This window comes from Variovorax sp. TBS-050B (assembly GCF_029893635.1).
Lineage (GTDB): Bacteria > Pseudomonadota > Gammaproteobacteria > Burkholderiales > Burkholderiaceae_C > Variovorax.
In genome coordinates this window covers 1740063-1853985 of record NZ_JARXYR010000002.1, presented here as the reverse complement: position 1 = coordinate 1853985, position 113923 = coordinate 1740063, and the positions used below count along the sequence as shown (strand labels likewise).

Below are 113923 nucleotides of genomic sequence, written 5' to 3'. Positions count from 1 at the left end.
GGTGAGCGCGGGCAGGCCCAGCGCGGGGCCGGTGAGCTCCTTGGGCGAGCGCAGCGTCTCCATGCGCGCGGTGGTGGCCCAGGGGCCCTCGCTGCCGGCGGGCGCGCGGTCGAACACCACGGCGCGGATGCCCAGCTGCGCCAGCGCGACCCAGGCGGCCAGCCCGGCCTGCCCCGCGCCAATGATGGCCACGTCGAGCACCGTCTCACCGCCGGCCTGCCGTACCGGCATCCACGGGCGGGCGGGCCAGCCGAGGCAGGCGAGGTCCTGCGCCAGCCGCGCCTCGAGCGCCGCCAGGGAGGAACAGGAAAAGGAAGAAGCGGGTTCTGAAGTCGTCATCTGGAAAAGCGGGAACAGCGCCCAGTGTAGAAAGCTTCACGACCCCGCCCGGCGCGCAGCGCCCGCCACGCGCCCTGGCGCTGGCCCGGATTTCGCGTGCCACAATGATTTTCAGACCACAGGACCGGCATGGGCAGCACGACCGAGAGCAGCAACAGCGAATGGTGGCGCGGCGCGGTGATCTACCAGATCTATCCGCGCAGCTTCATGGACAGCAACGGCGACGGCATCGGCGACCTGCCGGGCATCACGGCCAGGCTCGCGCATGTGGCGAGCCTCGGCGTGGACGCGATCTGGGTCTCGCCCTTCTTCCGCTCGCCGATGAAGGACTTCGGCTACGACGTGTCCGACTACCGCGCGGTGGACCCGATCTTCGGCACCCTCGCCGACTTCGACGAGATGCTCGCGCGCGCGCATGCGCTGGGGCTGCGGGTCATCATCGACCAGGTGCTCTCGCACACGTCGGACCAGCATGCCTGGTTCGCCGAGAGCCGCGCGAGCCGCGACAATCCCAAGGCCGACTGGTACGTCTGGGCCGATCCGAAGCCTGACGGCACGCCGCCCACCAACTGGCTCTCGGTGTTCGGCGGCTCCGCCTGGCAGTGGGACCCGCGGCGCCGGCAGTACTACCTGCACAGCTTCCTCAAGGAGCAGCCGGACCTCAACTTCCATTGCGCCGAGGTGCAGCAGGCGCTGCTCGGCGAGGTGCGCTTCTGGTGCGAGCGCGGCGTGGACGGCTTCCGCTTCGACGCCTGCAACCACCAGTTCCACGATGCGCAACTGCGCGACAACCCGCCGGCCGCCGCCGCCTCGGTGCACGGCGTGAGCACCGTGCGCGCCGACAACCCGTACGCGATGCAGCAGCACCTCTACGACAAGAGCCAGATGGAGAACCTGGCTTTTCTCGAAAGCCTGCGCGCGCTGCTCGACCGCCACGGCGCCGTCGCGCTCGGCGAGGTGGGCGACGAGAACGCCGCGCCCGTGATGGCGCAGTACACCGAACTGGGCCGGCGCCTGCACCTGGCCTACAGCTTCAGCCTGCTGACCGCCGAGCACAGCGCGCGGCACCTGCGCCACCAGGTCGAGACGCTCGACCAGGCGCTCGCGCCCACCGGCGGCTGGGGCTGCTGGGCGGTGTCGAACCACGACGTGCCGCGGGTGGCCACGCGCTGGCGCGGCGACGGCCCGGAGGACCCGCGGCGCGACCGGCTCTGGTTCGCGCTGCTGCTGTCGCTGCGCGGCAGCGCGAGCATCTACCAGGGCGAGGAGCTCGGCCTGCCCGAGGCCGAGGTGCCCTTCGAGCTGCTGCAGGACCCGTACGGCCGCGCCTTCTGGCCCGAATTCAAGGGCCGCGACGGCTGCCGCACGCCGATGCCCTGGCAGGCCGATGAACTGCATGCCGGCTTCACCACCGGCGCGCCGTGGCTGCCGGTGCATGGCCGCCACCTGCCGCTGGCGGTCGACCGCCAGGCGCACGATCCCGATTCGATGCTGCACTTCAGCCGCGCGCTGCTGCACTGGCGCCGCACCCAGCCGCTGCTGCGCACCGGCGCGATCGCCTTCCTCGATGCGCCCGAGCCGGTGCTGTGGTTCGAGCGGCGCGCGGGCCATGCATCGCTGCAGGCGGTCTTCAACCTCGGCAGCGCGCCGGTGTCGCTCGCCCTGCCTGCGCCGCTCGAACCGCTCGCGGGACATCCGCTCGCCGCCTCGTCGTCGGTCGCGGGCGACGGCGGGCGGGCGCTGACGCTGGCGCCCTACGGCGTCTTCTTCGGCCGGACCGCGGACGACAGCGGCACGATGTGAGGTCCATGCGCCACGCCACCACCCCCGAACTGCCCGAGCGCGAGGTGCGCGCGCTGATGCGGGCCGAGCACGGCGACCCCTTCGCCGTGCTCGGCCCGCACCAGACGCGCGACGGCCTGCTGCTGGTGCGCGCCCTGCTGCCCGGCGCGCAAAGCGTGGCCGTGGTGCACACGCGCACCGGCTGGCCGCTGGCGCTGCTCGCGCGGCAGGAAGGCTCCGACCTCTTCGCGGGCCCGGTGCCTGCGGCGGAGGCGCTGCTGGGTTATTCGTTCGAGGTCGACTGGGGCTCGCACAGCGCGCGGCTCGAGGATCCGTACCGCTTCGGCTTCGTGCTCGGTGATACCGACGTCTGGCTGCTCGCCGAGGGCACGCACCTGCGCCCCTGGGAGCGGCTCGGCGCGCACCTGCGCGAGATCGATGGCGTGAAGGGCGTGGCCTTCGCGGTGTGGGCGCCGAATGCGCGCCGCGTGTCGGTGGTCGGCGACTTCAACCAGTGGGACGGCCGGCGCCACATGATGCGGCTGCGCCGCGAATGCGGCGTGTGGGAGATCTTCGCGCCGCAGTTCGCGGCGGGCGACGCCTACGAGTTCGAAATTCTCTCGGCACACGGCGAGGTGCTGCGCAAGGCCGACCCCTATGCCTTCTCGACCCGCCTGCGGCCCGAGACCGCCTGCGTGGTCGCGCCGCTGCCCGCGCCGGTACCCCTGCCCCCGGCGCGCGCCGCCGCCAACGACCGGCATGCGCCGATCAGCATCTACGAAGTGCACCTGGGCTCGTGGCGGCGCAAGGACGGCGATGCCTGGCTCGACTACCGCGAGCTCGCCGACACGCTGGTGCCCTATGCGCGCGACATGGGCTTCACGCACCTCGAGCTGCTGCCCGTGAGCGAGCATCCCTTCGACGGCTCGTGGGGCTACCAGCCGATCGGCCTGTATGCGCCGACCTCGCGCTTCGGCACGCCCGGCGACTTCCGCCATCTGGTCGAGGCCGCGCATGCGGCCGGGCTGGGCGTGATCCTCGACTGGGTGCCCGCGCACTTTCCGACCGATGCGCACGGCCTCGGCCGCTTCGACGGCACCGCGCTCTACGAATACGCCGATCCGCGCGAAGGCTTCCACAACGACTGGCAGACGCTGATCTTCAATTACGCGCGCACGGAAGTGCGCAACTACCTGGTCGGCAATGCGCTGTACTGGCTCGAGCGCTACGGCGTCGACGGCCTGCGCGTGGACGCGGTGGCGTCGATGCTCTATCGCGACTACAGCCGCCGGCCCGGCGAGTGGCTGCCCAATGCCCAGGGCGGCCGCGAGAACCTGGAGGCGATCGAGTTCCTGCGGCGCATGAACCAGGTGGTGGGCGTGGAGCGCCCGGGCGCCTTCACCGCGGCCGAGGAGTCCACGAGCTTCCCGGGCGTGACGCGGCCGCCCGAGGCCGGCGGGCTCGGCTTTCACTACAAATGGAACATGGGCTGGATGAACGACACCCTGGCCTTCGCGGGTCTCGACCCGATCCACCGCAAGCACCACCACGAGCAGATCACCTTCGGGCTGATGTATGCGCACAGCGAGAACTTCGTGCTGCCGCTGTCGCACGACGAGGTGGTGCACGGCAAGGGCTCGCTGTTCACGCGCATGCCCGGCGCCGATGCGTGGCAGAAGTTCGCGGGGCTGCGCAACCTGTACGGCTATCTCTGGGGCTATCCGGGAAAGAAGCTGCTGTTCATGGGCGGCGAATTCGCGCAGGCCGCGGAATGGAACGCGGACCGCAGCCTCGACTGGCACCTGCTGGAGCGTGCGGCGAACCAGGGCGTGCGGCGGCTGGTGCGCGACCTGAACAACGTGTACCGCCACTTCGCGGCGCTGCACGAACTCGACACCGAGCGCGGCGGCTTCGAATGGATCGTGCACGACGACCGGGCGCAGTCGGTGTTCGGTTTCCTGCGCCGCGCGCGGGACGGGTCGTTCGTCGTGGTGGTCTGCAACTTCACGCCCGTGGCGCGCGAAGGCTATCGGCTCGGCGTGCCCGCCGCGGGCAGCTACCGCGAGGTGATCAACACCGATGCGGCGGTGTACGGCGGCAGCGGGGTGCACAACGGCGTGGTCGAGGCGGAGGCGGTGCCCTGGCAGGGGCAGCCATACTCGGTCTCGCTCCGGCTGCCGCCGCTGGCCACCGTGATGTGGGTGCTGCTCGAAGGACATTGACTGACATGCTGAACCTCGGCACGCCCTACCCCCTCGGCGCGACGGCCACGGCCGCCGGCGTGAACTTCGCGCTGGTCGCGCCGCACGCCGAGGCCGTCGAGCTCTGCCTGTTCGACGCCAGCGGCGCGCAGGAACAGCAGCGCCTGAAGCTCCCGGGCTTCACCGACGGCATCTGGCACGGCCAGCTCCCGAGCGCGCGGCCCGGCCTGGTCTACGGCTGGCGCGTGCACGGCCCGTGGTCGCCGGCCGAAGGGCACCGCTTCAACCCCGCGCGGGTGCTGCTCGACCCCTACGCCCGCGAGATCGTGGGCCGCTACGACGGCAGCGATCTCTTCCTCGGCCACGATCCCGCGAACCCGGCGCAGCGCAACCCGCGCGACAACGCCGCCGTCGCGCTCAAGGCCCGCGTGGCGGCCCCGGCCGGCGAGGCGGCATCGCGGGCACCGGGCCATGCCCGCATCCCGGCCGGCGAGCGCGTGCTCTACGAACTCCATGTGCGCGGACAGACGCGGCTGCACCCCGGCGTGCCCGCGCCCCTGCGCGGCACCTACGCCGGCCTGGCCGAGCCCGCGGTGCTCGACCATCTGCAGCGCCTCGGCGTCACCACGCTGAGCCTGATGCCGGTGCAGCACCGCGCCGACGAGCAACGGCTGCTGCGCATGGGCCTTTCGAACTACTGGGGCTACAACACCATCGGCTGGTTCGCACCCGAGGCGCGCTACTGGAGCGGCCGGGCGGGCACCACGCCGGCGAGCGAGTTCCGCGCCATGGTCGACGCGGTGCATGCGCGCGGCATGGAGCTGGTGATCGACGTGGTCTACAACCACAGCGCCGAGACCGACGAGTTCGGCCCCACGCTCTCGCTGCGCGGCATCGACAACGCGCTGTACTACCACCTGCGCGCCGACGACCGCGCGCTTTATGCGAACTGGACCGGCTGCGGCAACTGCCTCCAGCTCGGCGAGCCGCGCGTGCTGCAGCTGCTGATGGACAGCCTGCGCCACTGGGCCTGCGAATTCGGCGTCGACGGCTTCCGCTTCGACCTCGCGCCGGTGCTGGGCCGCGGCTTGCGCGACGGCGCGTTCGACCCGCGCGCGCCCTTCTTCGCGGCGATCGCGCAGGACCCGGTGCTCTCGCGCACGCTGCTGATCGCGGAGCCCTGGGACATCGGGCCGGGCGGCTACCGCCTCGGCGAATTCCCGCCCGGCTGGCTCGAATGGAACGACCGCTACCGCGACACGCAGCGCGGCTTCTGGCTGCGGCAGGGCCGCGAAGGCGCCGCGGGCCTGGGCGGGTTCGCGCACCGCTTCACCGCATCGAGCGCGGAGTTCGCGCACGACGGCCGCGCGCCCACCGCGAGCGTCAACTTCATCACCGCGCACGACGGCTTCACGCTGCACGACCTGCTGAGCTACGAGCAGCGGCACAACCTCGCGAACGGCGAGGACAACCGCGACGGCCATGCGAACAACCTCGGCAACAACTGCGGCGTCGAAGGGCCGAGCGACGATCCCGCGGTGCAGGCCGAGCGCGCACGCCTGCGGCGCGCGCTGCTCGCCACGCTGCTGCTCTCGCAGGGCACGCCGATGCTGCTGGCGGGCGACGAGATCGGCCACAGCCAGCAGGGCAACAACAACGCCTACTGCCAGGACAACGAGACCACGTGGCTGCGCTGGGTCGGCACCGGCGACCCGGAGGGCGAGGCCGCGCGCATGAGCACTTTCATCGCAAGGCTCACGGCGCTCCGGCGTGAAGCGCCCGCCTTGCGCCGCGCACAGTGGTGGCCGTCCGACACGCCGCCTGGCGCGCAGGGCATACGATGGCTGCGGCCCGACGGGCAGCCCATGACCGAAGCCGAATGGCGCGCCGGCACGGCGCTTGCAATTCTTTTCGAGCCTGCCACGGCCGCGGAACCCGCCTGGCTGGTGCTCGTGAACGCAGGCCCGCAGGCGGTGCCGTTCGCACTGCCGGCCGGCCCCTGGCAGCGGCAGCTCGCGACGGATGCGCCGGCACCGTCCGATGCGGCGGAGGCCGCGTGCACGGGCACGGTCGAAGTGCCGCGCTCGAGCCTCTGGATCGGGCGCACGCGCTGAACGCGGAAACGAATCACAACGACGGGACGACGAACAATGAACGAAGGGAACGCAGAGTGAACGACAGCAATGGCAACGTCCCGCAGGCCCCCCTGCAGGCCCATCAACTGGTGCGCCGCACCATCGCGCTGGTGCTGGCCGGCGGCCGCGGTTCGCGCCTCCGGCAGCTGACCGACCGCCGCGCCAAGCCGGCCGTGTACTTCGGCGGCAAGTTCCGCATCATCGATTTCGCGCTCTCCAACTGCCTCAACTCCGGCATCCGGCGCATGGCGGTGGTCACGCAGTACAAGTCGCACTCGCTCATGCGCCACCTGCAGCGCGGCTGGAGCTTCCTGCGCGCGGAACTCAACGAAATGGTCGACGTGCTGCCCGCGCAGCAGCGCACCGGCGACGAGCACTGGTACCGCGGCACCGCCGATGCGGTGTTCCAGAACCTCGACATCATCCAGACGCGCTCCACCAAGCACGACTACGTGGTGGTGCTCGCGGGCGACCACATCTACAAGATGGACTACTCGATCATGGTCAAGGACCATGCCGAGCACGGCCTGGGCTGCACCGTCGGCTGCATCGAGGTGCCGCGCATGGAGGCCACGGCCTTCGGCGTGATGGCCATCGACGAAGAGCGCCGGATCACCGACTTCTTGGAGAAGCCGGCCGATCCGCCCGCGATGCCGGGCCATCCCGACACGGCGCTCGCGAGCATGGGCATCTACGTGTTCGACTCCGAGTACCTCTACCAGCTGCTCGAGGAAGACGCCGCCAACCCCGATTCGAGCCACGACTTCGGCAAGGACATCATCCCGCGCGCCGTGGCGCAGGGCCGCGCGCTGGCGCATCCGTTCGGCATGTCGTGCGTCACGCGGGCCTCGCGCGGACCGGACGCCAAGGCCTACTGGCGCGACGTGGGCACGATCGATGCATTCTGGGCCGCCAACCTCGACCTCGCCTCGATCACGCCCGAACTCGACATCTATGACACCGACTGGCCCATCTGGACCTACCAGCGGCAGTTGCCGCCGGCCAAGTTCGTGCCCGACCGCGACGGCCGCCACGGCATGACGGTCAACACCATCGTCTCGGGCGGCTGCATCGTCTCGGGCTCCAAGGTCAGCAGCTCGGTGCTGTTCTCGGGCGTGCGCATCCATTCGTTCTGCGACATCCACGAGGCCGTGCTGCTGCCCGACGTGGAGGTCGGCCGCGGCTGCCGGCTCAGCCGGGTGGTGATCGACCGCGGCTGCGTGATTCCCGACCACATGGTGATCGGCGAGGACGCCGCCGCCGACGCCGCCCGCTTCGAGCGCACCGAAGCTGGCGTGGTGCTGGTCACGCGCGAGATGCTCCAGCGGCTGCCGGCCGCCGCCTGAACCGCCCGCCCGTCCGCTCACGCCGCATGAGAATCCTCCAGGTCAGCGCCGAACTCTTTCCCCTGCTCAAGACCGGTGGCCTCGCCGACGTGGCGGGCGCGCTGCCGGTCGCGCTGATGGCGGCCGGCCAGGACGCGCGGGTGCTGCTGCCGGGCTTTCCGGCGATCCTTGCGGGCCTGCGCGAGCTCGCGCCCGTGACCGAGTTCGCGGCGCCCTGGGGCGAGCGCTTCGCGCTGCGCATGGGCCATGTGCCGGTCGACGGCGCGCCCGCGATCCCGGCCTACGTGATCGACGCGCCCGCGCTCTACGACCGCCCCGGCAACCCCTACGAAGACACCTCGCGCCAGCCCTATGCCGACAACCACCGGCGCTTCGCGCTGCTGGGCTGGGCGGCGGCCCAGCTCGCGCAGGGGCTCGATCCCGCATGGCAGCCCGAGATCGTGCATTCGCACGACTGGCACGCGGCCATGGCGCCGGCCTACATGGCCTTCGCGCCGCAGAACGGCGGTCCGCGCGCGGGCAGCGTGTTCACGGTGCACAACCTCGCCTACCAGGGGCTCTTCGCGCCCTGGCATTTCGCCGGGCTCGGGCTGCCCGACGCGGCCTTCCATTTCGACGGGCTCGAATACCACGGCCAGCTCTCGTTCATGAAGGGCGGCCTGTTCTACGCCGACCGGCTGACGACCGTGAGCCCGACCTATGCGCGCGAGATCCAGACGCCCGAGCAGGGCTGCGGCCTCGACGGCCTGCTGCGCCGGCGCAGCGACGTGCTCGGCGGCATCCTCAACGCGGTCGACGACAAGGTCTGGAATCCCGGCAGCGACGCCGCGCTGGTGCAGGGCTTCCACACGCCCGAAGGCCGCCACATGGCGGGCAAGGCGCGCTGCAAGGCGGTGCTGCAGCACCAGCTCGGCCTTTCCGAACGGGCCGACGCGCCGCTCTTCATCCTCGTGAGCCGGCTGACCGAGCAGAAGGGACTGCACCTCGTGCTCGACGGACTCGACGCCCTGCTGGCCCAGGGCGGGCAGCTCGCGCTGCTCGGCAGCGGCGAGGCCTGGCTCGAAGCGGCCTTCCGTGCGCGCGCGGCGGCGGCGCCGCAGTCGGTGAGCGTCACCATCGGCTACGACGAGACGCTCGCGCACCGGCTCTTCGGCGGCGGCGACGTGACGCTCGTGCCCTCGCTCTTCGAGCCCTGCGGCCTCACGCAGATGTACGGCCTCAAGTACGGCAGTCTGCCGCTGGTGCGCCGCGTCGGCGGCCTGGCCGACACGGTGGTGGACTGCACGCTGGAGGACATGGCCAGCGGCGACGCCACCGGCTTCGTGTTCGACCGCTTCGAGGCCGCCGACTACCACCGCGCGCTGCGCCGCGCCTTCGCGCTCTACCAGCGCGCGCCCGACTGGCGGCGCGTGCGCGGCAACGCGATGCGGCGCCCCGCCGACTGGGCCGCCGCGGCGGCCGACTACATCGAGGTCTACCGCAAGGCGCTGGCATAGCCCGCCTTCCTTCGGACCCCACCCCTCCATCGAACAACACCGAACCTCAAGGGACCCCATGACGATCGAAGACTTCGCCTACGACCATCCCGACCGCGACGTGGCCGCGTTCAAGCGTGCCGTCGCGAACAAGCTGATCTACGCGGTCGGCAAGGACCCCGTGGCCGCGAGCCAGGACGACTGGCTGCACGCCCACCGCGCTCGCGGTGCGCGACCAGCTCGTCGAACGCTGGATGGCGACCACGCGCGCCAACTACGTGCAGGACCTCAAGCGCGTCTACTACCTCTCGATGGAGTTCCTGATCGGGCGCACCTTCACCAACGCGCTGCTCGCGGTCGATCTCTACGACACGGTGCGCGAGGCGCTGACCGACTTCGGCGTCGACATGGCGCAGCTCGCCGAGCGCGAGCCCGACGCGGCGCTCGGCAACGGCGGCCTGGGCCGGCTCGCGGCCTGCTTCCTCGATTCGATGGCCACGCTCGGCGTGCCGGGCATGGGCTACGGCATCCGCTACGAGTACGGCATGTTCCGCCAGCGCATCGTCGACGGCCAGCAGGTGGAGACGCCCGACTACTGGCTCACGCGCGGCAACCCGTGGGAGTTCCAGCGGCCCGAGGTGAACTACCGCGTGCGCTTCGGCGGCCGCGTGCAGCGGCGCGAAGGCGCCAATGCGCCCTACGGCGCGGCCGAGTGGGTCGACACCCACGACGTGCGGGCCGTGGCCTACGACACCATCATTCCCGGCTACGGCACGCAGGCGACCAACACGCTGCGCCTGTGGTCGGCGCGCGCCACCGAGGAGATCGACCTCTCGGCCTTCAACCGCGGCAACTACATGCAGGCGGTGGAGAGCAAGAACCACTCCGAGAACGTCTCGCGCGTGCTCTATCCCGACGACTCCACGCCCTCGGGCCGCGAGCTGCGGCTGCACCAGGAGTACTTCTTCTGCAGCGCGAGCGTGCAGGACCTGCTGCGGCGCTACCTGCGCACCCACAAGGACTTCGACCAGCTCGGCAACAAGGTCAGCATCCACCTGAACGACACGCACCCGGTGCTGGCCGTGCCCGAGCTCATGCGGCTGCTGCTCGACGAGCACGGCCTGTCGTGGGACGCGGCCTGGGCGCAGACCGAGAAGGTGTTCAGCTACACCAACCACACGCTGATGCACGAGGCGCTCGAGACCTGGCCGGTCGAGATGCTCGGCCGCATCCTGCCGCGGCACCTGCAGATCATCTACGACATGAACGCCCGCTTCCTGGCCGCCGTGACGCAGAAGGCCGGCAACGACGTCGAACTGCTGCGCCGGCTCTCGCTGGTGGACGAGACGGGCGAGCGGCGCGTGCGCATGGCCTACGTGGCGGTGCTCGCGAGCCACTCGATCAACGGCGTCTCGGGCCTGCACTCGGAGCTCATGAAGCAGTCGATCTTCGCCGACTTCGCGAAGATCTTTCCCGAGCGCTTCAACAACAAGACCAACGGCGTGACGCCGCGGCGCTGGCTCGCGCAGGCCAATCCGCCGCTGGCCGCGCTGCTGGACCAGCGGCTGGGCACGGGCTGGCGGCGCGATCTGTCGCAGCTCGAGGCGCTGCGGCCGATGGCGCAGCAGCCGGCCTTCGCGCGCGCCTTCCGGCATGCGAAGCGCGAGAACAAGCTGCGGCTCGCGAACTGGGTCGAGCAGCACATGGACATCGTGCTCGACACCGACGCGATGTTCGACGTGCAGGTCAAGCGCATCCACGAGTACAAGCGGCAGCTGCTCAACGTGCTGCACGTGATCACGCGCTACCACCGAATCCTCGACGCGCAGGCCGCGGGCACGGCCGTCGACATGGTGCCGCGCGTGGTGGTGTTCGCCGGCAAGGCGGCTTCGGCCTACCAGATGGCGAAGCTCGTGATCCGGCTGATCAACGACGTGGCGCACACCATCAACGGCGACGCCCGCGTGGGCAAGCTGCTCAAGGTGGTGTTCCTGCCCAACTACAGCGTCAGCCTGGCCGAGATCATCATGCCCGCGGCCGACCTGTCGGAGCAGATCTCGACCGCGGGCACCGAGGCCTCGGGCACCGGCAACATGAAGTTCGCGCTCAACGGCGCGCTCACCATCGGCACGCTCGACGGCGCCAACGTGGAGATGCGCGACAACGTAGGCGCCGAGAACATCTTCATCTTCGGCAACACCACGCCCGAGGTGGCCGACATCCGCGCGCACGGCTACCAGCCGCGCGAGGTCTACGAGCAGAACGCCGAACTGCGGCGCGTGCTCGATGCGATCCGCGACGGCGTGTTCTCGCCCGGCGAGCCCTCGCGCTACCAGGGCATCTACGACGCGCTGGTGAACTGGGGCGACCACTACCTGCTGCTGGCCGACTACGCGAGCTACGTCGCGAAGCAGGCCGAGGTCGATGCGCTCTACCGCGACACCGACGCCTGGACGCGCATGGCGATCCTGAACGTGGCCGGCATGGGCGCGTTCTCGTCGGACCGGACGATCGCGCAGTACGCGCACGAGATCTGGCGCACCAAGCCCGTCGTGCTCGGCTGAAGGAGATTGCTTCCTGGCCTCTGGCGCAAAGCCGGCTCAGCGCGGCTTCTCGCCCGCCGCAGCCTCGGTCACGAACCCGATCCGGCTCAGCCCGGCCTTGTTCGCGATGCCCATCAGCGCCACCACGCGGCCGTAGGGCACGGTCTGGTCGGCGCGCAGCTGCACCTCGGTGTCCTTGCTGTCGGCCGCGGCCTTCTGCAGCCGCCCGGCGAGTTCGTCGTCGGTCACCGGCTGGTCGTTGAAGAAGACCTTGCCCGCGGCATCGACCGAGACGGCCACGAACTTCGGCGTGTCGTTGGGCTGGCCCGCGTCGGTCTGCGGCAGGTCGAGCTTGATCGAGCTCGCCATCAGCGGCGCGGTGATGATGAAGATCACGAGCAGCACCAGCATCACGTCGACCAGCGGCGTCACGTTGATGTCCGACAGCGGGCGCTGGCCGCCCGCGCCGGTGGCGCGTCCGCCGCCGGCGGCACTGCTGCCGAGCGAGGTGCGACCGAAGGCCATGGCCGGGCGCCCTCTCAGGCCGAGACCGGCATGGGCCGCGCGGGCGGCGGCGCGGCCGGTTGCGGCGGAGTGCCGAAGCTGCCGAGCAGGTCGTGCGCGAAGCCCTCGAGCTCGGCCTCGATGCGGCCGATGACGCGGCCGAACACGTTGTAGGCCAGCACGGCCGGGATGGCGACCGCGAGGCCGAAGGCCGTCATGACCAGCGCCTCGCCCACCGGACCCGCGACCTTGTCGATGGTGAAGCCGCCCGCCTGCCCCGCAATGCCCGACAGCGCGCCGTAGATGCCCCACACGGTGCCGAGCAGGCCGACGAAGGGCGCGGTGGCGCCGACCGTGGCGAGCAGGATCTGGCCCGACTGCAGGCGCCGCAGCGCACCGTGCAGCGCGCCGCGCAGCGCCCGCGTGAGCCGCTGGTTGCGGTCGCCCACGGTGGCGTCGAGCGTGCCGGCATTCGCATCGGTGGCGGCGTGGCGCAGCGCGCCCACGGCCGGCGCCACGAGCGCGGCGCGGTCGAAGGCGCGCAGCCGCTCTTCCGCGTCGGCCAGCGTGGCCGACTGCCAGAACGCGGCGATGCTGCGCAGCACGTCGCGCGTGCCGCCGCGCAGCAGCCAGGTCTTCCAGAGGATCACCACCCAGCTCGCGATCGACATCGCCAGCAGCAGCGCCGCCACCGAGCGGCTGACGCCGTCGCCCTGGGTCAGCAGTTCGAGGACGCTCATCGGCGGATCCTGGCCGCCTGTCAGCGGAGTCCGAGCACGTCGAACATGTCGAACAGGCCGGCCTTCTGCCCGGCCAGGAAGCGCACCGCGCGCAGCGCGCCCTGCGCGTAGGTGGTGCGGCTCGCCGACTTGTGCGTGATCTCGATGCGCTCGCCGGTGCCCGCGAAGAGCACCGTGTGGTCGCCCACGATGTCGCCGCCGCGGATCGCCGAGAAGCCGATGGTCGAGGGGTCGCGTTCGCCGGTGATGCCCTCGCGGGCGTAGACGGCGCAGTCCTTCAGGTCGCGGCCCAGCGCCTGGGCGATGACCTCGCCCATCTTGAGCGCCGTGCCCGAGGGTGCATCCACCTTGTGGCGGTGGTGGGCCTCGATGATCTCGATGTCGTAGCCGGTCGAGAGCGCCTTGGCCGCCATCTCGAGCAGCTTGAAGGTGACGTTGACGCCCACGCTCATGTTGGGCGCGAGCATGATCGCGACGTCCTTGGCGATCTCGGCGATCTCGGCCTTCTGCGCATCGCTGAAGCCGGTGGTGCCGATCACGGCCTGCACGCCGAGTTCACGGCAGATCGCGAGGTGCGCGAGCGTGCCTTCGGGCCGCGTGAAGTCGATCAGCACCTGCGCATCCTGCAGGCCGGTGCGCAGGTCGGACACGATCGGCACGCCGCTCGTGAAGCCCAGGAACGCGGCCGCATCGGCGCCGATGGCCTCGCTGCCGGCCATGTCGAGCGCGCCGGCGAGGCGGCAGTCCTGCGCCTCGCGCACCGCTTCGACGAGCATGCGGCCCATGCGGCCCGAGGCACCCGCGATCGCCACGCGCCGCAGGGCCGGAGAAGAAGAGGACGAGAGGGAGGAGATGGATTCGGTCACGCGGATTCAGCCTTTGAAATGGCATGAGGGACGGCCTGCGCCCGCCTGACGCGGCGGGTGCGCCCGCCCTCGCTGGTCTGTCTGGCGCCTGCTCAGCGCGCGGTTTCGAGCGGGGGATAGGCCGCCGGCAGCGGCGGCAGGCTGGTGGCCGGGGCGCCGGCATCGGCCTTTTTCTCGTCGGCTTTGGGCGCGAACTTCTTCAGTTCTTCTTCCGAGGCCTCGAGCTGCGGCACCTTGCCGCTCTTCTTGCGGGTGTCGAGCGTGGCGACGAACTCTTCCTCGCTCGGCATCGTGTCGCCTTCGAAGCGGTCGAGCAGCTCGCCGTTGAAGAACACCGTCAGGCGGCGTTCCTGCGGATCCACGCCCTGGCGCCGGATCGTGAAGACGTAGTCCCAGCGGTTGGTGTGGAAGACGTCGGTCAGGAGCGGCGTGCCGAGGATCTCGCGCACCTGCTGGCGGGACATGCCGGGCTTGAGGGCTTCGACCTGCTGCTTCGACACGAAATTGCCCTGGACCACCTCGACCTTGTAGGGCGTGATGGCCGACAGCGCACCCCGCGTGCGCTCGCTGAAGCCGCTGCAGGCGCCGAGGGCGAACGTCGCAGCGACGGCCGCAGCCAGCAGCCAGGGACGGCATGAAAGGATGGCAGGCATGGGAGAAAAGAGGGTAGCGATATGATCGGCCATTGTAGCGGCAGGCCCCTTGCGGCCCGCCCGCAGCCCAGGCGCAGGAACCCATCATGGCCAACATCGACGAACTGAAGAATACCGGCCTCAAGGCCACACTGCCGCGGCTGAAGATCCTGGAAATCTTCCAGACCGGAAGCCAGCGCCACATGACGGCCGAAGACGTGTTCCGCGTGCTGCTGAACGAGCACTCCGACATCGGGCTGGCCACCGTCTACCGCGTGCTGACGCAGTTCGAGCAGGCGGGCATCCTCGAGCGCAGCCATTTCGAGAGCGGCAAGGCGGTGTACGAGCTCAACGAAGGCACGCACCACGACCACCTGATCTGCACGTCGTGCGGCAAGGTCGAGGAGTTCTACGACGCCGAGATCGAGCGCCGCCAGCAGATGATCGCCAAGGACAAGGGCTGGATCCTGCAGGACCACGCCATGTCGCTCTACGGCCTGTGCGCCGACTGCGCCAGCAAGCGGTAACTCGCGCTCAGTCCTGCCCGGCTTCCATGGCCTTGTGGTGGCGGGCGACGAAGTCGGCGTAGGTGTCGATGCCGCGCAGCTGCAGGATCGAATTGCGCACGGCCGCTTCCACCAGCACCGCGATGTTGCGGCCGGCCACCACCTGGATGATGACCTTGCGCACCGGAATACCGAGCACGTCCTGCGTGAGCGGTGCCGAGGGCATGCGCTCGTAGTCGCGCTCGAAGCTGTCGCGCCGCACCAGGTGCACGATGAGCTTGAGCCGCATCTTCCGACGCACCGCGGTCTCGCCGAAGATCGCGCGGATGTCGAGCAGGCCGATGCCGCGCACTTCGAGCAGGTTGAGCAGCAGGTCGGGGCAGCGGCCCTCGATGGTGTTCTGGTTGATGCGGTAGAGGTCGACCGCGTCGTCGGCCACCAGCCCGTTGCCGCGCGAGATCAGCTCCAGGCCGAGCTCGCTTTTGCCGAGGCCCGACTCGCCGGTGATCATGACGCCCATGCCCAGGATGTCCATGAACACGCCGTGCATCGAGGTGCGCTCGGCGAAATGCTTCGACAGATAGGCGCGCAGCAGGTCGATCACGAAGGCCGACGATTCGCGCGTGGCGAAGAGCGGCAGCTGCGCGCGCTCGCAGATCGACAGCAATTCGTCGGGCGCTGCCTGGCCGTCGGCCAGCACCAGCATCGGCGGCTCCAGCGTGACGATGCGCGCGATGCGGCGCGCGCAGTCTTCCTGGCTGCCGCGCGTGAGATAGGCCACCTCGCGCGCGCCGAGGATCTGCACGCGGTAGGGATGGATGTAGTTGAGGTAGCCGACGAGGTCGGCCGCCGACTGGGCGCGGCTGATGACGTCGGGGTCGAACTGGCGCTCCGAGGCGCCGAGGCCGGCGAGCCATTCCCAGCGGAGCGAGCCGCGGAATTCCTCGAACATGGCGTCGGCGCTGATGACGGTCGGCTTCATGCGGTCAGGAAAAGGCGCTCACGCGCCAGAGTTGAGGCCGGCCAGAATACCGCGGAACCGGCTTCGCGGGGCCGCTGGCATTGCCTCTGGAAGGGCGCTGGCGAAGCGGCACGAAGTGCGCGCAGCCTGGCGGCAGGCCAATTCAGGCGACTTGCGTCGACTGCCAGCCCGCGATCAGGCCGTGCAGTTCGGCCGCGTCGGTGCTGGACTTGATGCGCTCGCGCAGTGCGGCGTCGCTCAGCAGCTCGGCGATCTCGGAAAGGATTTCGAGGTGCTTCTGGGTCGCGGCCTCGGGCACCAGCAGGAAGATCAGCAGTCCGACGGGCTGCTCGTCGGGCGCGTCGAAGCCGATCGGGTTCGCGAGCTGGAAAACCGCCGCCATCGGCGCCTTGAGGCCCTTGATGCGGCCGTGCGGGATGGCCACGCCATGGCCGAGCCCGGTGGAGCCGAGCCGTTCGCGGGCGAACAGGCTGTCGGTGATCAGGGCGCGCCCCAGGCCATGCAGGCCCTCGAACAGCAAGCCGGCTTCCTCGAAAGCACGTTTCTTGCTGGTGGCGTCGACGCTCACGAGCACTTGAGCGGGCGGCAGGATGGACGCGAGTCGGTTCATGGTGGGAGCGGGGGCGATTATGCACCCGCTTGGTAAAAACCCCCAGTTGGGCTAGTTACTTTTTGTCTACATGTTGCCCGAAGTCGCTTCGATCCTGCGAAGGAAGCGTGGCAAGGGGCAGCAAAAAGCCGCCCGGAGGCGGCTTGCCGGCGAAGGGCCGCAGCCCTTCTGTGCCGTCACATCAGGCGCTTGGGCGCCGCGTGGTGGTGGTCCTGCAGCCGGTCCTTGTGGCGGACCACCTGGCGGTCGAGCTTGTCGACCAGTTCATCGACCGCGGCGTAGAGATCAGCGTGGCTCGATTCCGCGAACATGTCATTGCCCTTGACGTGAATGTTGCATTCCGCCCGTTGGCGGCGTTCCTTTTCCTTCTGCTTTTCCACCGTGAGGATCACCTTCACATCGACCACCTGGTCGAAGTGCCGCGTGATCCGGTCCAGCTTGCTCGTGACGTAGGTGCGCAAGGCTGGCGTGACGTCGAGGTGATGACCGCTGATCGTCAAATTCATGAAAGACCTCCTGAGAATTGACGGTTGGGAAAAGACCATGCTGCGGAATGAAGCACGGCCGACGGAAATGAGATGGGTGCGGGAATCGGGAAAAAGAAGAGGAGAGAGAAAGACTTGGGTGAAGGAGAGAAGGTCGATTCACTATGCCCAAGCTGTCACACCATTGCAATAGCAGACTTGCCCGGATTCCGGGACCGCGCCGGCCGTGCGCCAATCCGCTATTGATTCCATAGCTGGCCGCGCCTGCCCCTGCGCGACCGTGACCGCCGCATGACGGATGTGTCCACGCGCGAGCGCGGCCAGTGACCCTGCCGCGCGCAGGGCCAAGGCTCAACTCCAGGCGGCCCGCATGCGGTTGCGCAGATCGATCACGGCCGCCGGCGGCGGCACCGCGGGCGGACGCGCGGGCGGCGGCGGCCAGGTCTGCTGGTCGAAGCCCGGGAGATCACTGTCGGCGATGAAGCGCGTGCGGTTGGCGTAGAGGTGCCGATCGCCGCGCACGGCCTGCTGCGTGACGTAGAAGCGCTGCGGCACCAGCAGGTGCAGATGGTCGCGCGCCCGGGTCATGGCGACGTAGAGCAGCCGCCGCTCCTCTTCGAGCTCGTGCGCGCTCTGCGCCACGTCGGCCGGCAGGCAGCCGTCGACCACGTTGAGCACGTGGACCGAATTCCACTCCTGCCCCTTGGCCGAATGGATGGTCGAGAGGATCAGGTAGTCCTCGTCGAGCGAGGGCGGCCCGGGCCGGTCGCTCGTGGCCTCGGGCGGATCGAGCGTGAGCTCGGTCAGGAAGCGCTCGCGCGAACCGTAGCCCGAGGCCAGCCGCGCGAGCTGCTCGATGTCGGCCCGCCGCACGCCCGAGGGATCCTCGTAAAGCCGCTCGAGATGCGGCAGGTACCAGCGCGCGGCGATCTCCACGTCGGCCGGCCACGGCAGCGCGGCTTCGCGCAGCGCGGCATAGGCCTCGGCGAACACCGCCCATTCGGCGCGCGCGGCCGCCGGCGGCGCGAAATCGCGCACCGCCGCGGCGGGATCGGCGGCGGTGTCCATGGCGTCGAGCAGCCGCGCGCCGGTGGCGGGCCCGATGCCGGGAATGAGCTGCGTGACGCGAAAGCCCGCCATGCGCCCGCGCGGGTTCTCGGCGAAGCGCAGCACCGCGAGCAGGTCCTTCACGTGGGAGGCCTCGAGGAACTTGAGGCCGCCGTACTTCACGAACGGGATGTTGCGGCGCGCGAGTTCGAGTTCGAGCGGCGCGCTGTGCGTGGAAGTGCGGAACAGCACCGCCTGCGACTTGAGCGCGAGCCCGCCCTCGCGGTGTTCGAGCACCCTTGTCGGCCACCCACGCGGCCTGCTGCGCCTCGTCGGGCACCAGCACCAGCTGCGGCCGCCCGGCCGAGGGCTTGTCGGTCCAGAGCGTCTTGGCATGCCGCTCGGCGGCGCGCGCGATGACGCGGTTCGAGACGTCGAGGATCGGCTGCGTCGAGCGGTAGTTGCGCTCCAGCGTGACCACGCGCGCCGCCTGCCCGAACTGCGCGGGGAAATCGAGGATGTTGCGCACCGTGGCGCCGCGGAACGAATAGATCGACTGGGCGTCGTCGCCCACCACGGTGACGCCGCGACCGTCAGGCTTGAGCGCGAGCAGGATCGACGCCTGCAGCAGGTTGGTGTCCTGGTACTCGTCGACCAGCACATGGTCGAAGCGCTGTCTGATCAAGGCGGCCAGCGCGGGCTCGGCCACCATGCCGGCCCAGTAGAGCAGCAGGTCGTCGTAATCGAGCACGTTCTGCTGCTGCTTGGCCTCGACGTAGGCGCCGAACAGCCGCTTGAGCTCGGCCTCCCATTCGGCGCACCACGGAAAGGCCTCGGCGAGCACGCGTTCGAGCGGCGCGCGCGTGTTGACGCAGCGCGAATAGATCGACAGGCAGGTGCCCTTGCGCGGGAAGCGGTTCACGGTCGACGAGAGGCCGAGCTCGTGGCGCACCAGGCCCATCAGGTCCTCGGCGTCGCCGCGGTCGTGGATCGTGAAGTGCTCGTCCAGGCCGATGTGGGCCGCGTATTCGCGCAGCAGCCGCGCGCCGATGCCGTGAAAGGTGCCGGCCCAGGGCAGCGCCGGCGGCCTTTCGGACTGCAGGCCGAGCACGCGCGCGAGCACCTGGCCGGCGCGGCGCTCCATTTCCTGCGCGGCACGGCGCGAGAAGGTCAGAAGCAGCAGGCGCTGCGGATCGACGCCGTCGGCGATCAGCCGTGCCACCCGATGCGCGAGCGTGCTCGTCTTGCCCGAGCCGGCGCCCGCGATCACGAGCAGCGGGCGCTCGTCGCGCTCGCCCGTCAGCGCGCCCACGCCGTGCTCGACCGCGGCGCGCTGCGCGTCGTTGAGCGCCGACAGGGCCGCGGCGAGGCGGTCGGCCTGGGTGGCGCCGGCGGCAGGATGGACGGGGAGCGCAGCGGTCTGCATGGGGCGCCACTTTACTGTATGTCCATCCAGATCGATGCCCGGGCGGTCACATGCCCGATGACATAATCGCGCCTCGCTGCAACTGGAGACCGCATCATGGAAACCGCCCCGTCTCGGCAGCTTTCAACTCCCGCCTTCTGACGCCGGAAAACGCAGGCGCCGGGCCCGGGAATTGAAAGCGCCCCCTCCCTCGCCCCATCGCCAAAGCCTTTTCACGGGAGTGAGCCAATGCTCAATATCTTCACGCTTGCCAACGGCCGCCTTGTCCAGGAAGAGATCGAGGCCCTCGAGGAGCTCTCCAAGTTCCAGCCGATCTGGGTCGACCTGGAATCGCCCACGCTCGAGGAAAAGCGCTGGATCAAGCAGTACTACGGCCTGTCGATTCCCGAAGACGCGATGGACGAGGACATCGAGGAATCGGCGCGCTTCTACGAGGAAGACAACGGCGAGCTGCACATCCGCTCCGACTTCCTGATCGACGACGACGAGGACCCGCGCTCGGTGCGCGTGGCCTTCATCCTGAACCAGCACAACACCGAACTGCGCAGCCGCGGCGTGCTGTTCTCGATCCACGACGAGGACGTGCCGGTGTTCCGCCTGCTGCGCATGCGCGCACGCCGGGCGCCGGGCCTGATCGAGGACGCGAAGGAAGTGCTGCTGAAGCTCTTCGACGCCGACGCCGAATACTCCGCCGACACGCTCGAGAACATCTACGACGAACTCGAGATCGCGGGCAAGAAGGTGCTCGAAGGCAACGTCAGCGACGAGCTCGCGGGCGAGGTGCTCGGCGCCATCGCGCGCCAGGAAGACCTGAACGGCCGCATCCGCCGCAACGTGATGGACACGCGCCGCGCGGTGAGCTTCATGATGCGCAGCCGCATGCTCAACGCCGAGCAGTTCGAGGAAGCGCGGCAGATCCTGCGCGATATCGAATCGCTGGACAACCACACGGCCTTCCTGTTCGACAAGATCAACTTCCTGATGGATGCGACCGTCGGTTTCATCAACATCAACCAGAACAAGACGATCAAGATCTTCTCGGTGGCAAGCGTGGCGCTGCTGCCGCCCACGCTGATCGCGAGCATCTACGGCATGAACTTCAAGTTCATGCCCGAGCTCGACTGGTCGCTCGGCTACCCCTATGCGCTCGCGCTGATGGCGGCGAGCGCGCTGGGGCCGATGTGGTACTTCCGCCGGCGCGGCTGGCTCAAGTAGCCGCAGGCTCACCGGCGGCGGGCTGCGCCGCCAGCCAAGCGCCGATCAGCGCCAGGCTGTAGCGGCTCGCGACCTCGGCCACGAAGCGCGCGAAGTCGCCATGCGCCGCATCGTCGGCGCGGTCGGAGATGGTGCGCACCGCGGCGAACGGCACGCCGTAGTCGTGGCAGACCTGCGCCATCGCGGCGCCTTCCATCTCCACCGCCAGGGCGTCGGGCAGGTCGCGCCGCAGGGCGTCGCTCTCGGCGCTCGTCGCCACGAAGCGGTCGCCGCTCACGAGCAGGCCGCGATGGATCCGCGGCGACGCAAGGCCGAACGCATCGACCGCCGCCCGGCCGACCAGCGCCACGGGGTCGCGCAGCGCGAGCGCCGCGGCCGCGGCGAGGCCCTCGCCGATCGCGCGGTCGGCCGCAAAGCGCGACAGGCCCATCAGCGGCACTTCGTACTTCGGAAAGATCGGGGAGGCGTCGAGGTCATGCTGCAGCAGCTCGGTCGCGACCACCACGTCGCCAACGCGCACCGCTGGCGCGAGTCCGCCCGCGACGCCGGTGAACACGATCGCACGCACGCGGAAGCGCTCCAGCAGCACCGCGGCAGTGACGGCGGCCGCGACCTTGCCGATGCGCGACAGCACCGCCACCACCGGCTGGCCGTGCAGATGGCCGAGCCAGAAATCGCGGCCGGCCACGCGCACGCGCTGCTCGTCGGGCATCTGCGCGAGCACGGCCGCGAGTTCCTCGTGCATCGCCGCGACGATGGCGACGGGCGCGGGCGGCGCGGCGTGCACGGGCGGCGGCCTGCCTACTTCTTCGCGTCGCGCAGTTCGCGCCGCAGGATCTTGCCGACCGGCGTCTTCGGCAGGTCGGTGCGGAACTCGATGATGCGCGGCTGCTTGTAGCCCGTGAGGTTGGCGCGGCAGTATTCCTTCACCTGGGCCTCGGTCAGCGCCGGGTCCTTCCTGACGATCACGAGCTTCACGGCCTCGCCGGTCTTCTCGTCGGCGACGCCCACCGCCGCGCATTCGAGCACGCCCGGGATCTGCGCCACCACGTCCTCGACCTCGTTGGGATAGACGTTGAAGCCCGAGACCAGGATCATGTCCTTCTTGCGATCGACCACCTTGAAGTAGCCGCGCTCGTCGACCACGCCGATGTCGCCGCTCTTGAAGTAGCCGTCGGGCGTCATGACCTTGGCGGTCTCGTCGGGCCGCTGCCAGTAGCCGGCCATCACCTGCGGGCCCTTGATCGCGATCTCGCCCGCCTGGCCCGGCGCCACCTCGCGGCCCTCGTCGTCGAGCAGCTTGAGCCAGGTGCTCGGCAGCGGCAGGCCGATGGTGCCGGTGTAGGCCTTGCTGTCGGTCGGGTTGCAGGTGGCCGAGGGCGAGGTCTCGGACAGGCCGTAGCCTTCGCAGATCGGGCAGCCGGTCTTCTCGAGCCAGAGCTTCGCGACCGCGGCCTGCACCGCCATGCCGCCGCCCACCGAGACCTTGAGGTTCTTCCAGTCGACGGTGTGGAAGTCGGGGTGGTTGGCCAGCCCGTTGAACAGCGTGTTGACCGCCGGGAAGCTGTGGATCGTGTGCTTCGAGAGTTCCTTGAGCACGCCCGCGAGGTCGCGCGGGTTGGGGATCAGGATCAGCTTGCCGCCCGTGCGCATGCTCAGCATCATGCCCACGGTGAACGCGAAGATGTGATAGAGCGGCAGCGCGCAGACGCCCGTGGGCTGCTCGCCGGCCGGCACCTGCGCCATCACGGGCTCGTTCCAGGCCTCGGACTGCAGCACGTTGGCGATCACGTTGCGATGCAGCAGCACCGCGCCCTTCGACACGCCCGTGGTGCCGCCGGTGTACTGCAGCACCGCCACGTCGTCGGGGCCGATGACCGGCGCCTGCAGCGTGCGGCTCGCGCCCTGGTCCAGCGCGTCGTTGAAGCGCACCGCGCCCGGCAGGCTGTAGTGCGGCACCAGCTTCTTCACGTTGCGCACCACGTAGTTGACGATCGCGCCCTTCAGGAAGCCGAGCCGGTCGCCCATGGCCGCGAGCACGATGTGGCGCACCGGCGTGGCCGCGATGCACTGCTGCAGCGTGGTGCCGAAGTTCTCCATGATCACGATGGCCTTCGAGCCCGAGTCCTTGAGCTGGTGCTCGAGCTCGCGCGGCGTGTAGAGCGGATTCACGTTGACCAGGATCAGGCCCGCGCGCAGGATCGCCGCCACCGCGACGGGATACTGCGGGCAGTTGGGCATCATCACCGCCACGCGGTCGCCCTTGGCGAGGCCGAGCCCCTGCAGGTAGGCCGCGAAATGCTTGCTCAGCCGGTCGGTCTCGGCGTAGCTGACGTCCTTGCCCATGAAGCTGTAGGCCGTGCGGTCGGCGTACTTGGTGAAGCTCTCTTCCATGAGCGCCACCAGCGAAGGGTACTGCGAAGGATCGATATCCGCGGGCACACCCTGCGGATAACTGCTGAGCCAGGGACGGTCGGACATGGACGTGTCTCCTCCAAATCGAGTTATTTGAAAACGAAAACGGCGCACTGTGGCGCCGCAACGAACGGCCCCGCGCTGCGCGGGGGCGGACCTTGAGCCTATTCGATGGCCTTGCCCATATCTTCCACTACTTTCTTCGCATCCCCAAAGACCATCATGGTCTTGTCCATGTAGAAGAGTTCGTTGTCCAGGCCCGCGTACCCGGCAGCCATCGAGCGCTTGTTCACGATCACGGTCTTGGCCTTGTAGGCCTCGAGGATCGGCATGCCGTAGATCGGGCTGCCCTTGGTGTGGGCCGCCGGGTTCACCACGTCGTTGGCGCCGAGGATGATGGCCACGTCGGCCTGGCCGAACTCGCCGTTGATGTCCTCCATCTCGAACACCTGGTCGTAGGGCACCTCGGCCTCGGCCAGCAGCACGTTCATGTGGCCGGGCATGCGGCCCGCGACCGGATGGATCGCGTACTTCACGGTGATGCCCTTCTCGACCAGCTTCTGCGCGAGCTCCTTCACCGCATGCTGCGCGCGCGCCACGGCCAGGCCGTAGCCCGGCACGATCACCACCGTCTCGGCATTGCCGAGCACGAAGGCCGCGTCGTCGGCGCTGCCGCTCTTGACCGGCCGCTGCTCCTTCGCGCCGCCGGTCGCGGCCGTGGCGTCGCCGCCGAAGCCGCCCAGGATCACGTTGAAGAACGAGCGGTTCATCGCCTTGCACATGATGTAGCTCAGGATCGCGCCCGAGGAGCCCACGAGCGAACCCGCCACGATCAGCATCGCGTTGTTCAGGCTGAAGCCGATGCCCGCGGCCGCCCAGCCCGAATAGCTGTTGAGCATCGACACCACCACCGGCATGTCGGCGCCGCCGATCGGGATGATGATCAGCACGCCCATCACGAAGGCCAGCGCGAGCATCGCGAAGAACGCGGCCCAGTTCTCGGTGGCCATGAACACCAGCCCGAGGCCGATCGTCGTGAGGCCCAGCACCAGGTTCAGCATGTGCTGGCCCGCGAACTGCACCGGCGCGCCCTGGAACAGGCGGAACTTGTACTTGCCCGAGAGCTTGCCGAAGGCGATGACCGAGCCGCTGAAGGTGATCGCGCCGATGGCCGCGCCCAGGAACAGTTCGAGCCGGTTGCCCGCGGGGATCGGCGTGCCCCTGGGCGCGATGCCGAAGGCGTGCGGCTCGGCCACGGCCGCCACCGCGATGAACACCGCCGCCAGGCCGATCATGCTGTGCATGAAGGCGACCAGCTCGGGCATCTTGGTCATCTCGACCTTGTTCGCCATGTAGGCGCCCAGGCCGCCGCCGACGACCAGCGCCACCAGCACGTAGGCCAGGCCGTTCAGGCTGCCGCCCGCGAGCTTGTAGATCAGCGCCCCGGTGGTCAGCACGGCGATCGCCATGCCGGTCATGCCGAAGACGTTGCCGCGGATCGAGGTGGTGGGATGCGACAGGCCCTTCAGGGCCTGGATGAAGCAGATGCTGGCGACGAGGTACAGCAGCGTGACGAGGTTCATGCTCACTTGGCGGCTCCCTCTTGCGCCGCCGGAGCGGCCTTCTTTTCCTTCTTCTTGAACATCTCGAGCATGCGCCGGGTGACGAGGAAGCCGCCGAAGACGTTCACCGCCGCGAGCGCCACGGCCAGCACGCCCATGGTCTTGCCGAGCGTGGTCTCGGTCAGCGCGGCCGCGAGCATCGCGCCCACGATCACGATCGCCGAGATCGCGTTGGTCACGGCCATGAGCGGCGTGTGCAGCGCGGGCGTGACGGTCCAGACCACGTGGTAGCCCACGTAGATCGCGAGCACGAAGATGATCAGGTTGATGACGGTATGGGAAACGATGTCCATGGGCTTCTCCGGGGCTGGCGTTACTTCTTCGTGACCTGGCCGTCCTGCGCGACGCGGCAGGCGGCGACGATGTCGTCCTCGAGGTCGATCTTGAGCGCGCCCTCCTTGGTGACGATCAGCTTGAGGAAATCGAGCACGTTGCGCGCATAGAGCGCCGACGCGTCGGCCGCCACCAGCGCGGGGAGATTGGTTTCGCCCACGATCGTGACGCCGTGCTTCACGACCGTGCGGTCGGCCTCCGACAGCGGGCAGTTGCCGCCTACGCCGTCCGGCCCCTTGCCGGCCGCGATGTCGACGATCACCGAGCCGGGCTTCATCGAACGCACCATGTCCTCGGTGATCAGCGTGGGCGCGGCGCGGCCGGGAATGAGCGCGGTGCTGATGACCACGTCGGCCAGCGCCACGCGCTTGGCGACCTCGGCCTGCTGGCGCGCGAGCCAGCTCGCGGGCATGGGCCGCGCGTAGCCGCCGACGCCCTCGGCCGCGTCCTTTTCTTCCTGGGTCTCGTAGGGCACCTCGATGAACTTGCCGCCGAGCGACTCGATCTGCTCCTTGACGCTCGGGCGCACGTCGGAGGCCTCGATCACCGCGCCCAGGCGCTTGGCCGTGGCGATGGCCTGCAGGCCCGCCACGCCCACGCCGAGGATCACCACGCGCGCCGCCTTCACGGTGCCCGCGGCCGTCATCAGCATCGGGAAAAAGCGCTGGTACTTGTCGGCCGCGATCATCACCGCCTTGTAGCCGGCGATGTTGGCCTGCGAGCTCAGCACGTCCATGCTCTGGGCGCGCGTGGTGCGCGGCGCCGCCTCGAGCGCGAAGGCCGTGAGGCCGGCGGCGGCCAGGCGCTGCAGGCCGGCCGCGTCGAAGGGATTGAGCATGCCGATCACCACGGTGCCGGCCTTCATGAGCGCGGTTTCCTCCTCGCTCGGCGTGCGGACCTTGAGCACCATGTCGGCCCCGAACGCGGCGGCCCGGTCGACGATCTCGGCGCCGGCGGCCTGGTAGGCCGCGTCGGTGACGCTAGCCGCCACCCCCGCCCCCGACTGCACCCGCAGGGTGTGCCCCGAGGCGACTAGTTTCTTCACCGTCTCGGGCGTAACGGCCACGCGGGTTTCGCCGGCCGTCGTTTCGGCTGGCACGCCTATCAGCATAGAGATCTCCTCAGGGCAGGGGGCAATACGGAACGCGGGCAGAGCTTACAGCAAGATTACGCCGATCACTGTGGCTTAAATCCAGCGTCTGTTCGCGTGTTGATGACCGCAGTCATTGCGTTTGCAGCTACATAAATGCTAGCGAACGGCGCGCGATTCCGGCCGGCGCAGCCACCCCGGCAGCCGCCATGCGGGGGTGCCTTCCCGAAACTCGCGCGCCCGCCTCCCACGGCGCTGCCCGCACGGCCCGGCAGGCAGCCATGGCATCCGCAAAATCCTCCTTTCGTTTTCATTTGTTTCTAACTAAGGCCTTTTCTACTAAAAACGTGGCTGTTTTGTGTATTAATTGCTTCGTCCTCACTTCTGCCATGGAAGCAGATAGATACACTTCTTTCGGCTGACAGCGCACGAGAGAAACCGTAAAAAAGGGGATGGAATGCGTATTGCAGTGCTCGATCACGCGTCGGATCAGCGCCAGCTGGTCCACCAGGCCGTTCTGGGCCTGGGTCACGAATGCCACATCTACACCGAGGGGCAGCACCTGCTCCAGGCGCTCCGGCGGCAGAGCTACGATCTGCTGATCCTCGAACGGACGCTGCCGGACATGTGCGGCCTCGAGGTCGTCCGGACCACGCGCGACGAAATCAAGAGCCGCGTCCCCATCCTGGTCATCACCCCCCCATGCCAGCGAAGCCGAGGTGGTGGAAGCGCTCAACGCCGGCGCGGACGATGTCATCCTCGAGCCGGTCCGGGCCGGCGAACTCGAGGCACGGGTCTCCGCCCTGCTGCGCCGCTCCTACCCGGCGAAGCACGAACAGGAACTGGTGTTCGGCCCCTACCACTTCTATCCGCCCTCGCGCACCCTCAAGGTCAGGGGCCAGCCCGTCAGGCTCAAGAACCGCGAATACGAACTCGCGCTGTTCCTGTTCCAGAACCTCGGTCGCCTGCTCTCGCGCGAATACCTGCACGAGGCGGTCTGGGGCGTGGGCGTGGAGGCGCTCTCCCGCTCGCTCGACACCCACATCTCGCGCCTGCGGAGCAAGCTGGGGCTGCGTCCCGCAAGCGGCTTCCTGCTGCTCGCGATCTACGGGCTCGGCTACCGGCTCGAAGTGGTCGACGCCAGGGCGCTTTCCGACAATCTCGCGCACTGAGCGCGCACGGCGCGCAGGCGCGGCGCCGGCGGCGGAATCTTCCCGGCCGGATCGGTTCCAATCGGCCTTGGCCATCGTGGCCCGACCAAGGAACGAAGCTGATGAACCCTTTGACCAGGCTGCTGTCGATCGCCGCCGTATTTTTCGCCGTCGCGGGCCCGGCGGCCGCGCAGGACGTGGAACCCAGCGACATGGTGCGCGGCGGCATGCAGGCGATCCAGATGATCGACCAGGGCAAGGCCGGTGAACTCTGGGACGGCGCCACGGCCGTCGCCCGCAAGCGCGTTTCGCGCAGCGATTTCGCCGCTTCCGTGACCCGCAACCGCGCCTCGCTCGGCACCCCCACCCAACGCACCTGGGTCGGCGTGAACCGGCAGGTGGTCACGGATCCCGATCCCGAGACGGCCGGCCAGTACGTCAGCGTCGAGTACGAGACCCGCTTCAGCAGCCAACCCGCCGGCATCCAGCGCGAACTCGTCAGCTTCCGCCTCGACAACGACCGCGTCTGGCGCTTCAGCGGCTATGTGCTGCGCCAACCGCCCGCGGCCAAGTGACGTGAACGGCGCGCGCTGGAAACCCAACGTCACCGTCGCCGCGGTGATCGAGCAGGACGGCCGCTTTCTGCTGGTCGAGGAACACACCGAAGCGGGCCTGCGGCTCAACACGCCGGCCGGGCACCTCGACCCCGGCGAATCGCCCGCCGAGGGCTGCGCGCGCGAGACGCTGGAGGAAACCGCGCATGCCTTCACGCCGACCGCGCTGATCGGCATCTACATGGCGCGCTCGCGGCATGCGCCCGACGGGGAAGACGTGACCTACATGCGCTTCGCGTTCGCCGGCACGCTGGGCGCGCGCGAAGCGGGCCGTGCGCTCGACGAAGGCATCGTGCGCACCGTGTGGATGAGCGCCGACGAGATCCGCGCCAGCGTGGCGCGCCATCGCAGCCCGCTGCTGCTGCAGTGCGTGGAAGACTACCTGGCCGGCCGGCGCCATCCGCTCGACCTGATCCACGTCGACGCCTCGGTGCGCTGACGGCGGTCCGTCAGACGATCACCCCGCCGCCGAGGCAGCGCTCGCCGTCGTAGAGCACCGCCGACTGGCCGGGCGTGACCGCCCATTGCGGCTGCGCGAAACGCAGGCTGAAGCCCGCTGCGTCGCCACCGGCCGCGAGTTCGCAGGCCGCATCGGCCTGCCGGTAGCGCGCCTTGGCGCCGTAGCCGCCCGGCGCGGGCGCCTCGCCGGCGACCCAGCTCGCGTCGCCGGCCGCGAGCGCGGTCGACAGCAGCCATGGATGGTCGTGGCCCTGCACCACCCAGAGCGTGTTCTTCTCGACGTCCTTGCGCGCGACGAACCATGGCGAATGGTCGCCCGCGCCGCGCTGCGCGCCCTTTTCCTTCACGCCGCCGATGCCCAGCCCCTGCCGCTGCCCCAGCGTGTAGAAGCTCAGGCCCTGGTGCTCGCCGAGCTTGCGGCCGCGGTCGTCCTTGATCGGGCCGGGCTCCTTCGAGATGTAGCGGTTGAGGAACTCGCGGAACGGCCGCTCGCCGATGAAGCAGATGCCGGTGGAGTCCTTCTTCTTCGCATTCGGCAGGCCGATCTCCTCGGCGATGCGGCGCACCTCGGTCTTGTGCAGCTCGCCCACGGGAAACATCGTCTTCGAGAGCTGGGCCTGATTCAGGCGGTGCAGGAAATAGCTCTGGTCCTTCGACGGATCGAGCCCCTTGAGCAGCTCGTGCCGGCCCGAGGCCGCATCGAAGCGCACGCGCGCATAGTGGCCGGTAGCGATCTTCTCGGCGCCCAGGCGCATCGCATGGTCGAGGAAGGCCTTGAACTTGATCTCGGCATTGCACAGCACGTCGGGGTTGGGCGTGCGCCCGGCCTTGTACTCGCGCAGGAACTCGGCGAACACGCGGTCCTTGTAGTCGGCCGCGAAGTTGACGTGCTCGATCTCGATGCCCAGCACGTCGGCCACGCTCGCGGCGTCGACGAAGTCGATGTTCGAGGAGCAGTACTCGCTGTCGTCGTCGTCTTCCCAGTTCTTCATGAAGATGCCGACGACCTCGTGCCCCTGCTGCTTGAGCAGGTGCGCCGTGACGGCGGAGTCCACCCCGCCGCTGAGTCCCACCACGATGCGTTGCTTTGCTTCTGCTGCTGCCATAAGCCCGCCATTGTCCCAGCCCCGGCCCGGGGCCGCGGGCGTGGGGGAAAGAATCAGCCCTGGCCGCGCAGCCCAGCCAGCAGCTCGTAGGAGCGCAGCCGCGCCGCATGGTCGAAGACCTGCGAGGTGATCATCAGCTCGTCGGCGCCGGTGCGCTCGACGAAGGCGCGCACGCCCGCGCGCACCGTCTCGGGCGCGCCCACGGCCGAGCACGAGAGCACCGAGTCGAGCAGCGCGTTCTCGGCAGGCCCCACCTTCTGCCGGTAGCCCTCGACCGGCGGCGGCAGGCGCCCCGGGCGCCCGCTGCGCAGGTTCACGAAGGCCTGCTGCCACGAAGAGGCGCGGAACTCGGCCTCCTCGTCGGTGTCGGCCACGAACACGTTGAAGCCCAGCATCACGTAGGGCTTCTGCAGCTGCGCCGAAGGCTTGAAGGTCTCGCGGTAGATCTGGATCGCCTGCATCATCTGCTGCGGCGCGAAGTGCGAGGCGAAGGCATAGGGCAGCCCGAGGTGCGCCGCGAGCTGCGCGCCGAAGGTGCTCGAGCCGAGGATCCACACCGGCACCTCGAGCCCCGCGCCCGGCACCGCGCGCACCGCCTGCTGCGGGTTCTTCGACATGAAGTCCATCAGCTCGACCACGTCCTGCGGGAACTGGTCGGCATCGGATTCGAGGTTGCGCCGCAGTGCGCGCGCGGTGCGCTGGTCGGAGCCCGGCGCACGGCCCAGGCCGAGGTCGATGCGCCCCGGGTACAGCGACTCCAGCGTGCCGAACTGCTCGGCGATCACCAGCGGCGAATGGTTCGGCAGCATCACGCCGCCGGCGCCGATGCGGATGGTCGAGGTGCCCGCCCCGATGTGCGCCAGCAGCACCGCCGTGGCCGCGCTCGCGATGCCCGGCATGCCGTGGTGCTCGGCGAGCCAGTAGCGCTGGTAGCCGAGCGCCTCGCCGTGCCGGGCCAGCGAGAGCGAGTTGCGGAACGACTGCGCGGCGTCGCTGCCTTCGGTGATCGGCGAGAGGTCGAGGATCGAGAACGGAATCATGGCGCCGATGATCGCGCGAACGCGCGACCCTTGCCGAAGCAGGCCAATCGGGGCTCTGCTAGGGCCCGCCGTCCAGCCACGCGCCCAGTCCGTCGCGGCGCAGGCACTCGGCGAGCGCGAGCTGCAGCAGCGCACCCTGCTGCAGGTCCTCTTCCGTGGTCTCGTAGTGCATCTGCTGCAGCGCCGCGACCGCGGCCTCGTCCGCGCCGTGGAGCGCGGCCACGCGGCCCGCGAGGTCGGCGGTCTCCTGCGGCTTGAGGCGCGTGAAGGCCTGGCGCAGGTCCGGCAGGTGCGCGACGAAGGCTTCGGCGTCCCAGCCCCGCACCAGGCCGTCGAGGCCTTCGAGCAGCGCCGGCAGGCGCAGCAGCAGCTCGGGCGCGGCGGCCATCACGCCGTTGAGAAAGCGCACCGCCTCGCGCGGCTCGGCGCCGGCGCCGAAGCGCTGCCGCACCACGGTGTCGAGGGCGTGCTCGTCCCAGTGGCCGTCGAGGTAGAGCAGCGCCGACGCCGCGCCCGCCACGCCGGGCGCGACCGGCGCGCCGGTCGCGAAGCGCTCGAACTGCGCGCGCAGCAGGCCGGGATCGACCGCCTCGCCGGCGCCGCCATCCTCGCCCTCGCCCTGCGCGATCTCGTGCTGCAGCGCATCGAGCAGCCGCCCGAGTTCGCGCAGCGAGAGCAGCTGCTTCACCGCGTCGGCCTCGGCGTCCTCGCCGCAGGGGCCGATGTCGGGCAGCAGGAACAGCGCCGCGGGCCAGACGCGCCCGAGCAGGTGGCGCAGTTGCGGATGCTGCTGCACGCCCAGCGGCTCGCGCGCACGCCAGAGCGTGACGAGCCGATGCCCGCAGTCGACCACCGAGCCCAGCGCCGCATCCTCGTCGAGATGGGTCGAGAGCATCGCGAGCAGCTGCGGCAGCCGCGGCTGAAGCCCGATCAGGCAGGCGCGCAGCAGCAGCGTGACCGCGGCGCTCGCGCTGCGTCCGCGGCCCTCGGCCGCGAGCGCGGCCTCCTCCTTGCGCAGCCTGGCCATGCACACCGCCTCCACGCTCGCGCCCTCGGCCGCGAGCTCGATGAGCCGCGCCTCCACCAGCGGCGACCATGCGGCGCGCCATTCCTCGAACAGCAGGTTGAGCCGGCTGTTGCCGATGAAGTCCGGCCCGGCGAGCCAGGCGGCCAGGCCGGCGTCGAGGTACGCCATCGCGTGGAAGAAGCGGCTGCGCTCGCGGTGCGAGGGCTTGCGGTAGAGGTCGAGCCGCGCCACGCGCGCGGTGCTGTCGTCGAGCCGCACGCCGGCGCGGCGCGCCAGGCGGCGCGCGTCCTCGATCAGCGGCGGCGAACCGGCCGAGGGCGGCACGTCGCCGATGCGCGTGCCGCTCAGGAACTGCCGCAGGTCGGCCGTGAAGCCGCGCGTGCCTTCGTCGATCGCGCCCTTGACGAAGCAGGAGCGGATCGCATCGAGCAGGTCCTGCCGGCCCGGGCCCGCGTTGCCGCGCAGCGCCGCGAGCCGCATGGCCTGCGCCGCGGCCGCCTGCACCAGCGCGGTCGAGACCGCGTCGGCATGGTCCTGCGCCCGCGTGCGGCGCGCGAAGCGCACGAGACTGTCGAGCGCCACGGCGGCGAACGGATCGGCATCGCCCGCGTCGAGGCGCTCCCAGACCTGCTGGTAGTAGCCGGGCGAGGGCATGCCCGCGGCATAGCCGTTGAGCGCATCGAGCCGCTCGAAGCTGTAGCGGATCAGCCAGGCCTCGGCGGCGCCGTCCTTGCTGCCGGCGGCCTTCGAAGGCTTGGCGTCGCGCCACCGCGCGAGCAGCTCGGGCGTGTGGAAGCCGCCGGTCACCACCACGATCGGGCCCTTCACCGCGTCGCGCCAGCGGCGGACGTGGGCCGCCATGTGGCGCTCGCGCGGCAGGCTCAGCTCGGCCTCGAGCACCTCGGGCTCGTAGTCGAGCCGGGCCATCGCGCACCAGCTGAACACGTCGCGGAAGAAGCTTCGCCAGTCGGCGAGCGCCGCGCTGCCGCGCAGCTCGAACAGCCGGTCCCAGAGCTCCTGGTGGTCGACGCAGCCGAGCTGCGCGGCCATGGCGTTCAGGTAGCGGCTGTGCGCGAAGTGGCGCTCTTCCATCAGGCTGCGCGCGGCATCGCGTGCATCGCCGGCGTCCTCGTCCCGCTCGTCGTCGTCGCGCTGCCAGGCCTTGTCGCGCCAGGGCAGGTCGATCAGCGCCACTTGCGCGCCGAGCGCCGCGCCCTCGCGCACCGCGATCCATTCGGGGCTGTAGTCGCAGAAGGGGAAGAAGGAGGAACGCGATTCGGTACGGGTCTTCTCGTCCGCGTCGGGGTCGTCCTGCGGCACCTGGCGCGTGCTGTGGCACAGCCATGCGACCGGTGCGCGCGTGCGCTCGTCGCCAAGCAGCGGCAGCAGCGCGCCCAGGTCGTCGGGCCCCTCGATCAGCACCGCCGCGGGCCGGAGTTCGCGCAGCAGGGCACGCAGCGCGAATGCGCAGGCGGGGCTGTGGTGCCGCACCGGCACGAAGAACACCTCGTCCTCGCCGAACAGCCGGCCGCGCGCGGCCTCGACGCCGGGCGGCAGGGACCGGACGCCGTCCTCGGTGCCTGCTACTGCCACAGCGCGCGCGCCGCGTCGTGGAAGTTCTTCCACTGCGCGTCGCGCTTGCCGCGCTCGCGCACCACGGTGTCGAAGTAGTGGCGCACGCGCCTGGCGTCGTCGCTGCTGTCCTTCTGCACCACCCCGTGCAGCTGGCCCGCGATCTCGCGCTCGGTGAGCCGGCCGCCGTTGAAATGCCGCGCCTGCAGCGCCGCGGCATAGGCCACGTTCACCGCCTCGGCGGTGGACATGACGGCATCGAGCCCCTTGATCGCTGTGCCGTCCTGCGTCTGCCCCGCGCGCAGCTCCTGGAAGGTGGTGACGAGCAGCGCCACCACGTCGCGCGGCACCTCGACGGGCGCCTCGCCGCCGCTCGCGAGTTCGCGCTGCAACTGCGACATCACGAGTTCGACCTCGAAGGCATGGTCGCGGATCGGCCGGACGGTCTCGAAGTTGAAGCGCCGCTTGAGTGCCGAGGACATCTCGTGCACGCCGCGGTCGCGCAGGTTGGCGGTGGCGATGATGTTGAAGCCGCGCTGCGCGTAGAGCCGCGCGTCGTCGCCGAGCTCGGGGATCATCAGCTGCTTGTCGCTCATGAGCGAGATCAGCACGTCCTGGATCTCGGGCGGACAGCGCGTGATCTCCTCGAAGCGCACCAGCTTGCCGGCGCGCATCGCCTGGTAGAGCGCCGAAGGCACGAGCGCGCGCTGGCTCGGCCCCTCGGCCAGCAGCAGCGCGTAGTTCCAGCTGTACTTGATGTGGTCCTCGGTGGTGCCGGCGGTGCCCTGCACCGTGAGGCCCGAGTCGCCGCTGATGGCCGCCGCGAGCAGTTCCGACAGCAGCGACTTGGCGGTGCCGGGCTCGCCCACCAGCATCAGCCCCTGGTGGCCCATGAGCGTGACGATCGCCCGGTCGACCAGCGGATCGTCGCCGTAGAACTTGCGGCTCACCTGCAGCTTCTCGTCGCCGAGGATGAAGCGCCGCACTGCGCGCGGCGAGAGCTTCCAGCCCGGCGGTCGCGCATCGCCGTCGGCGGCCTGCAGCCGCGCGAGTTCGTCGGCGAAGCGCGCCTCGGGCGCGAGGCGCACGGCCTGGCCGGCGGATGGGGAAGAGGGAATGGACGGTGAAGTGCTCATGAGGGTCGGATGGCTTCGGTGGCTGGCGCGCCGGCGATCGTAGCCCGCGGCGCGGACGGCAGCGCCTGCAGCAGCGCGGCGCGCAGGCCCGCCACGTCGCCCGGCGCGACCTCTTGGACGCCCGCGAGCCCCGAGAGGCCGCAGGCGGTCGAGGCCACGACCGGCACGCCCGCGGCGAGCGCACGCAGCAGCGCGCGCGGCGCATGCTCGACGTGGGCCGGCAGCACGGCCACCGCCGCGCCCTGCAGCAGCCGCTCGCCGCGCCAGTGCATGTGCTCGACCTGCGCCAGGCCCTGCCACAGCCTGGCGTCCTCTGGCGGGCTGCCGAGCACGCGCAGCCGGCAGCGCAGGCCCTGCAGCGCCGCGGCCAGTTCGCGCGCACCCTTGCGTGCGAGCGCGCTGGCGGCGAAGACGACCAGCGGCGGCTCGTCGCGAGCCGCGGGCGCGGCGGCGGCCTCGGGCCGATGCCATTCGAGCCGCTGCAGCGCCGCCTGCGGTGCCACGCGCGCCAGGTGGCGCAGCACCTCCGCATGCGGCGTGACGATCGCCTCCGCCCGCGCGAGCGCGAGCGCCTCGGCTTGCACCAGCGCGGCATCGGCGCGGAAGTCGCGCAGCGTCGGATCGGCGGGCCAGCGCCGCGCCGCCGCGTCGAGCCGCCGTTCGATCTCGGCCATCGGCAGCGCAGCGGCCAGCACGGTGAGCCGGCGGCCGTCGAGGGCGCCGATGCGCTGCAGGTGCGGCAGCAGCGCCTGGTCGACCACCAGGTGCGTGTGGTCCGGCGCCAGCCGCGCGGCCAGGGCGTGCGCGATCCAGCGCTGGCCGTCGATCAGGCTGGCCTGGCGGCGGCCGCCCGCATGGCGCGCCCAGAGCCGCTGCCAGAGTGCGCGGCGCACACGGGCCAGGCGCGGCGCCTGCACGGTCGATGCGGCCGCGTCGCGCGGCCCGCTGCCGCCCGGCGCAGAGCGCCAGAACGCGAGGCGCACGGGCGTGGCGAGCAAGCGGTCGGCGCGCGCATGGTGGGTCTCGAGGTAGCGCGCGAACTCGGGCGTGGAGGCCGTGTCGAGCAGCACGGCGGTGCGCCCGGCCTGCGCCGCGTCCGCCGGCGCGCGGTGGCGAAAGCAGTCCGTCTGCGCGCAGCTCAGGCAGCCGCGCGCCACCGGCGGCATCGGGTCCGCGGCGCCGTGCCGCCGCAGCGGCCGCGGTCGCTGCGGCTGCTGCGGCGGCAGGCGCCCGCGAATGCGCAGCACGAGCTCCGTGGAGCTCAGCGCCACTTCGAGGCGCCAGGCCTGCGGTGCGCGGATCTTCAGGTCGACGTAGTTCCAGAACACCGTCGCATCGACGGCGTCGCTCTCGGACGGCGCGGCCTGCTCGATGCGCGCGGTGTGCCCGTGGCGCTCCACGAGTTCGAAGCCGGCACGCGCCGCCACCGTGGCCAGTGCGTTCGACAGCTGGCACAGGCCGCCCGCGCGCGTCGGCACCACGCAGCCCCCGCGCAGCTCGCGGCCTTCGACGAAGCCGCGCGACGCGCTCGGCCGCCCGAGCTGGCGCCAGAAGCTCATCAGCTCGCCCGCCGGCACCTCGACCGCATCGAAGGCGCGGCGCGCCACGCGCAGGTTCTGCACCTTGCCGGCGACGAGAGGGAATTCATCCGCGCGCCCGTCGGACCAGAGCGGGCTGCGGTGCTGCGCGAGCACGGGTGCATCGGCCAGCGATGCCTGCGCGCCGGCGGGCCAGCGCCGCGCGGAGGGACCGAGCGCCTCGCGCAGCGCATGGGCGGTGGCCAGCAGCCGGGCGCGGAGCCAGAAATCGATCGCATCGATCCGGCGCGGCGGCTGCCAGGCCCGGGCGCTCACACCGAGGGGCCTCGCTTGCGCCACTGGCCGAGGTCGGCCTCGATGCGCTCGTTGATGTTGCCGCTCCAGTTGGCCTCGAAGCCGGCCGCGCGCAGCAGCTCGACGATGCGCCGGCCGACCGCGACGGTGTTGGCTTCGCGCTGCTCGATCTCGGGGATCATGCCGCCGCTGAACGCGAGGTAGAGCCGGCCGGTGCGCACCGCCGCGTCGAGGTCCTGCGAATGGTAGAAGCAGCAGCCGCGGATGCCCGATTCCATGCGGCCGGCGGCGCGCCATTGCTCGCGCACGTCGTCATGGCCGTCGGCGAGCGTGTTGCCCGCGCGGTGCAGGGCGATGATCTTCTCGCTGCGCAGCTGCGCGAACACCGCCTCGAGCCGGTCGTACTCGGTCTGCGCGGGCCATGCCGCCTCGGCCGCGCGCTTCGCGGCACAGGCCTGCGCCGCCTCGGCCTTGATCCACGCGCGGTCCTCGGCCGTGAGTTCGTCGGGATCGAGGTACTCGTCGGCGATCATCCACTCGACATCGGCGTCGGGATGGAAGCCGCACCACACGAGGTCGTGGATGCGCGCGCGCGTGTCTTCGGGGTCGAGAGTGAGGGCCATGCGTATAGCGTCGTCGCCTGAGCGGTGACGGATCATGCTTTCTTTTTTCGTGGCGGAAAGGCGCCTGCATTTTCGCGCGGACGCGGCGCCACGGCCCTGTAATGCGAAAGCATGACTACCAGGGCATCTTCTTTTCCCATCCCGCATCGAAGCCCGCGCAGGCCTCGGCCACCGCGAGATAGTCGGCGTAGGCCTCGGCCAGCAGCACCGGCGGCACCTTGGCGAGCGGCAGCGCGCGGTTGTCGTAGCCGCGCGCCTTCGTGTCCTCGAAGCTCAACGTCTTGAGCGCGGCGGGCACGTTCTCCTCGGGCAGCGTGTTGCCCGAGAACTCGATCGCCACGCGCACGCCGGCCGACGCGAAGTCCTTGGTGTACTGGTAGAAGAAGCCGCCGTCCTCGGCCTGCGCGCGCTGGTAGCCGAGCTTCGCGAAGCTGCCGCGCAGCGTGAAGCTGTCGCTGACCCAGCCGAGGCGGTCGCTGATCTCGGTCACGGCGCGGCCCTTGTCGTCGGTGAAGGCCACCGCCGGCGGCTGGCGCGTCATCTGCGCGAACAGCGGCGCGAGCTTGTAGTCCTTGAAGTGGCGGTTCCAGGCCGCGGCCGCGTCGGCATCGACCAGCGAGGCATGGCCGAGGCGCAGCAGGCTGTCGCCGGCCGGTTCGACCTCGTCGTCCTGCGTGTCGATCAGGCTGCCGTCCTCGGTCGGCCGGAAGCTGCGGCGCACCGCGCCCTCGGCATCGAGTTCGAGCCACACCAGCCGCTGGACCAGCCGGCCGGCGATGGGGTGCCGGTGCAGGTACTCGCGCCATTCGGCCTGCGGCCAGGTGCGGCCGGTGCACATGGCCTCGAACAGGCGCGCGGCCTGCATGTCGATGACCTGCTTGAGCTCCTTCCTGCTCGTGGCGAACTGCGCCTTGGCTTCCTTGATGAGCGCGGGATCGTCGTTCTGCCGCGGCTCGGGCAGCGCCTTCACGACCTTGCCCTCGGGGTTGCGCAGCTCGGGCTTCATCGCGGCGTCGAGCACCATGGTGAAGATGCGCTCGCCGTATGCGAGCTCGAGCCGGCCGCCGTCGTCCAGGCCGGCGGTGGGAATGGTGCGGTCGGCGAGCTGGTCCTGCGTCCAGCCGTTGCGGTCGGCGATCTGCTGCACCAGCTGGCGCGCCTTCTCCTGCACGGAGGCGGTGCGGTAGCGCCGCGAGACGCCGAGCAGCAGCTGGATCACCACCGGGTCGTTGCCCGCGGCCACGCCTTCGAGCATGGCCTCGATCTGCGCGCGGCGCTGGTAGTGGTCGCGCATGTACTGCTGCAGCAGCGCCACCACCTCGTGGCCCGGCGCATGGGCGGCGAGCGCGAGGATGCCCTTCTCGCCGATCGCGCTGCCGAGGTATTCGCCCATCTTCTCGCGCTTGCATTCCTCGAAGACCTGTTCCTGGGTCTTCTGGAAGTCGGTCTCGTAGTACTGCCTGTGCTCGGGCTTGGCGTTCTGGTAGCGCTGCTGGTTGCCCTGGTAGCGCTGCGGCGCCACCGCGTTGGCATGCGCGATGCCTTCGTCGAGCGAGGGATGGCGCGTGTCCTGCGCGATGAACTGGCGCAGCACCAGGCTGCCGAGCGCCTGCCGGCTCGCGGCGTCGAGCAGGCCGAGGTAGCGCGTGAGCAGCCCGTTGCCGCCGGGTTCCTTGAGCTTGCAGGCGAGCACCACCCACCAGCGCAGGATCTCGGGCTCGACCGCGCTGCCGTCCTGCCAGCGGCAGGCGGGCAGCGCATCGAGCGCGAACCATGCCAGCCCCGCCGGGGGCCTGGCCTTCAGGCCCTTCTTCGCCTCGGCCAGCAGGATCGCGGGCGCGAGCCGCGGCGAGATGTCGTCGCCGAGCGCCTCGAGCGCGGTGAGGTAGGCGGCGCGCACCGGCTCGCGGGTTTCCTTCTCGAGCGCCTGGGTGAGCGCGGGAAGCGCCTCGGCATGCTTCAGATCGACGAGCCAGTTGGCGGCCTCGATGCGCACCTCGCTCCTGGTCGAGGCGAGCGACTCCACCACGCGCCGGCCGATGTCGGGCAATCGCGCGAGCGCCTTCTGCGCCGCCGCGCGGTGGGTCTTGCCCTCGCCGAGCGCGAGCTCCATCACGCGCGGCAGCCAGCGCGCCTGCACGGTCGGAAAGACGGCGATCGTGCGCAGCGTTTCGCCGAGGTCGAGCGCGCTGCGCCGGCCCTCGCGCTTCGGCGGCGCCGCGAGGCCCAGGCCCTCGTCGATGTATTCCGGATGCTCGGCGAAGAAGGGCCAGACGCGGTCGGCCGGCAGCAGGTCGACGGCCGAGGGGCGGTTCCAGTACTGCACGAGCGCGCTGTACGCCACGTCGTCGATCGGCATGCCCGAGCGCTGCAGCAGCTCGGCGATCGCGCGCAGGTCGACCGCGCCCGCGGGCTGCCGGCCGAGCCACTTGTGGAAGCCGTCGTCGAACCAGAAGCTGTGCCAGTGGCGCGAGAGCGCGAGCCAGCGCAGCAGGTGCGTGATGCCGAACGCCGGATGCGCATGGAGCCGCCCGCCGTAGGCGACGGTCTGCTGCAGCTCGCCGCTGCGCACGCGGTTGTGGTCGTGCTTGCTGCCCTCGCCGTTGAGCACGCGCAGCGCGATGCGCATGTCGTCGTCGCCGAGCTTCCGGTGGCGCGCATAACTCTGCTGGCGCCAGTTGTACTTGTGCTTGCCGGTCTTGTTCTCCTCGATCTCGGCTTCGGCCTCGAGCCGGTATTTCTCGAGCAGTTCGACGCGGTTCGCGATCAGCAGCTGCAGCACCTCGTCGCCGAGCGCCACGTCCTCGAAGGCCTGCCAGGCCGGCGGCTCGGGCAGTTCGAGCGCACCTGCGTCGCCGGCCGCATCGAGCCGCGAAAGCGCCGCGCGGATCGCCTGCTGCACCGCCTTGCTCGTCTCCGATTCGAGCGCCCCGGCCAGCAGCGCGCGTGCCGCATCGCCGGGCAGCCGCGCGATCAGTTCCGCGGCCTGGGTGCGCTGGGTGCCGTCGCCCTGCCGGAGCGACTGCGCGAGCAGTTCGAGGCGGCGCGCCTCCTCGATGCCCTCCAGGTGCGGCGCGGCCTCGGCGCGCACCGTCTTGCCGCCGTCGAGCGCGAGTCGCACGAACAGCGGCGCGAAGTCGTTCTGCAGCGCGCGGTCGGTGCCGAGCCGCTTCGCGAGCAGCACGCGGCCCGCGGCCGAGAGCTGCGCGGGCAGGGCTTCGGCCGCCGCGGGCCGCTCGCGCATGTACGCGCCCACGGCCTCGGCCTTGAGCACGCCGTCGAGGCGGTCGTGGTACCAGCTGTCGAGGTTCTTGCGTTCGAACACGAGCTGCAGCGCGAGGTCGGGGTCGAGCCCCTCGTGCGCGAGCAGCGCCGCGAACAGCCGCACCGTCCACGCGGGACGCTCCCTGGCCAGGTCGATCTCCTTGCCGTGGCCCTGGTTGAAGCTCGCGTACACCGCGTCGTTGACGAGGTACTGCAGCCAGTCCGGCATGGGCGCACCGGGGTGCTCGAGCGACTGGCCGCCATCGGCCGCCGCGAGCAGCTTGCCGAGCCGCACCAGCACGTCGAGCGGCGGCGCCTTGGCGTCGATGCTGGCGTAGAACTGCGCACGCGCCTTGAGGCTCGCCTCGCCGGTCTTCTGCAGCGGCTTGTTCTGGTAGTTGCTGAAGGCCCAGCGCAGCCGGCCCGGGTTGCCGAGCAGCTGGCCCGGCTCGAAGGCCTGGGCGCCCTGCAGGTCGAGCAGCACCGTCTCCTGCGTGCCTTCGATGACGAAGGCGGCGGCCTTCTCGGGCAGTTCCTTGCCCGCCTTCTCGAAGCCCTCGAACGCCTGCCGCAGAAACTGCGCCTGCTCGCGCGTGAGTCCGCTCGCGGCGGTGCCTGCATGGCCGGTGACGGCCCCCAAGATCCTGTCCAGAAAACCCATGCTTCTCTCTCCTGAAAGCGAGCGGCGATTGTGTCAGCGCAGCGTGACGTTCTTCACGCTCATGCGGCCTGCGGTGTGCGGCGCTCCGGCAGGCCGTCGAGCTCGGCGAGCAGCTCGCACAGATAGCCCAGCCGCAGCAGCGCACCGGGCGCGGGGGCCGCGAGGTGCGCGCGCAGTGCCTGCGCGAGCGCATCGAGGCCGACCGAGGCGGCGCGGTCCAGCGCCTCCTGCAGGCGCTGCCGCTGCGGCAGCGTGAGCGCCATGCGGCCGGTGGCGGCCTGGGCCTCGGCCACGTCGGCCACGGGACCGAGCAGCCGCGCGAGCAGCGAGGGCGCGGCCGCCGGCGGCGCCTGGCGCTGCTGCTGGCGCGCCTCGAACAGCCGCAGGATGCGGTTCGCGAGCGAGGTGGCGGCGCGCGGCTCGTCGGCGAAGTCGAGCGACACCACCTGCAGCCGCCCGCCGGCGCCGCTGCCGAGCACGGCGACCGGCATCAGCTCGGTGCGCGCGGCCGAGCGCTCGATGCGCACCAGCACCGCATGCACCGGCGCGCGCCGCGCGGCGAAGCGGTCGAGGTTCTCGATGCGCTGGCGGTGTTCGGGCCCCACGGGAATGCCGAGCCGCAGCCACTGGCCGTCGCCGTCCTGCAGCCACCAGTCGAGCCGCTGCCGCACCTCGTCGAGCACCGGCGCGCGCGTGTCGGCGGGCCGCAGCAGCACCGCGTCAAAGGTTTCGGCGGCCAGGCCGGTGGCGTCGCGCAGGCGCTCGCCCAACTCGGCCCAGCGGCCGCAGCCGAGCCGCGCGAGCCGCGCATCGCCGGCCGCCCACATCGGCAGCGGCTGCGCGCGCGTGGCACCCGCGAGCGCGAGGCGGCCGTCGTCGGCGAGCCGCGGCCCGTCGAGCCGCAGGGCGCCGGCGCAGACCTGCTGGGCCGTGCCGACGCCGGGCCAGAGCGAATGCGCGGTCCAGGCGCCCTGGCGCGTGAAGCTCGCGTCGCTGCCGTCGGGCCGGGCGAGCGTGGCCTGCAGCAGGCGCTCGCCCGCCACGTCCCAGAACGCGAGCGTGAGGCCGCGCGCGCCGCCGCGGGTCTGCCACCAGTGGGCGCCGAGCGGCAGCAGTTCGAGCGCGGCCGATGCGTCGAAGTCGCGCCGCAGGCGGCCGCGCAGGGCCGCGGCCAGTTCACCCTGCGCCGTGCCCAGTGCCGCGCACAGGGCGTGGATGCGGGCCATCTGCGCGAAGGCATCGCGCTCTTCCGCGCGGTGGTCGCGCCGCACCAGCAGGTCGACCGTGCCGCCGAGGTTGCGCAGCAGCGCCGCGAGCCGCGGCAGGCCTTCGCCGCGCGCCGACATGTTGAGCGCGAGCAGCCGCGCCGAGGTCAGCTCGCTGACGTGCGAGAGACCGCCCGACAGCAGCTCGTCGAGCATCGATTCGACCTGGCGCAGGAACGCGCGCTCGCGCTCGCCGAGGCGCGCGCCGTCTTCCGGCACCGGCGCGGGACGCGCGGCCTCGGGCCAGTCGAGCGGCCGGCCCTGCGCACGCCGCAGCGCGGCGATGGCCATGAGATGCACCGCCTTGCGCTCCGCGGCCGCCACCTCGGACACCATGCCCGCAAAGCCCGCGCCCGCCACCCAGCGGCAGGCCGCGCCGAGCTCGGGCAGTTCCATCACCAGCGCCGCGCCCTGCAGCCGCCACTCGATCGCGTCGGTGGAAGCGGCCGCCGCGCGGCGCACCGCGGCCACGCCCGCGGCCTTGAAGAGCGCCGCCGCGTCGAGCGCGAGGATCTCGGCCAGCGGGTCGGGCGCCGCGGCGGCCGGCGCCGGGTCCGCCTCCGCGGTCCCGGCCGCTGCCGCGGGCGGCAGCGCACGCAGCCACAGCGCCGCGCCGAGGATGTGCTTGCAGATGCCGGGCGCGGGACAGTCGCAGCGCGCCTGCTGCGGCCCGCGCGCATCGAGCTGCACGCGCTGGCCGTCGGCCGCGATCACGCCGCCGTCGGCGCCCTGCTCGGCCCATGCGAGCTTGCCGGCTTCCACGTCCTTGGCCGCGCGGCGCAGCAGGCCGGGGTTCGCGAGCGCGGCGAGCGTGTCGTCGTCGTAGGCACGGTAGCCGTCGTGCCAGGCCATCAGTTCATGACCTCGGCGAGCCAGTGCGCGAAATGCGTGGGCGTGAGCGCCGCCACGTGCATGCCGTGGTTCGCGAGCCGCTGCGCCATCTGGCGGTCGTAGACGGGGTTGGCCGACTCGTCGAGCGCGGCCAGCCCGAGCAGCGTGACGCGCGCCTGTGCCATGCGCTGCACCGCGGCCACGAGCGGCCCGGGCGCGGCGCCTTCCATGAAGTCGCTGATGAGCGCGAACACCGTGCGCTGCGGATTGCCGACCAGCGACTCGCAGTACGCGACCGCGCGGCCGATGTCGGTGCCGCCGCCGAGCTGCACCGTCAGCAGCACCTCGACCGGGTCGTGCGCGAGGTGCGTGAGGTCGACCACGCTGGTGTCGAACACCACCAGCTTCACGCGCACCGCGGGCAGCGAACTCATGATGCCGGCGATGACCGCGCTGTAGATCACCGAATCCATCATCGAGCCGCTCTGGTCCACGCACAGCACCACGTCCCAGGGCAGGTTGCGCTTCACGCGCGCGTTGAAGCGCGGGCGCTCGATCACCAGCTGGCCGCGCGAGACGTCGTAGTGCCGCAGGTTGGCCGCGATGGTGGCGCGCGCGTCGAAGTTCTGCGCGCTGCGGATGTGGGAACGCCGCATGCGGTTGCGCCGGCCGACGAGCGCGTTGACGAAATCGTTCCGGAGCTTGCGCGTGATCTCGTCCACCGTCTTCTGGATCACCTCGCGCACCGCGTCGCGCATCTGGCCCGAGAGCCGCCCGCGCATGCCGAGCAGCGCCTTGGCGAGCCCGGGCGTGGCGTCGAGCGAGCGCAGCACCGCCGGATCGGCGAGCAGTTCGGTGAGCTGGTAGCGGTCGATGGCCTGCGTCTGCATGCGCTCGAACACCTCCTGCGGAAACAGCTTGCGCGAGCGGTTGAGCCAGTCCACCGCGCGCAGCTGGCTCGGATCGAGCGAGCCGGGGCCGCCGGCCGGCCTGGCGAGGCCGCGGCCTTCGTATTCGCGGCCGTAGAGGTATTCGAGCGCCTGGTCGAGCTTCCAGTCGTTCGGCGAGAACGGCGTCTGCGCGAGCGGCTGCGCTGCATAGCGGCCGAGGATCAGGCGCCAGCGGCGCAGGGTTTCTTCGGACGACATGCGCGATGCGTGGGCGAGGACAGGTGGAAGGACCGGGTCGACGGGCGAGGCGCGGGCAGCTTATCAGACGGCTGCGCAGGCAACGAAAAAGGCCGGCCCCGCTTTCGCAGGGCCGGCCTTCGGGGCCGGAGCGTGCCGACGATTACAGCGGCAGCGCGTCGCCGCGGGCGGCTGCGCGGGCAGCGGCACGGACCGTGGCGCGGTCCACCGTGCTCGCGACCAGGGGCTGCACGCCGGCCGAGGCGCCTTCGGCATACGGGTCGGCGCTGCGTGCGGCGGCCACGGCTTCGGCGCGGACGGCGTCGCGGCTGGTGGCCGAGACGAAGGCGCGGGCCGGGCCGGCATTGGCACCGGTGGCGTACGGGTTGGCGCTGTGCGCGGCCACCACGGCTTCGCTGGCGACATCGGCGCGGCTTGCGGCCGAGGTCAGCGAATGCACGCCTTCATAGGTTTCGGCGTGGGCGGCACCGGCAACGGCCATGAGGGCAACGGCAACGGCGGAGAGGAGCTTCGAGGCGGTCATTTTGGTTTCCTTCAATTCAAGTTCAGTTTCATTGGATGATTCGAACCGGTCTTGGGTGGGTCACTGCCTCTTCGGGGGCAGCCACCTCGCTCGGGGGCCTTGTTCATCCGGATCGGCCTGGGGGCCGGTCCGTGAGATGAATTGTGCGCCGCAATCTAAGTAAAAACCCTCATCGAAAGGAACCGCGGCGTTCACGGAAAGGAAACAATCCGGGCGAAGGGCGCGGGTCATCGGGCCCGGCGTAGAGTGCGCGCATGGAATCCGCCGCGCCCACACCGGACCAGGTCTTCGACCACCTCGAAGGCCGGTGGCGGCTCGACCGCACGATTCCGGGCCAGGCCACGATGCGCGGCGAGGCCGAATTCCGCCGCCTGCCGGACGGCCGGCTCGCGTACCGCGAGCAAGGGCGGGTCGAGCTTGCCAACGGCCAGGCCTTCGACGGGCACCGCGACTACGTGTTCGCGCACAGCGACGGCGGGTTCTCGGTGTACTTCGCCGAGGCGCCGCCGCGGCTCTTCCACCGCATCGCGCTCGCGCGCGAGGGCGACGCGCTCGAAGGATCGGCCGGGCATCTCTGCGCGGCCGACCAGTACCACAGCCGCTACCGCTTCCTGGCCGACGGCAGGTTCGTGGTCGAGCACCGCGTGAGCGGACCGCGCAAGGACTATCTCTCGCGCACCGTCTTCACGCGCGGTTGATCCTCAATCCCTGTCGAGCCGCCAGTGCGGCAGGCCGCGCATCACCGTCTGCACGAGCAGCGCGCACAGGCCGCACTTGACGAGGTCGCCCGGAATGAACACCAGCACCGCCAGCGCCGCCTGCGAGAGCGACATGTGGGCCACCAGCGAGAGGCCCATGATGCCGAAGGCATAGACCACGCCGATGCCGCCGACGAAAGCCGCGAGGAAGGCCGCCGCGAACAGGCCCTTGCCGGTGGCGCCGGCGAAGGCGCGCATCACGAGGCCCGCGGCGAAGGCGCCGAACATCCAGCCGAAGAGGAAGCCCGAGGCCGGCGCCACGAACACCGCCAGTCCGCCGCGCCCGCCCGGCAGCAGCGGCAGGCCGAGCGCGACCGCGAGCAGGAACAGCGCAATGGCCAGGAAGCCGCGCCGCGGCCCGAGCAGGCAGCCCGCGAGCATGACGCCGAGCGACTGCAGCGTGATCGGCACGCCGAAGGGCAGGTCGACCTTCGGGATCAGGCCGAACACCGCCATCAGCGCGGCGAAGAGCGCGATGTACGACAGCGATCGGGACGAGGCGGCGGAAGCGGGATGGGTCATGGCGTAAGCCCGGGTGAAGGGTGGAAGGAAGGAACGGCAGGCGTTTCTCAGCGGCCGAGCCGCGCGGCCAGCGCATCGGCCACGCGCTCGGCGGTCTGCAGCGTGCGGATGGTCAGCGGCGCGAGCAGCCGCAGGCCGCCGCCCTGCCCCGTGCGTGCGCGGTGGGCGTCGTCGAGACGCTGCCACTGCACGTAGAAATTCTCGGCGAAGCGCAGCATCAGGCCGATGCCGAGCGCGATCCGCTCGGTCGGCACGCCGAGATGCCGCAGGGGCCGCATCAGCGCTTCGAGCACGGCCAGCAGATCCTCGAAGCGCGTGGTCAGCGTCAGCATCAGCGCGAGCACCGCGGCGCTCGCGAGCCGCAGGGCGCTGGCCACGCCGAGCGGCACCGTGCCGAGGAAGGCATGGAAGCCGACGATCAGTGCCCCCGCCACCGCGATGCCGGCGAGCATGCGCAGGCGGCGCCAGGCCACCGGCCCGAGCGATGCGAACAGCAGCAGCACCGCGGCACATGCGGCGGCCAGGTGAAGCGGCCGCTGCACCAGCACCAGCAGGGTGCCGCAGGCCGAGAGCGCCGCGAGCTTGGACCATGCGGGCAGCGCATGCATCCAGGTCGCCCGCGCTGCATAGAGGCTACGCACCGGCAGCGCTCCGCTCGGCCTGCGCGCGCCGGCGCACGTCGTCGGCATAGGCCCGGCACACCTCGGGGCCCGGGCCGTCGGCGCGCACCCGGCCCTGGTCGAGCCACAGCACGCGCTCGAAGCCTTGCACGTGGTCGAGCAGGTGCGTGGAAACGATGACCTGCTGGTCGGTGGCGTCGATCTGCGCCGCGAGCCGCGCCTGGCTCGGCAGGTCGAGGCTGGCGTAGGGCTCGTCGAGCAGCAGCGTGGCGGGCCGGCCGATCTGCAGCGCCAGCAGGCACACCTGCTGCCGCTGGCCCTGGCTCAGTTCGCCCACGGCGCGCCCGGCCCAGGCCGCGAGCCCGCGCCGCTCGAGGAAGGCATGCGCCTGCGCGCGCGCCGCCTGCCGCGTCTCGCCGCGCGCGCTCAGGCTGAAGGCGAGTTCCTCGGCCACGGTGGGGAAGATGATCTGGTCGTCGGGGTTCTGGAACAGCAGCCCCACCTCGCGCGCGAGCTGCCGGCGGTCGGCCCGGGTGTCGCAGCCATGCACCACCACGCGGCCCTGCTGCGGCGCATCGAGGCCGCCGAGCAGGCGGAACAGGCTGCTCTTGCCGGCGCCGTTGTCGCCGACGAGGCCGATGCGCGGCTCGTCGAGCGCGAGCGTGAGCCCGTGGAAGACGCGCTGGTCGCCGCGGACCAGCGTGACCGCCTCGAGGCGGATGCGGTGCGGCGCGGGGGACGGAACGGACGGGATCGGCTGCGGCAAAGGGGTGTCAATGTACCGCAACCGACGCCGCCGCCGCGGGCGCGCCGCCGTCGCGCTGCAGCGGCAGCCAGAGCGTGAACACCGTGCCCCCGGGCCCCGAGCGCCACGACACGCTGCCGCCGACCGCCTGCGCCCGCCGCATCTGGTTGCGCATGCCACGCCCGCGCGCGCCCGCGAGCGTCTGCTCGACGTCGAAGCCCTGGCCGTTGTCCTCGACCGTCACGCGCACGCCCGCGGCATCGGCGGCGGTGCCGAGGCGGACCTCGGTGGCGCGCGTGTGGCGCAGCACGTTGCCGATCGCCTCCTGGATCACGCGCAGGATGTGCAGCGCGCTCGTCGGATCGAGCCAGACGAGCGCCGGAAGCTCCTGCACGTTCCATTGCAGCGCCACGCCCGAGCTTTCGAGCCGCGGCCCGAGCCGGTAGCGCAGCGTCGCGAGCAGCAGCAGCAGGTCGTCCTCGAGCGGCTCCATGGAATCGATGGTCAGCTTCAGGTCGTCGAGGCAGCTGCGCAGCAGCTCGGAGACCTGCGGCGCGCTCATGCCGCCGCCCTCCATCGAGCGGATCGCGCTGATCAGCGAGGAGCCCAGCCCGTCGTGCATGTCCTGCATCAGCCGCTGGCGCTCCTCGCCGATGGTCTGCTGCCGCTCGGCCTCGCGCAGCCGCTGGTGGCTGAGCTCGAGCTCGGCCTCGCGCGCGTGCAGGCGCTCGGCGAGCCCGGCGCTGACGCGCTCGACCTCGTCGATGGCGTTGACGTAGCGGCGGTACATGAGCACGCCGAAGACGCTGAAGGTGACGGCGTTGGTGTAGGCGCCCATGTACCAGCCCTCGGGACTCGAGAAGTTGTTCTGCAACAGCCAGTCGGAGGCGCCGAGCAGCACGCACAGCGCGATGCCGACCGCCACCAGCCGGCCTTCGTTGGAGCGCCGCCACGCGCTGATGCCGCCCACCAGCGCGACCGCCGCGGCCATCGCACCGGCCGTGAAATAGATCAGCGGCGTGACCTGCGGCGTGTTGCGCAGGACCGCGAGGCCCGGCAGCGTGAGCACGCTGATCAGCGCGGTCACCACCACCACCGCGGCCGTGAGCCAGCGCAGCGGCCGGCCGTGCAGCTGGCGCAGCGCGAAGTGCACCACCGCCACGAGCCAGAACAGCGAGTTGACCGTGAGCCAGGCGAACCAGTCGTTCGCGATCGGCACCGCGACGTAGAAATGCAGCCCGCGCAGGAAGGAAGTGATCGCGAGGTTGAAGAACAGCAGGTAGATGGTCTCGTGGCGGCGCCCTGAACCACACGAACAGCGCGAACATGCCCACCGCCATGAAGGCCGCGTTGAGCATGGCCGGCAGGTCCTGCTGCAGCCACAGCCGCTTCTGGTAGCGCCCTTCCAGCGCCTCGACCGGCCCCGCCCAGACCGAGGAGACCGCCACCTGCGTGCGTCGCGTGTGCTCCAGGCGCAGGAGGATCTCGTCGATCGGCGCGGCGCCCGGCGTGCGGTCCAGCACCACCCACAGCGGCGTGCGCGTGCTGTTCCAGAGCGGCCCGCGCTCCTGCGCGCGGTACACCAGCCTTCCGTTGGCATAGATCGCCACGGTGCCGTCGGTCTTGATGCGCCGCGCGAAGAGCGCGATCGATCCTTCGGCCGCGGGCAGGCCGCGCAGCGAGAGGCGCAGCCACGAGACGCGGGTCGCGTCGGGCGGCGGCGCCTCGCTCGCCTGCCGCAGCAGCCCGATGCGCGGCGCGAACGGCAGCTCGACCGGCTGCCATGCGCCCGGCAGCGCCTTGCTGTCGACCGAGAAAGGCGGCTCGTGGAAACCGGGCGCCTCGACGAGCAGCCATTCCGCGCGGACGATGCGCAGCGCCGACGGTTCGTGCGCCGAAGGCTGGGCCCAGAAGTAGCCGACCATGACCACCAGCAAGGCCAGCGAGGCGACCAGCACCGCATGGGTCCAGAGCGACGCCACGCCGCGCCCCGGCAGGGCATGGGCGAGCCGCGGCGGCCGGCCGGCGCTCACCGCGGCACTCCGGCCGGGCGTGCCGGCAGGCGCAAGCGCACCTCAGGCATGGCCATGGGGCGCGGCGCCTTCTTCGGCCGCCACGCTGCGCCGCGTGACCTTGCCGATGGTCAGGCCCTGCACGAGGATGGAGAACACCACGACGCAGTAGGTGAGCGCGAGGATCGTGTCGCGTGCCGGGCCGCCCGGCAGCGACAGCGCGAGCGCCACCGAGATGCCGCCGCGCAGCCCGCCCCAGGTCAGCACCTGCGAGGCGCCCGCGGGCAGCCGGAAGAATCCGCGCAGCGTGCCCACCGGCAGTCCCACCGTGAGCCACCGCGCGAGCAGCGTGACGACGATGGCGACCGCGCCGCCGGCGATGTGGTGGTTGTCGAACGCGATCAGCAGCACTTCCATGCCGATCAGCACGAACAGCACCGCGTTGAGGATTTCGTCGAGCAGCTCCCAGAACATGTCGATGTAGCGCCGCGTGGTGTCGGACATCGCGGTCGCGCGCCCGCGGTTGCCGATGATCAGCCCCGTGACCACCATCGCCAGCGGGCCCGAGATGTGCAGATGGCTCGCGAGCGCATAGCCGCCGAGCACCGCCGCCAGCGTGAGCAGCACCTCGACGTGGTACTGGTCCACGCTCTTGAGCAGCCGGTAGAGCACGTAGCCGAGCCCCAGGCCGAAGGCGAGCCCCCCGCCCGCCTCGCGCGCGAGCAGTTCGACGGCGGCGCCCGCGCTCGGCGCGCTGCCGCTCGTCACCATGCCGAGGATCAGCGCGAAGATCACCACGCCGATGCCGTCGTTGAACAGCGACTCGCCCGCGACGACCAGCTCGAGGTTGCGCGGCGCCCCGGCCGACTTGAGGATGCCCATCACCGCGATCGGGTCGGTGGGCGAGATCAGCGCGCCGAACAGCAGGCAGTACAGCAGCGGCAGCTCCACGCCCACCCACGGAAGCACCACCGACATCGCGAAGCCCACCACCAGCGTGGAGGCGAGCGTGCCCACCAGCGCCAGCGCGCCGACCTGCCAGCGGTACGACCGCAGGTCGCTCAGGTCCACGTGCAGCGCGCCCGCGAACAGCAGCAGCGACAGCATGCCCTGCATCAGGACTTCGGAGAAATCGATCGAGCGCACGAAGGACTCCTCGTACTGCCGCAGGCCGTGGTCCAGCCCCAGCGTGTCGAGCAGCACGATGCCGAGCGACAGCACCAGCGCGATCACCATCACGCCGATGGTGGTCGGCAGCCGGATGAAGCGATGGTTCAGATAGGCGAAGAGCGCGGTGACGACCAGGCAGGTCGCGGCGATGTCGAGCATGGGCGTCGCTTTTCTTGCGGAGAAGGCCGCATTGTCGCCATCGACGGCCGCATGGCTACATGCTTCGGGCCGGCCCGGTCGGTCTGCACGGCGCGCGTTTGCGCCCTGCCCCCATGAAAAAAGGCCGGCTCCGAAGAGCCGGCCCGGCCGGTGAAGCGGCGACGAGGCTTCAGAACGGGATGTCGTCGTCCATGTCGTCGAAGCCCGACGACGACTTGGCCGGTGCCTGGCGCGGTGCGGGCGCCGGTGCGCGCGGCGCGGCTGCGGGCGCGCGCGGGGCATAGCCGCCGCCACCACCACCGCCTTGCGAGTAGCCGCCGCCACCGCCCTGCGAATAGCCGCCGTCGTCGTCGCCGCCGCCCGAGGGGCCGCCCTGGCCCTGGCGGCTGCCGAGCATCTGCATCTGGTCGGCGCGGATCTCGGTGGTGTATTTCTCGATGCCGTCCTTGTCGGTCCACTTGCGCGTGCGCAGGCTGCCTTCGATGTAGACCTGCGAACCCTTGCGCAGGTACTGGCCGGCGATCTCGGCCAGGCGGCCGTTGAACACGATGCGGTGCCATTCGGTGGCTTCGCGCATTTCGCCGCTCTGCTTGTCCTTCCAGCGATCGGTGGTGGCCACGGTGACGTTCGCGACCTGGTCGCCGCTCGGGAAGGTACGCATTTCGGGATCGCGCCCCAGATTGCCGACGACGATGACTTTGTTGACCGATGCCATATGCACTGCCCCTGATAAGTGGATGGAGGAGGAGGAAAAAAAGAACCCTGCATTGTGCCCGATGCCCGCGATCCGGGCACCGGTCGCGGCCACGCGACCGGGCGGGCCGCGGGCCGGATGCCAGAATGCACCGGCATGGATCACGAACCGGACTTCCTCGAGCATCTGCGTGCCGAGCTGTCGAGCGGCCGCGTCTGGCTCGACCGGGCGATCGTGCTCGGCTACGCCATTCTGGCCGGGCTCTTCGTGGTGGGCTTCACGCTCGCGAGCGACTGGGTCTTCGCGCGCTTCCACGGCCTCTACGCCCGATGGCCCTGGGCCGTGCTCGTCACCACGCCGCTGATCACCACGGGCATCGTCTGGTGCACGCGGCGCTTCTTCCCCGGCGCGGGCGGCTCGGGCATCCCGCAGATCAAGGCCGCGCTGCATCCGGCGCTGCCCGCGCAGCGGCGCTTCGTCTTCGCGTCGCTGCGGCTCACGCTCGCGAAGATCGGCCTGGGCGCGGCCGGTTTCGCCGCCGGGCTGTCGATCGGCCGCGAGGGGCCGTCGGTGCAGGTGGCGGCCGGCGTCATGCAGCATGCGCGGCGCTGGCTCTCGCCCAACACCGGCATCGATGCGCGGGCGCTGCTGGTGGCCGGCGGGGCCGCGGGCATCGCGGCCGCCTTCAACGCGCCGCTCGCGGGCGTGGTGTTCGCCATCGAGGAGCTCTCGGGCCGGCTCGAGGCGCGCTCCAGCGGCCTGATCATCACGGGCATCGTGCTGGCGGGCCTGGTGGCGGTGTCGGTCTTCGGCAACGTCAGCTATTTCGGCGTGATCCGCGTGCCGCGGCTCGGCTGGGACGCATTCGGCCCCGGCCTGCTGGTGGCGCTGCTGAGCGGCGTGGCCGGCGGGCTGTTCGCGCGGCTGCTGATCGCCTCGCTGACCGGCACGGCGGGCCGCTTCCAGCGCTGGCGCGCGCGTTATCCGCTGCGCTTCGCGGCCATCGTCGGGCTGGCGATCGCGGTCATCGGGCTGGTGACGGGCGGCGTCACCTTCGGCGCCGGCTCCGAGGCCGTCAAGCAGATGCTGCAGGGCCACGACGAGCTCACGCCGCTCTACACCGTTCTGAAGTTCGTCGCCACCTGGCTCACGGCCTGGACCGGCGTGCCGGGCGGCATCTTCGCGCCGTCGCTGTCGATCGGCGCCGGCATCGGCGACGCGGTGGCCGGCTTCGCGCACAGCGACCTCGGGCCCGCGCTCATCGCCATGGGCATGGCGGGCTTCCTGGCCGCGGTCACGCAGGCGCCGCTCACCGCCTTCATCATCGTGATGGAGATGGTCGACGGCCACGCGATGGTGCTGAGCCTGATGGCGGCGGCCATGCTCGCGAGCCTGATCTCGCGCATGATCAGCCGGCCGCTCTACGACACGCTGGCCGAGCACATGGTCGGCCGCGCCATCGGCAGCACCGAACCGGTGCATCCGCCGCCGCCCGAGGCGCCCCGGCCGCCACCGCCACAACCCGACCCCTCGCCATGAAATCGAGGGCGGTCTATCATGTCCGGTTGCCTTCGGACGATCGCCCCCTTGAATTCAAAAGCCACTGACACAGCAGCAGAAGCAGAGCGCGAAAGCGGACGGGACGCCTACCTCGGCGCGGTCCTCGCGCAACAGCGCATCAGCATCCGCGGCGCGCGCACGCACAACCTCAAGAACGTCGACCTCGACATCCCGCGCAACAAGCTGGTGGTGATCACCGGCCTGTCGGGCTCGGGCAAGTCGAGCCTGGCCTTCGACACGCTCTATGCTGAAGGGCAGCGGCGCTACGTCGAGAGCCTGTCGGCCTATGCTCGCCAGTTCCTGCAGCTCATGGACAAGCCCGACGTCGACGTGATCGAGGGGCTTTCGCCCGCGATCAGCATCGAGCAGAAGGCCACCAGCCACAACCCGCGCTCCACCGTGGGCACGGTGACCGAGATCCACGACTACCTGCGGCTGCTCTATGCGCGCGCCGGCACGCCCTTCTGCCCCGAGCACCACCTGCCGCTGCAGGCGCAGACGGTGTCGCAGATGGTGGATGCGACGCTCGCGCTCGGCGAGGAGCCCCGGCTCATGATCCTGGCGCCGGTCGCGCGCGAGAAGAAGGGCGAGTTCCTCGAACTCTTCGCCGAGATGCAGGCCGCGGGCTACGTGCGCTTCCGCGTCGACGGCCAGACCTTCGAATACAACGACCTGCCCAAGCTCAAGAAGACCGAGAAGCACGACATCGACGTGGTGATCGACCGGCTGCGCGCGCGCCCCGACATGCAGCAGCGCCTGGCCGAGAGCTTCGAGGCCGCGCTGCGCCTGGCCGAAGGGCGCGCGATCGTGCTCGAACTCGGCACAAGGGCGGAAGGCAGCGCCGACGGCGCTGCGGGCGCGCCCGACCGCGAGCACCTGTTCAACGCCAAGTTCGCCTGCCCGATCTGCCACTACTCGCTGTCGGAACTCGAGCCGCGGCTCTTCTCGTTCAACTCGCCCGTGGGCGCCTGCCCGAGCTGCGACGGCCTGGGCCACCGCGAGGTGTTCGATCCCACGCGCGTGGTCGCCTTCCCTTCGCTGTCGCTCGCGAGCGGCGCGATCAAGGGCTGGGACCGCCGCAACGGCTACTACTTCAGCATGATCGAGAGCGTCGCGAAGCACTACCGGTTCGACGTCGACGCGCCCTGGGAGACGCTGCCCGCCTCGGTGCAGCAGGTGCTGCTCTACGGTTCGGCGGCCGAGGAGATCAAGTTCAACTACACCATGGAGTCGGGCAACTTCGCGGGCAAGAAGCTCACGAAGAAGCATCCCTTCGAGGGGATCATCCCGAACATGACGCGGCGCTACCGCGAGACCGATTCGGCCATGGTGCGCGAGGACCTCGCGCGCTTCCGCAACCTGCAGCCCTGCCCCGACTGCGGCGGCTCGCGCCTGCGGCCCGAGGCGCGCAACGTGTTCCTGGTGGACGAGTCGAACCGGCCCGCCGACGGCGGCGAGGCGCCGCGCATGGCCATCTACGAGCTGAGCCGCCTCACGCTGCGCGATTCCTTCGCCTGGTTCCAGCATCTGAAGCTGCGCGGCGCCAAGGCCGAGATCGCCGACAAGGTGGTGCGCGAAATCGGCCTGCGGCTCAAGTTCCTCAACGACGTGGGCCTCAACTACCTGAGCCTGGACCGCAGCGCCGAGACCCTCTCGGGCGGCGAGGCGCAGCGCATCCGGCTCGCCTCGCAGATCGGCTCGGGCCTCACGGGCGTGATGTACGTGCTCGACGAACCGAGCATCGGCCTGCACCAGCGCGACAACGACCGGCTGATCGGCACCTTGAAGCATCTGCGCGACATCGGCAACAGCGTGATCGTGGTCGAGCACGACGAGGACATGATCCATGCCGCCGACCACGTGATCGACATGGGTCCGGGCGCCGGCGTGCACGGCGGGCGCGTGATGGCGCAGGGCACCTGCGCCGAGGTCTCGGCCAACCCCGGCTCGCTGACCGGCCAGTACCTTTCGGGCGCGAAGAAGATCGAGGTGCCGAAGCACCGCACGCCCTGGCTGCCGGTGGTCAAGCAGCCGGCCTTCAACGAAGGCAGGAAGGCCTCGCGCTTTCCGCCCAGCCCCGCGGCCGAACGGCGCGCGGCACGCGAGGCCGCGCACCTTGCCACGCAGACCGCGCTGCAGGAGATCCGCGTCGTCGGCGCCACCGGCAACAACCTGAAGAACGTGAGCGTGGCCTTCCCGGTCGGCCTGCTGACCTGCGTGACCGGCGTCTCGGGCTCGGGCAAGTCCACGCTCGTGAACGACACGCTCTATGCGGCGGTGGCACGCACGCTCTACCGCGCGCACGAGGAGCCGGCCGCGCACGAGGCGGTCGAGGGCATCGAGTACTTCGACAAGGTCATCAACGTCGACCAGAGCCCGATCGGCCGCACGCCGCGCAGCAACCCCGCCACCTACACCGGCCTGTTCACGCCGATCCGCGAGCTCATGGCCGAGACCAACACCGCACGCGAGCGCGGCTACGGCCCCGGGCGCTTCAGCTTCAACGTGGCGGGCGGACGCTGCGAGGCCTGCCAGGGCGATGGCGTGGTCAAGGTCGAGATGCACTTCCTGCCCGACGTGTACGTGCCCTGCGAGGTCTGCCACGGCCAGCGCTACAACCGCGAGACGCTCGAGGTGCAGTACAAGGGCAGGAACATCGCGCAGATCCTCGAGATGACGGTCGAGACCGCGCACGAGTTCCTGAAGGCCGTGCCGACCATCGAGCGCAAGCTGCGCACGCTGCTCGACGTGGGCCTCTCCTACATCAAGCTCGGCCAGTCGGCCACCACGCTCTCGGGCGGCGAGGCGCAGCGCGTGAAGCTCGCGCTCGAGCTCAGCAAGCGCGACACCGGCCGCACCCTCTACATCCTCGACGAGCCGACCACCGGCCTGCACTTCGCCGACATCGAGCTGCTGCTCAAGGTGCTGCACCAGCTGCGCGACGCGGGCAACACCATCGTGGTGATCGAGCACAACCTCGACGTCATCAAGACCGCCGACTGGCTCATCGACATGGGCCCCGAGGGCGGCGCGGGCGGCGGCACGGTGGTGAGCGAAGGCACGCCGGAGGACATCGCGGCGAACGAGGCGAGCCATACGGGGCGGTATCTGAAGCGGCTGCTGTAGCGGCTGCCTGCACGAAAGCGCACGCCGCGCCACAATCGCGGCCCATGCCTTCCTTCACGCCGCGCCAGTTCACCCTGCTCGTCCTGCTGACCCTCGCATGGGGGCTCAACTGGCCCGTGATGAAGCTGGGGGTGGCCGACTATCCGCCGCTCGCGTTCCGCGCCATCTCGATCTGGCTCGGCCTTCCGGTGCTGGCGCTCGCGCTGGTGTGGATGAAGGTGCCGTTCCGCGTGCCGCGCAGCGCCTGGCCCGAGCTGCTGTGGCTGGGCGCGACCAACATGTTCGTCTGGCACGCCTGCATCATCCTCGCGGTGAAGGCGCTCTCGGGCGGGCGGGCGGCGATCCTGGGCTACACGATGCCGGTGTTCTCGGCGGTGATCGGCGCGCTGCTGTTCTCGGCGGTGCTGACGCGGCGCGCCTGGATCGGCGTGGGTGCCTGCGCGGTCGGCGTCGGGCTGCTGCTGTGGCACGAGCTCACCGACTTCGCGGGGCGTCCCGGCTACGTGGCGCTCGCGCTGGTGGCGGCCGCGACCTGGGCGCTGGGCACGCAGCTCCTGCGCCACACGCGCATCGGGCTGCCGACGCTCACGCTCTCGTTCTGGATGACGGCGCTGACGGCCGTGGTGATGACGGTGCTGTCGCTGCTGTTCGAACGCGGCGCATGGCGCTGGCCCGGCGCGGTGAGCTGGGCATCGATCGGCTACAACGCGGTGCTGATCTTCGGCTTCGCGCATGCCGCATGGTTCTACCTCGCACGCGGCCTGCCGCCCGTGGCCTCGACGCTGAGCGTGATGTTCATTCCGGTGCTCGGCGTGTTCAGCGGCGCCGTGTGGCTCGGCGAGGTCGTGCACTGGCAGGACGGGGTCGCGGTGGCGCTGATGATGGTCGCGATCGCGTCGGTGCTGTGGCCTTCGAAGGCACACGAGCGCTGAAAATCCGGACAGCCGAACGCAGAAGAAATACAAAAGTTGCGCAGAGGTCGCAGAAGGAAGAACCAGAAGGAATTTTTTGTCTTCCTTCTGCGACCTCTGCGGAATCTTCGCGACTTCTGCGTTCGGCTGTCCGCTCCCGCCCCTCAGGTCGTCGTCTGCACGTGCAGGCGGCTCGTCTTGCAGCGATGCAGCGCGCGGTAGTGCTCGAGCGGCCGGCCGTTGGCGCCGTAGGCGATCGATTCGATGCGCAGCAGGGGCTCGGGCTGCGGCAGGTCGAGCAGGCGGCAGGTGTCGGCGTCGGGCAGCACGGCGTCGATCCAGCGCTCGGCGCGCACCAGGCGCAGGCCGTACTGGCGGCGCAGCACGTCGTAGAGCGAGCGGTCTTCCAAGCGCGTGCGGTGCAGGCCGGGCGCGAGGTCGGCGGGCACCACGGTCTCGACCAGCAGGCGCAGCTCGCCGTCGACGCTGCGCAGCCGCTTGAGCGCCACCACCTGCGCGCTCTCGTCGGCCAGGCCCAGCGAGGCCGCCTCCTGCTCGGTGGGCAGGCGCAGCTCCTGCGTGAGGATCTGCGTGCGCACCGAGCGGCCCTTGCGCTCCATCTCGTCGGAGAAGCCGAGCACGGTGGAGACGAAGTCCTCGTCGCGTTCGCGCGCCGAGACGAAGGCGCCGCGGCCCTTGATCTTGTAGATCAGGTTGTTGCGCACCAGGTCGGCCAGCGCCTCGCGCACCACGATGCGCGAGATGCCGAACTGCTCGCCGAGCTCGGCCTCCGAGGGCAGCTTGGCGCCCACGGGCAGCGCGCCCTGCAGGATCTGCATGCGCAGCGCATCGCGGAACTGCGCCCACAGCGGCGATTCGGAATTGCGGTCGAGCACGGTCGACATGTCGCGGTCGGTGATGGTGGAACTGTTCACTTCAGGACGGGCCCAGCGCGGGGCTGGGCATCAATGATGCATCGAATGGCAGGGCCTCATTCTGCGGCTCCGGTGCGGCGCCGGCCTGGAGCCGCACGCCATGCCGCTCGCGCAGCGCGGTGGCGCAGGCGTGCAGTTCGGCGCGCGCGCGTTCGGCATCCCAGCCGAGCGCCTCGGCCGCGACGCCGGCGATCTCCGCCAGCGCGGCATCGGTGACGAGGCCGCGGATCGCGAGCAGCGTGCGCCGGATCACGAGGTCGTCGAGATGCACCACGCCGGTCTCGAGGCAGAGCCACGAGAGCTCGGCCACCGAGTAGTCCGCGGCATGCAGCAGCGGCACGTCGCCCGAGGCCGCGAGCCGCTGCGCGAGCGGCAGGGCCTTGGAGCCGTAGCGCGAGAAAAGGCTCAGCGCGCGCGCGCGGCCGATGCCCGGGGCCGCCGTCATCTTCTCGATGAAGCGCTCGGTGGCCGCCGCATCGGCCGGCAGTTCGGCGCCGCCGCCGATCGGCAGCAGCTCGGTGGAGGCGGTGCGCGCGCGGCCCAGCAGCTGCAGCACCTCGTTGCTCGCTTCCTCGGCCAGCGAACGGAAGGTGGTCCACTTGCCGCCGACGAGATTCACGATGGCGACGTCGCGCGTGGCGTTCGGCGGATCGACCGCCACCGAATGGTCGCGCGAGATCTGGCCCGGCTTGTCGGCGTCGGAGCGCGCGAGCGGACGCACGCCGACGTAGGTGTAGACCACGTCGTCGCGCCCGAAGGCGAGGTTGGGAAAGACCTCGCGCAGCACGTCCATCAGGTAGTCGACCTCGGCCGGCTCGGTGGCGATCTGGTCGGGGTCCTCGACCGGGATGTCGGTGGAGCCCACGAGCACGCGGTCGAGGAAGGGATAGACGATGCACACGCGCCCGTCCACCGCCTCGAAGTAGGCCATGCGGCCGTCGAGCGCATCGCGCAGCGGCGGATGGTCGAGCACGAGGTGCGAGCCCTTGGTGCCCATCACGCGCGGGCCGGCGCCGCCGAGCACCGCCGCGCTGCGGTCGAGCCAGGCGCCGGTGGCGTTGACCACCGTGTCGGCGGTCACGCGCACCAGTGCGCCGGTGATCTCGTCGCGCAGCGTGAGGATGTTGCCCGCGCAGCCGGTCACGCGGCAGTAGTTGGCGGCGGCGGAGCGCGGCTGGTCGCGGCAGGCATCGGCGATGAGTTCCAGGATCAGCCATTCGGGATGGCTGATCCAGGCGTCGAAGAAGGTGGCGGTCCAGCGGATCGCGGCGCGGAACAGGCCGCGGTCGGCCGGCGGCACGCGGCCGATGCGGTGCCCCGGCATCACGCGCTGGCGCCGGCCCAGCAGGTCGTACAGGCGCAGGCCCAGCGCCACCGCCAGCAGCCCGCGCGTGCGCTGCGGCGGCGTTCGGCCGAAGAACTTGAGCGCGCTGCTCATCAGGCCGCCGAAGAAGCTCGCGAGCGGCACCACGGTCTTGAGCGGCCGCACCAGGTGCGCGGCGTTGCGCAGCAGCAGGTTGCGCTCGCGCGTGGCCTCGGCCACGAGCGAGAAGCTGCCGTTCTCGAGGTAGCGCAGGCCGCCGTGGATCATGCGCGACGGCGCACTGCTGGCGCCGGCGCCGAAGTCGCCCTTGTCGACGATCAGGCAGTCCACGCGCTGCAGCGAGAGGTCGCGGAACACGCCGACGCCGTTGATGCCGGCGCCCACGATCACGGTGGAGAAATGGCGCCCCGCGAGCGAGGCCGAGCGCACGAAGGGCAGCTGCCAGGCGCTCATGGGGAAACCTCCGCGCTGCGCGCTGCGGTGCGAGCGCCTTCGGGCGGCCGTGCGGCGCTCATAGAAAAACCTCCGCGCTGCGCGCTGCGGTGCGCGCGCCTTCGGGCGGCCGTGCGGCGCTCATCGCGCACCGCCGTTGGCAAGGTGGGTGAATGCAGGTGACATGCTGTCGATCAGTTGGTTGAAGTCGGCGTGGAAATCGGCGTGGGCGCGGGCCTGGGCGTCGTCGGGCTCGATGGCTTCGCAGGGCGCGAGCAGCGCGCTGCCGGGCGCGGCGTCGCCGAGGCCCTGCGACATCGCCGCATAGAGCGCGGCGCCGCGGGCGCCGGTCTCGTCGTCGGCGCAGCGCTCGACCGGCCGGCCCAGGAAGCTGGCCAGCAGGCGCACGAGGCGCGCATCGCTCGCGCCGCCGCCGAGCACCGTGAGCGCCGCGACCTCGAGCCCGCCCGCGGCGAGCCGCTGCAGGTGGCGCGCATGCAGCGCCGCCACCGCATCGACCACGGCCCGCGCCATGTCCGCGCGCGTGTGGTGGCTCTTGAGGCCGACGAAGCCTGCCGTCACGCCGCCCCCGCCATTGACGAAGGGCAGGAAGCGCAGGCCGCCGGCGCCGAGCGGCACCGTCATGGCCAGGTCGACCACCGCGCGCGCATCGGGCAGCGCGAGCACGCCCGCGAGCCATGCGATGTTGGCCATCGACGAGGGGCTGTTCTCCATGTAGAGCCGCTCGCGCGCGCGGCCGAAGTTCACGATCGCGGCGACGGCGGGCTTGGGCTCGACCACCGGGCCGATGACCGCGTTGACGCTCCAGGTGCCGAAGACCGAGACCGCACGGCCGCGCCCTTCGGCGCAGATCGCAGTCATGGAGGCGAGCAGGTCGATCGCGCCCATCGCCACCGGAATGCCCGCGGGCAGGCCGCAGCGCGCGGCTTCCTCGGCGCGCAGCCGGCCGATCACGCTGCCGCTCGGCAGGAGCGGGCCAAAGGCGCGCGCGCCGAGGTCCGCGAGGCCCGAGGCCTCGAAGGCCGCCTGCGACCAGCCGCCCGATGCGAGCGAGACCAGGCCCGCGGTGCTCGCGTCGCTGGCGTCGGTCGCGATCTCGCCGGTGAGCAGGAAGCCGAGGTAGTCCTTGGCGAAGAGCAGGCGCTGCAGCTCGCCGCGCTGCACCGCATCGGCGCCGAGCAGCTCGGCCGCGATCACGGTGGGCTGCCCCGGCCAAGGGCTGCAGCCCACGTCGTCGAAGAGCCGCGGCCCGTGGCGCGCGGCGAGCGCCCGCGCCCGCGCGTCGGCGCGCTGGTCGGTGGAGGCGACGGCCCGGCCGCCGACGAGTTCGCCCTGCGCGTCGAGCGCATAGAGGCCGGCGCCGTGGCCGGTGCAGGCCATGGCCCGGACCTCGGCCGCGCGCGGGCCGAGCTGGTGGGCGATGTCGCGCAGCACGTGCGTGAGCGCGGCGCGGATGTCCGCCGCGCGCACCTCGCAGCCGCCGCCGGCCAGGCGCAGGTGCGGCAGCGGCATGCGGGACAGGGCGACGCTGCGGCCGCTCGCGGCCTCGAGGGCCAGCGCCTTGAGGCTGCTCGACCCCATGTCGACGCCGATCAATATATTGGGCTTCATGTCATAACAGCTTCGGCGCAACCGATGCCACTCGCCAGTAGCGTTTCCCCTAGTTATCTTGGAAGATGGCGTGAGATTACATTCTACCTGTCATAACAACTGAAATGACAACCCCGGTCCCGATGGTCTGCCCGCAACGGCAGATCGCAGGCTCTGCCAGTTCATGCGAGGAGACGAAAAAATGAGGCGAAATTTCCTGAAGTCCGCAGCGGCCGCCGGCATCGGCCTGGCCGGCACCCGCGCATTCGCGCAGCAGCAGCCCGCACCCGCCGCCGGGCTGCGCGGCAACCCGAACGACGTCTACGTGATGAACGTGATGGTCTCGGGCGTCGAGTACTGGTTCCCGGTCTACGAAATGATGAAGCAGCTCGGCCGCACGCTCGGCGTGCGCACGCGCTACACCGGCACGCCGGAGTACGACGTGAACAAGCAGCTGGCCTCGTTCGAGCAGGAGCTCGCGCGCAAGCCCGCGGGCATCCTGCTGCATCCGATGAACCCCGATCCCTTCATCGAGCCGATCAACCGCGCGGTGGCGATGGGCATCCCGGTCGTGACCTTCGCGGCCGATTCGCCGAACTCCAAGCGCGCCTCGTTCATCACCTCGGACAACGACCGCGAGGGCACGCAGGCGGCCGATGCGATCGCCGCCGCGCTCGGCGGCAAGGGCGAGTACGCGGTGCTCGAGAACCCGGGCCAGGACAACCACGACCGCCGCATCGCGGCCTTCATCAACCGCATGAAGACCAAGCACCCGGGCATGAAGCTGGCCGGGCGCGCCGCGAGCAACCAGGACCCGAGCAAGGCCTACCAGGCGGTGCTGAGCCTCGCGCAGGCCAACCCGAACCTGGGCGCGCTGTTCATGCCCGAGGCCAACTCCGCCCTCGGCGCGGCGCAGGCCAAGATCGAGACCAAGAAGAACATCCGCGTGATGTGCTGCGACGTGAACGCCAAGATCCTCGACATGATCAAGGCCGGCGACGTGTTCGGCGCGATCAACCCGAACCAGGGCATGCAGGGCTACATGGGCATGATGATGCTGTTCCTCGCCAAGAACCCGCAGCTCATCGATCCGATGAACGACGCCAAGCGCAACGGCACCAACCCGATGTCGGTGCCCTTCCTCGACAACGGCCTGTCGGTGGTCAGCAAGGCCAACGCCGACGACTTCTACTGGGACAAGTACCTCGCGCGCCGCGGCACCAAGGGAATCGGCGAGTGAGCACCTCGGCCGCATTGCTTGAACTGCGCGGCATCGCGAAGCGCTTCGGCGCTTCGCGCGCGCTCTCGGGCGTGGACTTCTCGCTCGCCGCGGGCGAGATCCACGCGCTGTGCGGCGAGAACGGCGCGGGCAAGTCGACGCTGATGAACATCATCGACGGCATCCACCAGCCCGACGAAGGCGAGATCCTGCTCGAAGGCCGCAAGGTCGTGATCGACGGCCCCGCGCACGCGATGCGCCTGGGCATCGGCCTGGTGCACCAGGAGATCGCGCTGTGCGCCGACGCCACCGTGGCCGAGAACATCTTCATGCCCGAGATCAACGCCGGGCGCGACCGGTGGATGGACTTCGCAAGCCTTAACGCGCGCGCCGCCCGCGTGCTGCAGCGCCTCGGCCAGGACATCGACCCGGCGCTGCCGGTGCGCGAACTGAGCCTGTCGAACCAGCAGCTGGTGGAGATCGCCAAGGCGCTCACGCTCGACTGCAAGGTGCTGATCCTCGACGAGCCCACGGCCGCGCTCACCGACAACGAATCGGCCGCGCTGTTCCGCGTGCTGCACGACCTGAAGGCGCAGGGCATCGGCATCATCTACATCAGCCACCGCATGGCCGAGATCTTCACGCATGCCGACCGCGCCACCGTGCTGCGCGACGGCCGCAACGTGCACTGCGGACCGATCGTCGAACTCACGCCCGACGAGCTGGTGCGCCGCATGGTCGGCCGCGACCTCGGCAACTACTACCCGCCCAAGCAGGCCGCGCCGGCCGAGGTGCAGGCGCCGGTGCTGGAGGTGAACGACATCGCCGACGGCGAGCGCGTGCACGGCGTGTCGTTCGCGCTCGCGCGCGGCGAGATCCTCGGCATCGCGGGCCTGATGGGCGCCGGCCGCAGCGAACTGGCCGAAACCCTCTGCGGCCTGCGCGCCGCGAAGCGCGGCAGCGTGCGGCTCAACGGCCGCGCGCTCGCGATCCGCAAGTACAGCGACGCGCTCGCCGAAGGCATCGCCTACCTCAGCGAGGACCGCAAGGCGGCCGGCGTGTTCCTCGACCTGCCGATCGCGCAGAACGTCTCGTCGATGGCGCTCGGCCGCGTGAGCTCGGGCTGGGGCCTCTTGCAGCGCGCGGCGGAGCACCGGCTCGCACGCGAACTCGGCGCGCGGCTCAAGCTCAAGTCCGACGGCGTGGCGATCGAGGTGGCCAGCCTCTCGGGCGGCAACCAGCAGAAGGTGGCGATCGCCAAGCTGCTGGCCACCAACCCCGCGGTGCTGCTGATGGACGAGCCCACGCGCGGCGTCGACGTGGGCGCGAAATCGGAGATCCACCACATCCTGCGCGATCTCGCGGACCAGGGCGTGGGCGTGATCGTGATCTCGTCGGAGCTGCCCGAGATCATCGGCCTGTGCGACCGCGCGCTCGTGATCCGCGACGGCCGCGTGGCGGGCGAAGTGGCAGCCGACGACATGACCGAGGAGGCGCTGCTGCGGCTCGCCTCCGGACTCTGCGAACAGGAAACAGCATGAACTACCCCGCACGACTCGACGCCGGCCTCGCGCCGCGGCAGGCCGCAGGCCAGCCCGTGAAACCGCTCCACAGGCTCGCGAGCATGCGCGAGCTGGGCCTGGTGCTCATCATCGCGGCGCTGTGCGTGGCGATGAGCTTCGCATCGCCCTACTTCCTCACCTGGGACAACATCCGCGCGATGCTGCTGTCGTTCTCGATCGAGGGCATCGTGGTGGTGGGCATGACCGTGCTGCTCATCGTGGGCGGCATCGACCTGTCGGTGGGCTCGGTGGTGTGCTTCGCGATGGTGGTCACGGGCAAGCTCTTCCTCATGGGCGTGGACCCGTGGCTCGCGAGCCTGGTGGCGATCGGCCTCTCCGGGCTCATCGGCGCGATGATCGGCGGCTGCGTCACGCGCATCGGGCTCAACCACTTCATCGCCTCGCTGGCCTTCATGGTGATCGTGCGCGGCCTGTGTCTCGCGCTCACGCAGGGCACGCCGCAGTCGCTGTTCTCGCTGCCGGCCGCGTTCAAGTTCATCGGCCAGGGCACGCTGTTCGGCGTGCCGGCCGTGATCCTGATCTTCCTCGCGATCGTGCTGGTGAGCGACTTCGTGCTGCGCCGCTCCACGCTGCTGCGGCGCGTGTTCTACACCGGCAGCAACGAGAAGGCCGCGCTGTACGCGGGCATCCGCACCGGCCGCGTGAAGTTCTGGGTCACGGTGGCCTGCTCGGCCTCGGCCGGCCTCGCGGGCGTGATCTACACCGCGCGCTTCGGCGCCGCCACGCCGACCTTCGGCACCGGCATGGAACTCAACGTGATCGCCGCCGCCGTGATCGGCGGCGCGAGCCTCAAGGGCGGCTCGGGCACGGTGCTCGGCGCGGTGCTGGGCCTGGCGCTGCTGTCGGTGGTGACCAGCTCGCTGATCCTGCTCGACGTGTCGCCCTACTGGCAGGACGTGATCAAGGGCCTGATCCTGCTCGCGGCCGTGACCATCGACCACCTCATGAACACCCGAAAGACCACGCGATGAGTTCCTCGAAGATGAAGCAGACCACCCTCGGCCCCTCCGGCATCCGCTCGTCGGCCATCGGCCTGGGCACCTGGGCGATGGGCGGCTGGATGTGGGGCGGCACGGACAACGCCGCCGCCGTGCTCGCCATCCAGGCCTCGCTCGACGCGGGCGTGACGCTGATCGACACCGCGCCGGCCTACGGCCTCGGCCGCGCCGAGAGCATCGTCGGCACCGCGCTCAAGGGCCGCCGCCAGGAGGCGGTGATCGCCACCAAGTGCGGCCTCGTGTGGCACACGCAGAAGGGCACGCACTTCTTCGACGAGGACGGCCATCCGGTGTACCGCCACCTCGGGCGCGAATCGATCTTCCACGAATGCGAGGAGAGCCTGCGCCGCCTGCAGACCGACTACATCGACCTCTACATCACGCACTGGCAGGACAGCACCACGCCGGTGGCCGAAACCATGGGCGCGCTGCTCGACCTCAAGAAGCAGGGGAAGATCCGCGCCATCGGCGTGAGCAACATCGATCCCGCCACGCTGGCCGAATACCTGCGCCACGGGCCGGTCGATGCGGCGCAGGAGCGCTACAGCCTGATCGACCGCGAGATCGAGCAGGCGCTGGTGCCGCTGTGCGTGGCGCACGACGTGGCGGTGCTCGGCTATTCGTCGCTCGCGCTCGGCCTGCTCGCCGGCCCCATCGATCCGGAGCGCGCGTTCAAGGGCGACGACCAGCGCGCCACCAACCCGCGCTTCAGCGCCGCCAACCGCGCCAAGCTCAAGGCCTTCTTCGAGACGCTCGAGCCGCTGCGCGAGTCGCTCGGCTGTTCCTTCGGCCAGATGATGATCGCGTGGACGCTCGCACGCGGCAGCGTCTCGGTGGCGCTGTGCGGCGCACGCGTGAGCCGGCAGGCGGTCGAGAACGCGGCCGCGGGCGCACTCGCGCTGAACGACGACGCGGTCGCGCGCATCGACGCGGCCGCCGCACGGCATCTGCAGGCGCTCGCCTGAACCGCCCTCCTTTCGCTCCCCTCACCCCACACAAGGACTCTTCGTATGTCGAAGGACAAGACCGCGCGCCTCAACCGGCTGCTGCAGAACGGGCGCTGCCTGGACATCGCGCTCGACCACGGCGTGTGCAACGAACCCTCCTTCCTCGACGGCCTGGAGGACATGCCCGGCGTCATGGACAAGCTCGTGGCCGCCGCGCCGGACGCGATCCAGCTCAACTACGGCCAGTCGGACCTGCTGCAGGACCGGCCCGGCCGCGACAAGCCGGCGCTGGTGATGCGCATCGACATGGGCAATCCCTACAACGCCACGCTGCACCGCGTGATGTGGGCGGTGCTGCAGAACGAGCACGACCCGGTGCTGCCGGCCGTGCAGCGCGACGCGGCCTGCGTGGTGGTGAACCTGTTCATGCTGCCGAACGAACCCGACCTGTTCCGCCAGTGCGTGCAGAACATCGCGCGCGTGCGCGCCGACTGCGACCGCTACGGCATGCCGCTGATGATCGAGCCGCTGGTGATGCAGTCGCCCACGCCCGGCAGCCGCTACCAGGTCGACGGCGACGCCGAGAAGATCGTCACGCTGGTGCGCCTCGCGCGCGAGATGGGCGCCGACATCGTGAAGGCCGATCCGACCGGCGACCCGAAGGAATTCCACCGCGTGGTGCAGGCCGCGCGCTGCCCGGTGCTCGTGCGCGGCGGCGGGCGCGAGGACCTGCAGCAGGTGTTCGCGCGCTCGCGCACGCTGCTGGACCAGGGCGCGGTCGGCATGGTGTACGGCCGCAACGTCTACCAGCACGCCAACCCGTCCGCGGTGGTGCGGGCGCTGATGGCCATGATCCACGACGGCGCGAGTGCCGAGGCGGCCTGGGCGCTCTACGAATCGGCCGGCGCGAAGCCGGGCAGATAGCGCAGGCGCAGACCACAAGAACACATCAGCACGGCAGGCGTTCGACCCGACGCCTGCCGGGGTGCGCCCTGCGCGCGCACCGGAGAAGAGCCGAGCACGGGTGCCCCTGAGAACACTTGCTACAACCTGGAGGCGACGATGAAGATCCGGTATTTCCTGATGGCGTTCCTGGCGCCGCTGGTCACTCTGCTGACCCATGCGGCGATCACCGGGGTCAGTCCGATGACGACCCTGGGCAACATGGCGACGGCGGTCGCCGAGGCGGTGGCCGATCCGCTCCCGCTGCAGGGGCCGGGGCTGGGCAACCTCAGCTACACCTCGGCGGAACTGTTCAAGCCGGTGTCGATGATCACCAGCGCCGCCCATCCGCTCGACCCGGCGCACAGCGACGCCTACGAGTCGCGCGAGGTGCCCGCCACCTACCCCGGCCGCAAGGACTACGGCATGAACGCCGGGATCATGGTCAACGGCTACTTCCTCACCTCCTTCGCGCCGGACAGCGGCCTGGGTCCGGGCGGCTTCCTGCTGTACGACGTCTCGAACCCGCGGCAGATCCAGCTCGTCAAGAAGATCTACGAGCCCGAAGGCCGCACCAAGGAATTCCGCGAGACCCATTCCTTCGGCACCGCGAAGATCGGCGGCAAGACCTACGTGGTGCTGCCCAGCATCTACGGCGTGGAGTTCTGGGACTTCACCGACGTCAACAACATCCAGCAGGTGAAGAAGCTGGTGCTGCCCGGCGTGAACGCCGGCGACTATGAGAACGTGGCCTGGCAGCTGTGGTGGCAGGCGCCCTACCTGTACGTGGCCTCGGCGGGCCGCGGCATGTTCATCGTCGATGCGACCGACCCCGCGAACGCCGTGGTGGCGAACCGCGGCGCCGGCAAGCCGAACCCGGTGCCCACGGGCGAACTGGGCGGCTTCCGCCTCGGCCCCATCTTCACGATGGGCAACCACATGGTGCTGACCGCGATGGAAGCCAACGGCGGCTTCGCCAGCCTCGACATCTCCGACCCGCTCAATCCCAAGGTGCTCGATGCCATCGTCGGCACCACGCCGTTCTACTACGCGACCTGCTTCGACGGCCGGAACATGCACGTCTCCACGCGCGGCGGCGGCGCCAAGATGTACAGCTACGACCTCAGCGACCGCTCGCGCTTCCTGGCCGAGGACAACCGGCTGGTCATCGACGAACAGCTGTATTGCGCCACGCAGGACAACTACGTGATCCAGGGCGCGCAGACCCGCATCCACAAGGTCGACGTGAGCAACCCGCTGAACCACGTCGAGGTGGGCCGCGGCAGCATCCTGCGCGAGGACGATCCGAACTTCTCGCATTCCGACAACGGCCAGGTCGCGATGTTCGGCAACCTGGTCTTCGTGGGCAACGACCACGGCTCGGGCAGCGGCTTCATCGTGCACCAGGTGGACCCCGACACGACCCGGCCCGAAGTGAAGCAGGTCTCCCCCGCCAACGGCGCGAAGCAGCAGGCGCTGAGCTCGCGCATCGGCCTCGGCATGACCGACAACATCCGGCCCGAGAGCGTGAACGCCAACACCTTCATCGTGCGCCCGGTCGGCGGCAACACGCTGGCGGGCACCTACAGCGTGCAGCTCGGCATCATCAACTTCCATCCCGAGCAGCCGCTCGCGCCCGGCACCAGCTACGAGGTGTTCCTGCCGGCCAACGGCATCAAGGACTATGCGGGCAACGCGATCGGCGCGGACTTCAAGTCGGTCTTCCACACCGGCAACGCGAGCGACATCAACCTGCAGCACTACTGGACGCTCGCGGGCAACCTCTCGGACCAGATCGCCGCCAACAACGGCACGCCCGCCACCGGCGATGCCTTCGAGAGCATCGGCCTGAGCTTCGCCAACCGCACCGCCGGCGTGCCGCTGAAGACCGACAGCGTCGCCACGGTGCTCGGCGGCACCGCCTCGCTGAGTTTCTACATGAAGACCACGCAGGCCGGCAGCGCCAACCCGTGGACCGCGCCCGGCATCTTCGGGCGCGACCAGGCCTCGGGCGCGGACGACGTGTTCTGGGGCTGGCTCGACGCCAACGGCCGCATCAACCTGTCGGTCGGCAACGCCGCGACCAACAACCCCGGCACGCGCTCGGCCGCGGCCGTGAACGACGGCAACTGGCACCACGTGGTGATGACGCGCGACGCGGGCTCGGGCGCGCAGACGCTGTACGTCGACGGCGTGAAGGCCAGCTCCACCGGCCTCACCGGCACCAAGGGCCTGTCGAACAAGTTCCAGGTGATGGGCCAGATCCAGGGCAATGCCGACCTGTTCCGCGGCACGCTCGCGGAGGTGCGCGTCTACAGCCGCGTGCTGAGCGATGCCGAGGTCGCCACGCTGCGCGGCCAGGCCATCATCGGCGACCCGGGCATCGGCGGCGGACCGAAGATCGTCAACGGCCAGCTGGTGTTCAACCCCGCCACGCTCGGCAGCAGCGGCGCCCAGTTCCGCTGGAACTTCGGCGACGGCACGCAGACCGCCTATTCGAGCCAGGCCGGCTACACCTACACCTACACGCGCCCCGGCCACTACACGGTGACGCTGACCGTGCGCGACGCGAGCGGCCGCGAGACCTTCTACACCTACAACGTGACGGTGATCATGCCCACCACCGCCACGCCGCCCACGCACACCACCAACATCACGGGCGACGCGAACGCGGTGTATTCGGTCAACCCCGACAGCGGCACGGTCGCGGCGATCGATGCGCAGAGCCTCGCCAAGCGCTGGGAAGTGCGCGTGGGCGACGAGCCCAAGACGCTCGCGGTCGGCCCCGACGGCCGCATCTGGGTCACGGTGCAGGGCGAGGACAAGCTGGTGGCGCTCAACGCCGCCGACGGCAGCCTCTCGGCCACCGTGCCGCTCGCCTACGGCAGCGGCCCCTACGGCGTGGCCTTCACGCCCAACGGCACCCGCGGCCTGCTCACGCTCGAGAGCAAGTCGGCCCTCGTGAGCTTCGATCCGGCCAGCGGCGCCGTCACCGGCACGCTCGCGCTCGAAGGCGCGCTGCGCGGCATCGCGGTCAGCGGCGATTCGCAGCTCGCCTACGTGACGCGCTTCAAGTCGAAGATGACGGGCGGCCAGCTGCACAAGGTGAACCTGCAGAGCTTCAGCGCGATGACCACCATCGCGCTGCCGGTGGACACCACCACCGTCGACACCGAGAGCCGCGCGCGCGGCGTCGCCAACTACCTGAGCCAGGTGGTGATCTCGCCCGACGGCCGGCGCGCGGTGCTGCCCTCGAAGAAGGACAACATCGTGCGCGGCCGCTTCCGCGACGGCGCGGACCTGGTGCACGACCAGACAGTGCGCTCGATCCTCTCGCAGGTCGATCTTCAGGCCGCGGCCGAGGTGTTCGGCGAGCAGATCGACTTCGACGACCGCGCACCGGCGCGCGCCGCGCTGTTCTCGCCGCCGGGCGACCTGCTGTTCGTGGCGCAGATGGAGGGCAACCGGGTGGCCATCGTCGATCCCTACAGCCGCTCGGTGCGCGGCGAGATCAACGCCAGCAGCGCGCCGCACGGCCTGTACCTCGATGCGGGGCGCAAGCGGCTCTTCGTCAACAACTTCCTCGCGCGCTCGGTCTCGGTGCACGACGTGGCCTCGGTGCTGGCCTCGGAAACGGCGGCGGCGATCTTCCTGCAGAACGTGTCGACGGTGGCGCAGGAGCCGATGGCGGCCGCGGCGCTGCGCGGCAAGCAGGTGTTCTACAACGCCTCCGACCGGCGCATGAGCAAGGACAACTACATCTCCTGCGCGAGCTGCCATGCCGATGGCGGCGACGACGGCATGGTGTGGGACTTCACGCAGCGCGGCGAAGGCCTGCGGCGCACCATCAGCCTGCAGGGCCGGCGCGGCCTGGGCCACGGGAAGCTGCACTGGACCGCGAACTTCGACGAGGTGCAGGACTTCGAGAACGACATCCGCGGCGAGTTCGGCGGCACCGGCTTCCTGACCAATGCCGACTTCGCGGCCACGGCCAATCCGCTCGGCGCGCCGAAGGCCGGCAAGAGTGCGCAGCTCGACGACCTCGCGGCCTACCTGAGTTCGCTCAACAAGTACATGCGCAGCCCGGCGCGCACCAGCGACGGCAACCTGAGCGTGGAAGCGGCGCGTGGCCAGACGGTGTTCAACACCGCGCAGTGCGCCACCTGCCACACCGGCGGCACCTTCCGCGACGGCCTGCGGCACGACGTGGGCACGATCCAGCTCTCGTCGGGCAAGGGCAGCAACCAGCCGCTCGCGGGCCTGGGCTTCGACACGCCCACGCTGTCGGGCACCTGGAGCAACACCGCCTTCTTCCACAACGGCCAGGCGGCCACGCTGCAGGCGGTGCTCGAAAGCGGGCACGGCAATGCGTCGAGCCTGCCCGCGTCCGACGTGGTGGCGCTGCGCGAGTACGTGCGCTCGCTCGACACCGCACCCGCTGTGGTCACGCGCATCCGCTCGGACCTGAGCAACCTCTGCGTCAACATCAAGGGCGCGCTGACCACCAGCGGCACGACCGCGGTGCAATGGCCCTGCGGCACCGCGTCCAACGAGAAGTTCACGGTCACCAGCAGCGGCGGCTACGTTCAGTTCGTGGCCGAGCACAGCGGCCTGTGCCTGGCGCAGAGCGGCACCGCGACCACCAACGCGGCCGTGGTGCAGCTGGCCTGCACGGCCGGCACCACCACGCAATGGACGCTCGTGGGCTCGACCATCCGCAACCGCGCCTCGGGTTCGTGCCTCGACGTGCCGAACAGTTCGACCACGCAGGACACGGCCTTGATCACCTGGACCTGTAACGGCGGCACGAACCAGAACTGGACACAAGTTCCGTAACCCCAGGCTGCGCGCTTAGCGAACGGCCGGCCGCTCACGCGGCCGGCTTTTTTCCTTCTGGGGCACATGACGTCCCAGGTCATGGATTGCATCCACTGCTTGCGGGACGATCAAGCCATCGATTCACAACCCGAAGGAGAAATCACCATGACCGGCTTCAACATCCTCCCGCTCGCCGTCGCGCTCTTGATCGGCATCGCCGCGCTCGGCTCCTGCATCGGCATCGCGCTGGTCGGCCAGAAGTTCCTCGAAGGCACGGCGCGCCAGCCCGAGATGGTGGACCTGATGCAGACCAAGTTCTTCCTGGTCGCGGGCGTGACCGACGGGGCCTTCATCATCGCGACCGGCATCGGCCTGTGGTTCGCGACCGCGAGCCCCTTCGGCTGACGCGGGCCGGCTTCAGACCGAGCGCGTGATGCCGCCGTCCACGCGCAGGTTCTGCCCGGTGATGTAGCCGGCGCCGTCGGAAGCGAGGAAGCCGATGGTCGCGGCGATCTCGGCCGTGCGGCCGTAGCGGCCCATCGGGATGCGTTCGCGGAACGCTTCCTTCTCGGGCAGGCTGTCGATGAAGCCCGGCAGCACGTTGTTCATGCGCACGTTGTGCCTGGCGTACTGGTCGGCGAAGAGCTTGGTGAAGGCCGCGAGGCCGGCGCGGAACACGCCCGAGGTCGGGAACACCGGGTCGGGCTCGAAGGCCGCGAAGGTCGAGATGTTGATGATCGCGCCGCCGCCCTGCGCCACCATGTGCGGCGCGACGAGGCGGCTCGGCCGCACCGCGCTCAGCAGGTAGACGTCCATGCCGCGATGCCAGTCTTCGTCGCTGATCTCGAGGATCGGCGCGCGCGGGCCGTGGCCGGCGCTGTTGACCAGCACGTCGATGCGGCCCCATTCGGCGATGACGCGGTCGACGAGCTTCTTCAGGTCGTCGTTCGACTGGTTCGAGCCCGTCAGGCCGATGCCGCCGAGTTCGTTCGCGAGCGCTTCGCCCTTGCCCGACGAGGAGAGGATGGCGACGCGGAAGCCGTCCTCCGCGAGCTTGCGCGCGGCGGCGGCGCCCATGCCGCTGCCGCCGGCGGTGACGATGGCGACCTTGTGGTGTTGCTGCGGTTCGGAAGACATGGGGTGCTCCTTTGCTTTTGTCGTGCGGGGGCTGGCATTGTGGCCAGGGAATGGATGGCCGTCTTTTTGTCCGGGGCGCGTGCACAGGGCCGCGGGTGCCTCCCTCCGCGAATGTCCCCCGGCCTTCGGCCTCCTCCTTTATTTCGCTGCGGGAGGCACCCGCGGCCCTGCGCACGAGAGGCGCTGTCGTTGCGCGACGGGCTTGCTCACGCCGGCTGCTTGCGGATGCGCAGCATGCCTTCCTGCGCGGCCGAGGCCACGAGCCGGCCGTCGCGCGTGTAGAGGCTGCCGCGGCACAGGCCGCGCGCGCCGCCGGCGCTGGGCGAATCGATCACGTAGAGCAGCCAGTCGTCCATGCGGAAGTCGCGGTGGAACCACATCGCATGGTCGAGGCTCGCGGGGCGCACCTGGCCGCTCATGAAGCTGAGCCCGTGCGGCAGCATCGCGGCGCGCAGCAGGCCGTGGTCGGAGGCATAGGCGAGCAGCGCGCGGTGCACCATCGGGTCGTCGGGCAGCGGCGCGATGGCGCGCATCCAGATCGCGCTCTGCGACGCGACCGGCCGCACCTGGGGCGCGATCAGGTCCTCGGGGTCGACGCGGCGGTACTCGATGCCGTGCGGCTGCGTGGCCTTCGCGCGCCAGGGCTCGGGCAGCCGGTCGCCGAGCGCGATGCGCAGGTCGAGCTCGCTCGTGAGGCCGTCGGGGCCTTCGACCTCGGGCATCGCGAACTGGTGCTCCACGCCTTCGTCCACGGTCTGGAACGAGGCCGACATCTCGAAGATGATGCGCTCCTGCTGGCGCGCGACCACATGCCGCGTGGTGAAGCTGCGGCCGTCGCGCACCCGGTCCACGCTGTATTCGATCGGCGCATGCTCGCCCGGCAGCAGGAAATACGCGTGCATCGAATGCACCGGCCGCTCGGCCCCGACCGTGAGGCTCGCGGCCATGAGCGACTGCCCGAGCACCTGGCCGCCGAACACCGCAGGCGTGCCGATGTCCTCGCTCTGCGCCCGAAAGCGATCGCCGCCCAGCGGCTCGAGCTGCATGAGCGCGACGAGTTCGTCGACGAGGCGGGCGGCGGTGGCGGAATCGGGGGTCATGGGCGTGCAGGGAAACGGGGAGCTGCTGACGATAGCAAACGCGCGGGGGTGGGGGTGTCGCGCAGGGGTACGGACTGGCCGGACGCAGAGGACGCGAAGGTTTCGCGAAGGACGCAAAAGAACGGCCTGAAAATGTGGGCTGCCCCTGTGCAGCCGCAGCGCCCCGACGGACCCGAAGGACGGAGCCGCCGTGCAACGACAGCCCACCATTTTTCGGTATTCCTTTCGCGTCCTTCGCGCCCTCTGCGTACGGCTGTCCGCTCCCGCTCCCGCTTTCAGCGATCCAGATCCGCCCCGTCCGCCGCCAGCTTCTTCTGCAGCGCCGGCACGTCGACGTCCGCGAAGCGCGAACTGCCGAGCGCCGCCGCCGCGGTGCCCGCGGCCTGGCCCATGACGAAGCAGCCGCCGCTGGCGCGCGCGGCCGACTGGCCCTCGTGCGTCATCGCAGCGCAGCGGCCCGCGACCAGCAGGTTGTCGACCGTGCGCGGCACCAGCATGCGCCAGGGCAGCTGGTTGTAGGTGCGGTTCTCGTCGCGCGGGAAGGCCCACTGGATGCGGCCGTCGGCATGCATTTCCATCGGCCAGGCGTTGATGCCGATGCTGTCGTCGAAGCGCGCCGAGGACAGGATGTCCTCGCCGGTGAGCGCATAGAGGCCCTCGATGCGGCGCGTCTCGCGGATGCCGACCTGCGGCGCGATCTCGACGATCGCCGAGCCGGCGAAGCCCGGCACCTCGGCCTTCATGAACTTGAAGTACTCGGCGATCTGGCGCCGGCCCTCGAGTTCGCCCTCGGTGAGCTCGCGCGCATCGACGCCGTTCATCGCCCGGCCCGCGGCATTGCGGATCTGCGTGACGTTGGCGCGCCATTCGCGCGGGTCGATGTTGGGCCGCAGGATCGCGCCTTCGCGCGGGAAGCGGTAGACGCCGGGCTTCTGCTGCTGCACCTGCGCCATCAGGTCGTTGATGGCCTTGAACTCGCCCACGGCCGCCAGCGCCGGGGCCGCATCGACCTGGCCGACGCGGAACATGGTGGTCGGGAACAGCCCGCTGCCGTGACCGTCGCCGACCTCGAAGGGCACGCCCGCGAAGGCCGCCACGTCGGCGTCGCCGCTGGCGTCGACGAAGGCGTTGGCGCGGATCGCCTGCCGGCCCGACTTGGTCTCGACCACGAGCGCGGCGATGCGGTCGCCCTCGCGCACCACGGCCGCGGCCCAGGCATGGAACAGCAGCTTCACGCCGGCATCGAGCAGCAACTGGTCGGCCGCGATCTTGTAGGCCGAGGTGTCGTAGGAGCGCACGCGGATGCGGCCCTGCATGCCGTCCTGCGGCTGGTTGAGGCCGCCGAGCGCGTCGATGCGCGCGAGCAGGTCGTCGGCCACGCCGCGCACCAGCAGCGTCATCTCGCCATCGCGCTTGCCGTAGAGGCCCGCGAAGTTGGTCACGCCGCCCGCGGTGCCCATGCCGCCGAGGAACCCGTAGCGCTCGACCAGCAGCGTGCTGGCGCCGTGGCGCGCGGCGCTGACCGCGGCCGCGATGCCTGCGGGCCCGCCGCCGACCACCACCACGTCGTATTCGCCGAACACCGGCAGCGCGCGCGCCGGCTCGTGGACTGTCATCGGGGCACTCATTGCAACTTGATGCCGCGCGTCGAGATGATCTTGGTCATGATCGCGGCCTCCTCCTTCACGCGCAGGCGCATGCCGTCGGGCGAGGTGCCCACGGCCTGCCAGCCCTGCTCGAACAGCTTGCGGCGCACCTCGGGCTGCTTCATGATGGTTTCGAGCTCGCGGCTGATGCGCGCCTGTGCCGTCTTCGAAAGGTTGGCCGGGCCGAGCAGCGCCACCCACACTTCGAGCGCGAAGTCGCGCACGCCGGCTTCGGCCAGCGGCGGCACCTCGGGCACCAGCGCGCTGCGGCCGCCCGTGAGACCGATGGCCTTGAGCTTGCCCGCGCGCACCTGCGGCATCGCCACGCCGGGCGGGATCAGGCCCATCTGCACCTGCTCGCCGAGCATCGCGGTCACGACCTGCGGATTGCCCTGGTAGGGCACGTGCTCGGGGTTGAAGCCCGGCACGCGGCTCTTGAGCAGCTCCATGCCGAGGTGGCCGACCGAGCCCACGCCGACCGAGCCGTAGTTCCACTTGTCGCCGGCCTTGCGCGCGGCGTCGAAGAAGCCGGCGCCCGACGGCAGGTTGGCCGGCGCCACCAGCACCAGCGGCGCGGTCGCGATCAGCGAGAGGTAGGTGAAGTCCTTGGCCGGGTCGTAGGGCAGCTTCGGATACAGCATCTTCGACGAGGTCAGGTTGCCGTTGATCACGATGCCGATCGTGTGGTCGTCGGTGGCCTTGGCCACCTGGTCGGCGGCGATGTTGCCCGAGGCCCCGGCCTTGTTGTCCACCACCACCGGCTGGCCGAGCGCCTTCGACAGCGGCTCGGCGATGGTGCGCGCGGCGATGTCGGGCGTGGAGCCCCCGGGGAAGCCCACCAGCAGGCGGATGGGCTTGGTGGGCCAGGCGGCGTCTTGTGCGCTGGCCGCGAGCGGCAGCGCGGCGGCTGCGGCCAGGCCGCAGGCGATCAGGAGGGCTCTCTTGGTGGCGTGCATGGAAATGGAGGAAGCGAGGTGTGAAAAAACGTAATGATGACAGCTACTCGAGACTGATATTGCCGCGGCGGACCAGTTCGCCATACACCTTGGACTTGGCCTGCGCATTGCGCTCGATCTCCTCGGGCGACCAGGCGAGCGGCTCGAAGGCGAAGGTGTCGAAGCGCGCGCGGATCTCGGGATCGGCGATCACCTTGGCCACGTCGGCGTTGATCTTCGCCTTCACCGCTGGAGGCACGCCCTTGGGCGCGAGCAGCGAGACGAAGGAGTTGACCTCGAGCGAGGCCGGGCCGCCCGCCTCGGCCATGGTGGGCACATCGGGCATCTGCGGAATGCGCTTGGGCGCCGCGACCGCGATGTAGCGCAGCTTGCCGGCCTTGTAGATGCCCTGACTCGACGGAATGCTCGCGAAGGCCCACGGCACCTCGCCCGTGCCGACGTTCGAATAGAGCTGCGACACCTCGCGGTACGGCGCATGGCGCATGCGGATGCCCGTGAGCGCCTCGAGCTGCTGCGCACCCAGGTGCCCCGGGCTGCCCACGCCCCAGGAGCCATAGACGATGGCATCGGGCTCGGCCTTGGCCGAGGCGATCAGGTCGGCCATGGTCTTCCACTTGGAGTCGGTGCCCACGGCCACGAAGAAGGGCGTGCGGAACAGCGAGGCCACCGGGTCGAAGTGCTGCAGCGTGACGAAGTTGCGCGACTTGTACAGGTGCGGCAGCGCGGCCACGTGCTCGCTGTCGAGCTGCAGCAGCGTGTAGCCGTCGGGCGCGGCGCGCCGGGCCTGGTCGATGGCGATGAAGCCACCGCCGCCGGGCTTGTTGTCGACCACCACGCGCTGGTTCCACAGCCGCGCGAGCTTGTCCGAGACCAGACGCAGCACCGCATCGGGGCCGCTGCCGGCCGCGAAGGGCGTGACCAGGGTCACGGGCTTGCTCGGGAAGTCGCTGCCCTGCGCCCAGGCGCCGGAGGCGGCGGTCAGGGCCAGGGCGGCGGTCGTCAGCCATGCGCGCGGAAAGTCCATGGGTTGTCTCCTGGGCCTTCGGCCCCGTGGTTGGAATGAAAGATGACGTAGAACGGAACGCATGTCAGCCCCCCAGCGCCACCCTTGCCAGGAACCCCGCGGAACCGGCTTTGCCGGGCCGCCGGGGTTGCCCCCGGCGAGGGGGTTGGCGGACCTCGCGCAGCGAGGGTAGCCTGGGGGAGGACTTCATTCCAGGCAGTGCTCGGGGCGCCAGGCGTAGAGCCATTCGACCGCATCGTAGAAGCGTTCGGGCGTGCGCCCCGCCCAGAGGCTGTTGCGGACCAGCCGCTCCACGCCCTTGGCATGGTAGAGCCGGCCCATCTCGCGCACCGACAGCACCACGCGCGCGGTGCGCGCGATGCGCGCGGCCTCGTAGCGCCTGAAGGCGGCGGGCATGTCGAAGTCGCAGGCGGCCACCGCTTCGCCGAGCGTGACCGCGTCCTCCAGCGCCATGCAGGCGCCCTGCGCGAGGTACTGCATCATCGGATGCGCCGCGTCGCCGAGCAGCGTGGCCGGGCCCTCGCTCCAGCGTTCGACCGGATCGCGGTCGGCCGTGCTCCAGCGGCGCCAGGAGGTCGGCCGGTCGAGCAACTGGCGCGGGCGCGCATGCACGCCCTCGAAGTACGAGAGCACTTCTTCCTTGCTGCCGTCGGACACGCCCCACTCCTCCGCTTCGCGGCTGTGGAAGGTGACGACCAGGTTGTACTGCTCGCCGTGGCGCAGCGGATAGTGCACCAGGTGGCAGTTCGGGCCGGCCCAGACCACGGGCGCGTTCCAGCGCAGGTCGGCCGGCATGTCGGCCACCGGCACCACCGCGCGATACACCACATGGCCCGAGACGCGCGGCGCGTCGCCCACGATCGCCGCGCGCACCACCGACTTCACGCCGTCGCAGCCCACGATCGCATCGGCCTTGAAGCGGCGGCCGTCGCGCGTGACCGCGACCACGCCCTGCGCGCCGGTGTCGATCGCCTCGACCTGCGCCGAGGTGTGGAAGCGGATCAGCGGATGCCGCTTCACGGCCTCGTGGATTGCGCCGTGCAGGTCGGCCCGGTGGCTCACCGCATAGGGATTGCCGAAGCGCGCGCGGAAGGCTTCGCCGACCGGCACCGAGGCCACCTCGCTGCAGTCGACCGCATCCATCATCACCAGCCGGTCGGTGAAGACCGAACCGCGGCGCACCGCCTCGCCCACGCCGAGCGCGTCGAGTGCCGCGAAGGCATTGGGGCCGAGCTGCAGGCCGGCGCCGATCTCGCCGATGGTGGCGCTCTGCTCGAGCAGGTCGATGGACACGCCCAGTCGCGCGAGCGCGAGCGCGGCGGCCATGCCGCCGATGCCGCCGCCGACCAGCAGCACGGCGGGAGGGTTCTTGGACGAGCTCATGCCGGTTCAGTCGATGCGGACGGTCAGCGTCGGCAGCCGGTCGATGCGCACCGTGATCGTCTGGCCGGGCTTGACCGCGCCCACGCCCTCGGGCGTGCCGGTGAAGATCAGGTCGCCGGGCTGCAGCGTGAAGAGCGTCGAGAGATTGGCGATGACTTCGTTCACCGACCAGATCAGGTGCGTGACGTCGCTCTTCTGGCGCACCTCGCCGTCGACCTCGAGCGAGATCGCGCCGGCATCGATCTCGCCCACGTCGGCGAGGGTGCGCATCGGCGCGATCGGCGCCGAGAAGTCGAAGGCCTTGCCGATCTCCCACGGCCGGCCCTGCTCGCGCATCTTCATCTGCAGGTCGCGGCGCGTCATGTCGAGCCCCACCGCATAGCCGTGGATGTGGCGCGCGGCCTGCTCGACCGGAATGTCGCGGCCGCCCTGGCCGATGCCGACCACGAGTTCGGCCTCGTAGTGGTAATTGCTCGTGAGCGGCGGGTACGGAATGGCGCCGGTCGCGCCTTCGGCCATCGGCACCACCGAGGCGTCGTCGTTGGGCTTGCAGAAGAAGAACGGCGGCTCGCGGTCGGGGTCGAAGCCCATCTCGCGTGCATGGGCCGCGTAGTTGCGGCCCACGCAGTAGACGCGGCGCACGGGAAACAGGTCGCTCGAACCGACGATGGGCAGGCCGACGATCGAAGGAGGCGTGAAGACGAAGGACATGAGGGCTCCTGCCGCGCGTGGCGGCACTGGTCTGGATAACGAAAAAGCGAGAAAGAAGGAAAGCGCGGGCTCAGGCGTCGTCGAGGAAGGCCTCGCGCAGCACGCCCATGGCCTGCTGCACCGGGCGGTCGGAGAAGCTGAACAGCACCACGTCCTCGCCCGGCGCCGAAAGCCGCAGCGGCGCCCACGAGGGCACGACGAAGGTGTCGCGCGGCGCGAAGTCGAAGCGCTGGCCGGCGATCTCGGCCGTGCCGCGGCCCTCGACCACGCTGTAGACGGTGCCGTCGGTGGCGCGGTGCGTCCTGCCGGCAAAGCCCCTGGGCAGCAGCTGCAGCTGGGTGCCGATGGTGGGCATCGGCGCGCCGCCGGTCAGCGGGTTGATGTAGCGCAGCTTGTGGCCGAGCCAGGCATCGGGCGCTTCCTGCTTCTGCAGCAGGGCCAGCGCCTCGCGGCTGCGGGCATAGGGATAGTTGAAGATCGGCGAGGTCGGCGCGACGTGGTCGTGCCGCACCGGCACCATGTTGTGGCCGAAGCGCGCGAGGCTGTGGCCCTCGGGCCGCGCCACGTGCTGCACCCTGGCGTCGTCGTTCTCGGCGAAGCCGGCATCGAAGAAGCGCAGCATCGGGATGTCGAGTCCGTCGAGCCAGACCACCGGCTCCGCGCTGCCGTCCACGCCCTCGTTGCCGTGGTCGTGCCAGGCCCAGGAGGGCGTGATGATGAAGTCGCCCGGGTACATGGTGGTGCGTTCGCCGCCCACGGTGGTGTAGGCGCCCTTGCCGTCGACGATGAAGCGCAGCGCCGACTGCACGTGGCGGTGCGAGGGCGCGACCTCGCCCGGCATGATGAGCTGGAGGCCGGCGTAGATCGACTGCGTGATCGAGGCGTTGCCCGGCAGCGCGGGGTTCTCGAGCACCAGCACGCGGCGCACCGCCTCTTCGGCGGTGATGAGCGCGGCCGATTCCATCAGCAGCGGGCGGATCTCGTCGTAGCGCCAGAGCGCGGGCACGCAGGGCGTGGCAGGCTCGCGCGGCACCAGCGCATGCAGCGACTCCCACAGCGGCGAGAGGTTGAGCGGCCGGATGCGCGCGTAGTAGTCGCGGCGCTCGGCCGCGTTGGCAGGGGCCGGCGCGGCCGGCTGGCGGGCGGTGGGGTTCATCGTGTGGTGGCCGGCCTCGCGGGGCCGGTGTCTCCTGGGGATCGCCGATCTTGCGCCGCCACTACTATTGGCGCAAGCGGCCTGCGGCGATAGGCTCGATCGCGCTTTTCGATAATGGTGCGCCACGGCAAAGGAGTGACGACATGGCCCAGCTCGATCTGGAGTGGCTGCAGGTGTTCGACGAGGTCTACAAGACCGCGAACGTGTCGAGCGCGGCGGAGCGGCTCGGCATCTCGCAGTCGGCCGCCAGCACGGCGCTGGCGCGGCTGCGCACGCATTTCGGCGACCGGCTCTTCGTGCGCACCTCGCGCGGCATGGAGCCCACGCCCTATGCGCGGCAGATCCAGCCGCTGGTGCTCGACATCCTCGACCGGCTCAACCGCGCCAAGGGCGGGCGCGCGAGCTTCGATGCCGCCACCGCGCAGCGCAGCTTCCGCATCTGCATGACCGACATCAGCGAGGTGGTGCTGCTGCCCGGCCTGCTCGACCACCTGCGGCGCGCGGCGCCGGGCGTGCGCATCGAGACCGAGATCATCTCGACCGAGAGCGCGCGCCGGCTCGAGGAGGGCGCGGTCGACCTGGCCGTGGGCTTCATGCCGCAGCTCGATGCCGGCTTCTACCAGCAGACCCTTTTCATGCAGAACTTCGTCTGCCTCGCGGCGCAGAACCATCCGCGCATCGGCGCGCGCCTCACGCGGCGCCGCTTCGAGACCGAGGCGCATGCGGTGGTGGCCTCGTCCGGCACCGGCCATGCCATCGTCGACAAGACCATCGCGCGGCTCGGCCTGCAGCGCCACGTGGTGGCGAGCCTGTCGAGCTTCCTGAGCGTGGCGCGCATCGTGGCGCACACCGAGCTGATCGTGATCGTGCCCGCCATCCTCGGCAAGGTGCTGGCCACGCAGGAGCCGGTGAAGCTGCTCGAGCCGCCCTTCGAACTGCCAGCCTACGCGGTCAAGCAGCACTGGCACGAGCGCTTCCATGCCGACGCCGGCAACGCCTGGCTGCGGCGCACGCTGGCCGAACTGTTCGGCCGCGGCTGAACGCGCGCAGGGGCCCGACCGGCGGCGGCGCACCGGGGCGCGGCGCTCGCATAATGCGCTCCAGATTTCACTAACAGTTGCAAAGGCGGCGCCGCAATGTCTTCCATCACCCTTCGGTTCCTGGCCGAGCCCAGCACCGTCAATTTCGGCGGCAAGGTCCATGGCGGCACGGTCATGAAGTGGATCGACGAGGCCGGCTATGCCTGCGCCACGAGCTGGGCCAAGCGCTACTGCGTGACGGCCTTCATCGGCAGCATCCGCTTCCACCACCCGATCATGATCGGCGACCTCGTGGAGGTGGAGGCGCGGCTCGCCTACACCGGCAAGACCAGCATGAACATCTCGGTCGAGGTGCGCAGCGGCGACATGAAGGGCGGCTCCATGGACAAGACGACCGAATGCCTGATCGTCTTCGTCTCGGTCGATTCGCACGGCCGCCCGCTGCCGGTGCAGCCCTACGCGCCGCAGACGCCGGGCGAGATGGCGCTGGCCGAACGCGCCAAGAACCACCTCGACGCGAGCCGCGCCGCCGCCGGATAGCGGCCGCCCGGACGGACCGCCGCCGGTCCGCAAAGCCACCACATAGGCGCAAGGCTCTAATGCGGCATGCGGCTTGCCGCTAGAGTGGGGCGATCTCTTGCTTCACGGGAACATTCCATGGCCACCAAGGACGACGAACAGCAGGCGGGCGGCAACAACGCCGACCGCATCAAGGATTCCGCACAACAGATCTGGCTCGCAGGCCTCGGCGCCTTCGCCAAGATGCAGCAGGAAGGCAGCAAGGCCTTCGAGGCGCTGGTGAAGGACGGCGCCGGCATGCAGAAGAAGACGCAGCAGGCCGCCGAAGAGACGCTCGCGCAGGCGCAGGCGCGCATGGCGGGCCTGGCGAGCGAGTTCGGCACCAAGGCCGCGGGCCAGTGGGGCAAGCTCGAGAACATCTTCGAGGAGCGCGTGGCGCGCGCCCTCGAGAAGCTCGGCCATCCCTCGCCCGCCGCCCATGCGGCGCTCGAGGCGCGCGTGGCCGCGCTCGAGGCCGAGCTGCAGCGCGCGAGGAAGGCGCCGAGCCGCAAGACGGCGGGCCGCAGCGCGGCGCCCGCGGCTGCCGCCGCTGCCAAGAAGACCGTGCGGCGCGCCGCCAAGGGCTGAGCCGCCCGTTTTGCGGCGGCGCACAAAGAGCCTCGCCGCCGCCCGACTTTGCCCCGCGGGTTCGTGCTGCGGTGCACATGCGCTAGAGTGTTCCCAAGAGACAAAACAGGGGACCGACATGGCCAAGAAGGCGCCACGCCGCACAGCGCAACGCATCCTCGAAGCCGCACTGGCGCTTTTCAACCGGTTCGGCGAGCCGAACGTCTCCACCACGCTCGTGGCCGCCGAACTGAACATCAGCCCCGGCAACCTCTACTACCACTACCCCGCCAAGGAAGAGCTGATCAACAAGCTCTACGAAGGCTACGAGGCCGAGCTCGACGAACTGCTGCATGCCAGCGAGGGCGTGCACGACGTGGAGGACGCATGGTTCTTCATGCACAGCCTGTTCGAGCTGATCTGGCGCTACCGCTTCCTCTACCGCGACCTCAACGACCTGCTGAGCAAGAACCGGCACCTCGAGACCCGGTTCCAGCTCGTGCTGCAGAACAAGGTCCGCGCGACCCGCGTGCTCATTGCCGGCCTGAGCCGCGCCGGGCACCTCGACATCGACGCGCGCGAGGTCGACACGCTGGCCCGCAGCATGGTGGTGGTGCTGACCTACTGGCTCAGCTACGAGTACGTGCGCAATCCGCGCGAGGCGCTGGAACCGAGCCATGCCCAGGGCGCGCTGCTGCGCGGCGGCCAGCACACGCTGCACCTGCTCGCGCCCTACCTCGCGCCCGAGCAGCGGCGGCATCTGCTGACGCTGAGCCACGCCTACGGCGGCGAAGATCGCGAGAGCGCCGCCGCCGCGCCCGCCACGCCGGCCGACATGGCCGCCTAGCGGAGCGAACCGAGCCATGTCTCCTCCCGACTTCAAGCCGCTTTCGCTGATGTCCTCCGGCACCGCCGCGCCGCCGGCGGAACCCTGGACGCCGATGCCCTATGCCGACGTGCCGCGCTACGACGCCCGAAGCCTGCTGCCGCACTGGCCGCGGCTGCATGCCGGCCATGCGCTGCCGCCGCCGCCGCCGCACGGTCCGCTGGCCGACGGCTGGGCGCTCTACCACAGCGGCGAATTCGAGCGCGCCGCCGCGCTCGGCCTGCAGCATGGCGGCGCCGAGGGCCTGGTGCTGGCCAACCAGGCCACGGCCATCTACGCCAACTACCTGGAGCCGCGCGAGGCGGTCCGGCTCTCGATGTTCCGCCAGGTCGTCGAGCGCGCCGGCGCGCAGGCCGAGGCCGAGCCCGACAACTGCCATGCGCTCTACTGGCAGGCCTATGCGCTCGGGCGCTACAGCCAGGGCATCAGCGTGGCGCGCGCACTGGCGCAGGGGCTGGGCAGCAAGCTCAAGGGCGCGCTCGAACGCGTGATCGCGCTGCAGCCCCGGCATGCCGACGCGCACGTCGCGCTGGCCGCCTTCCATGCCGAAGTGATCGACAAGGTCGGCCCGCTGGTCGGCCGCATGACCTATGGCGTGCGCGCCGAGACGGCGTTCGAGCTGTTCGAGCGCGGCCTCGACCTGCATCCGCATTCGCCCGGCGCGCTGATGGAATACGCGCGCGCCCAGCTGATGCTGCACGGCGATGCGCGCATGGGCGAGGCCACGCGGCTCTACGAGAAGGCGGCGGCGGTGGAACCGGCCGACGCGAAGGAGCGGCTCGACGTCGAACTCGCGCGCGCCGGCCTGTCCGACTGACTGGTACCCACTCGTACCGCGCACCTTAAGATGCGCGGTCTTCCTCCATCCCTTTCTTCCGACCGACCGCCATGTCCGACGACCTCCACGCCCGATTCGAAGCCGCCCAGGCCAACTCCAAGCTCCTGGCCGAGCGCCCCGACAACCCGACGCTGCTCAAGATCTACGGCCTCTTCAAGCAGGCCACCGAAGGCGACAACACGGCCAAGAAGCCCAGCTTCAGCGACATCGTCGCGCGCGCCAAGTGGGATGCCTGGAGCGCGAACAAGGGCCTGGGCGCGGACGAAGCCAAGCAGAAGTACATCGACCTGATCGAATCGCTGCGGGGGTAGCCCGCCGCCGCCTCACCGCGGCGCGCCGACGATCCCGCGCGCGTGCAGCGCCGCGATCTGCTCGGCCGTGAGGCCGATTTCCTTCAGCACCGCGTCGGTGTCGGCGCCGAGGGCCGGCGCATTGCGGCGGTGGCTGGCCGGCGTGCGCGAGAGCTTGGGCACGAAGCCGGGCACCGCGAGCGCGCTGCCGTCGGGCATCCGCACCTGCTGCAGCATGCCGCGCGCGGCATAGTGCGGATCGGCCGCGATGTCGGCGATGGTGTAGATGCGCCCGGCCGGCACATGGGCCGCATCGAGCGCCGCGAGCACCTCGTCCACGCTGCGCGCCGCCGTCCACTCGCCGATCGCGGCATCGAGCATGGCGACCTGCGCGACCCGGCCGGTGTTGCTCGCGAGCGCCGGGTCGGCCGCGAGGTCCGGCCGGCCGATGCAGGCCATGAGGCGGCGGAAGATGCTGTCGCCGTTGCCCGCCACGATGGCGTAGCCGCCGTCGGCGCAGCGGTAGGCGTTGGTCGGCGCGATGCCCGGCAGCGCGCTGCCCGCGGCCTCGCGCACCGCGCCGAACGCGTCGTATTCGGGCAGCAGGCTTTCCATGCAGTTGAAGACGGCCTCGTAGAGCGCCACGTCGACCACCTGCCCCAGGCCCTTCGGATGCGCGGCGCTCACGGTCGCATGGCGGTGCTGCAGCGCCATCAGCACGCCGATCACCCCGTGCAGCGAGGCCAGGGTGTCGCCGATCGACACGCCCACGCGCACCGGCACCCGGCCGGGCTCGCCCGTGAGGTGGCGCAGCCCGCCCATGGCCTCGGCCACCACGCCGAAGCCCGGCCGGTCGCGGTAGGGGCCGGTCTGGCCGTAGCCGCTGATGCGCAGCATCACGAGCGAGGGATTCGCGGCCAGCAGTTCGTCGGGCCCGAGGCCCCAGCCCTCCATCGCGCCCGGGCGGAAGTTCTCGATCAGCACGTCGGCCTCGGCGGCCAGCTGGCGCACGATGGCCTGCGCCTCGGCCTGGCGCAGGTCGAGCGCGAGCGAGCGCTTGTTGCGCGACTGCACCTGCCACCAGACCGAGGTGCCGTCCTTCAGCAGCCGCCAGGTGCGCAGCGGATCGCCGGCGCCCGGCGGCTCGATCTTGATCACCTCGGCGCCGAAGTCGGCCAGCGTGCGCGCGGCGAAGGGGCCGGCGATGAGCTGGCCGAGCTCGACCACCTTGAGGCCCGCCAGCGGTCCCGCGGCGGAAGAAGAAGCAGCAGCAGCGGTCATGGCAGCTCAGGCGGCGCGCGGGCCACCGCCCGCGCCCAGCAGCGCATCGAGCTTGCCCGAGATCTTCTGCTCGATCTGCGCGCCGAAGCTCGCGAACAGGAAGCCGAGCGTGGCCTCCAGCCTCAGGCGGTCGGCCGTGACCTCGACCTTGCCGTCGATGCCCGCGCGGCTGAACTGCGCGACGTCCTGCGTTTCGCCCTCGGTGTAGGTGAAGGCCAGGCCGTAGTCCTGCTCCACCTGCCGCAGCCAGCGGCGCGCCACCTGGCGCGCGCGGGCGATGCCGAGGTCGTGGTTTCTTTCGATGTGGATGTCAGGCACCGCCGCCTCCGTGCGTCTTGTGTTCGTGGTGGAAATCGGAATTCGTCTGCATCACGCCGGTGGCGGTCTGCAGCGCCTGCCGGCGTTCTTCGGCATTCGGCAGCGCGGCGATCCGGCGCACCGCCTTGTAGAAGCGCGGCCACTGCCGGCCTTCGCGCTCGAAGAGCGCCTCGAAGGCCGGCACCAGGTCGTCGTAGGCGCCCTGGGCGCCGAAGGCCGCGTTGTTCGCGCGCGCCACCCAGCCGTCGTAGGCGCCCTGGCGCGGCCCCTGCCAGCCGGCGCGCAACTGCGCATAGCGTTCGCGGAAGTCGTCCATGGCGGCCTTCTTCATCGCATCGACCGCGGCCCACTCGCCGGCCTTGGCCTCGGCCGACCCGTAGATGCGGTCGAGCGCGCGCCGCGTCGAGAGCGCCAGCGCGCGGAACTGCTGGCGCTGCGCGTCGAAGCGGGCGTACTCGGTGCGCGCCGCGTCGCTCGCCTCGCGCTGCAGCCAGATCGCGCCGCCGAGGCGCTCGACCGCGGTGGCGTACGACTCGTTGAAGACGGTGTCGCCCGGCACGTAGAGCACCTGGTGCGCCAGCTCGTGGAAGACGATGCGCGCGAGCTCGCCCTCGGGATAGCCGATGAAGGTGGAGAGCAGCGGATCGCCGCCGGCCCAGTTCATCCAGCCGAGCGTGGAATACGCGGGCACGGGATAGACGGCGGTCTCGAGCCCCTTGGCGCGCTGTGCCTCGGCTTCGGCCTGGGCCGCGGCCAGGTCGTAGTAGCCGCGGTAGCCCACGCATCCCGCGACCGGGAAGCACCAGTTCTCGAGCGTGAGCGAATAGCGCGGCGCGGCCACCACGTTCCACACCGCCGCATTGCGGTGCAGCTCGGCGTAGGACGTGTAGCTCGGGTTGTCGGGCAGCGCCAGCTCGCTCACGGCGAAGCGGCGGATGCGCTGCGCGAGTTCGAGCTTGGCCTTGAGCGCCGCCGAGGCGGTCGGATCGGCCAGCCAGTCGGGCACCGGCCGGGCCGCGCGCAGGATGCCGAGGTGCCCGCTGGCCGACTGCCAGTAGTAGCCGAGGTCGGCGCAGCCACCCAGCAGCAGGGCGGCGGCCAGCGCGATCGCACCGTGCGGCCTCACGCCCGCTCCACCTCCACGAGGCAGTCGTAGAACGTCGGCCCGCGGCCGATGTCGGTCAGGCGCTGGCTCGTGAGCTGGTTGACGTTGGTGCCGTCCAGGCCGAACTTGCGCCACCAGATGCCCATGCCGTGCACCACGCCGGGCCGCGCGCGGCGCGAGATCTCGGCGCGGCAGCGGTGTTCGCCGCGCTGGTTGAACACGCGCACGGTGGCGCCGTCCTCGATGCCGCGCGCGGCGGCGTCGTCGGCGTGGATCTCGAGCAGCGGCTCGCCCTCGATGGCGCGCAGGCTGCGGACGTTGACGAAGGTCGAATTGAGGAAGTTGCGCGCCGGCGGCGAGATCATCGCGAGCGGGAACGCGGCCGAGCTGCCCGCGGGCTCATGGTTCGGCACGTGGTCGGGCAGGCCGTCGAGGCCCTGCGCGGCGAGGCGCTCGCTCCAGAACTCGCAGCGGCCCGAGGGCGTGGGAAAGCGGCCTTCGGCAAACGGGGCCTCGGGCAGCGCCAGGCTGGCAAACCCCTGCGCATGCAGTTGCGCATGGTCGATCGCGCCGGGCGCGAAGGCGCTGCGGCACAGCGTCTCGTCGTCGTCCGAGAAGCAGGGTTCGTCGAAGCCCATGCGGCGCGCGAGCTCGCGGAACACCCAGGCGTTGCTGCGCGCCTCGCCGCGCGGCGCGACGGCCGGGCGGTTCAGCATCACGTCGGTGTGGCCGTAGCTGCAGTGGATGTCCCAGTGCTCGAGCTGCGTGGTGGCGGGCAGCAGGTAGTCGGCGTAGTCGGCGGTGTCGGTGCGGAACTGCTCGAGCACCACGGTGAACAGGTCCTCGCGCGCGAAGCCCGCGACCACCTTGCCCGACTCGGGCGCCACCGCCACCGGGTTGCTGTTGTAGACCACGATGGCCTTCACCGGCTTCGCGGTGTCGAGCAGCGCATCGCCGATGGTGCTCATGTTGATGGTGCGCGGCCGGCGGCCCGCGAGCAGGTCGGGCCGCTGCAGCGCTGCGCGGTCGGCCGGATAGTGGCCCGAGCTGCTCAGCAGCAGCCCGCCCGCGCGGTGCCGCCATGCGCCCACCAGGGCGGGCAGGCAGGCGATGGCACGTGCCGCGTTGCCGCCGCCGTGCACGCGCTGCATGCCGTAGTTCAGGCGAATGGCGGCCGGTCGGGTGGTGCCGTAGTCGCGGGCGAGCGCGACGATCTGCGCCTCGGGCACGCCGCAGACGGCGGCGGCACGCGCGGGCGGCCACTGCAGCGCGCGCTCGCGCAGCCGTTCCCAGCCGAGCGTGTGGCGGGCGATGTAGTCGTGGTCGAGCCAGTCGTGGACGATCAGCTCGTGCATCAGCGCCAGCGCCAGGGCGGCATCGGTGCCGGGCAGCAGCGCGATGTGCTCGTCGCACTTGTCGGCCGTCTCGGTGCGGCGCGGATCGATGCACACCAGCCGCGCGCCGGCCCGCTTGGCGGCCTGGGCATGGCGCCAGAAATGGAGGTTGCTGGCGATGGCGTTGCTGCCCCAGATCAGGATCAGCTTCGCCTCGGCGAAGAACTCGATCCGCATGCCCACCTTGGCGCCGAGCGTGTAGACCATGGCCTCGCCGCCGGCCATGGAGCAGATCGTGCGGTCCAGCAGCGACGCACCGAGCTTGTGGAAAAAACGCCGATCCATCGACTCGCCCTGCACCAGGCCCATGGTGCCCGCGTAACTGTAGGGCACAATTGTTTCTGGATCTGTCTGTAATGTGCGCAGTTGGGCGACGATGGCGTCGAGCGCCTGGTCCCAGCTCACGGGTTCGAACCGGCCGCTGCCCTTGGGGCCGGTCCGCTTCATGGGCTGGACGAGGCGCTCGGCATGGTCATTGCGCTCGATGTAGCGGGAAACCTTGGTGCAAAGAACACCAGCAGTGTGCGAATGGGCCGGATTGCCCTGCAGCTTCACGGCCACGCCGTCCTGGACGGTCGTGACCAGGCCGCAAGTGTCCGGGCAGTCGTGCGGACAAGCGCCGAGAACCGTGGTGGTGGTGGGGAGAACAGTTGTCGCAGAGGCCGGGGCGTCGAGCATCCGGCGAGTCTAAAGTTTTCCAGGTTGTGGCGCGGTGGTGCGCAGAAGAGGTTTTTCACCATGACGATGAATCGCAGACATTTTTCCGTCGCCGCCGGCGCGGCGGCGCTGGGCGGCTTCCGGCTCGCCCGGGCACAGGGCGAAACGCCGCTGGTGCTCGGCCAGTCGGCCGCCTTCACGGGCCCGGCCGCGCAGCTCGGCATCCAGTTCCACCAGGGCGCGAAGCTGTTCCTGGACCAGTACAACGCCCAGCCCGGCCGGCGCAACGTGGTGATCAAGAACCTCGACGACGGCTACGAGCCCGAGCGCTGCGCGGCCAACACGCAGAAGCTGATCGAGGAGGACGTGTTCGCGCTCTTCGGCTACATCGGCACGCCCACCAGCATGGCGGCGCTGCCGCTCGCGGTGAAGGAGAAGGTGCCGTTCATCGCGCCGTTCACCGGCGCCATGTCGCTGCGCGAGCCCTTCCACCGCAACGTGTTCCACCTGCGCGCCTCGTACAACGACGAGACGGCGCTGATCGTGAAGCAGCTCACGCACCTGGGCCTGAAGAAGATCGCGGTCTTCTACCAGAACGACGCCTACGGCAAGGCCGGGCTCGACGGCGTGACGCTGGCGCTGTCGCAGCAGGAGCTGAAGCCGGTGGCGCTGGCCACGGTGGAGCGCAATTCGGTGGACGTGGCGGCGGCGGTCAAGAGCATCACGGCGGCGCGCCCCGACGCGGTGGTGCAGGTGGGCGCGTACAAGGCCTGTGCCGCCTTCATCCGCCAGGCGCGCAAGGCGGGCTACGGCGGCACCTTCTTCAACGTGTCCTTCGTCGGCACCCAGGCGCTCGCGGACGAACTCGGCAAGGAAGGCGCCGGCGTGATGGTGACGCAGGTGGTGCCCTCGCCCTACAACCCCGCCAACGCGATCACGCGCGAGTTCGGCGAGGCGGTGCGCAAGGCCGGTGCCGGCGCGACCGTCAATTTCTCGAGCCTGGAAGGCTACCTGGCCGCCAAGGTGCTGGTCGAGGGCCTGCGCCGCGCACCCGGCAAGCTCTCGCGCGACGGCCTCGTCGCAGGGCTGGAAAGCATCGACCGGCAGCAGTTCGGCGGCTTCGAGGTGTCGTTCTCGCCGAAGAACCACGTGGGGTCGAAGTTCGTCGAGCTCTCGATGCTGACGGGCGACGGGCGGGTGAGAACCTAGAACGCCCCTTTCGGTCAGTCGTTCGGCCGGCCGCTCAGGCCATTGACGGCCTGGAACATCGCCTGCCGCGCCTGGCTGACGATCTGTCCGCGCCATGCGTCGGTGTCGGTGTAGAAGGCTTCGCGCATGCGCGCGCGGATGCCGTCGGCCAGGTCGGCCGGCGCCTCGGGGTGCTTGTGCAGCCAGTGGTCGGCGCGCAAGGCGCCCAGCACATCGAGCACCGGCAGCGTGCCGTATTCGAGCGCGATGCCGGTGAACTCCGCCGCGGGGCATTCCTGGTACGCCGTGTCCCACATCAGGCCGCGCAGCGGCGCCGAGCTCGACGAGCCGTCGTAGATCGAGGTGACCGGCGCCGCGGCCGTGCCCCACCAGGCGTTCGCGCGCGCGTAGGCGGCCTTGTCGTCGCGGCCCGCGAAGATGCGCTCGCCGTGGCCGTTGGGGCCGAGCCCGGTGTGCAGGTCGATCCAGGCCAGCCGGCGCGCGCCGGCGGCATGCCGGCGCAGCACCTCGCGCAGCGTCCTGTTGCTCCAGGTCGGCGCCTTGCCGCCGAAGAAGAGGCCGTCGTCGAACTGGTACTGCCCGCCGGTGACGGCCGCCTGGTAGGCCTCCGGGCCGTGCTTGTCGATCCACTTCTCGACCGCGGCCTGGTTCTCCGGCGTGGGCGGCCAGGTGTCGGGCACGAGCAGCGGATGCAGCTTGGCGTAGGCCTCGTTGACCGGCAGCGGCTGCGAGAAGTCGACGAAATTGCGGTTCAGGTCGACGTTCTCGTGCGTGACGCGGCGGCCGTGCGAGAAGCCGTGCGGATTGAGCGCATGGATGTAGAGCACCGCCACGCCCTGGGCGCGCGCCTTCTCGCGCCACTCGGCGTCGTGCAGCGCGAACACCTGCACGCCGCTGCCGCAATGGCCTTCGACGCCATGGCAGGCGCTGGTGACGATCAGCAGGCGCTCGGCGTTCGCGTCGCCGTCGAGCGCCACGTCCATCGACAGCTCCTCGCCGTCGCGGCCCTTCTCGGGATGCGCATGCGGCTCGACGGCCAGGCCTGCGCTCACGCAGCCCTGCAGGAACTTCTGCCGCGCCTCGGCATAGCGCGCCGAGAACGCCTCGCCGATGCCGATCAAGACGCCCCCTCGGGCTTGAGGAACTGCTCGGCGATCTGCACCCAGCAGGTGGCGCCGAGCGGGATGAGGTCGTCGTTGAAGTCGTAGCTGGCGTTGTGCAGCGTGCACGGACCTTCGCCGTGCAGCGCATCGCGGTGCGAGCCGTCGCCGTTGCCGATGAAGGCGTAGGCGCCGGGCTTGGCCTGCAGCATGAACGCGAAGTCCTCCGAGGTCATGGCGGGCTCCTGCTTGAGCACGTTCTCGGGCCCGACGATGCCGCCCATGACGCGGCGCGCGAAGTCGGCCTCGGCCTCGGTGTTGATCGTGGGCGGGTAGTAGCGCTCGAAGCGGAATTCGCAGGTCGCGTCGTGCGCGGCGCAGATGTGGTCGCAGATCTGCTTCATGCGCGCCTCGATCATGTCGAGCACCTCGATCGAGAAGGTGCGCACCGTGCCCGAGAGCTCGCAGTTGTCGGGGATCACGTTGTTGGCTTCGCCCGCGTGGATGGTGGTGACCGAGATCACGGCCGAATCGGTCGGCTTCATCTTGCGCGTGAGGATGGTCTGGAAGGCCTGCACGATCTCGCAGGCGATCGGCACCGGGTCGATGCCCGTCTGCGGCAGCGCCGCATGGCCGCCCTTGCCCACCACGTTGATGTGGAACTTGTTGCCCGAGGCCATCACCGGCCCGGGGCTCACGGCGAACTGGCCGGCCTTCATGCCGGGCCAGTTGTGCATGCCGAAGACGGCGTCCATCGGGAACTGCTCGAACAGCCCCTCCTTGATCATCTCGCGCGCGCCGCCGCCGCCCTCCTCGGCCGGCTGGAAGATCAGGTAGACGGTGCCGTCGAAGTTGCGGTGCTTCGCGAGATGCTGCGCCGCCGCCAGCAGCATGGCCGTGTGGCCGTCGTGGCCGCAGGCGTGCATCTTGCCGTGGTGCCTGCTCGCATGCGCGAAGGTGTTGAGTTCGGTCACGGGCAGCGCGTCCATGTCGGCCCGCAGGCCCACGGCGCGCGGACTGGTGCCGTTCTTGACGATGCCGACCACGCCCGTGGTGCCCAGGCCGCGGTGGATGGGAATGCCCCATTCGGTGAGCTTGCCTGCCACCACGTCGGCGGTGCGGACTTCTTCGAAGCAGAGTTCGGGATGGGCGTGGAGGTCACGTCGGACGGCGGCGATGCCGGCCGCCTGCGTGACGAGCGAATCGATGAGTTTCATGGGGCACAGTCTAGGCTTTGCGGCTGGCCTCCGCAAAGACCGTGCCCGCCGGGCAAACCCTCAGCGCCCGAAGCGACGGAGGTAGTCCGCGCGCGCGGCGAGCGCGGTGTCGGGGAAATCGGTGAACACGCCGTCGACGCCGAGCCGGTAGTAGATGTCGTATTCCTTGCGGCCGTCCTTGTCGTAGTCGGCCGCGAGCCGCCGCGACTCGTTGCGGAAGGTGAAGGGGTGCACGAAGAGCCCCGCCTTGTGCGCGTCGGCCACGAGCGTGGTCGGCGAGACCGAGGGTGGCGTCGGCATCGTTGATCTTGCCGTCGTTGTTGACGTCCAGCGGCTTGCCGTCCGCGCCCACGCTGCCCTTGATGCTCACGATGTAGCGCTTCCACGGGCCGATGCCGTCGGCATAGGTCTTGATCTCGGCCAGCCCCGCGGGCGTGACCATCACGTCGAAGTTGCGCCGGTCGCCCGCCTTGGTCCATTCGTAGGGCCGGTCCACCGGCACCGCGTAGGTCATGGCGCCGGTCTTCAGGTCGATGGCGTCGCCGTCGATCAGCTGCACCAGCTTCGTGTTCAGCCCCTTGGCCTTCATGTACTTGAGGCTGCCGGGCTCGAAGGACTGCACGAAGACGGGTGCGGTCTTGCTGTTCCAGCCCGCGGCGGTGAGGGCGGCGATGACCTTGTCCTCCATCGGCAGGCCAAGGTCGCGGAAGTAGGTCGGGTTCTTGGTCTCGGGGTAGATCGCGACGGTGCGGCCGGTCTCCTTCGATTTCGCCTTCGCGAAGTCGATGATCTCCTGGAAGGTCGCGACCTTGAACTTGCCGTTGTATTCCTGCGGCCGCTCGGGATCGGTGGCGATGGCGCCGAGCGTCTTGATCTCGGCCAGCGTGAAGTCGTGGCTGAACCAGCCGGTCTGGGTCTCGCCGTCGACCTTGACGGTCTTCTTGCGCGTGGCGAAGCGCGGATGCTTGGCCACGTCGGTGCTGATCGCGAGGTTGGGATCGTGGCGCGCGATCAGCACGCCGTCGCGGGTGGACACGAGGTCCATCTCGATCACGTCGGCGCCGAGCTCGACCGCGCGGGCATAGGCCTCGAGCGTCTGCTCCGGCAGGTAGCCCGAGGCGCCGCGGTGGGCGATGACGAGCGGCGGCTGGCCGTCGAGCGTGGCGAGGCGGCCGCCAGAAGGGCCGGTGCTGCCGCAGGCGGCGAGCCCCAGGGCGGCGGTGGCGACAAGGGCGATCTGCAGGCGAATGCGCATGGGACTTCTCCTTCTTGGCACAAGAAAAGAGCAGGCAGGCTACCCGCTCCCGGTGACAGCGCCGACATCCGGCTGCGCACGGCATCGACTTCCGGGAGAATGTGTTGCATGCAGCACACGCTTTCCCCCCAGAGTCTCCAGATGGCGCAAACCTTGGTTCGCATGAACACGGTCAGCGCGAACAGCAATCTCCAACTGGTCGATCTTGCGCAGGCCCATCTCGCGGCGCTGGGCGTGAAGAGCCGCATCACCTGGAACGCCGAGCGCACCAAGGCCAACCTGTTCGCCACGCTCGGCGAAGGCAAGCCCGCAGGCGTGATCGTCTCGGGCCACACCGACACGGTGCCCTGGGACGGGCAGGCCTGGAGCGTCGATCCGCTCTCGGCCACGGTGCAGAACGATCGGCTCTACGGCCGCGGCTCGGCCGACATGAAAGGCTTCATCGCGATCGCGCTCGCGAACGCGAAGCGCTTCCTCGAGGGCGATGCGCCCTTCGCGGTGCACTTCGCCTTCAGCTACGAGGAAGAGATCGGCTGCTTCGGCGTGCGCGAGCTGATCGCCGACATGCGCGAGGCCGGCATCAAGCCGCTGGCCTGTATCGTGGGCGAGCCCACGAGCATGGTGCCGGCCATCGCGCACAAGGGCGTGTACCGCTACCGCTGCTGCGTGCGCGGCAAGGAGGCGCATTCCTCGCTCACGCCCAAGTCGGTCAACGCGATCGAGATGGCCGCGCGCGTGGTCGGCAAGGTGCGCGACATGGCGGAGGACTTCGAGCGCAGCGAGCCGCGCTACGACGGCTTCGACGTGCCCTTCAGCACCGCGAGCGTGGGCCAGTTCCACGGCGGCATCGCCGACAACGTAGTGCCGCGCGACGCCGAGTTCCGCTACGAGTTCCGCGACCTGCCGACCGCCGACGCGAAGCGCATGCAGCAGGAAGTGATCGCCTACGCGGGCTCGCTGGAGCCGGCGATGAAGAAGGTCGCGCCCGACGCGGGCTTCAGCTTCGACACCATCTGCGAGATCCCGAGCTTCCTCGGCAGCGCGAACGATCCGGTCACCCGGCTCGCGCAGCGCCTCGCGGGCGAGGAGCGCACCACGCTGGTGGCCTTCGGCACCGAGGCGGGCCTGTTCAAGAACGCCGGCATCCCCACGGTGGTGTGCGGCCCCGGCAGCATCGAGCAGGCGCACCAGCCCGACGAGTACGTGAGCCTCGAGCAGCTCGCGCGCTGCGAACTGTTCATGGAACGCCTCGCGTCCACGCCCGAGATCGGCTGAGCGCGCGCGGCGGCATGAAGCGCATCGCCTTCGGCCTGCTGTGCGCCGCGGCCGCGCTCTACGCGCTCGCGAGCGTGCTGCACGACCAGCATCCGGCCTGGGGCTACGTGGCCGCCTTCGCCGAGGCCGCGATGGTCGGCGCGATCGCCGACTGGTTCGCGGTGGTGGCGCTGTTCCGGCACCCGATGGGGCTGCCGATCCCGCACACCGCGATCATCCCGAGCAACAAGGACCGCATCGGCGCCAAGCTCGCGGGCTTCATCTGCGACAACTTCCTGAGCACGCAGCAGGTGCTCGCCAAGCTGCGCGAGTTCGACGCGGCCGGGCGCATCGCGGGCTGGCTGTCGCGGCCCGCGAGCGGCGAGCAGCTCGGCCGCTGGGGCGTGGCGGCGGCGCGCTACGGCCTCGCGGCCTTCGACGACGAGCGGGTGCGCGACTTCCTGGGGCGCGCGGTGACGGCGGGGCTCGGCAAGGTGGACCTCTCGCGCCTCATGGGCCAGGCGCTCGATGCGCTCACCGCGGGCGGGCGCCACCAGGCGCTGCTCGACGACGTGCTGCAGCAGCTCGCCGGCGTGCTCGAGGGCGAGGAGGTGCAGGCGCACATCACCGAGGCGATCGCGCGCGAGATCAAGACGCTGCGCTACGTGGGCCTCGACCAGGTGGCGGCCAAGCTCGCGACGCGCAAGATCGTGGCGGCCGTCGCGCGCACCATCGCCGAGCTCGCGGCCGAGCCCGGCCATCCGATGCGCAGGCGCTTCGACCAGTTCATGGACGACTTCGTGGTGCGGCTCAAGCTCGACCCCGAGTTCCGCCAGCGCGGCGAGCAGATCCGCGCCGAACTGATGGCGCATCCGGCCCTCGGCGACTACCTGCACGGGCTCTGGCGCGAGCTGCTCGCATGGCTGCACGAGGACCTGGGCCGCGGCGACTCGGCCATCGCGCGCCGCATTGCCGCGATGGCCGGCGCGCTCGGCGCGCGGCTCGAGGCCGATGCGGCGATCCGCCAATGGATCAACGAGCAGCTCGAAGCCGCCGCGCCGGCCGCGATCGAGCGCTACCGCGAGGACATCCGCCGCTACATCGAGGCCCGCGTGGCCGAATGGAACGCGGCGGAGATGACGGTGGAGCTCGAACGCCACATCGGCCGCGACCTGCAGTTCATCCGCATCAACGGCACGCTGGTGGGCGGCCTCGTGGGGCTTTTGATCCACACCGCGACCCAGATGCTGCGCGGCTGAACCGCGGGTCATCCCCAGCGGACGAAAGTCCGCATGTCTCCCGCGCGATGCGCCACGGCCCTTGCCTGCTTCTAGACTGCATCGCCTCGGCATCGAGAAAAAGGAGACACGCATGCCCCGCCGTCCTCTGCGCGCCGCCGCCGCGCTGATCGCCACGCTCGCCCTGCTGGGCGCCTGCAGCAGCCTCCTGCCGCCCTCTTCCGCGCCGCAGCAGCCGCCCGCGCGGCCCGCGGGCTGGCACGCGCCCGAGGTGCTGGTCGCGCCCTCCGCGTTCGCGGGTGTCCACGGCCTCGCGATCGATGCCAAGGGGCGGCTGCTCGCGGGTTCGGTGCTCGGCAACACGCTGTGGGAGGTCGACCGCGCCACCGGCGCCGCGCGCGTGCTCGTGCCCGCGCCCGAGGGCCAGGCCGACGACATCGCGGTCGGCCCGCGCGGCGAGCTCGCATGGACCAACTACCTGATGGGCATGCTGCGCTACCGCGAGCACGACGGCGCGCCGATGCGCGTGCTCGCGAAGGACCTGCCGGGCCTCAATTCGCTCGACTTCGACCGGCGCAACCACAAGCTCTATGCCTCGCAGGTGTTCCTCGGCGACGCGCTGTGGGAGATCGACCGCGATGGCCGCAAGCCGCCGCGGCTGATCCGCAAGGACCTGGGCGGCTTCAACGGCTTCGAGGTCGGGCCCGACGGCATGCTCTACGGGCCGCTGTGGTTCAAGGGCCAGGTGGTGAAGATCGATCCCGCCGACGGCGCCGTCAGCGTGATCGCCGACGGCTTCAAGATTCCGGCGGCGGCCAACCTCGACGGCAAGGGCAACCTCTGGGTGGTCGACGCGAGGAGCGGCGAGCTGGTGCGCGTGGACCTCGCCACCGGCCGGCGCACGCTCACCAAGCAGCTGCGGTCCTCGCTCGACAACCTGACGATCGCCCCCGACGGCACGATCTACGTGTCGAACATGGCGAACAACGAGATCCAGGCCTTCGACCCCGCCACCGGCGCGCTGCGCACGCTCACGAGCGGCCGGCTCGCGGCGCCTGCGGGCCTGAAGATCGAGGGCCGCACGCTCTGGGTGGCCGACGTGTTCGGCTTCCGCCAGGTCGACGCGCAGACCGGCGAGGTGCGCGACGTGTTCCGCATGCAGCGCGATCCCGAGCTCGACTACCCGTTCTCGGTCGGCCTCTCGGGCCGGTTGTTCGCGCTCGCCTCGTGGTTCACCGGCACGGTGCAGCTGGTCGACCGGCAGTCGCTGCGCACGGTCCGGACGCTGCACGGCCTGAAGGCGCCGTTCGATGCCCTGCCGCTGGCCGACGGCGGCGTGATCTATGCCGAGATCGCCACCGGCAGCATCACGCGCGCCAGCGGCCCGCAACTGGCCGAGAAGCAGGTGCTCGCGAGCGGGCTGGGCGGGCCGGTGCAGATGGTGCTCGGCCGCGACGGTGCGCTCTACGTCACCGAGGCGGTCGGCAAGCTCACGCGCATTCCGCTCGACGCCAGCGCGCCGCTGCGCGCCGTGGCCGAGGGCCTCGCGCTGCCCGAAGGCGTGGCCGAAACGCCCTGGGGCAGCTTCATCGTGGCCGAGAGCGCCGCGCGCCGCCTGGTGGAGATCGATCCGGCCACCGGCGCCCGGCGCACCGTGGCCGAGGACCTGCCGATCGGGCTGGCGCCCGGTCCGGGCCTGCCGGCGCCCTACGTGGTCACGGGCGTGGCGGTCGGCAGCGACGGCACGATCTACGTCTCGGCGGACCGGAACAACGCCATCTACCGCATCCGTCCCCGAGGCGAAAATCAAAAAATGTGAAAAATGCAAAATTCTGTTTACTTATTCACACAAACATTACAAACTCGCCGCCGAACGTCTCGTTACGCTTCCCGACAAAGGCGTCGGAGGGGCGGGGCGTTGTTCAAGAAGGAGATTCCCCATGACCCCCCTCGTCGTTGGCCAGTTGCTGTTGCCCGAATACTCGCTGGGACTGGTGGCGCTCTCGTTCCTGATCTCGTTCGCGGGATCGCTGGTGGCGCTGATCTGCGCCAAGCGGATGGTGGGCGCGGACGGCACCACGAACCTCGCGGCCGTGGCCTGCGCCGCCGTGGCGCTCGGCGGCATCGGCATCTGGTCGATGCACTTCATCGGCATGCTGGCCTACCGGCTGCCCGTGGGCATCTCGTACAACGCGCCGCTGACCGTGGTGTCGCTGGTGGCGGCGATCCTGATCTCTGGCGTCGCGCTCTACCTCGCGGGCGGCCGGCGCAAGTTCAGCCGCTCCGGATGGCTGGCGGGCAGCCTGCTCGCGGGCCTGGGCGTGTGCGTGATGCACTACATGGGCATGTTCGCGATGAACATGCGCGCCTCGATGGACTTCGACCTCGCCATCGTGGCGCTCTCGGTCGCGATCGCGATCACCGCCGCCGCGGCCGCGCTGTGGCTGGCCTTCAACCTGCGCCGGCTGCCGCACCAGATCGGCGCCGCCTTCGTGATGGGCCTGGCGGTGTGCACCATGCACTACGTGGGCATGAGCGCGGCCAGCATGGTCTGCACCGCCGCCGCGCCCGTGGATGCGCTGGCCATCGGCGGCAGCTACATGGGCCTGACGGTCTTCGGCACCGCGGGCGCCGTGCTGATCTTCATCTACTGGGTCATCACCGGCAACAGCATGGATGCGCCCGCCGCGGGGCGCCGCGTGCGCACCAGCTGATCGACCGCCGCAGGCCGGGCAGCGCCCCCGCGGCGCATCTCATCAATCGCCGCCGCGCGCCTTGGCCGCCGCGGCGCGCAGCTTGTCCTTCTTGCTGGGCCGCTTGCCCTTGACGCCGCCGTTGCCCGAGGTGTCGACCACCCGCGGCGGCGCAGCCTCGGTCGGCTCGAAGCCTTCGATGCGCTCGCGCGGCAGGCTCAGCCCCTGGCGCTTCTCGATGAGCCGGAAATGCGCCTCGGTCGCGGCGCTCACGAAGCTGATCGCGAGGCCGCGCTCGCCCGCGCGGCCGGTGCGGCCGATGCGGTGGATGTAGTCGGTGGGCGAGCGCGGCAGGTCGTAGTTGATGACCACCGGCAGCTGCGCGATGTCGATGCCGCGCGCCGCGAGGTCGGTGGCGACCACCACGTCCCAGCGGCTCTGCTTGAACTGGAACAGGATGTCGCTGCGCGTGCCCTGCGCGATGTCGCCGTGGAAGGGCACGGCGTAGATGCCGTTGCGGTAGAGCTTCTCGGCCACCGTCTGCGCCGCATGCTGCGTGGCGACGAAGACCAGCACGCGGTCCCATTCGCCCTCGTGCTGCTTCAGCAGGTGGCGCAGCAGCTGGGTGCGGCGGCCGGCATCGACCTCGATCACGCGCTGCACGATGGCGGGCTCGGTGCCCGGCGCGCCCTGCACGTCGACGATCGCGGGGTCGCGCAGCATGCCGTCGGCCAGCGCCTGGATCGCCGGCGGGAAGGTCGCGGAGAACAGCAGGTTCTGCCGCCGCTGCGGCAGCAGCGCGAGCACGCGGCCGAGCTCCTCGGCAAAGCCGAGGTCGAACAGCCGGTCGGCCTCGTCGAGCACCAGCATCGACACCGCGTCGAGCCGCAGCGCGTTGTGGTCCACGAGGTCGAGCAGCCGGCCCGGCGTGGCGACCACCACGTCGGCACCGCCGCGCAGGCTCATCATCTGCGGGTTGATCGACACGCCGCCGAAGGCGACGACGATCTTCAGCCGCGCGTCCAGGTGCTGCGCGAGCCCGCGCATGCTCTCGCCCACCTGCGCCGCGAGTTCGCGCGTGGGCACGAGCACCAGCGCGCGCACGCGGCGCGGCGCCTGCGCGGCGTCGCCCGCCAGGCGCTGCAGCAGCGGCAGCGAGAATGCGGCGGTCTTGCCCGAGCCGGTCTGGGCGCAGCCGCGCAGGTCGCGGCCCTGCAGAATCGCGGGAATGGCCGCGACCTGGATCGCGGTCGGCGCGGCATAGCCGCTGTCGGTGGCTGCCTGCACCAGCGCGGGCGCGAGGCCCAGGGAATCGAAGGGCATGTGAGCAGACGGCAAGATGGCTGAATCCGGAAATTGAAAAGAGTGGGACCGAAGAGGAAAGCGGATCGGAAATGGCAGCGACGATGAAGAACAACCCGGGCAGCAGCACGCTGGTGTACTCCACCGAGGCGGGCGGGCGCATGTGCCCCGGCTGCGGCGCGCCGGTGGCGCAGTGCCGCTGCAGGGAACTCGCGAAGGCGCGCGCGCCCGCCACCGACGGCATTGTGCGTGTATCGCACGAGACCAAGGGCCGAAAGGGCAAGGGCGTGACGGTGGTCAAGGGCCTCGCGCTCGATGCGGCCGCGCTTGCGGCGCTCGGCAAGCAGCTCAAGGCGGCCTGCGGTTCGGGCGGCACGGTGAAGGACGGAACGATCGAGATCCAGGGCGACCACCGCGAGCTGGTGATCGCGGCGCTCTCGAAGCAGGGCCACACGGTCAAGCGCGCCGGCGGCTGAGCACCACGGCCGGACCCTGAATGAATAAAAAAGCATCATGAAACCGGAAGACCTGCAGCGCCTGGTGACGCTGGCCATGCCTTTTGGCAAGCACAAGGGCACGCTGATCGCCGATTTGCCGGGAAATTACCTGACCTGGTTTGCGCGCGAGGGTTTTCCCGCAGGGGAAATCGGCCGGCTGCTCCACCTGATGCATGAAATAGACCACAACGGCCTCAAAGCGCTGCTCGAACCGTTGCGAAACCGCCCGTCCGGACGTGATGTTTCGTAATAAGCGCGGAATTCGGCGCCCTTTTTCCGAATCGGCACTGATAATCCAGCCTACGTGTCTGCGAGCTTTGCCTCCCGTGCACGTAATTCGGTGATCGGTCAGTTTCGCGCCACAGCGCAATTTTGTTTGTTGTGATTCTGGGACTCCATCGCTTTGTTTTTTGGTTTGAATGAGGAGTCCCTCCATGGGCAAGAAACTTTACGTAGGCAACCTCGCCTACTCCGTGCGTGACAACGACCTGGAACAGGCTTTCGGCGAGTTCGGCTCGATCGTCAGCGCCAAGGTCATGATGGAACGCGACACCGGCCGTTCGAAGGGCTTTGGCTTCGTCGAAATGGGCTCGGACGCCGAGGCACTCGCGGCCATCGAAGCCATGAACGGCCATTCGTTCCAGGGCCGTGCCCTGACGGTGAATGAAGCCCGTCCGATGGAAGCACGTCCCCCCCGCACCGGTGGCGGCGGCGGCTACGGCGGCGGCGGTGGTGGCTACGGCGGTGGTGGCGGCGGCTACGGCGGCGGCGGTGGTGGCCGCAGCGGTGGCGGCGGTGGCTACGGCGGCGGCGGTGGCCGCGGCGGCTACTGAGCCCACGCACCCTGGAGCGTTCGCGCTCCCATGAAAAAGCTCCTTCGGGAGCTTTTTTCGTTTCCGGCCCCCCGCATTCAGCGGGAGGTCAGGTACGCATTTGTCCTTACGCCCCGGTCAGCCAGCGGTCAGGCGCCGGAAGCGACCCTCACCCGTCCAATCAAGAGGGTCGAGACAATGCGTATCAAGAGTCAGGCTGACTTCTTCTCGGGAGTCATGTTCACAGCCGTGGGCGGCACTTTCGCCATCGGCGCCACCAGCTACACCATCGGGGACGGCGCGCGCATGGGGCCGGGGTACTTCCCGCTCATGCTGGGCATTCTGCTGGCCGTGCTGGGCGCGGGCATCATGTTCCAGGCGATGGTGGTGGAAACCGCCGATGGCGCGCCCATCGGCAAGTGGGCATGGCGGCCGCTGGCCTTCGTGCTCGGCGCCAACCTCGCGTTCGGCGTGCTGCTCGGCGGCCTGCCGAGCATCGGCCTGCCGGCCATGGGCATGATCATCGCGATCTATGCGCTGGTGATCATCTCGAGCCTGGCCGGCACGCAGTTCAAGCTGCGCGACGTGCTGGTGCTCGCGACCATCCTCGCCGCCGGCAGCTACGTGGCCTTCATCTGGGCGCTCAAGCTCCAGATCCAGGTCTGGCCGACCTTCATTTCGGCCTGACCGGGAGCGCAGGATCATCATGGAACTGTTCCACAACCTCGCGACCGGCTTCGGCGTCGCCTTCACCTTCACCAACCTGCTCTATTGCCTGGTCGGCTGCATTCTCGGCACGCTGATCGGCGTGCTGCCGGGCATCGGCCCGGTCGCGACCATCGCGATGCTGCTGCCCGCCACCTACGCGCTGCCGCCCGTGTCGGCGCTGATCATGCTCGCCGGCATCTACTACGGCGCGCAGTACGGCGGCTCGACCACGGCGATCCTGGTCAACCTGCCGGGCGAATCATCCTCGGTGGTGACCTGCATCGACGGCTACCAGATGGCGCGGCAGGGCCGCGCCGGCCCTGCCCTCGCGGCGGCCGGCCTGGGCTCGTTCTTCGCCGGCTGCGTGGGCACGCTGATCCTCGCGGCTTTTGCGCCGCCGCTGACCGAGCTGGCCTTCAAGTTCGGCCCGGCCGAGTATTTCTCGCTGATGGTGCTGGGCCTGATCGGCGCGGTGGTGTTGGCCTCGGGCTCGCTGCTCAAGGCCATCGGCATGATCGTGCTCGGCCTGCTGCTCGGCCTCGTCGGCACCGACGTGAATTCGGGCGTCGCGCGCTTCAGCTTCGACATTCCCGAACTGACCGACGGCATCGGCTTCGTGGTGATCGCCATGGGCGTGTTCGGCTACGGCGAGATCATCGGCAACCTCTCGCAGCCCGACGACGAGCGCGAGGTGTTCACGAGCAAGGTCAAGGGCCTGTGGCCCACCAAGGACGACTTCAAGCGCATGGCGCCCGCGGTGCTGCGCGGCACCACGCTCGGTTCGGCGCTCGGCATCCTGCCGGGCGGCGGTGCGCTGCTCGCGGCCTTCGCGGCCTACGCGCTCGAGAAGAAGGTCAAGATGAGCCCCGGCGAAGTCGCCTTCGGCAAGGGCAACATCCGCGGCGTGGCCTCGCCCGAATCGGCCAACAACGCCGGCGCGCAGACCTCGTTCATCCCGCTCCTGACGCTGGGCATTCCGCCCAACGCGGTGATGGCGCTGATGGTGGGCGCGATGACCATCCACAACATCCAGCCCGGCCCGCAGGTGATGACCAGCAACCCCGAGCTGTTCTGGGGCCTGATCGCCTCGATGTGGATCGGCAACGCGATGCTGATCGTGCTGAACCTGCCGCTGATCGGCATGTGGATCAAGCTGCTGACGGTGCCCTACAAGTTCCTGTTCCCGGCCATCGTGCTGTTCTGCGCCATCGGCGTGTACTCGACCAACAACAACACCTTCGACGTGTGGATGGTGGCGATCTTCGGCTTCGTGGGCTATCTGTTCCTCAAGCTGCGCACCGAGCCCGCGCCGCTGCTGCTGGGCTTCATCCTCGGGCCGATGATGGAAGAGAACCTGCGCCGCGCGCTGCTGCTGTCGCGCGGCACCTGGAGCGTGTTCGTCACGCGGCCGCTCTCGGCGGGCCTGCTGCTGGCCGCGCTGGCGCTGCTGGGCATCGTGCTGCTGCCGTCGATCAAGGCCAAGCGCGAAGAAGCCTTCGTCGAGGACTGAACCCACCCCCGTCCCTCGCGCACTTCGTGTCGCTCGACTCCCCCCTCGAGGGGGCAACACCTGCGGCCCGGCTAAGCCGGTTCCGCGGTGTTTCTGGCTTGGCGCCCTGGCCTTGGTAAGACGCTGGATCAGCGCATCAGCAGTTGCCAGGTCATGCCGACGAGCGCGCTGCCGAGCACCACGGGGATGACGCCGGCCTTGAAGCGGAAGAGCGCGATGGCTGCGAGGATGCCGATGACGGCGGAGGGGAGTTCGAAGGGGCCGGTGAGGCCCTTCGGCCAGAGTACGTGGTAGGCGAAGAAGACCGCGAGGTTGACGATCACGCCGACGACGGCGGCGGTGATGGCCGTGAGCGGGGCGGTGAACTTGAGCTTGCCGTGGGTGGACTCGATGAAGGGGCCGCCCAGCAGAATGAACAGGAACGACGGCAGGAAGGTGAAGAAGGTCACCACCGCCGCCGCTGCCGCGCCGGAGGCGAAGAGCGCCTGCGGGCCGAAGAGGGCCTGCCCCCAGCCGCCGACGAAGCCCACGAACGACACCACCATGATCAGCGGGCCGGGCGTGGTCTCGCCGAGCGCCAGGCCGTCGATCATCTGCGTGGCCGTGAGCCAGTGATAGTGGTCGACCGCGCCCTGGAACACGTAGGGCAGCACGGCGTAGGCGCCGCCGAAGGTCAGGAGCGCGGCCTTGGTGAAGAACCAGCCCATCTGCGTGAGCGCACCCTGCCAGCCGAAGAGCGCGGCCAGCGCGCCCAGCGCGCCGAGCCACAACGCGAGGAACACCGCGAGCACGCGCGCGAAGCGGCCCCAGCCGAAGCGCGCATGCGGCGGCGTGGGCGTGTCGTCGTCGATCAGCGCCGCACCGCCCGATGCCGCGGCCGCGCCATGCCCGCCGCCCGGCGCGAAGGCCGCGGGCGCGAAGCGGCTGCCAACGTAGCCGACCAGGCCGGCCGACAGCACGATCAGCGGAAACGGCAGGCGCAGCGCGAAGATCGCGACGAACGCAGCCACCGCGATCGCCCACAGCCACGCGTTCTTGAGCACCCGCGAGCCGATGCGCCAGGCGGCGAACAGCACGATCGCCGTCACCGCCGGCTTGACGCCGTAGAGCAGCCCCGCCACCGCGGGCACCTGGCCATAGGCCATGTAGGCCCACGACAGTGCGATCAGGATGAAGAGCGAAGGCAGCACGAAGAGCACGCCGGCCGCGAGGCCGCCCCAGGTGCGGTGCATGAGCCAGCCGATGTAGGTGGCGAGCTGCTGCGCCTCCGGCCCGGGCAGCAGCATGCAGTAGTTCAGCGCATGCAGGAAGCGCTTCTCCGAGATCCAGCGCCGGCGCTCGACCAGTTCCTGGTGCATCAGCGCGATCTGCCCCGCCGGGCCGCCGAAGCTGATGAAGCCGAGCTTGAGCCAGTAGGCGAAGGCCTCCCAGAAACCGACGGCCGCGGGAGCTTCGAGGGACTGCGGATGCGGCTGCTGTGCCATGGGGGGACTTTCTCTCTCTTGCGTATTGCTATTTGAGGAATGCGTCGTAGGCGGTCTTCAGGATCAGCGCGCTCACGACCACGATGAACACCACCCGCACGAACCCGGCCCCGTGCTTCAGCGCCACGCGCGTGCCCAGCAGGCTGCCCGCCACGTTCGCGACCGCCATCACCAGTCCGTAGTGCCACCACACATGGCCCTTGAGCGCGAGCAGCAGCAGGGCCGCGGCGTTGGTGAGCGTGTTGATGATCTTGGCCGATGCCGACGCATTGAGGAAGTCGTAGCCCATCCAGCGCACGAACAGGAAGACCAGGAAGCTGCCCGCGCCAGGGCCGAAGAAGCCGTCGTAGAGACCGATCGAGAAGCCGATCGCGCAGGCGGCCAGCGTCTCGGCGCGGCCGGCGAAGCGCGGCACATGGTGCCGGCCCAGGTCCTTGCGCGCCAGCGTGTAGATCAGCACGCCGAGCAGCACCAGCGGCAGCGCACGGCGCAGGAAGTCGCCCGGAAACAGCGTCACGCCCCAGGCGCCGAGCATCGATCCCGCGAAGCCGAGCACCGCCGCAGGCCAGAGCGCGCCCCAGCGCATCTGCACCCGCTGGCTGAACTGCGCCGCCGCGGCCGCCGTGCCCCAGATCGACGCACTCTTGTTGGTGCCGAGCAGGGTGGCGGGCGGTGCGCCCGGAAACACGGCGAAGAGGGCCGGCACGAGGATCAGTCCCCCGCCGCCCACGATCGAATCGACGAAACCCGCGAGCAGCGAGGCGCCCGTGACCACCAGCATTTCCATGCGCCGGATTGTCGCATCCGCTTGCTACAAAAACAGGAGCTTCAAGCCGGCGCAGGACGGCGGCGCGGACGCCCATAAAAAAGGCGCCGACCAGCGGCGCCTTTCAAGTTCGATACGGCTTCTCGAAGTGGAAGCCTTCAGGATTTTTCTTGTTGACCGGAAACTTGTCTCCTCGGACCCTCGGCAGTACGAGCTTGGCCCGTTCGCGAGTGGGCAGACTTTAGGCGGTGCACCGGCGCAGTGCATTGGGAATTACCCGCTTTGCCTGACATGCGAAGGCTTGGTTGAACACCAAAGTGTTTCCGGGCGTTACGGTGCGGCCGCCACATGGCACGACTTGTGCACGACAGCGCTGCCCACCGACGGAGGAACCATGCCATCGATGTCCGAAAGCGAACGCATCGCCCTTGCCGCGCGGCTGCACGTGGCGCTGCGGCGAAAGCATGGGCGGGTGACGGACACCGAGTGGATGGCCACCAATGCGGAGTACGCGGCCGAGATCGTGCGCATGACGCGCGCGCACGCGGCCGAGACGAAGGACGCGGAGCTCGACCAGCTCGCCACCCGGCTGGAGCAGGCGATGGAGCCGCTGGCGCGTGCCGCGCGGCTGGCGGCGCGGCAGGGCGGCGGACCGCGCTTTCTTGCCGGGCTGCGTTGAAGCGGCGGCGGCCGCTCAGCCCGCCGCGGCGAGCGCGGCCTGCCGGATGCCCTGCAGCGTGTTCGCCGGCGTGATTGCCTCGGCATCGAGCAGGCAGTGGAGGATCGCGGGCTTGCCGCTCGCGCGGGCGCGGGCGAGCGCGGGCGCGAACTCGGCGGTGCTCGCCACGCGCTCGCCATGGCCGCCGAACACCTCGGCATAGCCGCGGAAGTCGGGGTTCCTGAGCTGCGTGGCGCTGACGCGGCCGGGATAGTGCCGCTCCTGGTGCATGCGGATGGTGCCGTACATGGCGTTGTCGAGCAGCACCACGAGGATCGGCAGGCCGTACTGCACCGCGGTGGCGAATTCCTGCCCGTGCATCATGAAGTCGCCGTCGCCCGCGAACACCACCACCTCGCGCTGCGGCCACAGGCGCTTGGCGCCGACGCCGGCGGGCAGGCCGTAGCCCATCGAGCCGCTGGTCGGCGCCAGCTGGCTCGCGAACGCGCGGAACGGCCAGAAGCGGTGCACCCAGGTGGCGAAGTTGCCGGCGCCGTTGCAGAAGATGGTGTCGGCCGGCAGCACCTCGCGCAGATGCTGCATCACCTCGCCCATCTGCAGCGCGCCCGGGATGCGGATCGGCGCGGGATCGCTCCAGCGCAGGAAATCCTCGCGCGCGACCTGCGTGTCGGCCCGCCACACGGGCGCGGCGTCGGGGCGCAGCGCGGCCACGGCCTCGGCGAAGGCCTGCGGCGTGGCATGGATGCCCTGGGCCGGCCGGTAGAGGCGGCCGAGTTCGTCGGCGTCGGCATGCACATGCACCAGCGACTGCGCCGGCTGCGGAATGGCCAGCAGCTCGTAGCCCTGCGACGGCACTTCCGAGAGCCGCCCACCCACCAGCAGCACCAGGTCGGCGTTGCGGATGCGCTCGAGCATGCGCGGATTGGCGCCCAGGCCCAGGTCGCCCGCGTAGCTGGGATGCTCGGCCGACAGCAGCATCTGGCGCCGGAACGAGCAGTACACCGGCAGCGAGAACGCGGCCGCGAAATCCGCGAACTGCAGCGCCGCCTTTTCGGACCAGCGGCTGCCGCCGAGGATGGCGACGGGGCGCCGCGCCTTCGCGAGCCGCTGCTGCAGCTCGGCGATCTGCGCCGCGCCGGGATGGGTTTCGGTCACGGTGTAGGGCAGCGCGTCGGCCACGGATGCGGCCTCGGTCAGCATGTCCTCGGGCAGCGCGATCACCACCGGCCCGGGCCGGCCCGAGGTCGCGACGTGGAAGGCGCGCGAGACCAGCTCGGGCAGGCGTGCCGGGTCGTCGATCTGCACCACCCACTTGGCCATGGTGCCGAAGACCGCGCCGTAGTCCAGCTCCTGGAAGGCTTCGCGCCCGAGCGCATCGCGTGCGACCTGGCCGACGAAGAGCAGCAGCGGGGTCGAGTCCTGGTGCGCGATGTGCACGCCCGCAGACGCGTTGGTGGCGCCCGGCCCGCGCGTGACGAAGCACACGCCGGGCCGGCCCGTGAGCTTGCCCTGCGCCTCGGCCATCATCGCGGCGCCGCCCTCCTGGCGGCACACGGTCACGTCGATCGCAGCGTCGTGCAGCGCGTCGAGCACGGCGAGAAAGCTCTCGCCGGGCACGCAGAAGAGCTGCCGGACGCCATGGGTGATGAGCTGGTCGACCAGGATCTGGCCGCCGGTGCGGGAAGAAGTCATGCGCTGGGTTCTCGATGCGGTGAAGGTGGGGGTATTGCTCCTTCCCCTCCCGGGGGAAGGCTGGGATGGGGGCAGGCGGCGCCGAACGAGCCGAGGGCGATCGACACGCCGCGCGCCCCCACCCCTGCCCTCCCCCGGAAGGGGAGGGAGAAATCGGGGTCATTCGAGGGCCTGGCATGCGGCGGCGATGCGTGCGCAGGCCTCTTCCAGTTGCGCCATCGACGTGGCATAGGAAATCCGGAAGTACGGCGCCAGCCCGAACACGCTGCCCGGCACCACCGCCACCTCGAAGTCGCGCAGCAGGTAGTCGCAGAAGTCGCCGTCGGTCGCGAGCAGCATGCCGCCGCGGGTGCGCCGGCCGAGCACGCCCGCGCAGCTCGCGAAGGTGTAAAACGCGCCTTCGGGCACGCGGCAGTGCAGCCCCGGTGCGCGGTTCAGCGCGGCCACGACGAAGTCGCGCCGCGCCTGGAAGTCGTCCCGGCGCTCGGCCACGATGCGCTGCGGGCCGGTCAGCGCCTCGATGGCGGCGGCCTGGCTGATCGACGAGGGGCACGAGGTGGTCTGGCTCTGCACCACGGCCATGGCCGCGATCAGCGCGCGCGGCCCGGCGCCGTAGCCCACGCGCCAGCCGGTCATCGCATAGGCCTTCGACACGCCGTTGACCGTGAGCGTGCGTTCGCGCAGGCGCGGTTCCACGGCCGCCGGCGTGGCGAACGCGCGGCCGTCGTAGAGGATGTGTTCGTAGATGTCGTCCGCCAGCACCCACACCTGCGGATGCCGCAGCAGCACCTCGCACAGTGGCTGGAGTTCGGCCGCGCCGTAGGCCGCGCCGCTCGGGTTCGAGGGCGAGTTGAGGAACAGCCAGCGCGTGCGCGGCGTGATTGCGGCCTCGAGCTGCGCGGCGCCGAGCCGGAAGCCCTCGGCCTCGGTGCAGGCCACGGGCACCGGCCGTCCGCCGCAGACCCGGACGATGTCGGCGTACGAGGTCCAGTAGGGCGCGGGCAGGATCACCTCGTCGCCCGGGTCCAGGCTCGCCATCAGCGCATTGAAGATCACCTGCTTGGCGCCGGCGCTCACGCTGATCTCGTCCAGCGCGAACGCGAGCGCGTTGTCGCGCCTGAACTTGAGCTGCACCGCTTCCTTCATCGCGGGGCTGCCGTCGAGCACGGTGTAGCGCGTCTCGCCGCGCCCGATGGCACGCACCGCGGCCTCGCGCACGTTGCCGGGCGTGTCGAAGTCGGGCTCGCCCGCGCCGAGCACGATCACCGGCCGCCCCGCCCGCCTGAGTGCGTTGGCATGGTCGGTGATGCGCAGGATCTCCGAAACGCCGATCGCGCGCACCCGCGCGGCGGGCTGGAAGGCGGCAGCGTCGGGCGTCACTTGGCGTAGGCCTCCAGCGGCTTGTCGTTGGGCTCGGCGATCAGCTGCCGTAGCGCGGCGCTCATCGGCAGGTTCAGGCTGGTGTTCTTCGGCGGGATGGGCGCGACGAACCAGCGGTTGTAGATCTTCTCGAGCTCGCCGCTCTTCATGAGGCGCCGCAGCGCGTCGTCCACCGCGGTCTTGAAGGCGGGATCGTCCTTGCGGAACAGCAGCGCGATCGGCTCGGAGCCGAGCGGCTCGCCGACGATGCGGTAGGCCGCCGGATTCTTCGAGTTCGCGATGATGCCCGCGAGCAGGTTGTCGTCGAGCACGAAGGCATCGGCGCGGCCCGACTCCATCAGCAGGAAGCTCTCGAGGTGGTCCTTGCCCAGCATCATCGGATAGCTCACGTTGAGTGCGCGCTCGCGCTTGCGCAGCAGCTGCACCGCCGTGGTGCCGGTGGAAGCCGACACGTTGCGGCCCGCGAGCTGGTCGAGCGTGGCGATGCCGGAATCGACGCGCGTCGCCATGCGCACCTCGCTCACGTAGGTGGTGAGCGCGAAGGCCACCTGCTGCTGGCGCGCCGTGTTGTTGGTGGTGGGGCCGCAGCCGATGTCGAGCGTGCCGTTCTGCACCAGCGGAATGGTGTTCTGCGCCGTGACGGCCATGTACTCGAGCCTGGCCTGCGGTGCGATGTCCTTGAGCACGCGCTCGCACAGCTCGACGTGGTAGCCCACGTACTTCTCGCCCGCGCCGAGCATGTAGGCCATCGGCGGCGAGGCCTCGCGCACGCCCAGCACGGCCTTGCCGCTGGCCTTGATCTTGTCGAGCGTGCCGCCCGCGGCCTGCTGCGCGGCGGCGCTGCCGCACGCGAGCGCGAGCAGCATGGCGGCGGCGAGGGTCTTCAGGGAAGTCTTCATCTTCTGTGTCTCCGGTGGTTCTTGTTGGAAAAGCGGACAGCCGCCGCCCTGCCGCTGCAGCAGCGAAACGCTGCGCGGCCGGACCTGCGTGCGGCGTGGTCAGTCGTCGATGTCGAAGGTCACGCCCTGGGCCAGGGGCAGTGCCGTCGAATAGTTGATGGTGTTGGTCGCGCGGCGCATGTAGGCCTTCCAGGCGTCGGAGCCGGCTTCGCGCCCGCCGCCGGTTTCCTTCTCGCCGCCGAAGGCGCCGCCGATCTCGGCGCCGCTCGGGCCGATGTTGACGTTGGCGATGCCGCAGTCGGAGCCCGCGCTCGAGAGGAAGCGCTCGGCCTCGCGCATGTCGAGCGTGAAGATCGACGACGACAGGCCCGCGCCCACCGCGTTGTGCTGCTCGATCGCCGCGTCGAGCGAGGTGTAGCGCATCACGTAGAGGATCGGCGCGAAGGTCTCGCGCAGCACCGGGCCTTCATGCGCCGCGAGTTCGACCAGCGCCGGGCGCGCGTACCAGGCCTCGGCGCCGCCGATGCCCTCGACCCGGCCGCCGCCGTGCACCGTGGCCCCGGCCGCGCGGCTCTCGTCGAGCGCCTTCTGCATGCCGTCGAAGGCGGCGCGGTCGATCAGCGGGCCGACGAGCGTGCCGGCCTCGCGCGGATCGCCCACGCGCACGTTGCCGTAGACCCTGGCGAGCTTGGGCACGAGCGCCTCGTACACGCTGTCGTGCACGAACAGGCGGCGCAGCGTGGTGCAGCGCTGGCCCGCGGTGCCCATGGCCGCGAACGCGATCGCGCGCAGCGTGAGGTCGAGGTCGGCCGAGGGCGCGACGATGGCCGCGTTGTTGCCGCCGAGTTCGAGGATGGGGCGGGCGAAGCGCGCGGCGAGCTTCGGCCCCACCTGCCGGCCCATCGCGGTGGAGCCGGTGGCCGAGAGCACCGGCACGCGGTGGTCGTCCACCAGCAGCTCGCCGATGTCGCGCTGGCCCAGCAGCAGGCCGAGCAGCCCTTCGGGCGCATCGGCGCCGAAGCGCGCGATGGCGCGCTGCGCGATCGCATGCACCGCCAGGGCGGTGAGGGGGGTCTTCTCGGAGGGCTTCCACACCACCGGGTCGCCGCACACCAGCGCGAGCGCCGCGTTCCACGACCACACGGCCACCGGGAAGTTGAAGGCCGAGATCACGCCGCACACGCCGAGCGGATGCCAGCTCTCCATCATGCGGTGCTCGGCGCGCTCGGTGGCCAGCGTGAGGCCGTAGAGCTGGCGCGACAGGCCGACCGCGAAGTCGCAGATGTCGATCATCTCCTGCACCTCGCCCGCGCCTTCCGACGGGATCTTGCCGGCCTCCAGCGTGACCAGCCGGCCGAGGTCGGCCTTGGCCGCGCGCAGTTCCTCGCCGAGCAGCCGCACCAGTTCGCCGCGGCGCGGCGCGGGCACGCTGCGCCAGGCCTGGAAGGCCGCATGCGCACGGCCGATGGTGGCCGTGGCCTCGGCCGGCGCGGTCTGCCGCACCTGCGCCACCACCTCGCCCGTGACCGGCGAGCGCACCGCGAGCTCGCCGCCCGTGTGGGCCGCGCGCGGCACGCCGAGGCGCTCGAGCAGCTGGCCGACTTCGGCGGCGACGGAAGAGGCGGAGGAGGAGGCTTCGGACATGGACACGCTCGCGGGGAGAAGGGAAGCCGGCAATATCAGCCAATCGGGCGCGCTTGCCTAGTGAAAAAAAGGAAGAACCTGGTGCGTTTGCGGAAGGAACTCGGCACCGGCTCCCGGCACGACGGGCTGCGCGCCTACGCGGCGTCCGGCGCCGCGCCACGAAGATTCCGCCGCATCATGAAGCTGATCCACTCCCTCTACGCCGCGATCCACGCGCTGATGGCGCTGGCTTTCGCCCTGGCCTCGCTGGTGCTTGTGGCGATCGCGGCGCGCGCCGGCTGGGGCGCGGTCATGCACGGCCTCGACCTGCGGGCGGCCGAGGCGATCATCGAGGCGGTGGGCCTGCTCGCGGCGGGGGTGGTGGCGCTGCAGATCTCGCAGACGGTGCTCGAGGAAGAGGTGGTGCGAGACGCCCACATCAGCGCGCCGACCCGGGTGCGCCGCTTTCTTTCGCGCTTCATGGTGGTGATCGTGGTCGCCGTCGCGGTCGAGGCGCTGGTCGCGATCATCAAGGCGCGCGAGTCGCCCGCGCTGATGCTGCATGCGGCCATGCTGCTCGGCGCCGTGGGGCTGCTGATGGCGGGCTGGGGCCTCTTCATCCGCCTCAACCGCTATGCCGAGGAACTCGAGCCCGAGGCCATGGAGGAAGCGAAGCGCGAGGACAGCAAGCTGAAGTGAGGCGCCGCGTTCAGGCGGGCCCGGGCGCCTCGGGCAGCGGAATCTTCTGCCCCGCGGGCGAGCCCGCGAGGCTCTGCGCCGGGCGCCGCAGCGTGGCGTCGAAGGGGTTGATCTTCGGGCCGATGGCCGCGGCCTCGCGCTTGAGCAGCTCGACCACGGTGGGCATGCGGTCGGCGTTCAGGCGGTCGGCGATGGTGCCCACGCTCAGCGCGGCCACCGCGCGGCCC

The 113923-nt window shown here is 70.4% G+C and carries 91 protein-coding genes and 5 pseudogenes (2 of these 96 only partly in view); 40 read left to right on the top strand and 56 right to left on the bottom strand.

Annotated elements, in window-relative coordinates; genetic code table 11:
* Positions 1 to 339 carry the 5' end (the start) of an NAD(P)/FAD-dependent oxidoreductase gene (locus M2165_RS11780; RefSeq protein WP_280814812.1) on the bottom strand. Its footprint begins 1143 nt before the window's first position, so 339 of the gene's 1482 nt are visible here — the first part of the coding sequence; it begins with the start codon at positions 337 to 339; its stop codon lies off the left edge, out of view.
* Positions 340 to 468: 129 nt separating this feature from the next.
* On the opposite strand from M2165_RS11780, the gene M2165_RS11775 reads away from it, so the two are divergent.
* The 6 genes and pseudogenes from M2165_RS11775 (at position 469) to M2165_RS11750 (ending at position 11842) form a co-directional block, all read left to right on the top strand.
* Positions 469 to 2142 carry an alpha glucosidase gene (locus M2165_RS11775; RefSeq protein ID WP_280814811.1) on the top strand — a complete coding sequence of 558 codons (1674 nt, stop codon included), beginning with the start codon at positions 469 to 471 and terminating at the stop codon, positions 2140 to 2142.
* A gap of 5 nt (positions 2143 to 2147) precedes the next feature.
* Positions 2148 to 4343: a 1,4-alpha-glucan branching protein GlgB gene (gene glgB, locus M2165_RS11770; RefSeq protein WP_280814810.1), complete on the top strand. Its 2196-nt coding sequence runs from the start codon at positions 2148 to 2150 to the stop codon at positions 4341 to 4343.
* Between the two features lie 5 nt (positions 4344 to 4348).
* Positions 4349 to 6436 (top strand): glycogen debranching protein GlgX, encoded by a 2088-nt coding sequence (glgX, locus tag M2165_RS11765; protein ID WP_280814809.1) that lies wholly within the window; start codon positions 4349 to 4351, stop codon positions 6434 to 6436.
* A 56-nt stretch (positions 6437 to 6492) separates the two neighbouring features.
* Complete coding sequence (glgC, locus tag M2165_RS11760; RefSeq protein WP_280814808.1) at positions 6493 to 7803, top strand: glucose-1-phosphate adenylyltransferase; 1311 nt, start codon at positions 6493 to 6495, stop codon at positions 7801 to 7803.
* A 26-nt stretch (positions 7804 to 7829) separates the two neighbouring features.
* Complete coding sequence (glgA, locus tag M2165_RS11755) at positions 7830 to 9299, top strand: glycogen synthase GlgA (protein WP_280814807.1); 1470 nt, start codon at positions 7830 to 7832, stop codon at positions 9297 to 9299.
* A gap of 58 nt (positions 9300 to 9357) precedes the next feature.
* Positions 9358 to 11842 (top strand): annotated as a pseudogene (locus M2165_RS11750) (glycogen/starch/alpha-glucan phosphorylase).
* 36 nt (positions 11843 to 11878) lie between these two features.
* Here M2165_RS11750 and M2165_RS11745 read toward each other — a convergent pair.
* The 4 genes from M2165_RS11745 to M2165_RS11730 all read right to left on the bottom strand — a co-directional run bounded on the left by M2165_RS11745 (position 11879) and on the right by M2165_RS11730 (position 14584).
* Positions 11879 to 12346 (bottom strand): biopolymer transporter ExbD, encoded by a 468-nt coding sequence (locus M2165_RS11745; protein WP_280814806.1) that lies wholly within the window; start codon positions 12344 to 12346, stop codon positions 11879 to 11881.
* 14 nt (positions 12347 to 12360) lie between these two features.
* The gene (locus M2165_RS11740) at positions 12361 to 13065 is read right to left on the bottom strand and encodes a MotA/TolQ/ExbB proton channel family protein (protein WP_280814805.1); all 705 of its coding nucleotides are present in this window, start codon (positions 13063 to 13065) and stop codon (positions 12361 to 12363) included.
* A gap of 20 nt (positions 13066 to 13085) precedes the next feature.
* Positions 13086 to 13931, bottom strand: a complete 846-nt coding sequence (gene dapB / locus M2165_RS11735) for a 4-hydroxy-tetrahydrodipicolinate reductase (protein ID WP_280814804.1) — start codon at positions 13929 to 13931, stop codon at positions 13086 to 13088.
* A gap of 92 nt (positions 13932 to 14023) precedes the next feature.
* Entirely contained in the window at positions 14024 to 14584 is a 561-nt protein-coding gene (locus M2165_RS11730) for an outer membrane protein assembly factor BamE (RefSeq protein ID WP_280814803.1), read from the bottom strand.
* 86 nt (positions 14585 to 14670) lie between these two features.
* Between M2165_RS11730 and fur the strand changes: the two genes are divergently transcribed.
* Positions 14671 to 15090 (top strand): ferric iron uptake transcriptional regulator, encoded by a 420-nt coding sequence (fur, locus tag M2165_RS11725; RefSeq protein WP_258503640.1) that lies wholly within the window; start codon positions 14671 to 14673, stop codon positions 15088 to 15090.
* 7 nt (positions 15091 to 15097) lie between these two features.
* On the opposite strand, the gene hprK is transcribed toward fur, so the two are convergent.
* From hprK to M2165_RS11705, 4 genes and pseudogenes are all read right to left on the bottom strand, one after another.
* The gene (gene hprK, locus M2165_RS11720) at positions 15098 to 16051 is read right to left on the bottom strand and encodes an HPr(Ser) kinase/phosphatase (protein ID WP_280814802.1); all 954 of its coding nucleotides are present in this window, start codon (positions 16049 to 16051) and stop codon (positions 15098 to 15100) included.
* Between the two features lie 142 nt (positions 16052 to 16193).
* The gene (locus M2165_RS11715; protein ID WP_280814801.1) at positions 16194 to 16661 is read right to left on the bottom strand and encodes a PTS sugar transporter subunit IIA; all 468 of its coding nucleotides are present in this window, start codon (positions 16659 to 16661) and stop codon (positions 16194 to 16196) included.
* Between the two features lie 176 nt (positions 16662 to 16837).
* Positions 16838 to 17167, bottom strand: coding sequence for a ribosome-associated translation inhibitor RaiA (gene raiA / locus M2165_RS11710; protein ID WP_081270768.1), 330 nt, complete (start codon positions 17165 to 17167; stop codon positions 16838 to 16840).
* 330 nt (positions 17168 to 17497) lie between these two features.
* Positions 17498 to 19619, bottom strand: a pseudogene (locus M2165_RS11705) (ATP-dependent helicase).
* Positions 19620 to 19847: 228 nt separating this feature from the next.
* On the opposite strand from M2165_RS11705, the gene corA reads away from it, so the two are divergent.
* Complete coding sequence (gene corA, locus M2165_RS11700) at positions 19848 to 20834, top strand: magnesium/cobalt transporter CorA (protein ID WP_280814800.1); 987 nt, start codon at positions 19848 to 19850, stop codon at positions 20832 to 20834.
* On the opposite strand, the gene M2165_RS11695 is transcribed toward corA, so the two are convergent.
* From M2165_RS11695 to M2165_RS11675, 5 genes are all read right to left on the bottom strand, one after another.
* On the bottom strand, positions 20827 to 21621 hold the full coding sequence (locus M2165_RS11695) for a 5'-methylthioadenosine/adenosylhomocysteine nucleosidase (RefSeq protein ID WP_280814799.1): 795 nt from the start codon (positions 21619 to 21621) through the stop codon (positions 20827 to 20829). The genes corA and M2165_RS11695 overlap by 8 nt on opposite strands.
* Before the next feature lie 14 nt (positions 21622 to 21635).
* Complete coding sequence (locus M2165_RS11690) at positions 21636 to 23315, bottom strand: long-chain-fatty-acid--CoA ligase (RefSeq protein ID WP_280814798.1); 1680 nt, start codon at positions 23313 to 23315, stop codon at positions 21636 to 21638.
* A gap of 98 nt (positions 23316 to 23413) precedes the next feature.
* Entirely contained in the window at positions 23414 to 24838 is a 1425-nt protein-coding gene (locus M2165_RS11685) for an NAD(P)(+) transhydrogenase (Re/Si-specific) subunit beta (protein WP_280814797.1), read from the bottom strand.
* Complete coding sequence (locus tag M2165_RS11680) at positions 24835 to 25164, bottom strand: NAD(P) transhydrogenase subunit alpha (protein ID WP_280814796.1); 330 nt, start codon at positions 25162 to 25164, stop codon at positions 24835 to 24837. Before M2165_RS11680 ends, M2165_RS11685 begins: the two co-directional genes overlap by 4 nt.
* A 20-nt stretch (positions 25165 to 25184) precedes the next feature.
* Positions 25185 to 26315, bottom strand: coding sequence for a Re/Si-specific NAD(P)(+) transhydrogenase subunit alpha (locus tag M2165_RS11675; RefSeq protein ID WP_280814795.1), 1131 nt, complete (start codon positions 26313 to 26315; stop codon positions 25185 to 25187).
* Between the two features lie 436 nt (positions 26316 to 26751).
* Here M2165_RS11675 and M2165_RS11670 point away from each other — a divergent pair.
* The 3 genes and pseudogenes from M2165_RS11670 to M2165_RS11660 all read left to right on the top strand — a co-directional run bounded on the left by M2165_RS11670 (position 26752) and on the right by M2165_RS11660 (position 28498).
* Positions 26752 to 27466, top strand: a pseudogene (locus M2165_RS11670) (response regulator transcription factor).
* 101 nt (positions 27467 to 27567) lie between these two features.
* Positions 27568 to 28020, top strand: a complete 453-nt coding sequence (locus M2165_RS11665; protein WP_280814794.1) for a DUF4019 domain-containing protein — start codon at positions 27568 to 27570, stop codon at positions 28018 to 28020.
* Position 28021: 1 nt separating this feature from the next.
* Positions 28022 to 28498 carry an NUDIX hydrolase gene (locus M2165_RS11660; protein ID WP_280814793.1) on the top strand — a complete coding sequence of 159 codons (477 nt, stop codon included), beginning with the start codon at positions 28022 to 28024 and terminating at the stop codon, positions 28496 to 28498.
* A 10-nt stretch (positions 28499 to 28508) separates the two neighbouring features.
* On the opposite strand, the gene mnmA is transcribed toward M2165_RS11660, so the two are convergent.
* The 10 genes from mnmA to M2165_RS11610 all read right to left on the bottom strand — a co-directional run bounded on the left by mnmA (position 28509) and on the right by M2165_RS11610 (position 44546).
* Positions 28509 to 29624 (bottom strand): tRNA 2-thiouridine(34) synthase MnmA, encoded by a 1116-nt coding sequence (gene mnmA / locus M2165_RS11655; RefSeq protein WP_280814792.1) that lies wholly within the window; start codon positions 29622 to 29624, stop codon positions 28509 to 28511.
* 53 nt (positions 29625 to 29677) lie between these two features.
* The gene (locus M2165_RS11650) at positions 29678 to 30664 is read right to left on the bottom strand and encodes an LLM class flavin-dependent oxidoreductase (RefSeq protein ID WP_280814791.1); all 987 of its coding nucleotides are present in this window, start codon (positions 30662 to 30664) and stop codon (positions 29678 to 29680) included.
* Positions 30665 to 30722: 58 nt separating this feature from the next.
* Entirely contained in the window at positions 30723 to 33284 is a 2562-nt protein-coding gene (locus M2165_RS11645) for a DUF5682 family protein (protein ID WP_280814790.1), read from the bottom strand.
* On the bottom strand, positions 33275 to 34399 hold the full coding sequence (locus M2165_RS11640; protein ID WP_280814789.1) for an AAA family ATPase: 1125 nt from the start codon (positions 34397 to 34399) through the stop codon (positions 33275 to 33277). Before M2165_RS11640 ends, M2165_RS11645 begins: the two co-directional genes overlap by 10 nt.
* Complete coding sequence (locus M2165_RS11635) at positions 34396 to 36252, bottom strand: VanW family protein (protein WP_280814788.1); 1857 nt, start codon at positions 36250 to 36252, stop codon at positions 34396 to 34398. The genes M2165_RS11640 and M2165_RS11635 overlap by 4 nt, the downstream gene beginning before the upstream one ends.
* Positions 36249 to 36854, bottom strand: a complete 606-nt coding sequence (locus M2165_RS11630) for a hypothetical protein (RefSeq protein WP_280814787.1) — start codon at positions 36852 to 36854, stop codon at positions 36249 to 36251. The genes M2165_RS11635 and M2165_RS11630 overlap by 4 nt, the downstream gene beginning before the upstream one ends.
* Before the next feature lie 115 nt (positions 36855 to 36969).
* Complete coding sequence (locus M2165_RS11625) at positions 36970 to 40779, bottom strand: DUF4132 domain-containing protein (protein WP_280814786.1); 3810 nt, start codon at positions 40777 to 40779, stop codon at positions 36970 to 36972.
* 59 nt (positions 40780 to 40838) lie between these two features.
* Positions 40839 to 42896 carry an SWIM zinc finger domain-containing protein gene (locus M2165_RS11620; RefSeq protein ID WP_280814785.1) on the bottom strand — a complete coding sequence of 686 codons (2058 nt, stop codon included), beginning with the start codon at positions 42894 to 42896 and terminating at the stop codon, positions 40839 to 40841.
* A complete protein-coding gene (locus tag M2165_RS11615; RefSeq protein WP_280814784.1) occupies positions 42896 to 44023 on the bottom strand; it encodes a VWA domain-containing protein in 1128 nt (375 codons plus the stop codon). The genes M2165_RS11620 and M2165_RS11615 overlap by 1 nt, the downstream gene beginning before the upstream one ends.
* Positions 44024 to 44165: 142 nt before the next feature.
* A complete protein-coding gene (locus M2165_RS11610) occupies positions 44166 to 44546 on the bottom strand; it encodes a helicase SNF2 (RefSeq protein WP_280814783.1) in 381 nt (126 codons plus the stop codon).
* A gap of 254 nt (positions 44547 to 44800) precedes the next feature.
* On the opposite strand from M2165_RS11610, the gene M2165_RS11605 reads away from it, so the two are divergent.
* Positions 44801 to 45244: a DUF6314 family protein gene (locus M2165_RS11605; protein WP_280814782.1), complete on the top strand. Its 444-nt coding sequence runs from the start codon at positions 44801 to 44803 to the stop codon at positions 45242 to 45244.
* 3 nt (positions 45245 to 45247) lie between these two features.
* Here the strand turns inward: M2165_RS11605 and M2165_RS11600 are convergent, their stop codons facing one another.
* From M2165_RS11600 to ssb, 6 genes and pseudogenes are all read right to left on the bottom strand, one after another.
* Positions 45248 to 45826, bottom strand: coding sequence for a biotin transporter BioY (locus tag M2165_RS11600; RefSeq protein ID WP_280814781.1), 579 nt, complete (start codon positions 45824 to 45826; stop codon positions 45248 to 45250).
* Positions 45827 to 45873: 47 nt separating this feature from the next.
* Entirely contained in the window at positions 45874 to 46467 is a 594-nt protein-coding gene (locus M2165_RS11595; protein WP_280814780.1) for an energy-coupling factor transporter transmembrane protein EcfT, read from the bottom strand.
* A complete protein-coding gene (locus M2165_RS11590) occupies positions 46460 to 47212 on the bottom strand; it encodes an ABC transporter ATP-binding protein (RefSeq protein ID WP_280814779.1) in 753 nt (250 codons plus the stop codon). The genes M2165_RS11595 and M2165_RS11590 overlap by 8 nt, the downstream gene beginning before the upstream one ends.
* A 7-nt stretch (positions 47213 to 47219) precedes the next feature.
* Positions 47220 to 49116 (bottom strand): annotated as a pseudogene (locus tag M2165_RS11585) (ATP-binding protein).
* A 150-nt stretch (positions 49117 to 49266) separates the two neighbouring features.
* Positions 49267 to 50532 (bottom strand): sodium:proton antiporter, encoded by a 1266-nt coding sequence (locus M2165_RS11580; RefSeq protein WP_280814778.1) that lies wholly within the window; start codon positions 50530 to 50532, stop codon positions 49267 to 49269.
* A gap of 169 nt (positions 50533 to 50701) precedes the next feature.
* The gene (gene ssb, locus M2165_RS11575) at positions 50702 to 51247 is read right to left on the bottom strand and encodes a single-stranded DNA-binding protein (RefSeq protein ID WP_280814777.1); all 546 of its coding nucleotides are present in this window, start codon (positions 51245 to 51247) and stop codon (positions 50702 to 50704) included.
* A 135-nt stretch (positions 51248 to 51382) separates the two neighbouring features.
* On the opposite strand from ssb, the gene M2165_RS11570 reads away from it, so the two are divergent.
* The 3 genes from M2165_RS11570 to M2165_RS11560 are packed head-to-tail and all read left to right on the top strand — an operon-like array spanning position 51383 to position 56844.
* On the top strand, positions 51383 to 52765 hold the full coding sequence (locus M2165_RS11570) for a chloride channel protein (RefSeq protein ID WP_280814776.1): 1383 nt from the start codon (positions 51383 to 51385) through the stop codon (positions 52763 to 52765).
* An 18-nt stretch (positions 52766 to 52783) separates the two neighbouring features.
* A complete protein-coding gene (gene uvrA, locus M2165_RS11565) occupies positions 52784 to 55912 on the top strand; it encodes an excinuclease ABC subunit UvrA (RefSeq protein WP_280814775.1) in 3129 nt (1042 codons plus the stop codon).
* Between the two features lie 44 nt (positions 55913 to 55956).
* Positions 55957 to 56844: a DMT family transporter gene (locus M2165_RS11560; RefSeq protein ID WP_280814774.1), complete on the top strand. Its 888-nt coding sequence runs from the start codon at positions 55957 to 55959 to the stop codon at positions 56842 to 56844.
* A 143-nt stretch (positions 56845 to 56987) separates the two neighbouring features.
* Here M2165_RS11560 and M2165_RS11555 read toward each other — a convergent pair whose 3' ends face one another.
* From M2165_RS11555 to M2165_RS11545, 3 genes are all read right to left on the bottom strand, one after another.
* Positions 56988 to 57728 carry a GntR family transcriptional regulator gene (locus M2165_RS11555; protein ID WP_280817519.1) on the bottom strand — a complete coding sequence of 247 codons (741 nt, stop codon included), beginning with the start codon at positions 57726 to 57728 and terminating at the stop codon, positions 56988 to 56990.
* A gap of 31 nt (positions 57729 to 57759) precedes the next feature.
* The gene (locus M2165_RS11550) at positions 57760 to 59535 is read right to left on the bottom strand and encodes a glycerol-3-phosphate dehydrogenase/oxidase (RefSeq protein ID WP_280814773.1); all 1776 of its coding nucleotides are present in this window, start codon (positions 59533 to 59535) and stop codon (positions 57760 to 57762) included.
* Between the two features lie 120 nt (positions 59536 to 59655).
* A complete protein-coding gene (locus tag M2165_RS11545; RefSeq protein ID WP_280814772.1) occupies positions 59656 to 61146 on the bottom strand; it encodes an FGGY family carbohydrate kinase in 1491 nt (496 codons plus the stop codon).
* A gap of 181 nt (positions 61147 to 61327) precedes the next feature.
* Here M2165_RS11545 and M2165_RS11540 point away from each other — a divergent pair, with 181 nt between their 5' ends.
* The 7 genes from M2165_RS11540 (at position 61328) to atpE (ending at position 72037) form a co-directional block, all read left to right on the top strand.
* A complete protein-coding gene (locus tag M2165_RS11540; protein WP_280814771.1) occupies positions 61328 to 62365 on the top strand; it encodes a substrate-binding domain-containing protein in 1038 nt (345 codons plus the stop codon).
* Complete coding sequence (locus M2165_RS11535; protein WP_280814770.1) at positions 62362 to 63885, top strand: sugar ABC transporter ATP-binding protein; 1524 nt, start codon at positions 62362 to 62364, stop codon at positions 63883 to 63885. The genes M2165_RS11540 and M2165_RS11535 overlap by 4 nt, the downstream gene beginning before the upstream one ends.
* Positions 63882 to 64898: an ABC transporter permease gene (locus M2165_RS11530; protein WP_280814769.1), complete on the top strand. Its 1017-nt coding sequence runs from the start codon at positions 63882 to 63884 to the stop codon at positions 64896 to 64898. Before M2165_RS11535 ends, M2165_RS11530 begins: the two co-directional genes overlap by 4 nt.
* An 11-nt stretch (positions 64899 to 64909) precedes the next feature.
* Positions 64910 to 65890 carry an aldo/keto reductase gene (locus M2165_RS11525; protein ID WP_280817518.1) on the top strand — a complete coding sequence of 327 codons (981 nt, stop codon included), beginning with the start codon at positions 64910 to 64912 and terminating at the stop codon, positions 65888 to 65890.
* A 45-nt stretch (positions 65891 to 65935) separates the two neighbouring features.
* Positions 65936 to 66796, top strand: coding sequence for an aldolase (locus tag M2165_RS11520; protein ID WP_280814768.1), 861 nt, complete (start codon positions 65936 to 65938; stop codon positions 66794 to 66796).
* Positions 66797 to 66934: 138 nt separating this feature from the next.
* The gene (locus tag M2165_RS11515; RefSeq protein WP_280814767.1) at positions 66935 to 71650 is read left to right on the top strand and encodes a LamG-like jellyroll fold domain-containing protein; all 4716 of its coding nucleotides are present in this window, start codon (positions 66935 to 66937) and stop codon (positions 71648 to 71650) included.
* Positions 71651 to 71797: 147 nt separating this feature from the next.
* Positions 71798 to 72037: a F0F1 ATP synthase subunit C gene (gene atpE / locus M2165_RS11510; protein ID WP_280814766.1), complete on the top strand. Its 240-nt coding sequence runs from the start codon at positions 71798 to 71800 to the stop codon at positions 72035 to 72037.
* Between the two features lie 12 nt (positions 72038 to 72049).
* Here the strand turns inward: atpE and M2165_RS11505 are convergent, their stop codons facing one another.
* From M2165_RS11505 to gtdA, 8 genes are all read right to left on the bottom strand, one after another.
* The gene (locus M2165_RS11505) at positions 72050 to 72769 is read right to left on the bottom strand and encodes an SDR family oxidoreductase (protein ID WP_280814765.1); all 720 of its coding nucleotides are present in this window, start codon (positions 72767 to 72769) and stop codon (positions 72050 to 72052) included.
* Positions 72770 to 72975: 206 nt separating this feature from the next.
* Complete coding sequence (locus M2165_RS11500; protein ID WP_280814764.1) at positions 72976 to 73869, bottom strand: acyl-CoA thioesterase II; 894 nt, start codon at positions 73867 to 73869, stop codon at positions 72976 to 72978.
* 275 nt (positions 73870 to 74144) lie between these two features.
* On the bottom strand, positions 74145 to 75497 hold the full coding sequence (locus M2165_RS11495) for an FAD-dependent oxidoreductase (RefSeq protein ID WP_280814763.1): 1353 nt from the start codon (positions 75495 to 75497) through the stop codon (positions 74145 to 74147).
* Positions 75494 to 76471 (bottom strand): tripartite tricarboxylate transporter substrate binding protein, encoded by a 978-nt coding sequence (locus M2165_RS11490; protein ID WP_280814762.1) that lies wholly within the window; start codon positions 76469 to 76471, stop codon positions 75494 to 75496. Before M2165_RS11490 ends, M2165_RS11495 begins: the two co-directional genes overlap by 4 nt.
* Before the next feature lie 43 nt (positions 76472 to 76514).
* A complete protein-coding gene (locus M2165_RS11485) occupies positions 76515 to 77495 on the bottom strand; it encodes a tripartite tricarboxylate transporter substrate binding protein (RefSeq protein WP_280814761.1) in 981 nt (326 codons plus the stop codon).
* A gap of 186 nt (positions 77496 to 77681) precedes the next feature.
* Positions 77682 to 78878, bottom strand: coding sequence for a 3-hydroxybenzoate 6-monooxygenase (locus tag M2165_RS11480; RefSeq protein WP_280814760.1), 1197 nt, complete (start codon positions 78876 to 78878; stop codon positions 77682 to 77684).
* A 6-nt stretch (positions 78879 to 78884) separates the two neighbouring features.
* Positions 78885 to 79589: a fumarylacetoacetate hydrolase family protein gene (locus M2165_RS11475; RefSeq protein ID WP_280814759.1), complete on the bottom strand. Its 705-nt coding sequence runs from the start codon at positions 79587 to 79589 to the stop codon at positions 78885 to 78887.
* A gap of 70 nt (positions 79590 to 79659) precedes the next feature.
* Entirely contained in the window at positions 79660 to 80745 is a 1086-nt protein-coding gene (gene gtdA / locus M2165_RS11470) for a gentisate 1,2-dioxygenase (RefSeq protein ID WP_280814758.1), read from the bottom strand.
* 143 nt (positions 80746 to 80888) lie between these two features.
* Here gtdA and M2165_RS11465 point away from each other — a divergent pair, with 143 nt between their 5' ends.
* The 6 genes from M2165_RS11465 to M2165_RS11440 all read left to right on the top strand — a co-directional run bounded on the left by M2165_RS11465 (position 80889) and on the right by M2165_RS11440 (position 84945).
* Positions 80889 to 81785, top strand: coding sequence for a LysR family transcriptional regulator (locus M2165_RS11465; RefSeq protein ID WP_280814757.1), 897 nt, complete (start codon positions 80889 to 80891; stop codon positions 81783 to 81785).
* 96 nt (positions 81786 to 81881) lie between these two features.
* Complete coding sequence (locus tag M2165_RS11460; protein WP_280814756.1) at positions 81882 to 82325, top strand: acyl-CoA thioesterase; 444 nt, start codon at positions 81882 to 81884, stop codon at positions 82323 to 82325.
* Positions 82326 to 82442: 117 nt separating this feature from the next.
* On the top strand, positions 82443 to 82931 hold the full coding sequence (locus M2165_RS11455; protein ID WP_280814755.1) for a phasin family protein: 489 nt from the start codon (positions 82443 to 82445) through the stop codon (positions 82929 to 82931).
* A gap of 118 nt (positions 82932 to 83049) precedes the next feature.
* Positions 83050 to 83757 (top strand): TetR/AcrR family transcriptional regulator, encoded by a 708-nt coding sequence (locus tag M2165_RS11450; protein ID WP_280814754.1) that lies wholly within the window; start codon positions 83050 to 83052, stop codon positions 83755 to 83757.
* Between the two features lie 16 nt (positions 83758 to 83773).
* On the top strand, positions 83774 to 84613 hold the full coding sequence (locus M2165_RS11445) for a hypothetical protein (protein WP_280814753.1): 840 nt from the start codon (positions 83774 to 83776) through the stop codon (positions 84611 to 84613).
* A gap of 71 nt (positions 84614 to 84684) precedes the next feature.
* The gene (locus tag M2165_RS11440) at positions 84685 to 84945 is read left to right on the top strand and encodes an acyl-CoA-binding protein (protein ID WP_280814752.1); all 261 of its coding nucleotides are present in this window, start codon (positions 84685 to 84687) and stop codon (positions 84943 to 84945) included.
* A 12-nt stretch (positions 84946 to 84957) separates the two neighbouring features.
* Here M2165_RS11440 and M2165_RS11435 read toward each other — a convergent pair whose 3' ends face one another.
* Genes M2165_RS11435 through M2165_RS11420 form a run of 4 tightly spaced genes read right to left on the bottom strand, consistent with a single transcriptional unit; the run spans position 84958 to position 89700 of the window.
* Complete coding sequence (locus M2165_RS11435) at positions 84958 to 86205, bottom strand: CaiB/BaiF CoA-transferase family protein (protein ID WP_280814751.1); 1248 nt, start codon at positions 86203 to 86205, stop codon at positions 84958 to 84960.
* A gap of 6 nt (positions 86206 to 86211) precedes the next feature.
* The gene (locus tag M2165_RS11430) at positions 86212 to 86523 is read right to left on the bottom strand and encodes a polyhydroxyalkanoic acid system family protein (protein ID WP_280814750.1); all 312 of its coding nucleotides are present in this window, start codon (positions 86521 to 86523) and stop codon (positions 86212 to 86214) included.
* Positions 86516 to 87649: an aminopeptidase gene (locus M2165_RS11425; RefSeq protein WP_280814749.1), complete on the bottom strand. Its 1134-nt coding sequence runs from the start codon at positions 87647 to 87649 to the stop codon at positions 86516 to 86518. The genes M2165_RS11430 and M2165_RS11425 overlap by 8 nt, the downstream gene beginning before the upstream one ends.
* Complete coding sequence (locus M2165_RS11420) at positions 87646 to 89700, bottom strand: molybdopterin oxidoreductase family protein (RefSeq protein WP_280814748.1); 2055 nt, start codon at positions 89698 to 89700, stop codon at positions 87646 to 87648. Before M2165_RS11420 ends, M2165_RS11425 begins: the two co-directional genes overlap by 4 nt.
* 60 nt (positions 89701 to 89760) lie before the next feature.
* Here M2165_RS11420 and M2165_RS11415 point away from each other — a divergent pair, with 60 nt between their 5' ends.
* Complete coding sequence (locus M2165_RS11415; protein ID WP_280814747.1) at positions 89761 to 90888, top strand: ABC transporter substrate-binding protein; 1128 nt, start codon at positions 89761 to 89763, stop codon at positions 90886 to 90888.
* 14 nt (positions 90889 to 90902) lie between these two features.
* On the opposite strand, the gene M2165_RS11410 is transcribed toward M2165_RS11415, so the two are convergent.
* The 3 genes and pseudogenes from M2165_RS11410 to M2165_RS11400 all read right to left on the bottom strand — a co-directional run bounded on the left by M2165_RS11410 (position 90903) and on the right by M2165_RS11400 (position 94460).
* Entirely contained in the window at positions 90903 to 92009 is a 1107-nt protein-coding gene (locus M2165_RS11410) for a M14 family metallopeptidase (RefSeq protein ID WP_280814746.1), read from the bottom strand.
* Entirely contained in the window at positions 92006 to 93205 is a 1200-nt protein-coding gene (locus M2165_RS11405) for a M20 aminoacylase family protein (protein ID WP_280814745.1), read from the bottom strand. Before M2165_RS11405 ends, M2165_RS11410 begins: the two co-directional genes overlap by 4 nt.
* A gap of 60 nt (positions 93206 to 93265) precedes the next feature.
* Positions 93266 to 94460, bottom strand: a pseudogene (locus M2165_RS11400) (glycerophosphodiester phosphodiesterase).
* A 108-nt stretch (positions 94461 to 94568) separates the two neighbouring features.
* On the opposite strand from M2165_RS11400, the gene argE reads away from it, so the two are divergent.
* The 4 genes from argE (at position 94569) to M2165_RS11380 (ending at position 99666) form a co-directional block, all read left to right on the top strand.
* Positions 94569 to 95735 carry an acetylornithine deacetylase gene (gene argE / locus M2165_RS11395; RefSeq protein ID WP_280814744.1) on the top strand — a complete coding sequence of 389 codons (1167 nt, stop codon included), beginning with the start codon at positions 94569 to 94571 and terminating at the stop codon, positions 95733 to 95735.
* A 14-nt stretch (positions 95736 to 95749) separates the two neighbouring features.
* Positions 95750 to 96973 carry a DUF445 domain-containing protein gene (locus M2165_RS11390; RefSeq protein WP_280814743.1) on the top strand — a complete coding sequence of 408 codons (1224 nt, stop codon included), beginning with the start codon at positions 95750 to 95752 and terminating at the stop codon, positions 96971 to 96973.
* 112 nt (positions 96974 to 97085) lie between these two features.
* Complete coding sequence (locus tag M2165_RS11385; RefSeq protein WP_280814742.1) at positions 97086 to 98771, top strand: PQQ-binding-like beta-propeller repeat protein; 1686 nt, start codon at positions 97086 to 97088, stop codon at positions 98769 to 98771.
* 121 nt (positions 98772 to 98892) lie between these two features.
* Positions 98893 to 99666: an MHYT domain-containing protein gene (locus tag M2165_RS11380; protein WP_280814741.1), complete on the top strand. Its 774-nt coding sequence runs from the start codon at positions 98893 to 98895 to the stop codon at positions 99664 to 99666.
* Positions 99667 to 99708: 42 nt separating this feature from the next.
* Here the strand turns inward: M2165_RS11380 and M2165_RS11375 are convergent, their stop codons facing one another.
* Positions 99709 to 100968 carry a DEAD/DEAH box helicase gene (locus M2165_RS11375; RefSeq protein ID WP_280814740.1) on the bottom strand — a complete coding sequence of 420 codons (1260 nt, stop codon included), beginning with the start codon at positions 100966 to 100968 and terminating at the stop codon, positions 99709 to 99711.
* Positions 100969 to 101039: 71 nt separating this feature from the next.
* On the opposite strand from M2165_RS11375, the gene M2165_RS11370 reads away from it, so the two are divergent.
* The 5 genes from M2165_RS11370 (at position 101040) to M2165_RS11350 (ending at position 104474) form a co-directional block, all read left to right on the top strand.
* Positions 101040 to 101423, top strand: coding sequence for a translation initiation factor Sui1 (locus M2165_RS11370; RefSeq protein WP_280814739.1), 384 nt, complete (start codon positions 101040 to 101042; stop codon positions 101421 to 101423).
* Between the two features lie 37 nt (positions 101424 to 101460).
* On the top strand, positions 101461 to 101694 hold the full coding sequence (locus M2165_RS11365; protein ID WP_280814738.1) for a DUF3820 family protein: 234 nt from the start codon (positions 101461 to 101463) through the stop codon (positions 101692 to 101694).
* 184 nt (positions 101695 to 101878) lie between these two features.
* Positions 101879 to 102277, top strand: a complete 399-nt coding sequence (locus M2165_RS11360; RefSeq protein WP_280814737.1) for an RNA-binding protein — start codon at positions 101879 to 101881, stop codon at positions 102275 to 102277.
* Positions 102278 to 102454: 177 nt separating this feature from the next.
* On the top strand, positions 102455 to 102943 hold the full coding sequence (locus M2165_RS11355; protein WP_280814736.1) for a tripartite tricarboxylate transporter TctB family protein: 489 nt from the start codon (positions 102455 to 102457) through the stop codon (positions 102941 to 102943).
* Between the two features lie 19 nt (positions 102944 to 102962).
* Entirely contained in the window at positions 102963 to 104474 is a 1512-nt protein-coding gene (locus M2165_RS11350) for a tripartite tricarboxylate transporter permease (protein ID WP_280814735.1), read from the top strand.
* 128 nt (positions 104475 to 104602) lie between these two features.
* Here M2165_RS11350 and chrA read toward each other — a convergent pair whose 3' ends face one another.
* Entirely contained in the window at positions 104603 to 105958 is a 1356-nt protein-coding gene (gene chrA / locus M2165_RS11345) for a chromate efflux transporter (protein ID WP_280814734.1), read from the bottom strand.
* 28 nt (positions 105959 to 105986) lie between these two features.
* Positions 105987 to 106745, bottom strand: a complete 759-nt coding sequence (locus M2165_RS11340; RefSeq protein WP_280814733.1) for a TSUP family transporter — start codon at positions 106743 to 106745, stop codon at positions 105987 to 105989.
* Between the two features lie 373 nt (positions 106746 to 107118).
* On the opposite strand from M2165_RS11340, the gene M2165_RS11335 reads away from it, so the two are divergent.
* Positions 107119 to 107403 (top strand): hypothetical protein, encoded by a 285-nt coding sequence (locus M2165_RS11335; protein ID WP_280817517.1) that lies wholly within the window; start codon positions 107119 to 107121, stop codon positions 107401 to 107403.
* A gap of 15 nt (positions 107404 to 107418) precedes the next feature.
* Here M2165_RS11335 and M2165_RS11330 read toward each other — a convergent pair whose 3' ends face one another.
* From M2165_RS11330 to M2165_RS11315, 4 genes are all read right to left on the bottom strand, one after another.
* Entirely contained in the window at positions 107419 to 109095 is a 1677-nt protein-coding gene (locus tag M2165_RS11330) for a thiamine pyrophosphate-binding protein (protein ID WP_280814732.1), read from the bottom strand.
* 159 nt (positions 109096 to 109254) lie between these two features.
* Positions 109255 to 110475 carry a pyridoxal phosphate-dependent aminotransferase gene (locus M2165_RS11325; RefSeq protein WP_280814731.1) on the bottom strand — a complete coding sequence of 407 codons (1221 nt, stop codon included), beginning with the start codon at positions 110473 to 110475 and terminating at the stop codon, positions 109255 to 109257.
* Positions 110472 to 111374, bottom strand: coding sequence for an amino acid ABC transporter substrate-binding protein (locus tag M2165_RS11320; RefSeq protein ID WP_280814730.1), 903 nt, complete (start codon positions 111372 to 111374; stop codon positions 110472 to 110474). Before M2165_RS11320 ends, M2165_RS11325 begins: the two co-directional genes overlap by 4 nt.
* A gap of 99 nt (positions 111375 to 111473) precedes the next feature.
* Positions 111474 to 113018 (bottom strand): aldehyde dehydrogenase family protein, encoded by a 1545-nt coding sequence (locus M2165_RS11315; protein ID WP_280814729.1) that lies wholly within the window; start codon positions 113016 to 113018, stop codon positions 111474 to 111476.
* Positions 113019 to 113195: 177 nt separating this feature from the next.
* On the opposite strand from M2165_RS11315, the gene M2165_RS11310 reads away from it, so the two are divergent.
* The gene (locus M2165_RS11310) at positions 113196 to 113696 is read left to right on the top strand and encodes a hypothetical protein (protein WP_280817516.1); all 501 of its coding nucleotides are present in this window, start codon (positions 113196 to 113198) and stop codon (positions 113694 to 113696) included.
* A gap of 10 nt (positions 113697 to 113706) precedes the next feature.
* Here the strand turns inward: M2165_RS11310 and M2165_RS11305 are convergent, their stop codons facing one another.
* Positions 113707 to 113923, bottom strand: partial view of an IclR family transcriptional regulator gene (locus tag M2165_RS11305; protein ID WP_280814728.1) — the 3' portion only. Its footprint extends 641 nt past the window's final position; 217 of the gene's 858 nt are visible here — the last part of the coding sequence; its start codon lies beyond the right edge, outside the window; the stop codon is at positions 113707 to 113709.

What these genes read in the sequence shown, in the direction of transcription:
- M2165_RS11525 (WP_280817518.1), top strand. Translation starts at nt 64,910, where the DNA reads ATGAAGCAGACCACCCTCGGCCCCTCCGGCATCCGCTCGTCGGCCATC.
- M2165_RS11375 (WP_280814740.1), bottom strand. Translation starts at nt 100,968, where the DNA reads ATGCCCTTCGATTCCCTGGGCCTCGCGCCCGCGCTGGTGCAGGCAGCC.
- M2165_RS11610 (WP_280814783.1), bottom strand. Translation starts at nt 44,546, where the DNA reads ATGACCGCCTCGAAGCTCCTCTCCGCCGTTGCCGTTGCCCTCATGGCC.
- M2165_RS11490 (WP_280814762.1), bottom strand. Translation starts at nt 76,471, where the DNA reads ATGCACGCCACCAAGAGAGCCCTCCTGATCGCCTGCGGCCTGGCCGCA.
- hprK (WP_280814802.1), bottom strand. Translation starts at nt 16,051, where the DNA reads ATGAAGCCGACCGTCATCAGCGCCGACGCCATGTTCGAGGAATTCCGC.
- M2165_RS11500 (WP_280814764.1), bottom strand. Translation starts at nt 73,869, where the DNA reads ATGACCCCCGATTCCGCCACCGCCGCCCGCCTCGTCGACGAACTCGTC.
- argE (WP_280814744.1), top strand. Translation starts at nt 94,569, where the DNA reads ATGCAGCACACGCTTTCCCCCCAGAGTCTCCAGATGGCGCAAACCTTG.
- M2165_RS11450 (WP_280814754.1), top strand. Translation starts at nt 83,050, where the DNA reads ATGGCCAAGAAGGCGCCACGCCGCACAGCGCAACGCATCCTCGAAGCC.
- gtdA (WP_280814758.1), bottom strand. Translation starts at nt 80,745, where the DNA reads ATGAACCCCACCGCCCGCCAGCCGGCCGCGCCGGCCCCTGCCAACGCG.
- M2165_RS11630 (WP_280814787.1), bottom strand. Translation starts at nt 36,854, where the DNA reads ATGGCCCTCACTCTCGACCCCGAAGACACGCGCGCGCGCATCCACGAC.
- glgA (WP_280814807.1), top strand. Translation starts at nt 7,830, where the DNA reads ATGAGAATCCTCCAGGTCAGCGCCGAACTCTTTCCCCTGCTCAAGACC.
- M2165_RS11320 (WP_280814730.1), bottom strand. Translation starts at nt 111,374, where the DNA reads ATGAAGACTTCCCTGAAGACCCTCGCCGCCGCCATGCTGCTCGCGCTC.
- M2165_RS11570 (WP_280814776.1), top strand. Translation starts at nt 51,383, where the DNA reads ATGGATCACGAACCGGACTTCCTCGAGCATCTGCGTGCCGAGCTGTCG.
- M2165_RS11370 (WP_280814739.1), top strand. Translation starts at nt 101,040, where the DNA reads ATGGCAGCGACGATGAAGAACAACCCGGGCAGCAGCACGCTGGTGTAC.
- M2165_RS11540 (WP_280814771.1), top strand. Translation starts at nt 61,328, where the DNA reads ATGAGGCGAAATTTCCTGAAGTCCGCAGCGGCCGCCGGCATCGGCCTG.
- M2165_RS11435 (WP_280814751.1), bottom strand. Translation starts at nt 86,205, where the DNA reads ATGACCGCTGCTGCTGCTTCTTCTTCCGCCGCGGGACCGCTGGCGGGC.
- M2165_RS11335 (WP_280817517.1), top strand. Translation starts at nt 107,119, where the DNA reads ATGCCATCGATGTCCGAAAGCGAACGCATCGCCCTTGCCGCGCGGCTG.
- M2165_RS11625 (WP_280814786.1), bottom strand. Translation starts at nt 40,779, where the DNA reads ATGGGTTTTCTGGACAGGATCTTGGGGGCCGTCACCGGCCATGCAGGC.
- M2165_RS11310 (WP_280817516.1), top strand. Translation starts at nt 113,196, where the DNA reads ATGAAGCTGATCCACTCCCTCTACGCCGCGATCCACGCGCTGATGGCG.
- M2165_RS11330 (WP_280814732.1), bottom strand. Translation starts at nt 109,095, where the DNA reads ATGACTTCTTCCCGCACCGGCGGCCAGATCCTGGTCGACCAGCTCATC.
- M2165_RS11620 (WP_280814785.1), bottom strand. Translation starts at nt 42,896, where the DNA reads ATGGCCTGGCACGACGGCTACCGTGCCTACGACGACGACACGCTCGCC.
- M2165_RS11315 (WP_280814729.1), bottom strand. Translation starts at nt 113,018, where the DNA reads ATGTCCGAAGCCTCCTCCTCCGCCTCTTCCGTCGCCGCCGAAGTCGGC.
- M2165_RS11665 (WP_280814794.1), top strand. Translation starts at nt 27,568, where the DNA reads ATGAACCCTTTGACCAGGCTGCTGTCGATCGCCGCCGTATTTTTCGCC.
- M2165_RS11385 (WP_280814742.1), top strand. Translation starts at nt 97,086, where the DNA reads ATGCCCCGCCGTCCTCTGCGCGCCGCCGCCGCGCTGATCGCCACGCTC.
- M2165_RS11605 (WP_280814782.1), top strand. Translation starts at nt 44,801, where the DNA reads ATGGAATCCGCCGCGCCCACACCGGACCAGGTCTTCGACCACCTCGAA.
- M2165_RS11390 (WP_280814743.1), top strand. Translation starts at nt 95,750, where the DNA reads ATGAAGCGCATCGCCTTCGGCCTGCTGTGCGCCGCGGCCGCGCTCTAC.
- M2165_RS11465 (WP_280814757.1), top strand. Translation starts at nt 80,889, where the DNA reads ATGGCCCAGCTCGATCTGGAGTGGCTGCAGGTGTTCGACGAGGTCTAC.
- ssb (WP_280814777.1), bottom strand. Translation starts at nt 51,247, where the DNA reads ATGGCATCGGTCAACAAAGTCATCGTCGTCGGCAATCTGGGGCGCGAT.
- M2165_RS11365 (WP_280814738.1), top strand. Translation starts at nt 101,461, where the DNA reads ATGAAACCGGAAGACCTGCAGCGCCTGGTGACGCTGGCCATGCCTTTT.
- M2165_RS11350 (WP_280814735.1), top strand. Translation starts at nt 102,963, where the DNA reads ATGGAACTGTTCCACAACCTCGCGACCGGCTTCGGCGTCGCCTTCACC.
- M2165_RS11550 (WP_280814773.1), bottom strand. Translation starts at nt 59,535, where the DNA reads ATGAGCGCCTGGCAGCTGCCCTTCGTGCGCTCGGCCTCGCTCGCGGGG.
- M2165_RS11495 (WP_280814763.1), bottom strand. Translation starts at nt 75,497, where the DNA reads ATGAGTGCCCCGATGACAGTCCACGAGCCGGCGCGCGCGCTGCCGGTG.
- mnmA (WP_280814792.1), bottom strand. Translation starts at nt 29,624, where the DNA reads ATGGCAGCAGCAGAAGCAAAGCAACGCATCGTGGTGGGACTCAGCGGC.
- raiA (WP_081270768.1), bottom strand. Translation starts at nt 17,167, where the DNA reads ATGAATTTGACGATCAGCGGTCATCACCTCGACGTCACGCCAGCCTTG.
- M2165_RS11560 (WP_280814774.1), top strand. Translation starts at nt 55,957, where the DNA reads ATGCCTTCCTTCACGCCGCGCCAGTTCACCCTGCTCGTCCTGCTGACC.
- M2165_RS11640 (WP_280814789.1), bottom strand. Translation starts at nt 34,399, where the DNA reads ATGAGCACTTCACCGTCCATTCCCTCTTCCCCATCCGCCGGCCAGGCC.
- M2165_RS11515 (WP_280814767.1), top strand. Translation starts at nt 66,935, where the DNA reads ATGAAGATCCGGTATTTCCTGATGGCGTTCCTGGCGCCGCTGGTCACT.
- M2165_RS11460 (WP_280814756.1), top strand. Translation starts at nt 81,882, where the DNA reads ATGTCTTCCATCACCCTTCGGTTCCTGGCCGAGCCCAGCACCGTCAAT.
- M2165_RS11340 (WP_280814733.1), bottom strand. Translation starts at nt 106,745, where the DNA reads ATGGAAATGCTGGTGGTCACGGGCGCCTCGCTGCTCGCGGGTTTCGTC.
- M2165_RS11520 (WP_280814768.1), top strand. Translation starts at nt 65,936, where the DNA reads ATGTCGAAGGACAAGACCGCGCGCCTCAACCGGCTGCTGCAGAACGGG.
- M2165_RS11505 (WP_280814765.1), bottom strand. Translation starts at nt 72,769, where the DNA reads ATGTCTTCCGAACCGCAGCAACACCACAAGGTCGCCATCGTCACCGCC.
- glgX (WP_280814809.1), top strand. Translation starts at nt 4,349, where the DNA reads ATGCTGAACCTCGGCACGCCCTACCCCCTCGGCGCGACGGCCACGGCC.
- M2165_RS11360 (WP_280814737.1), top strand. Translation starts at nt 101,879, where the DNA reads ATGGGCAAGAAACTTTACGTAGGCAACCTCGCCTACTCCGTGCGTGAC.
- M2165_RS11680 (WP_280814796.1), bottom strand. Translation starts at nt 25,164, where the DNA reads ATGGACATCGTTTCCCATACCGTCATCAACCTGATCATCTTCGTGCTC.
- corA (WP_280814800.1), top strand. Translation starts at nt 19,848, where the DNA reads ATGCTCAATATCTTCACGCTTGCCAACGGCCGCCTTGTCCAGGAAGAG.
- fur (WP_258503640.1), top strand. Translation starts at nt 14,671, where the DNA reads ATGGCCAACATCGACGAACTGAAGAATACCGGCCTCAAGGCCACACTG.
- M2165_RS11475 (WP_280814759.1), bottom strand. Translation starts at nt 79,589, where the DNA reads ATGTCCTTCGTCTTCACGCCTCCTTCGATCGTCGGCCTGCCCATCGTC.
- M2165_RS11445 (WP_280814753.1), top strand. Translation starts at nt 83,774, where the DNA reads ATGTCTCCTCCCGACTTCAAGCCGCTTTCGCTGATGTCCTCCGGCACC.
- M2165_RS11555 (WP_280817519.1), bottom strand. Translation starts at nt 57,728, where the DNA reads ATGTCGACCGTGCTCGACCGCAATTCCGAATCGCCGCTGTGGGCGCAG.
- M2165_RS11480 (WP_280814760.1), bottom strand. Translation starts at nt 78,878, where the DNA reads ATGAGCTCGTCCAAGAACCCTCCCGCCGTGCTGCTGGTCGGCGGCGGC.
- M2165_RS11675 (WP_280814795.1), bottom strand. Translation starts at nt 26,315, where the DNA reads ATGCTGATAGGCGTGCCAGCCGAAACGACGGCCGGCGAAACCCGCGTG.
- uvrA (WP_280814775.1), top strand. Translation starts at nt 52,784, where the DNA reads ATGTCCGGTTGCCTTCGGACGATCGCCCCCTTGAATTCAAAAGCCACT.
- M2165_RS11740 (WP_280814805.1), bottom strand. Translation starts at nt 13,065, where the DNA reads ATGAGCGTCCTCGAACTGCTGACCCAGGGCGACGGCGTCAGCCGCTCG.
- atpE (WP_280814766.1), top strand. Translation starts at nt 71,798, where the DNA reads ATGACCGGCTTCAACATCCTCCCGCTCGCCGTCGCGCTCTTGATCGGC.
- glgB (WP_280814810.1), top strand. Translation starts at nt 2,148, where the DNA reads ATGCGCCACGCCACCACCCCCGAACTGCCCGAGCGCGAGGTGCGCGCG.
- M2165_RS11730 (WP_280814803.1), bottom strand. Translation starts at nt 14,584, where the DNA reads ATGCCTGCCATCCTTTCATGCCGTCCCTGGCTGCTGGCTGCGGCCGTC.
- M2165_RS11420 (WP_280814748.1), bottom strand. Translation starts at nt 89,700, where the DNA reads ATGCTCGACGCCCCGGCCTCTGCGACAACTGTTCTCCCCACCACCACC.
- M2165_RS11440 (WP_280814752.1), top strand. Translation starts at nt 84,685, where the DNA reads ATGTCCGACGACCTCCACGCCCGATTCGAAGCCGCCCAGGCCAACTCC.
- M2165_RS11745 (WP_280814806.1), bottom strand. Translation starts at nt 12,346, where the DNA reads ATGGCCTTCGGTCGCACCTCGCTCGGCAGCAGTGCCGCCGGCGGCGGA.
- M2165_RS11650 (WP_280814791.1), bottom strand. Translation starts at nt 30,664, where the DNA reads ATGATTCCGTTCTCGATCCTCGACCTCTCGCCGATCACCGAAGGCAGC.
- M2165_RS11405 (WP_280814745.1), bottom strand. Translation starts at nt 93,205, where the DNA reads ATGAAACTCATCGATTCGCTCGTCACGCAGGCGGCCGGCATCGCCGCC.
- M2165_RS11775 (WP_280814811.1), top strand. Translation starts at nt 469, where the DNA reads ATGGGCAGCACGACCGAGAGCAGCAACAGCGAATGGTGGCGCGGCGCG.
- M2165_RS11455 (WP_280814755.1), top strand. Translation starts at nt 82,443, where the DNA reads ATGGCCACCAAGGACGACGAACAGCAGGCGGGCGGCAACAACGCCGAC.
- M2165_RS11715 (WP_280814801.1), bottom strand. Translation starts at nt 16,661, where the DNA reads ATGAACCGACTCGCGTCCATCCTGCCGCCCGCTCAAGTGCTCGTGAGC.
- M2165_RS11485 (WP_280814761.1), bottom strand. Translation starts at nt 77,495, where the DNA reads ATGGACTTTCCGCGCGCATGGCTGACGACCGCCGCCCTGGCCCTGACC.
- M2165_RS11580 (WP_280814778.1), bottom strand. Translation starts at nt 50,532, where the DNA reads ATGCTCGACATCGCCGCGACCTGCCTGGTCGTCACCGCGCTCTTCGCC.
- M2165_RS11355 (WP_280814736.1), top strand. Translation starts at nt 102,455, where the DNA reads ATGCGTATCAAGAGTCAGGCTGACTTCTTCTCGGGAGTCATGTTCACA.
- M2165_RS11545 (WP_280814772.1), bottom strand. Translation starts at nt 61,146, where the DNA reads ATGAAGCCCAATATATTGATCGGCGTCGACATGGGGTCGAGCAGCCTC.
- M2165_RS11380 (WP_280814741.1), top strand. Translation starts at nt 98,893, where the DNA reads ATGACCCCCCTCGTCGTTGGCCAGTTGCTGTTGCCCGAATACTCGCTG.
- M2165_RS11690 (WP_280814798.1), bottom strand. Translation starts at nt 23,315, where the DNA reads ATGTCCGACCGTCCCTGGCTCAGCAGTTATCCGCAGGGTGTGCCCGCG.
- chrA (WP_280814734.1), bottom strand. Translation starts at nt 105,958, where the DNA reads ATGGCACAGCAGCCGCATCCGCAGTCCCTCGAAGCTCCCGCGGCCGTC.
- M2165_RS11530 (WP_280814769.1), top strand. Translation starts at nt 63,882, where the DNA reads ATGAACTACCCCGCACGACTCGACGCCGGCCTCGCGCCGCGGCAGGCC.
- M2165_RS11615 (WP_280814784.1), bottom strand. Translation starts at nt 44,023, where the DNA reads ATGTCGTCCGAAGAAACCCTGCGCCGCTGGCGCCTGATCCTCGGCCGC.
- M2165_RS11415 (WP_280814747.1), top strand. Translation starts at nt 89,761, where the DNA reads ATGACGATGAATCGCAGACATTTTTCCGTCGCCGCCGGCGCGGCGGCG.
- M2165_RS11600 (WP_280814781.1), bottom strand. Translation starts at nt 45,826, where the DNA reads ATGACCCATCCCGCTTCCGCCGCCTCGTCCCGATCGCTGTCGTACATC.